The following is a 97,103-nucleotide window of genomic DNA, read 5'->3' on the forward strand; positions in this document are numbered from 1 at the left end:
CACCCGGCTGAAGGGTGTGGCTCGCCGTGAAGGTGAACTTGTTCCCCGCGGCGTCCTTCACGACGTAGCCCTTGAGGTTCACCGTCGTCGACCGCGAGTAGTTCTTGATGGTCAGGTACTCCTCGTCGGTGTTTCCCGTCGAGCAGCGGTTGGAGTCGCTCCCGGGCGCGTCGTACTGGATACCGCGGATCTTCAGCGCGGAGTCGTACTCGGCGGCCTGGGCCGGAACCGCCGTCAGGGCGGTCAGTGTTCCGGCAGCGACGGCCGTGGCCGCGACAAGGCGTATACGCATGGACGTTCGTCCCCCCTGCATGGCCCTCTGGTGAAGGCGATGTGATGGTTCGGTGAAGCATCCGGATCGTACACGGTTCAAGCACGCAAAAGGGCGGGTCCGGTGACATTGCCACCGGACCCACCCACGGGGTGGAGGAGACGTCAGGCGCCGCTGGCCCGCAGCATGTCCGCACGCTCCACGATCTTCACGCGCTCGCGCCCCTCGGGCTCGCCGAGCGCCTTCTCCGCGGCGTCCAGCTTGTACCAGCCGTCCCAGGTGGTGAAGCGGATGTTCCGCTCGGCGAGGAACGCGTCCACGGCCTCCAGGCCGGGAGAGGCCGGCGTGTGCAGCCGGCCGTTCGCGTAGTCGTCCAGCAGGTTGGACACCGTCTCGTTCGCGTCGCCCTTGGTGTGGCCGATGAGGCCCACCGGGCCACGCCTGATCCAGCCGGTGACGTACGTGGACTGCAGGTGCTCGCCGGTCTCCTGCATGACCCGGCCGCCCTCGTCGGGGACGGTGCCGGAGTCCAGGTCCCAGGGCAGCTTGGGGAGTTTGTCGGACAGGTAGCCGACGGCACGGTAGACCGCCCCGACATCCCAGGTCTTGAACGTGCTCGTGCCCTTGACGTTGCCGGTGCCGTCGAGTTCCGTGCGCTCGGTGCGCAGGCCGACGACCTTGCCGTCCTCGCCCAGGATCTCCACCGGCGACTCGAAGAAGTGCAGGAAGAGCTTGTGGGGCCGGTCGCCGACGTCCCGGATCGCCCAGTTCTCCAGGGTCTTGGCGACCATGTCGGCCTGCTTGTTGCCGCGCCGGGTCGCGATCGAGCCCTCGTCGTAGTCGATGTCCTCGGGGTCGACGATGACCTCGATGTTGGGGGAGTGGTCCAGCTCCCGCAGCTCCATCGGGCTGAACTTCGCCTGCGCCGGGCCGCGGCGGCCGAACACGTGGATCTCCTTGGCCCGGTTGGCCTTCAGACCCTCGTAGACGTTCGGCGGGATCTCCGTCGGGAGCAGCTCGTCCGCCGTCTTGGCGAGGACGCGCGCGATGTCGAGCGCGACGTTGCCGACGCCGAGCACGGCGACCTTCTCCGCCTCCAGCGGCCAGGTGCGCGGCACGTCCGGGTGGCCGTCGTACCAGGACACGAAGTCCGCGGCGCCGTAGGAGCCGTCGAGGTCGATGCCCGGGAGGGACAGCGCCCGGTCCGCCGTCGCGCCGGTGGCGAAGATCACGCCGTCGTAGAACGCGCGCAGGTCGTCCAGGCTGATGTCGGTGCCGTAGTCCACGTTGCCGAAGAGCCGGATCTGCGGCTTGTCGAGGACCTGGTGCAGGGCGGTGATGATGCCCTTGATCCGCGGGTGGTCGGGCGCGACGCCGTAACGGATCAGGCCGAACGGCGCCGGCATGCGCTCGAAGATGTCGATGGACACGCCGGGTTCGGCGGCCACCTGGGACTTGAGCAGGGCGTCGGCGGCGTAGATCCCGGCGGGGCCGGATCCGACGATGGCTACCCGCAGGGGGCGGGGCATGGTCAGGTTCCCTTCGAGCGGCGACAAGTGATCTCGCCGTGAAGCCTAAACTGAGGCATGCCTAAGTTGGTACGCGGGTCCGGTCTATGAGCTCATAAGGCGACTTTATGGCCGACCTCAGGCAGCCTTATGGCCCGCTCACGGCAACGGCTGCTCCGCCCAGATCACCTTCCCCGCGGGCAGATAACGCGTCCCCCAGCGCTCGGCGAGCTGCGCGACCAGGAACAGACCTCGCCCGCCCTCATCCGTCATCGTCGCGTACCGCAGACGCGGCGACGTGCTGCTGCTGTCGGACACCTCGCAGATCAGGTTGCGGTCGCGCAGCACCCGGACGTGGATGGGGCCGCCGCCGTACCGGAGCGCATTGGTGACCAGCTCGCTGAGGATCAACTCCGTGGTGAACGTCAGCTCGTCCAGTCCCCACTCCGACAGCTGCCGGGTGACCGCCGCCCGTACCTGGCCCACGGCCGCCGGGTCGGCCGGCACCGGCCACTCGGCGACCCGGTCGGGGGCGAGCGCCCAGGTGCGGGCGACGAGCAGGGCGATGTCGTCGCTGGAGCGGGCCGTGAGCTGCGAGTCGAGGACGGTCCGGCAGGTGTCCTCGGGGGACTGGCCGGCCCGGCCCAGCGCGTCGCGCAGCATGTCGAGACCGACGTCGATGTCCCGCTGCCGGTCCTCGACCAGCCCGTCGGTGTAGAGGACGAGCCGGCTGCCCTCCGCCAGCTCCAGTTCCGCCGTCTCGAACGGCAGACCGCCGAGCCCGAGCGGGGGACCGGCCGGCACGTCGGGGAACTCGACACTGCCGTCGGGGTGGATCAGCGCCGGCGGGGGATGCCCCGCCCGTGCCACGGTGCAGCGCCGGGAGACCGGGTCGTACACGGCGTACAGACAGGTCGCGCCGGTGACCGGGGCGCTGCCCTCCGCCTCCGTCTCGTCCTGGTCGATGCGGCCGACGAGCTCGTCCAGCAGGGCGATGAGTTCGTCGGGCGGCAGGTCGAGAGCGGAGAAGTTGTGCACGGCGGTGCGCAGCCGCCCCATGGTCGCCGCCGCGTGCAGCCCGTGCCCGACGACGTCCCCGACCACGAGCGCGACCCGGGCGCCCGACAGCGGCAGCACGTCGAACCAGTCGCCGCCCACCCCGGCCTGCGCGGGCAGATACCGGTAGGCGATCTCCAGGGCGTCCTGCTCGGGCAGGTTCCGCGGGAGCAGGCTGCGTTGGAGCGTCACCGCCATGCTGTGCTCGCGGGTGTAGCGGCGCGCGTTGTCGATGGAGACGGCCGCCCGCGCGACCAGCTCCTCCGCCAGGGCCAGTTCGTCCGTGTCGAAGGGCTCCGGCTTCTCGCAGCGCCAGAAGCTGACCACGCCGAGCAGCAGGGAGCCGGCCCGCAGCGGCACGGTGATCAGGGAGTGGATGCCGTACTCCACGATCTGCGCGGAGCGCTCGAAGTCCTGTGCCTGCCAGCCGGGGGCCTCGCTCAGCCGGGGTTCCAGCACCGGCCGGCCGGTGTCGAGGCTGCGGCCCTGCGGAGAGGACTCGACGAACCTGATCCGCTCGCCGACCGGGTAGAGAGGAGCGTCCTTGCGGATCCCGCTGAGCGCCGCACGGCTGAGCGCGGTCGCCGCGTCCGGCTGCCCGCCGCCCAGGACGGCGTCGAACAGGTCGACCGTGGCGAAGTCGGCGAACCGGGGCACCGCCAGCTCGGTCAGCTCCTCGGCCGTGCGGGTCACGTCCAGGCTCGTCCCGATGCCCACCCCGGCGTCGTACAGCATGTTGAGCCGTTCCCGCGCGGTCTCGGCCCGGCCGGACAGGGCGCGCAGCTCGGTGGAGTCGCGGAGCGTGGCGACGCTGCCGGGCGGGACGCCGGCACGGTCCGTGGTGCGCTGGTTCACGGCCAGGAGCCGGTCCCCGACGCGATGCACCTCGTCGGTGGCGTCGCGCCCGGAGGCCAGCAGCTCGGCGGTGCCGGGGTCGAGCCCCAGGCTGAGCACGTGTCGGCCCTCGGCGTCGGCGGGCAGCCCGAGCAGCCGGTGCGCCTCGTCGTTGGCGAGCAGCAGGGTGCCCCCGTCGTCGACGATGAGCACGCCCTCCCGGACGGCGTGCAGCACGGCGTCGTGGTGCTCGTACATCCGGGTCATCTCGTGCGGCCCGAGCCCGTGCGTCTGGCGCAGCAGCCGCCGGCTCACCAGCGCGGCACCCGCCGTCGCCAGGGCGAGCGCCGCCGCGGCGGCGGACAGCACGAGCGGCAGCTGACGGTCGGCGGTCCCGCCGATGTTCTTGGTCGTGACCCCCGCGGACACCAGCCCCACGACCTGCCCGTCGGGGTCCTTCACCGGCACCACGGCCTGGACCAGGGGGCCGATGGTGCCCTCGATCTCCTCGGTCACCGCCTTCCCGGCCAGCGCGGGCGCGATCGTCCCCACGAACTTCTTCCCGATGCGGTCCGGCTTGGGGTGCGAGTAGCGGACCCCGTCGGTGTTCATGACGACGATGAAGTCGACCTTCGACTGCTCACGTGCGGCCTCGGCACGCGGCTGGAGCACCGCCGTCGGATCGGGGCCCTCCAGCGCCTCGACCGTGCCCGGCGCGTTGGCGAAGGTCTCCGCGACGGCGAGGGAACGGTTGCGGGCTTCCTGAGTCGTGTCGTGCCGCACCTGGAGGACCAGCGCCACGACGGCCGCCACCACCAGCAGCAGCACGATCACCACGACGAGCAGGAACACCTGTCCGGCGACGCTGCGTCCGCCCAGCACCGACCGCAGTCCCGCCACCGGTTGCCACCGTGACGGGCCCGCCTCCCGCCGCTGCCGAGCGGACGGCGCAGCGCCGGGCCGCAGGGGCGATCGAGTCCCGGATCGACCCAAGAGTCGGACCATGTGCCATGTCTACACTGCCCGGCCGCGCGAGGCGAGGGGCGTCACCCATGGTGACAGGGGGCCCTCACCGTTTCGTCACGACTCCCGGCGCCCGGGCACCGGCATACCGTCAGGCGCTCAGGGAACGGGCGAGCTCGGTCGTGGCCCGGGCGATCTCCGTGTCCTCGTCCGCCATCAGCCGGCCGAGCTCGCCGCGCCGGGCCCGCACGGCCTGGCGGGCCGCACGCTCCCACACCACCGGGTTCTCCCGGCGGTTCAGCAGCTTCGGATAGACGGCGGCGGTGCTCTCCCACTGCCGGGCGTCGGCAATGCTCTTGAGCAGCCGGATGATCTGGGCACGGCAGGTCACCTGCGGCAGTTTCGCCAGCTCCCACAGGAAGGGAACCGTGGCGGCCGTCGCCTGCTCCACGACGAAGCCGAACTGGCAGATCCGCCTGCGCAGGTCGTCGAGAGCCGAGCGGGCCGTGTCGGCGTCACCCCAGGCGATGCCGTTGAGCAGGAGGGGAATGGCCGCCGCCGAACCGGTGGAGTCCTGGATGTCGCCCCAGGGCACTCGGTCCAGGGCCGTGAGCGGCGTGGTCCGGGCGACCCCGGACGGGGCGTCGGGGCGCTGTGGGCGCTCGCTGCTCGGGTGTTCCGTCGAAGCGCTGCGCATGGCGAGGGGCCTTTCCGCGGCAGTCGTGTCAGATGGGTGGACAGGTCGACAACCTGGCCCAGACCGTCTTGCCCGCCGGAGGGCGGGGGGTCCAGCCCCACTCCTCGGACAGGACGTCGACGATGCCCAGACCCCTGCCGTGCTCCGCCAGGGCGGAGCCGGTGGGGGCGTACACGGGCGGGTGGTCGTCGGGGTCGGAGACGGTGACCAGCAGGTGTGTGGGGTCCAGGCGGAATCCGAGCCGGATCTCCGGCGCGGCCGGAGCGCCGGTCGTGCCCGCCGTCCCCGGCGCCGCGTGCGTCGCGGCGTTGGCGGCGAGTTCGGTGATGACGAGGGTCGTGTCGTCGCAGCGGTGGTCGAGCGACCAGAAATGCAGCGTCTCGCGCGTGAAGGACCGGGCGCGCGCGAACCCTTCCCTGCTGCACTCGACGCGCAGGGCGGCCGAGGCGGCCAGGGCCCCGGAGGGCTGCGGCATCGTCTCCGGCATCGGGGGCAAAGTCCCGTACGGCATCGCCTCGTACGGCGTCACCGCGGGCGGACCGGGCGGGAATCCGGTGCTCGTGGCGGGTGCGGCTGCCTGTGCCGCAGCCCCACTGGGCGGCCGGAGCACGTGGTGCGCAGCTGATGACACGGCATCTCCCCGATGCGAGGTCAGGACGCGGCGTCACCACAGGGGTTGACGCCGCGGCTATTATCCACGCTGAAGGCGCCCCCGTGCAATTGCACGCGAAATTGCGTGAGAATCAAGCCGTGTTGGGTACCCAAGCCGGGACGTGAACCAGAAACAGCAAGGAGACCGCGGTGCCACCAGTGCAGAACGGAGTGCAGGCAAGCTCGTTGGACGCCTGCTGGATCAAGAGCCGGCACAGCAACGCCGAGGGCAACTGCGTCGAAGTCGCCCCTCTCGTCGACGGCGGGATCGCAATGCGCAACTCCCGTGACCCCGACGGGCCCGCGCTCGTCTACACGGCGGCGGAGGTGGCGGCGTTCCTGGCCGGGGCGAAGGACGGCGAGTTCGACCACCTGCTGTGAAGCCGCGTGGTCTGCCGTGATGGTCTGCCGTGAAGCCCGCGCGGTGAAGCGGAGCTCAACTCCCCACTTGCATAGGGCTGCTCTGAGGGATGCGAGCGCGCCCGGCGGAGTGCGATAGTGTAAATCGCCCTTGTGCCGGTCTGCTGGGAGTCAGGATGTCCGCCGCGTCGCGTCGCATCTCCCGTCTGGAACCCTACCTGGACAGGCCCGAGCCTGCGCCGACTCTGCTGAAGATGCTGGTCGGCGTACAACTGGCCGGCTTCCGTGAGGACGCCGGGCTCGCCCAGGACCAGGCGGCGCGCGCCGTCGGCTTCAGTGCCGCGAAGCTGTCCCGCATCGAGTCCGGCAAGGGCCGCCGCCCGCCGACGGAGAACGACGTCCGTGCGCTGCTCCAGCTGTACGGCACCGACGACTACGAGGCCTCGGTGCTGCTCAAGCTGTTGCAGCGCGCCGGCGAGCCGGGCTGGTGGCAGCGGTACGACAAGCGGCTGATGCCCGAGTGGTTCGACCGCCTGGTCGGACTCCAGGAGGCCGCCGCCACCATCCGTACCTTCGAGATCCAGTACGTGCCCGGCCTGTTGCAGACACCCGCCTACACCAGGGCCGTGGTGGAGCGCGGCCTGCCGAACGCGCCGTCCGGCGAGGTGGAGCGGCGCGTCGAACTCCGCAGGCACCGGGCACGGTTGCTGTTCCGGCCGGACGCACCGCAGCTGTGGGCGGTCATCGACGAGTCCGTGCTGCTGCGCGTCCTGGGCAGCACCGAGGTGATGCGGGAGCAGCTCGCGCACCTCGTCGAGATGGCCGAACGCCCCAACGTGACCCTGCAGATCGTCCCGCTGAACGTCACGAACGCCTCGGCGCCCGCCATCCCGGTCACGTATCTGCGCTTCGGCGGCCTCGACCTGCCCGACGTGGTCTACCTCGAGCACATCAAGAGCGCGAACTTCCTCGAGGACCGCGACGAGACGGAGGAGTACCGGATCGCGCTCGACCGCCTCGCGGACGAGGCGCTCAAGCCCCGTGACTCCCTGGAACTGCTGCGCACGACGATGGCACAGCGCTACGCCTGACACGCGAGTGCCGCGTGCGGGACGACCGGCGTCCCGCACGCGGCAGCTGCGTCACTTCTCCGGGCACCACTGCCGCAGGGAATCAGCGTCACCCCTCCAGGGGAATCCGCCCCACACCGCCGAACTCGATCCACTCGTGCGTGAGCTGACGGGGTGCCACCTCGGTGTCCGGACGCCACGTGGACACCTCCACCAGCCCCGGCTCCAGGATCTCCAGACCCTCGAAGTACGTGGCGACGTCCTTCTCCTCACGCACGCGTCCCCAGTGCCCCTGGGTCGCCTGGTCCATGAAGTTCGTGACGAAGGCACGGACCTCGGGGTCCTCGCTGACCAGCTGGCACATCACCAGGAAACTGCCGGGCGCGAGCCGCTCCCGTACGCGGCGGGCCACCGCCAGCGGTCCGTCGGTGTCGCTGTCCGGGATGCAGTGGAACACCGAGTTGAACAGCACGCACACCGGCTGGGAGAAGTCGATCAGCCGCTTGGTGTCGGGGTGGTCGAAGATCAGGTCGGTCTCGCGCATGTCCGCGTGGATGACGCTGGTGCGCTCGTCCTGCTCCAGCAGCGCACGGCCGTGGACCAGCACCATCGGGTCGTTGTCGACGTACACCACGTGGGTCGAGGGGTCGATGCGCTGGGCGATCTGGTGCACGTTGTCCTGCGTCGGCAGGCCGGATCCGTGGTCCAGGTACTGCCGGATGCCGTACTCCTCGGAGAGGGTCCGCACGACCCGCTGGAGGAAGCGCCGGTTGTTCAGGGCCAGACGGCGCGTGCTGGGCACGACCTTGTCGAGCTCCTCGCACGCCGCGCGGTCGGCCGCGTAGTTGTCCTTGCCGCCCAGGTAGTAGTCGTACATGCGCGCTGCCGTCGGCACGCTCGCGTCGATCTCGGTGGACAACTGCTTCTCGGAGTGCATCGTTCCCCCTGCGTGGTGCCGCGCCAACGGACTGGCTGGACAGGAAGTACATCCTAGGGAGGGGGAGTTGGCGGCTGCCAGCCCAGTGGCGAAGGTGCCCGCGATCGAACGACCGGGTGATCGTCTACCGCGACGGTGCGTGCCCTCTGTGGCATGCGTGTGTACTCAGCGTCACCGGAGTTGCGGGGTCACTGCGGGGTACTCGTCACGGACGTTCTCCCGTGGGAGGTGGGACCATGGACACCTCGGCCGACCGGATCGCGGATCCCTGGGGTGTGCGCACCCCCTACGCCCCCGGCACGCCCTGGCCTTCGCGGACGGACACGCACCTGCGGGCCGGGGTCGCCGAGCAGGACGTGGAGCGCTGGGTGCAGTCCGCCTCGCTGCTGCACTCCAACGGGGACGCGATGGACATCGCGGTGCGCGAGGGCCGCATCGTCGGAGTGCGCGGCCGGGCCGCGGACCGGGTGAACCGCGGACGCCTGGGCCCCAAGGACCTCTACGGCTGGCAGGCCAACGCCTCCCCGGACCGGCTCACCCGGCCCCTGGTCCGTGAGCACGGCCGGCTCGTGGAGTGCGACTGGGACACCGCCATGGACCGGATCACCGCCCGGACCCGGGACCTCCTGGACGACAAGGGCCCGGGGTCGATCGGCTTCTACACCACCGGGCAGCTGTTCCTGGAGGAGTACTACACCCTGGCCGTCCTGGCCCGCGCCGGCATCGGCACCAACCACCTGGACGGCAACACCCGGCTGTGCACGGCGACCGCCGCCGAGGCGCTCAAGGAGACCTTCGGCTGCGACGGACAGCCCGGCTCCTACGAGGACATCGACCACGCCGACACCATCGCCCTGTTCGGGCACAACATGGCGGAGACGCAGACCGTTCTCTGGATGCGGCTCCTGGACCGCCTGGAGGGAAGCGCCCCGCCCCGGCTCGTATGTGTCGATCCGCGGTACACGCAGGTCGCCCGGCGCGCCGATGTCCACCTGGCCCCGCGAGCGGGCACGAACGTCGCACTGCTCAACGCGCTGCTGCACGAGATCATCCGCACCGGCCGCGTCGACCGGGCCTACGTCGACGCGCACACCGTCGGCTTCGAGGAACTCGCGGCCATGGTCGAGGAGTGCACCCCCAGGTGGGCGGCCGGGATCTGCGACGTGCCGGCCGCGCAGATCGAGCGGGCCGCGGAGGTCCTCGGCACCGCCGAGCGTCTGCTGTCCACGGTCCTCCAGGGCGTCTACCAGTCCCACCAGGCCACCGCTGCCGCCGTCCAGGTCAACAACCTGCATCTGATCCGCGGCATGCTGGGCCGCCCCGGCCGCGGACTCCTCCAGATGAACGGGCAGCCCAGCGCCGAGAACACCCGCGAATGCGGCGCGGACGGCGACCTGCCGGGCTTCCGCAACTGGCAGAACGGCCAGCACGTGGCCGAACTGGCCGCCGTATGGAACGTGACGCCGGAGACCATCCCGCACTACGCACCGCCCACGCACGCCATGCAGATCTTCCGGTACGCCGAGCAGGGCTCGATCGGCCTGCTGTGGATCACCGGCACCAACCCGGCCGTGTCCCTGCCCGAGCTGTCCCGCATCCGTTCGATCCTCGCCCAGGAACGGCTGTTCGTGGTCGTACAGGACCTGTTCCTCACCGAGACCGCGCAGCTCGCCGACGTGGTGCTGCCCGCGGCGACCTGGGGCGAGAAGACCGGCACCCTCACCAACGCCGACCGCACCGTGCACCTGTCGGAGAAGGCCGTCGAACCACCCGCAGAGGCCAGGGCCGACCTGGACATCTTCCTCGACTTCGCCCATCGCATGGACTTCCGTGACAAGGACGACGGGCCGCTGATCACCTGGCACGACCCCGAGTCGGCGTTCGCGGCCTGGCAGCGGTGCGGCGCCGGCCGCCCCTGCGACTACACGGGCCTGAGCTACGACCGGCTGCGCGGCGGCAGCGGCATCCAGTGGCCCTGCACCGAACAGGCCCCCGACGGCACCGCACGCCTCTACACAAACGGCATCACCCACGCCCACCCCGACACCTGCGAGAGCTACGGCAGGGACATGGTCACCGGGGCGAGCGTGGAACCCGTGGAGTACCGGTCCCTCAACCCGGACGGCAAGGCCGTCATCAAGGCCGCGGAGTACCTGCCGCCCCACGAGGACACCTCCGCCGACTACCCCCTCCAGCTGATCACCGGCCGGACCGTGTACCACTTCCACACCCGCACGAAGACCGCCCGCGCTCCCGAGCTGAACGCCGCCGCGCCGGACGTCTGGGCGGAGATCTCACCCGCCGAGGCGTCGGCCCAGGGACTCGCCGACGGCGACCTCGTGCAGGTCACGACCCCGCGCGGGGCGGTGCGCGCCCGCCTGCGCACCACCGCGATCCGCGACGGCATGGTGTTCCTGCCCTTCCACTACGGCTACTGGGACACCCCGGCCGGCCACCACCCGCCCGACGACGGCCCGGGCCGCGCCGCCAACGAGACCACCGTCACCGACTGGGACCCGGTCTCCAAACAGCCACTGTTCAAGACCGGCGCGGCCCGTGTCACCCTCGTCGCGCGGCGCGCGAGCGACACCGGCGCCCGGACCGAGACGGCGCGGAGCAGCACATGACCGGCATCAAAACCACCCTCCGTCTCCTCCACGACGGTGAAGGCGACCTGGAGCAGGACCTGCTGGCCGCCGCCGCACGGCACCACACCGACCACGAGTTCCACCATGTCGCGCTCGACGTCGCCCGCTGGTCGCGCGAGCACGCCGCCCGCCTCGCGGACGCGGGCCGCGACCGCGGCCTCGATCTGTCGGGACCGCGCGGCAACTCGTCGCCGGGCGCGCTCGCCACGCTCCGGGAGAAGGCGTCGGAAGCCCTCGGGCGGCGCCCCGCGACCGGCCTGCTCCTCCTGCACGACCTGCGTGATCTGCACCTGGCCGCCGCGCGGAACTCCCTGCACTGGGAGATGCTCGCCCAGGCGGCGCAGGCCAGCCGGGACGAGCGGCTCCTGGCGCTGGTCACCGACTGCCACCCGCAGACGCTCCGGCAGCTGCGCTGGACCAACACCCAGATCAAGATCCTGGCGCCGCAGATCCTGACCGGCGTCTGACCCGGCTCCCCCTCCAGGCGTCCTCCCGCCGCCCGAAGAGGCCCACTGATTAATCTGGAAATGCGAGAATTCATCGGTGAATGAGGGTGTGTCCGCAACCGCTATTCTCACGGCTCCCGGCCGCTTTCCAGGAGAAACCATGGGCGACTATTACGACCTCGGCACGCACAGCCGTCCCGTCACCACCTCGTCGGCCGAGGCCCAACTCTGGTTCAACCGCGGCCTGGTGTGGACGTACGCCTTCCACCACGAGGAAGCCGTCGCCTGCTTCGAAAAGGCGGCGGAGGCTGATCCTGAGTGCGCGATGGCCTATTGGGGCATCGCCTACGCGCTGGGCCCGAACTACAACAAGCCCTGGGAATTCTTCGAGGGCGAAGAACTGGCGCGGACGGTGGAGCGTACGCACGCCGCGGTGGAACGAGCCCATGAGAAGGCCGTCCGGGCCACCCCGGTCGAGCAGGCTCTGATCGGCGCGCTGCGGGCCCGCTACCCGCAGCCGGAGGCCGTCGAGGACTGCTCGGTGTGGAACGAGCCCTACGCGGACGCGATGCGCGCGGTCTACGAACTGGCGCCCGACGACCCGGACATCGCCACCCTGCACGCCGACGCGCTGATGAACCTCACCCCCTGGCAGCTGTGGGACCTGATCACCGGTCAGCCGGCCGAGGGCGCACGGACCGCGGAGGCCAAGGCCGTGCTGGAAGGCGCGCTCGCGACCGACGCCGGCGGTCGGCACCCCGGCGTCCTGCACCTCTACATCCACCTGATGGAGATGTCCCCGACACCGGAGCAGGCCCTCACCGTCGCCGACCGGCTGCGCGGCATCGTCCCCGACGCCGGGCACCTGCTCCACATGCCCTCGCACCTCGACGTCCTGTGCGGGGACTACCGCCAGGTCGTCGCGGCCAACAGCGCCGCGATCGCCGCCGACGAGAAGTACCACCGGCGGGCCGGCGCGATGAACTTCTACACCCTCTACCGGGCGCACAACTACCACTTCAAGATCTACGGCGCCATGTTCCTCGGCCAGTCACAGGTCGCCCTCGACACCGCCGCCCAGCTCGAAGCCGCCATCCCGGAAGACCTGCTCCGCGTGCAGAGCCCCCCGATGGCCGACTGGCTGGAGGGCTTCCTCGCCATGCGCGTCCACGTACTGATCCGCTTCGGCCGCTGGGCCGACATCCTCGACCTGCCCGCCCCCGCCGACCCGGAGCTCTACGCGGTGACCACCGCCATGCGCCACTACGCTCGCGGCGTCGCCCTCTCGGCCACCGGCGAGGTCGCCCGGGCGGAGGCCGAACGGGAGCTGTTCCGCGCGGCGGTGAGCCGGGTGCCCGAGACGCGGATGCTGTTCAACAACACCTGCCGGGACATCCTCGCCGTCGCGGCGGCCATGCTGGACGGAGAGCTCGAATACCGCAGGGGCAACCACGACCTCGCCTTCGCCGCCCTGGAGCGGTCCATCGAGTTGGACGACGGCCTCCCGTACGACGAGCCGTGGGGTTGGATGCAGCCCACCCGCCACGCCTACGGTGCCCTCCTGCTGGAACAGGGCCGGGTGGCGGAGGCCGAGGCCGTCTACCGCGCGGACCTGGGCCTCGACGACACCCTGCCCCGGCCCCTCCAGCACCCCGGCAACATCTGGTCCCTGCACGGCTTCCACGAGTGCCTGCTCCGGACGGGCAAGACCGCCGAGGCGACTCTCGTGGCCCAGCAGCTGAAGATGGCGACCGCGCTGGCCGACGTCCCGGTTCAGGCGTCGTGCTTCTGCCGCCTGGACACCGAGCCGCCCGGCCCTCGGTCCGCCGACGGGTGTTGCCACTGACCCGCAGCCCGGTGGTCCCGCGGCCGGTGTGCGCGCATCAGGACGACGCCGTACACGACGATCCACACCACCCACATCAGCCAGCCGACGAGGCCGAGCAGACCGAGCGGGCCGGTGTGGTCGACGACCAGCGGGGTGAGCACGGCCGAAGCGGACAGCGGCACCGCCGCCACCAGCCCCCACCTGCCGTGCCAGGGCCGGATCAGCCCGGCACGCAGTCCGCCGACGGACAGGCCGACGAGCGCGAGCGCCAGGAAGGTGCCGTTGAGGGTGAACAGTGCGTCGTGCAGCGCCCAGAGGCTCGTGTCGGCGCCGACCCCGTCCGCAGTGGTCGACGCGAGCGCCAGCCGGATCGCGACCACCGCGGCGAAGACGGCGTTCTGCAGAACCAGCCCGGCGAATCCGACCAGGGCCCACGCCTCGCCCCGGTCCCGCTCGGACTGCCACAGCACACTCACCGCGCCCGCGCCGAACAACGTGGCCATGATCCACGCCGCGGGTGTGAGCGCGGAGCCGAGGCCGACCAGGTCCCCGTGTGCGCGGAAGAATCCGTCCACCTCCCCGATACCGGCGCCCGTACGCGGCAGACCGGCCGGGACCAGGACCGCGTTCCCGGCGACGATGAGGAAGGCGAAGGTGACGGCGGCGAGACCACCGATCCGGGCGAAATCCATGGTGGCCGGGCCGGTCCCCGGCTGTTTGCGTAACATATATTGATTATAGGCAGCGTTAAACGAATAATGAGAAGGGCAGGGCATGAGCGAGGAGCCGGGGCGGCGGCGGTACGACTCGTTGCGCCGCACAGCGCAGGCGCAGCAGACCCGTGCGGAGATCGCCCGTGCCGCGCTGGAGCTGTTCGTGTCCCGCGGGTGGACCGCCACGACGGTGCGGGACGTGGCGCGCGAGGCGGGCGTGTCCGTGCCGACCGTGTACGCGGCGTACGGGAACAAGACGGGGTTGACCCGCGCGCTGGCCGACGCGGCCGATCTCTCGGCGGATGTGCCGCAGTTGATCACGGAACTGGAGTCGTCCACGACGGACCCGGCCGGGCAACTCGCCGCGATGGCCGGCTACGACCGGCGTCTGTACGAACGCGCCGGCGAGGTCATCACGCTCGTACGGGAAGCGGGCCGCTCTGATCCCGAGCTGGCCACGCTCTACCACGACAGTCGCGTCCGCGGCGACCGGACCCGGGTGCAGGTCTTCTCCTCCTGGCCGGCGGGCGTCCTGCGCTCCGGCCTCGACGTGCCGTCCGCGGTCGATGTCTACGCGGCGCTCTGCAACATCGACGTCTACACCGTGCTGACCGGTGAACGCGGGTGGTCACCCGACCGGGTGGAGCAGTGGTGGTGCGGGGCGCTGGTGCGTGAACTCCTGAACTGACCGGGGCGTCCGAAACCCACGTGGTGGAACGGGACTGGCAGAATCCCTGATTGTCCACCGCCGAGGGCGGGACGAGGATGGCCGGACATGGGGAGAGAGCGTCCGTTACCGCAGGAGGCGCGCAGCGCCGCCGAGTTCGTGGCATGCATGCGACGGCTCAAGGAACAGGCCGGCCTGACCTACCGCCAGTTGGAAGCGAGCGCGGAACGGCGCGGGGACGTGCTCGCGCGCAGCACCGTGGCCGACGCGCTGCGCCGGGACTCGCTGCCGCGTGCGGCGGTGGTCGCCGCGTTCGTCCGTGCGTGCGGGAGGGGTGAGGACACCGACACGTGGCTGGAGGCCAGAGACCGGCTGGCCGCCGCCGAACCGCCGCCGCGGGCGGAGGACGGACCGAGGCCTGAGGGTGAGGGCCCGAGGCCTGCCGGTGAAGGGTCGAAGCCTGACAGTGAAGGGCCGACGCCGGCCGACGAAGGGCCGGAGCCCGAGGGGCCGCCGGAACACTCTGCCCTGTCAACAGCCGAGATCCTGGCCGCGAACCCGTCCCCGGCGCCGGTCGCAGGCCCAGTGCGAAGCCGACGAACTCTCGCCGCCACCGCCACCGCCGGGCTGCTGCTCGCCGCTGTGGGGGCCTGGGCGCTGCTGCCCGGCGAGGAGGGCGGCCGGGACGCGGCGGCGCGTGGGGCCGGGGTCGCAGCGGGCCTCGCTTCCTCCTCGGCGTCCACCTTGACCACCGGCATCGACAGCCCGGAACCAGGTCGGTCCAGGATCCGGCCCGCCCTGGGGCCCAAGGAGCCCAAGGGGAACGGATACCGGATTCACGTGGTGCACAACGGGATGTGTCTCGGCGTCAACGGCGCCGACGACCGTGCGGCGGGCGCCGAGATCGCCCAGCAGCGCTGCACGGGGTCACGGGACCAGGAGTTCCTGGTGGATCCCGTCGGCTGACGACGGCGCCGCCCTCACACAGCCACCGGTGGTGCCTCCTCCAGAGGGAAGTGGCACGCCGCACCGTGCGCGGAACCCGGGGGCGGCGGCGCGGGGACCTCCTCGGCGCACAGGTCCCGTACCTGCCGGCACCGGGTCCGGAAGCGGCATCCGGACGGCGGGTCGGCCGGGGAGGGGATCTCACCGGTGAGCAGGATGCGCTGCCGTTTGCGCCCGCCGCCGGCCACGGGGGAGGGGGCCGCCGACAGCAGCGCCTCCGTGTACGGGTGGCGTGGCCGCTCGTAGACCTCCTCCGTCGGGCCGGTCTCCATGATCTTGCCCAGATACATCACGGCGACCCGGTCGGCGAGGTGCCGCACCACGGACAGGTCGTGCGAGATGAACACGTACGACAGTCCCAGCTCGTCCCGCAGGTCGCACAGGAGGTTGAGCACCTGCGCCTGCACGGACAGGTCCAGGGCGGAGACGGGCTCGTCGCAGACGATCACCTCCGGCTCCAGCGCCAGGGCGCGGGCGATCCCGATCCGCTGCCGCTGCCCTCCGGAGAACTCGTGCGGGTGACGGCTCGCGTCCGAGGCACGCAGGCCGACCATCTCCAGCAGCTCGGCCACGCGGGCCGCCCGCTTCGACGTGGGGACGAGACCGCGGTGGGTCAGCCAGGGCTCGCCGATCAGATCTGCCGCGCACAGACGGGGGTTGAGCGAACCGAACGGGTCCTGGAACACCATCTGCACCTTCCGGCGCCAGGCGAGCAGCTCCGCACCCGACAACGTGAAGGGATCGACTCCCTCGTACCGCACGGTGCCCGCGTCGGGCCGCTCCAGCCGCAGGAGGACCCTGGCCAGCGTGGACTTGCCGCACCCGGACTCGCCGACCAGGCCCAGGGTCTCCCCGCGCCCCAGGGTCAGGTCCACCCCGTCCAGTGCCCGCAGCCGGGTGCCGCCCCGTACGGTCCGCCGGACCGTGAAGGTCTTGGTCAGCCCCGCGGCCTCCAGCAGTGGCCCGTGGTCAGGCATCGGCCAGCTCCTTCCCGAAGTGGCAGGCTGCCGCCCGGCCGGGCCTGGTGGCGGTCAGCGCCGGACGGTGGGTTGTGCAGCGCTCCCGGGCCATGGGACAGCGCGTACGGAAGGCGCAGCCGGCCGGCACCGCGCCCGGGTCCGGCGGGCTCCCCGGGATGGAGCTCAGCCGGGAGCCCCGGTGCTGCCCGGCCGGTACGGACGCCAGCAGGCCCTGTGTGTAGGGGTGGTGGGGCCTGCCGAACACCTCGGCGACCGGCCCGGTCTCGACCACCGTCCCGGCGTACATGACGGCGACCCGGTCCGCGTGCTCGGCGGCGAGCCCGAGGTCGTGTGTGATGAGGACGAGCGCCGTCCGCTGTTCGCCGCGCAACGCGCGCAGGAGGTCCATGATCTGCGCCTGCACGGTGACGTCCAAGGCCGTCGTGGGCTCGTCGGCGATCAGGACGTTCGGCCGCAGAGCGACGGCCGTCGCGATCAGCAGGCGTTGACGCATCCCTCCCGAGAACTGGTGCGGATAGGCGTCCGCGCGGGACCGGGCCTCCGGGATGCCCACGCGTTCCATCAGCTCCACCGCCCTCGCCTTCGCCGCGCGCCGGGACAGGCCCTCGTGGATGCGGAACGGCTCGGCGAGCTGGGTGCCGACTGTGAGGACGGGGTTGAGCGCGCTGAGCGCGTCCTGGAAGACCATGGCCACACCGGGGCCGGCCAGCCGGCGTCTGGCCCGTGTGCCGAGCCCGAGCAGATCCTCGCCGTCGAGGCGCACCTGCCCGCCCACCACCTCCGCGACCGGGTCGAGCAGACCGGCGACGGCGTGGGCGGTCATGCTCTTGCCGCAGCCCGACTCGCCCAGCAGCGCCAGCGTCTCGCCCGACCGCACGGAGAAGCCGACCCGGCGGACGACATGGACGGGCCCGGTCGGGGTGTGGACGTCGACGGACAGGCCGTCCACGACCAGGACGTCGGCCGCTGCCGACTGTTCGGTGCCGGTGGGACGGCTGCCGCCGGGAGCAACGGCCGTGTCCGGTTCAGCGACGGCGGAGCCACGCGTTGCCGGGCGAGACCACCGAGCACGCCGCCCACTCCGCCGAACCCCTTCCCGCCACCGCTGCCCCGGGTCGGTCGTCATCCGTGCCCAGGAGGCGAGAACGGTCGCCGAGACGGTCGTGAGGACGATCGCGAGCCCCGGGAAGAACGCGATCCACCACGCGCTCTGCAACTCCTGCCGCCCCTGGGCCACCATCAACCCCCAGCTCACGTCGGGCGGTTGGATGCCGATGCCCAGGAAGCTCAGCGACGACTCGGCCAGCATCACGAAGCAGAAGTCGAGCGCGGCGACGGTGAGCAGCGTCGGCAGCACACTCGGCGCGACATGCCGGCGGATGGTCGCCCAACCGCCCGTGCCGAACGTGCGGGCCGCGTCCACGAACAGCCGGCTGCGCAGCTCCGCCGCCTCGGCCCGGGCCGTGCGCAGGTACACGGGGATCCGGGCGACGGCCAGCACCAGCACGATGCTCGCCGCGCTCGGCGAGAAGACGTACAGCACCACCACGGCCAGCAGCAGGGAGGGGAAGCTGAGGATCACGTCGGCCACCCGCAGCGACACGTTCTCGCGCCAACCGCTGTGATACCCCGCCCACATGCCCCATACCGAACCGATGAGCAGCGAGCACAGCACGGCCGGTACCGCCACGGCCAGTGTCGTCCCGGCCGCGGTCAGCAGCCGCGCCGCGACGGGCCGGCCGAGGGAGTCGCTGCCGAGGACGAAGGCCCAGCCGTGGTCGAGGCTGAAGGGCGGCCGGCCCGGGGCGCGCAGGTTCTGCCGGGTCGCCAGGTCCTCGGCCAGCAGCGGACCCAGGACGGCGCACAGCGCGACCAGGACCAGGACGAGGGCCGCCGCGCAGGCGAACCGGTCCCGGAGCAGCAGGGTGAACCACCGGCGCCGTACGGTCGTAACACCCGCCTCGGGTGTGGCTTTCTGAAGCATGTCCCGTCCTTGGCTCATGCCGCCGCCCGCTGCCGTACCCGCGGGTCGAGCAGCGCGTGGCAGAGGTCCACCAGGATGTTGAGGGCGAAGATCGCCAGAGCGGTCAGGAGCACCGCCGCCTGAAGCACCGCGAAGTCGCGCTGGAGCACCGAGTCGATCATGAGCTTGCCGATGCCGGGCCAGCCGAAGATCGTCTCGACGACGACGGCCCCGTTGACCAGCCCCACGGCCAGATCACCGGCGACGGTCAGCGCCGGTGCGGCCGCGTTGCGCAGGGCGTGCCCGAAGACCACCCGGGGCTCGGAGGCCCCCTTGGCGCGCGCCACCTTCACGTACGGCGCGGACAGCGCGGAGACCATGGCGCCCCGCACCACCTGGACCAGCACGCCGAACGGCCGGATCAGCAGCGTGGCCACGGGCAGTACCCACGCCGCCGCGCCGCTCGTGCCCGAGGTGGGCAGCCAGCCCAGGGTGACCGCGAAGACCAGCACGCCCATGATGGCGATCCAGAAGTCGGGGACGCTGGCCGCCGTGGAGGACAGGAAGCTCGCGATCCGGTCGGTCGCCGAGTTCGGGCGGTAGGCCGCCAAACTGCCGATGACCACGGCGCCGACGATGGCGAGCAGCATCGTCCAGCCGGCGAGTTGGAGGGTGGCGGGGAAGGCCCGCAGGACGGCCTCGCCGGCCGGCTGGGCGGTGCGCAGCGACTCGCCGAAGTCGAGATGGACGACTTGGGCGAGGTAGTCGCCGAACTGGGTGATCAGCGGGTCGTCCAGGCCGTTGCGGGCGGCGAACTCGGCCCGCATCTCGGGCGTCGCGCTCAGCGGCAGGTACAGGTTGGCGGGGTCGCCGGTGAGGCGGGCCAGGAAGAACACGCCGAGCACCACCACGAGCAGTGGCACGACGCTGGAGACCGCGCGGCGGCGCAGCAGGGTCAGCACGTGATGTCCTCCCTCAGTCCGCGCGCCGCATGTCGGCGAGCCGCATCTCGTCGTTGGTGGACGGATCGGGCCGGTAGCGGACCTTGGGGGAGAGGGCCAGCAGTCCGGTCATGTTGGCCATGACGGCGTCCCGTACGACCTTGTCGTTCTGGTACGTGAACGCGTCCGCGAACGCCTGCTGCCGTTTCCCGCCCGAGGCGAGCTCGGCCCGTTCGATGAGCGTGTCGAGCGCGTCCGTGCCGTAGCTGCTCTGGGCGCCCTCGCTGCCGTAGATCTGCGCCATCGTGAACGCGGCGTCCCCCGCCTGGTTGCCGTGCTGCGCCTGAAGCAGGGTGGGGCCGGTGTCGCCGGCGGGGAAGGGGCGCAGCAGGTACTCCAGCCAGGCGTTGACGTCGAGCATCTTGATCCTCACCTTCAACCCGGCCTTGATCAGACCGTCCTGGACGACCTCCATCGCCTCGGCGGCCTTCGGGTAGATGCCGTTGCGGCCGATGATGGTGATGGTGGTGTCGGTGCGGACTCCGTCGGCGCGGGCCTCGGCGACGAGCTTCCGGGCCCGTTCGGGGGCGTAGGGCCACGGCCGCAGGCGCGGGTTGTGGCCGGTGACGCCCTGCGCCACGAGCTGACCGGTGGGCCGGCCGGCGAAGACCGCCGTGACCAGACCCTCCCGGTCGATGGCGTAGTTGACGGCCCGCCGGATCCGGATGTCGTTCAAGGGCGGCTTGGTGGCGTCCATCCGCAGGTACGAGACCTCGTTGGTGGCGAACTCGACGGCCCGGTCGCCCGCCCCGTCCTCCGGCGCGAGCCCGATCGCGACATCGGCCTCGTCGTTCGTCACCATCGCCGCGCGCACACTGCCCTCGGCGCGCCAGACATAGGTGGCGGCGTTGAAGTCGGGGGTCTTGCCCCAGTAGCCGGGGAAGCGCTTGAGCCGCAGATACCGGCCCTGGTTCCACTCGTCGATCCGGTAGGGCCCCGTGCCGACCGGCTCGCGGACCCGGGAGTCGGGGTCGGTGCTCGTCGGCACGATCTCGACGAAGGACAGGCGCAGCGGCAGGATCGGGTCGGGCTTCGCCGTGGCGACCCGGAGCGTCGTGTCGTCGACGGCCGTGGCGGTGACCTCGCTGTCCGCGAAGATGTAGCCGTCGACGTTGCAGTCGATCCCCGAGTCCGTGGCCCGCTTGACGGAGAACGCGGCCGCTGTCGCCGTGAACGGCGAACCGTCGTGGAAGGTGACACCCCTGCGGAGGGTGAAGGTCCACGACGTGGCCGAATCGCGGGTCCACTTGGTGGCGAGGGCGGGTTCCAGGCGTCCGGTGGACGGTTCGCGCTCGGTGAGCGCCTCCGTGATGTTGGCGCGTGTCACCCGGCCCGTCGCGGTCAGCGAGGCGTCACACGGTTCGAGCGTCGGCGGTTCCTCGGGCAGGACGATGCGCAGTGTGTCGGGGCCGCCACCGATGGGGTCGGCCCCGGCCACCGAGCAGCCGGAGACGGCGAGCAGGACGGCGAGGGACGCGACCATCGGACGACTGCGGGATAAGCCTGAACCGGTCACTGCGCCTGCCGCGTTCACTACGCCTCCCGCGTTCGCTCGCGTACACAACAGAGAACATCGTTTAGATATGTGGACGATCTGTGGGCGATCATTATTGGGCTGGCAAGGCGGAGCGCGTCAAGAGGTGTGCGTCGGTTCCCAACGCGCCCTACCTCTTGACGTGTTGATTGCCGTCCTAAAACATTCGGGAAACTCGATTGGTTCTGCGTGGTTCTGTTCGCTCTCGAAGGGAATTCATGTCCAGCAGACATCGCCCCGCCCGGGCACTGGCGGTCGGCATCCCCCTGGTCCTCGGTGCGGGACTCATGACGGCACCCCCTGCCGCTGCCGCCGAACCGCCCGGCAGCGCGGTCACGGTACGGATCGACCCGTCCTACCGGCAGCAGGAGTTCGAGGGGTGGGGGACGAGCCTCGTCTGGTTCGCCAACATCACCGGCCGCTACCCGGAACCCATCCGGCAGAAGCTCGCCGACATGCTCTTCGGTGAGGACGGCCTCCGCCTCAACATCGCGCGCTACAACATCGGCGGCGGCAACGCCCCGGACGTCCGCAAGGACTACATGAAGACCGGCGCGACCATGGACGGCTTCTGGAAGGCCCCCGAGGGCACCACCAGACAGGACACCGACTGGTGGAACCCCGACAACCCCGACCACTGGGACTGGTCCGCCGACCCGGGCCAGCGCTGGTGGGTGGACCGCGTCAAGAAGAAGGTCACCCGCTGGGAGGCGTTCAGCAACTCCCCGCCCTGGTTCCAGACCGTCAGCGGCTACGTCTCGGGCGGCTTCGACGCCAACACCGACCAGATACGCGCCGACCGCGTCGACGACTTCGCCACTTACCTGGTCAAGGTGACCGAGCAACTGGAGAAGAAACACCGCATCGAGTTCGACACCATCGCCCCGCTCAACGAGCCCAACACCAACTACTGGGGCACCCAGATCGGCCCCGACGGACAGCCCACCGGCGGCCGCCAGGAGGGCGCGCACGCCGGCCCGGAGCTCCAGCAGAAGGTCGTCCTCGCCCTGCAGCGCGCACTGGAGAAGTCGAGGACCCGCGCGACGATCTCCGCGATGGACGAGACCAACCCCAGCACCTTCGTGCGCAACTGGAATGCCTACGACAGCTCCGCCCGGGCCGCCGTCGACCAGCTCAACGTGCACACGTACGGCACCGGCATGCGCACCAGCGCCCGGGACAGCGCCAAGGCCGCGGACAAGCCGTTCTGGATGAGCGAGGTCGAGGGCACCTGGGGGACCGGCACCGACTTCACCGGCATGGAACCGGGGCTCGGCATCGCCACCCGGGTCGTCGAGGACATCCGTGAACTGGAGCCGTCCGCCTGGGTGTTGTGGCAGCCCGTCGAGGACTCCATCCCCCAGGCGGCAGCCGGCAAGAACTGGGGCAGCATCCACATCCCGTTCAACTGCACCGCGAAGGACACCCTGGAGACCTGCCCGATCAAGGCCAACACCAAGTTCCACACCCTGCGCAACTTCACCCACCACATCCGGCCCGGCGACCACTTCGTCAAGGCCGACGACCCCTCCAGCGTCGCCGCCGTCCGCAAGTCCGGCCGCGGGGCGACCGTCGTGCACGTCAACAGCGGCACCACCCCGCGCGCCGTCACCCTGGACCTCTCGCGGTTCAAGCGCGTCGCCCCCGGTGCCACCGTCACGCCCGTGGTGACCAGCGCCGGCGGAGCGCTCGTCCGCGGCACTCCGGTGAAGGTGAAGGACGACTCCGCGACCGTGACCGTCCCGGCGAAGTCGGTCACCACCCTCCTCGTCGACGGCGTGTCCGGCACCGCCGAGGACGCCGCGCTCGTCCAACCCGGCCACGTCTACCGCCTCCAGGGAGCCCAGAGCGGCAAGTCCCTGGCCCCGTCCGCCGACGGCAAGGGTGTCGTCGTCCGCACGGCCGACCAGGCCGCCAAGTCCCAGCTGTGGTCCGTGAAGAAGCTGACCCGCGGGGACGGCAACCGTGACCGCTACGCCCTCGTGAACGCGGAGACGGGCGGACGCCTGGCCGTACGGGACGACGAGGCCGTTCTCGAAGACACCGACACACCGGCCGCGCAGTGGATCATGTCGACCACCGGGGACGGCACCTGGACCTTCGTCAACGCCGCCACGGGCCGGCTGCTCGACGTCGTCGGACAGTCGACGGCGGACGGCGCCCGCGTGTCGGCCTTGCTCCCCACCTCCACCGCGAACCAGCGCTGGGCCGTGACCGACGAGACGGTGCTGCGTACCGAGCCCGCCAAGGCGTTCACCGTCCCCGGCCGCGCGCCCGAACTGCCCGGCACCGTGACGCCCGTCTTCCGGGACGGCGCCCGGGGCGCCCTCCCCGTGCGGTGGACGCTGCCCTCCGAGACACGCTGGAGCAAGCCCGGAACGGTGCGGGTGAAGGGCAGGGTGACCGACGCCCTCGGACGGACCGTCCGCGCCGAGGCGGTCGTCACGGTGGACACCATCGCCTCCACCCTCCCGGCCCGCGCCAAGACCTACACCGGTGGACGGCCCGGCCTGCCCGCCACCGTCACCGGCCTCGGACGGCACGGCGGCACCGCCGAGCTGCCGGTCACCTGGGACCCCGCACCCGACGGTGTCTTCGACGACGCCGGAGTGGTGACCCTGCGCGGCACCGCCCACATCCCCGGCGGCACCGCGGCGGCGGCGACCGTACGCGTCCAGGTCACCGCACCCCGGGAGAGGAACGCCGCGCCCGACGAGGGCGTGACGGTCGGCGCGACCTACACCGAGAGCGGGTACTCCGCCGAGGGCCTGCGCAACGGCAACACCTCCGAGAAGGCCTGGTCGAACTGGAGGTCCGGCACGAAGAACCCGTCCGACACCATCACCTTCACCCTGCCCGGGGCACGCGATCTGACCCGGGTCGTGACCCACTTCCACCGCGACGGCACCAACGTCAGCTTCGCGGCGTCCCTCAAGGTGCAGGTGCGCGGGGCCGACGGCACCTGGACCGACGCGAGCGAGACCGTGCCCGTCGGTACCGAGGGCACACCCGTCGCCGACGTCCCGGTGCGCGCATCCGGCCCGGTGACCGGGGTGCGCGTGGTGATGACGGCCCGGCCGGGCGGCTACATCACCCTCGGGGAGATCGAGCTGTTCGCCAGGACACCCGGAGCCTCGGCGGATGCCGCCGCCGCGTCGGTCGAGGTGGACGGCGTGGCGATCGACGACTTCGACCCGGAGAGGACCGGCTACCGCGTGAGCACCGGCCACCCGGACCGGGCGAAGGTCACCGCCACGCCGCGCGACCCGTACGCGGACGTGACCGTCCGCAAGGAGTCGTCACGCGTGGCCGTCGTCACCGTGAACAGCGAGGACGGCTCGAAGGCACGGCAGTACAGGATCGAGCTGACCCGCTCCTGACGCATGAGAACGCGGGGCGTGCCAGCCGGACACGCCCCGCGTGGTCCTCGGGGATCAGGCGGAGGGCTCAGACCGCCGGAGCCGGGTACGTCGGGTACTCCACCCCGGACACGTGCTGTACGACACGGATGACCTGGCAGGAGTAGCCGAACTCGTTGTCGTACCAGAGGTAGAGGATGGCGTTGTCGCCCTCGACCTTGGTGGCGCCGGCGTCGACGATCGAGGCGTGACGCGAGCCGATGAAGTCGCTGGAGACCGCGTCAGGGGCGCTGATGAAGTCGATCTGGCGCTTCAGCGGCGAGGTCAGCGACACCTCGCGCAGGTAGTCGAGGACCTCCTGGCGGGTGGTCTCGCGCGCGAGCTGGAGGTTGAGGATCGCGATGGAGACGTCCGGCACCGGGACCCGGATGGAGCTGCCGGTGATCTTCGCCTTGAGGTCGGGCAGCGCCTTGGCGACGGCGGAGGCGGCACCCGTCTCGGTGATGACCATGTTCAGCGGCGCGCTGCGGCCCCGGCGCTCGGACTTGTGGTAGTTGTCCAGCAGGTTCTGGTCGTTGGTGAACGAGTGGACGGTCTCCACGTGCCCGCGCTGGACCCCGAACTCGTCGTCCATCGCCTTCAGCGGCGGCACGATCGCGTTCGTGGTGCACGAGGCGCAGGACAGGATCTGCTCGTCCGGCTTGATGGTGTCGTGGTTGACGCCGTGCACGATGTTCGGGACGTCGCCCTTGCCGGGCGCGGTCAGCACGACCTTGTCGATGCCGGGACGCAGGTGCTCGGACAGGCCCTCGCGGTCGCGCCACTTGCCGGTGTTGTCGATGAGGATGGCGTCCTTGATGCCGTACGCCGTGTAGTCGATCTCCGACGGGTCGTTCGCGTAGATGACCTTGATCGCGTTGCCGTTGGCGACGATCGTGCTGTTCGCCTCGTCGACCGTGATCGTGCCCTGGAACTGGCCGTGGATGGAGTCGCGGCGCAGCAGCGAGGCGCGCTTGACGATGTCCTGCTCGCCCCCGCCGCGCACGACGATGGCCCGCAGCCGCAGGCCGTTGCCCGAACCGGACTTCTCGATCAGCAGCCGCGCCACGAGCCGGCCGATGCGGCCGAAGCCGTACAGGACGACGTCCCGGCCCTCGCGGCGCTCGATCTTGTTGGCCCCGGTGGCACCCGCGACGGCCTCGGCGGTGAACTCGGCGACCGACAGACCCCGGTCGTCCTCGCGGTACGTCGCGGCGAGCATGCCGATGTCGATCTGGGACGGCCCGAGGTCGAGCTCGGCCAGGGTCTGCAGGAACGGCAGCGTCTCGGTGACCGAGAGCTCAGCGCCGGCGATCTGACGGGCGAACCGGTGGGTCTTGAGGATGCTGACCACCGACTTGTTCACCAGGGAGCGGCTGTGCAGCAGGACGGTCACGTCCCGCTCCCGGTGCAGCTTCCCGATGATCGGGATCATCGACTCCGCGATCTCCTCGCGGTTCTTCCAGTTGGTGAACGAGTCGTCGTTGACAGTCACAGATCCATCTTTCGAGCTAGGCGGCGCTCATATGTTAAACCGTCGATTTCCGGATCATGAACGGGGTACCCCCGGAGCGTTCCGCCCCGCCGGAATGCCGCACTCCACGAGCCCTTCAAGGCCTCGCCTGGGATGATCGGAACAGCGCCTCCATGCGAAAGGGACGCTCATGGACTTCGACGCTGTGGCCGACGAGCTGTACGCCCTGCGACCGGAGGAGTTCACGGCCGCCCGCTCCTCTGCCGTGGCCGCCGCCCGCACGGCCGGCGACCGGGAACTCGCCGAGCGGATCGGCGCGTTGCGTAAACCCAGCCTCGCGGCCTGGGCGAGCAACCTCCTCGTCCGCAGCCGGCCCGGCGATGTCGAGCCCCTGCTCCGCCTGGGCGAAGGGCTGCGGCAGGCCCACCAGTCGCTGGACCGTACCCAGCTGCGCGAACTGAGCCGGCAGCAGCACGCCCTCATCCGCGCCCTGTCCGCTCAGGCCCGACAGCTCGCCGCGGAAGCCGGACATCCGATCGGCGAAGGCGTGCAGCGCGAGGTCGAGAACACCCTGCACGCCGTTCTGGCCGCCCCCGAGGCCGCCGAGGCATGGGCGAGCGGCAGGCTGGCCAAGCCGCTCAGTGCCGCCGTCGGCTTTCCGGCCGCCGCGTCGAGCGCCGTCAAGGAGAGGGCCGTCCCGGACAGCGCCACGACGCAGCGCCGCACGTCCGCCGCGCCGGCCCCGTCCCGTCCGGACCGGAAGGCCGGCGAGCAACAGCGGCGACGGCTGGCGCAGGCCCGCCGGGAGGCCGAGGCCGCCGACCGGGAGCTGCGGGCGCTGAAGGACGAGGCGGCGGCCGCCGCCCAGGCCGCACAGGAGGCGAAACAGCAGGTGGACCGCCTCCAGCAGCGCGTCGACGAACTCGGCGAGGAGCTGGCCCGCACCAGGGAGCAGCACCAGCAGGCCCGCTTCGCCGAGCGGTCGGCCCGGGAACGGGCGCGCACGGCCGACCGCCGCGTCCGCGAGGCGGACCGCAAAGCGGCGACGGCCGCCGCCCAGCTCGACCGTCTGGCCTCATCGGCGGACCGGTAGCCGGCCGGTTCCCCCCGGGGGGCGGGATGCCGATTCTCCGTCAGAGGGAGAGGGCGCCGGTCAGGACGGCGGCGGCGGTCATCACGAGTGTGGTGGCGAAGGCCCAGCGGAAGATGAAGCGCTGGTGCTCGCCGAGCTGGACGCCGCTCATGCCGACCAGGATGAACGTGGCGGCGGTGAGCGGGCTGAGCGGGAAGCCCGTCGTCATCTGGCCGAGGATGGCGGCCCGGGCGACCTCGGCCGGGTCGGTGCCGAAACCGTGCGCCGTCTCGGCGAGGACGGGCAGGACACCGAAGTAGTAGGCGTCCGGGGTGAAGACGAGACTCAGCGGCATGCCCGTGACGGCCACGAGGACCGGCAGATGGCCGCCGAGGGAGTCCGGTATCACGGACACGAGCGCCTCGGCCATGTCGTCGATCATCCCGGTCCCGGTGAGGACGCCCGTGAACACACCGGCCGCGAAGATCATGATGGTCACGAGCACGACGTTCTTCGCGTGCCGGTCGAGCAGCGCCTGCTGCTGTTCCCACGTGGGGTGGTTGGCCAGGAGAGCCACCGCGAACCCGAGGACGAACAGCACCGGCAGCGGCATGACCTCCAGGATCAGCGCCACGATGAGCACGGCGGTCAGCAGCAGGTTGAACAGCGTCAGCCAGCGCGGCGTGGGCACGGCGACCCGGACGGCACCCGGCCCGTCACCGGGGGCTGGGGGTCTCGCGGGAACCGGTTCGTCGCCGGCCGTAGCTGCAAGCGGCTCTCCGGTGGCCGTAGCGGCAAGCGGCTCTCCTGTCGCGGTCTTCGCGCCCGGCCCGGTGAGAGCGCCGAGCCGCCGCCGCTCCCGGCGGCCGATCAGCCAGGACGCCACCAGGACCCACGCGATCCCGACCCCCATCGCGGGCAGCACGGGCGTGAAGACGTCCGAACTCTCCAGCTTCAGCGCCGCCATGGCCCGCACCGTCGGCCCGCCCCAGGGAATCATGTTCATCACGCCCGCCCCCAGGCAGACGACCCCGGACAGCACCAGTGGACTCATGCCGAGTTTCCGGTAGACGGGCAGCAGCGCGGAGACGGTGATGAGGAACGTGGAGGCACCGTCCCCGTCCAGGGCCACGCACAGCGTGAGGACTGCCGTTGCGACGGTGACGCGCAGCGGATCGCCCTTGGCCAGCCGCAGCAGACGGCGGATCAGTGGATCGAACAGACCCCGGTCCACCATGAGGCTGAAGTACAGCACGGCGAAGGCGATCATGATGCCGGTCGGGGCCACCTTCGACAGTCCGTCGAGCACCATCCCGCCCAACTCGCCCGCGGATCCGGCCGCCAGCGCCGCGAGCACCGGAAGCACCACGAGCGCGACCAGCACCGAGACCCGTTTGGTCATGGTGAGCAACAGGAACAGGGCGATCGTGGCGAAGCCCAGGGCTGCCGGCATGGTGGCTCGCTTTCTCGGGTCGCGGTTCCCGGCGCGGAGAGCGGGGCGGGACGGGGCGTACGGGGATAGCCGAGAGTGTCCGAGCGCCGCACGATCCCTGTCCAGCATCAAACCGGTATCTGTCCATGCGATCCCCGCATCAATCGGCTCGCCCGGGCGTACGCTTCCCGGCCATGGATGCCACCCTGCGTCAACTCACGGCGTACGCGGCCGTCGCCCGGGCGACGAGTTTCACCGCGGCGGCCGCCCGGTTGGGCGTCTCGCAGTCGTCCCTCAGCCGCGCGGTCGCCGACCTGGAGCGGCAGGTCGGCGCCCAGCTCCTCGAACGCGACACGCGCAACGTGCAGTTGACCGCCGCGGGCACCGAGGCGCTGCGGATCGCCGAGCAGATCCTCAGCGCCCACCGGGCCGGGATGAACGAACTGGACCGCTTCCTGCTCGGCGAGTCCGGCACCGTCGCCGTCGCCACCCTGCCCTCCGTCGCCGCCGTGCTGCTTCCGCAGGTCATCTCCGGCTTCCGTACCGGCCGGCCGCGCGTGGCCGTTCGCCTGCTCGACGGACTGGAACGGGCCGTACTGGACCGGGTCCTGTCCGGTGACGCGGACTTCGCCATCACCACGGTCGGCCTGCCGCCCGCGCGGCTGGAGCACCGGCCTCTGGTGCGTGACCGTTTCGTCGCCGTCCTGCGCGAGGACCATCCGCTCGCCGCACGCGGCGAGGTCGGCTGGGCGGACCTGGCCCGCGAACCGTTCCTCGCCGTCGGACGGGACTCGAGCGTACGGCGGCTGACGGACGCCGCGTTCGGCCAGGTCGACGCGCACTCCGTGCCGGCGGCGGAGGCCGGCAGTGTCGCCACCGTGGGCGGACTGGTCGCCGCCGGACTCGGCGTGAGCGCGCTGCCCGCCCTGGTGCTGCCGCTGCTGGGCACCGGGCCCTTCGTGTTCCGGCCGCTCGTCGAGCCCGTGGTCGACCGGCGCCTCGACATCGCCCTGCGGGCCCGCCGTACCCTCCCGCGCGTCACCGAGCACTTCCTGGAGACGCTCGAGGACTTCCGCGCCCAGGGCCGGGACCTGCCGCCGGGCGTGTCCTGGGCCTGAGTCGCCGTCGAGCGCCTCGATTCATGCGCCAGACGCATGGATTGATGGTCTTTTTTTGCTGGACAGGCATTTCTGCGCCTCGGCAGTCTGAAGAACCGGACCAGTTCAGCCGAGGGGACGCATCCGTGTCGGACAAGGACATGCCGAACACCACCGGGCAGGGCCAGCTGTGCGGACTGAAGGTGGTCGAGTTCGCTCATGTGGTGGCCGGGCCGCTCGCGGGTTCGATGCTCGCCGACCAGGGCGCGGACGTGGTCCACGTCGAACCCCCCGGCGCCGGTGACGCCGCCCGCGCGATGGGGCCCCGGCGCAACGGCGTTCCCCTGTGGTTCAAGGTGGCCGCCCGCAACAAGCGTTCCGTCACGCTCGACCTGCACCACGAAGCGGGCCGCGCGCTCGCCCACCGGCTCGTCGCCTGGGCGGACGTCGTCATCGTCACCCTGCGCGCCGGGCGTCTGCGCCGTTGGGGCCTCGACTGGGAGTCCGTGCACCGGATCAACCCCAAGGCCGTCCTGCTCCAGATCTCCGGATTCGGCGCCACCTCGAGTCAGGCCGACGCCCCCGGGTTCGGCAAGATGGGCGAGGCCCGCAGCGGCGTCGTCCACCTGACCGGTTCCCCCGACGGGCCGCCCGTCCACACCGGCTTCTCGCACGGCGACGCCGTGACCGGCCTCATGGGTGCCTACGCCGTCCTCGCCGCCCTCCACCGGCGCGACCACGACCCCGGCTTCGACGGCGAGTGGATCGACCTCGCCCTGTTCGAGCCGCTGTTCCGGCTCGTCGAGTGGCAGGTCATCGTCCACGACCAGCTGGGAACCGTGCCGCAGCGCTCCGGCAACCAGCTGGCGGTCGCGCCCGCCGCCGTGATCAACACCTACCGCTCCCGGGACGAGCAGTGGATCACCGTCACCTCCGCGACCCTGCGCTCGGTGCGCAACGTGGCCCGGCTGCTGGGGTTGCCGGAGGAGGAGTTCGCCACGTCGGGGCAACAGCACGCGAGGCGCGGGGAGTTGGACGACGGGCTGCGGGCGTGGGTGGCCGGCCGCACCGCGGCCGAGTGCCTGGAGGCCTTCGCCCGCGCCGAGGTGGTGGCCTCCCGGGTGTTCGACGCGGCCGACATCGCCGCCGACCCGGTCTACGCCGAACGCGGCGACATCGTCACCGTGACCGACCCGGACCTGGGCGACGTCCGCATGCAGGCGGTCATCCCGCACTTCCGGCAACGCCCCGGCCGCGTCTGGCGCACCGGGCCGGCGCTGGGGCAGGACAACGACCTCGTGTACCGGGACTGGCTCGGCCTGAGCGAACGGGAACTGGCCGAACTGGAGAAGAACGATGTCGTCTGAGCTCCACGCCCGCGCCACCGAGGCCGCCCGCGCCCCCACCCCCCACGAGCCCCGCCTCACAGCCCCGCCCCGGCCCCCGCTCCGCTCCCTCCTCTTCGTCCCCGGCCTCCGTACGGACTGGCTGCCCAAGGCGCGCGCGGCCGGGGCCGACGCCGTCGTTCTCGACTTGGAGGACGCGGTTCCCGCCCCCGACAAGCCGCTCGCCCGTGCCCGGGTGGCCGAGGCCCTGGCGGAGGCCGCCGCGGAACCGGCCGGCGGCATGGCCCTGTTCGTCCGCGTCAACCCGCTCGACGACTGGACCGCCGCCGAGGAACTGCGTGCCGTCGTACGCCCGGGACTGGCCGGAGTTGTCCTGCCCAAGGTGCACACTGCCGCCGACGTACGGCTCGCGGACCGTCTCATCGGCTGGTGCGAACACGAACACGGCCTGCCGGCCGGCGCGACGGCCCTCGTCCCGCTGCTGGAGTCGGCCCGCGCCCTGCACGACGCCTACGACATCGCCGCCGCGGCTCCCCGGGTCGCACACGTCGGCGCCCTGACCGCACCCGGCGGCGACGTCGAACGTGCCGTCGGCTACCGCTGGAGCCCTCAGGGCACCGAGACCCTGGCCCTGCGTTCCCGCGTCCTGCTCGACGTCCGCGCCGCCGGTGCGCCCGGCCCGGTGACCGGACTGTGGACGGACATCGCCGACCTGGCGGGCCTGCGCGCCTTCGCCGAGCAGAACCGGACCCTCGGATACGAGGGGATGATGGCCGTCCACCCGACCCACGTCCCCGTGATCAACGAGGTCTTCGCCCCCACGCCCGACGAGCTGGACCGCTGTGCGCGCCTCGTCGCAGCGGTGGAGGCGGCCCAGCGCGCCGGCATCGGCGCTCTCACCTTCGAGGGCCGGATGGTCGACGAGGCCATGGCCGAAACCGCACGGGCGGTGCTGGCGCGACACGGACACGGCTGACACCATCCCGCCACCGCGCCGAAGCCCGATCACCGATGCTGTGACTGAGCTCACAGTTCGCCAACAGGCCTGCCGCGCCAAGCCGCACACGCGTCACACCGAGCCGCACCCGCGCGACACCAAAATTGAACCGTTCGTTTTCTTGAATCATTCGTGTTTGTGCGGCTAGGTTGTCCGCCATGACCGCATCCCGGAACCCGACCGCCGCCGAGGAACTGCGCGGTGCCGGCCTGAGGGTTACGGCCGCCCGCGTCGCACTGCTCCAGGCCGTGCGGGAGGGCGACCACCTCGGCGCCGAGGCGATCGCGTCCGAGGTACGCGGCCGCGTCGGCCACATCTCCGTCCAAGCCGTGTACGAGGGGCTCCACGCACTCACCGCGGCGGGACTCATACGCCGCCTCGATCCCCCTGGCAGCCCGGCCCTCTACGAGGGACGGGTCGGCGACAACCACCACCACCTCGTGTGCCGGTCCTGCGGGGCCGTCGCCGACGTCGACTGCGCGGTCGGCCACGCCCCCTGCCTGACCGCGTCCGACGACCGGGGCTTCGCCGTCGACGAGGCCGAGGTCATCTACTGGGGCCTGTGCCCCGCCTGTTCCACCGCCCGCAGTAGCTGAGCGATGTGATCCACCCGAGCACCGTGTTCCACCCCGTCCGGAAGGATTTCCATGACTGAGAACCACGACGCGATCGTCACCGACGCGAAGCAGGAGGAGACGAGCGGCGGCTGCCCCGTGGCGCACGGCCGCGCCCTGCACCCCACTCAGGGGGGCGGCAACCGTCAGTGGTGGCCGGAGCGCCTCAACCTGAAGATCCTCGCCAAGAACCCCGAGGTGGCCAACCCGCTCGGTGGGGAGTTCGATTACGCCGAGGCGTTCCAGGCCCTCGACCTCGCGGCCGTGAAACAGGACATCGCCGAGGTGCTGACCACCTCGCAGGACTGGTGGCCGGCCGACTTCGGCAACTACGGCCCCCTGATGGTCCGTATGGCCTGGCACAGCGCGGGCACCTACCGCATCAGCGACGGCCGCGGCGGCGCCGGCGCCGGACAGCAGCGCTTCGCCCCGCTCAACAGCTGGCCGGACAACGGCAACCTCGACAAGGCCCGCCGTCTGCTGTGGCCCGTGAAGAAGAAGTACGGCCAGAGCATCTCCTGGGCCGACCTGATGATCCTCACCGGCAACGTCGCCCTGGAGCAGATGGGCTTCGAGACCTTCGGCTTCGCCGGCGGCCGCGAGGACGTCTGGGAGCCCGAGGAGGACGTGTACTGGGGCCCCGAGACCACCTGGCTCGACGACAAGCGCTACACCGGCGACCGCGAGCTGGAGAACCCGCTCGGCGCCGTCCAGATGGGCCTCATCTACGTCAACCCCGAGGGCCCCAACGGCAACCCGGACCCGCTCGCCGCGGCCCGCGACATCCGTGAGACGTTCCGCCGCATGGCGATGAACGACGAGGAGACCGTCGCCCTGATCGCCGGTGGCCACACCTTCGGCAAGACCCACGGCGCCGGCCCGGCCGACCACGTCGGCGCCGACCCCGAGGCCGCCTCCATGGAGGAGCAGGGCCTGGGCTGGCGCAGCACCTACGGCACGGGCAAGGGCGGCGACGCCATCACCTCCGGCCTGGAGGTCACCTGGACCTCGACGCCGACCCAGTGGAGCAACGGGTTCTTCAAGAACCTCTTCGAGTTCGAGTACGAGCTCGAGCAGAGCCCGGCCGGCGCCCACCAGTGGGTGGCGAAGGACGCCCCGGAGATCGTCCCGGACGCGCACGACTCCTCGAAGAAGCACCGCCCGAAGATGCTCACCACGGACCTGGCGCTGCGCTTCGACCCGATCTACGAGCCGATCTCCCGCCGGTTCTACGAGAACCCGCAGGAGTTCGCGGACGCCTTCGCCCGCGCCTGGTTCAAGCTGACCCACCGTGACATGGGCCCGAAGTCGCTGTACCTCGGCCCGGAGGTCCCGGAGGAGACCCTGATCTGGCAGGACCCGCTGCCCGAGGCCGAGGGCGAGCCCATCGACGACGGGGACATCGCGGTTCTCAAGACCAAGCTCCTCGAGTCGGGTCTGTCCGTCTCGCAGCTGGTGTCCACCGCCTGGGCCTCGGCGTCCACCTTCCGCGGCAGCGACAAGCGCGGCGGTGCCAACGGCGCCCGTATCCGCCTGGAGCCGCAGCGCGGCTGGGAGGTCAACGAGCCCGACGAGCTGGCCCAGGTCCTGCGTGTCCTGGAAGGCATCCAGCAGGAGTTCAACTCCGGCTCCGGTGCCAAGAAGGTCTCCCTGGCCGACCTGATCGTCCTCGGTGGCTCCGCCGCCGTCGAGAAGGCCGCCAAGGAAGCCGGCTTCCAGGTGGAGGTTCCCTTTGCCGCGGGCCGTGTGGACGCGACGGAGGAGCACACCGACGCCGAGTCCTTCGAGGCGCTCGAGCCGACCGCCGACGGGTTCCGCAACTACCACGGCAAGGGCAACCGCCTGCCGGCCGAGTACCTGCTGCTCGACCGGGCGAACCTGCTGACCCTGAGCGCCCCGGAGATGACCGTCCTGGTCGGCGGCCTGCGGGTGCTCGGCGCCAACTACCAGCAGTCCCAGCTCGGCGCCTTCACCACGACGCCCGGCTCGCTGACCAACGACTTCTTCGTCAACCTGCTCGACCTGGGCACGACGTGGAAGGCGACCTCCGAGGACCAGACCACCTTCGAGGGCCGCGACGCCGCCACCGGCGAGGTCAAGTGGGCCGGCTCCCGCGCCGACCTGGTCTTCGGCTCGAACTCCGAGCTGCGGGCGCTCGCCGAGGTCTACGCGAGCGACGACGCGAAGGAGAAGTTCGTGAACGACTTCGTCGCCGCGTGGGTCAAGGTCATGAACCTGGACCGGTTCGACCTGGTCTGACCGGTCTGATCACCTCCGCATGACAGCACGCCCGGGCCGGGAGGCCCGGGCGTGCTGCTCGTTGCCTGAGAGACCGTCAAAAGCCGTTCAAGGTAAGAACATCACTTACCCAACTCTCACCATGAAAACGGCAAGGACGGCGGCCGGACGCGAGTTCGGGCATACGTTCTGGCCGTGAACTCACACGCCACCGCACACAGAGCCGCCGGCACCGTCCGCCGCACTCTCCTGCGCACCGCGCTGACCGGGGCCGCCGCCCTCGGCGCGGGCCTCACAGCCGCCCGCCCGGCCGCCGCCACGAGCGGGCCCGGCACCGGACCACGGCCGAGCACCCCGCAGGAGGCCCTCGCGGAACTGGCCGCGGGCAACCGCCGCTGGCGCGCCTTCCGCGAACGCCACCCGCACGAAACCCCCGCCCTCCGGCGCGAGTTGACCACCGCCCAGCACCCCTTCGCGGTCGTGCTCGGCTGCATCGACTCCCGCGTGCCCCCGGAGCTGGTCTTCGACCAGGGACTGGGAGACCTGATGACCGTACGCACCGCCGGGGAGGTCCTGGACGAGGCCGTGCTCGGCAGCGTCGCCTACGGCGTCCTGGAGCTGGGCATACCGCTGGTCGTGGTGCTCGGGCACCAGTCGTGCGGCGCGGTGCGTGCCGCGGTCGAGGCGGAGCGGTCCGGCGGGCACTTGCCCGCCCACATCCAGTACCTCGCCGACCAGATACGCCCGGCCATAGACCACGGTACGGAAGGGGACGCGCGGATCGACGCCACGGTCGACGCCAACGTCCGCCTCGTCCGCTCCCGGCTGGCCGCGGAGCCCGACCTCGCCGCCAAGGTCGACACCGGCAAGCTGGCGATCGTCGGCGCCCGTTACGAACTGAGCAACCAGGCCGTCCATCGCGTCAGTTGAGAGCATCCCGGCCCGCTGTTCACCACAGCGGGCCGGGCCCGCCCGTCACGCCCGCAGCGGATTGAAGCGCGCCGCCGCCATGAGGTACCAGGCGGTCGCACCCGTGTGCCGGTACGGGTAGTAGCCGAAGCCGAACCCGGTGTCCAGCGGACTGCTCGCGGAGACCACCCCGGCCCGCTCGGGCAGCGCCTTGCCGCCGACGGTCTGACCGGCGCCCAGCAGCTCCTGGGCCCGCTCGGTCGACGTCAGCAGCCGCCGGGCACGCGCCTCGTCGCCACGCTTCCCGCGGTCCCGCAGGGCGAGCGCGAGATGCGCCGTCCCCTCGAACCACACGCCATTACGGTCGGGTCTGGGCTGGCCCTCCGCGATCGGCGCGTCCTCGTTCGCCACCAGGCTCGCGGAACTGAAGGTGACGCCCTCGTACGACTGCCCCGCGGGCACCGTGCTGTTCGCGCGGCCGGAGTGATCCAGGACGGCCAGCACCGCCACGGCCCAGTCCAGCGAGCGGGCGTACCCGCCCCTGCGGGAGCCGAACGCGAGATGGGTCCAGGTCTGGGTGTCCTCCGGGACCGGGGACTTGTTGATGGTCACCCCGTCGTTGGTGCCGGTGTAGAAGTAGCCCCCGGCCGGCTCCCACATCCGCCGCACGAAGGCCTCGGCCCGGGCCCGCCGCTGAAGCCACACCCTCTCGCCGGTCAGCCGGGCGAGCCGGCAAAAGAGGCACACCAGGTCGGTGTTGTGCTCCGTCGACGTGAACGGCAGCCGCTGATTCGACCCGTCGACCCCGAACTTGTAGCCGCCGAGCGGTTCGTCGGTACGGCCGGTCCGCTCGATCCACTCGCCGATCCGTACGGCACCGGTGAGGAAACGACGCGCCCCCGTACGGCGGGCGAGGGCGCTCAGCGCGATGCCCGCCCAGGCCATGTCGCCCACGGCCGTGCCGGTGAACCCGAACTGCGTACCGACGTTGGCGGTGCCGTCCGCCCGGACGAAGCCGTCGGGTTGGACCGAGCCGTCGTAGAAGGTGTACGGCCCGACGTTGTAGGCCTGCCGGAGCCTGCCGTCGTCGTACGCCGGGTCGTGTGTCTGCGCGTAGAGCAGGGCGTCACCCAACGCCGTCGCCCTGGCCAGGCTTTCCGGCCGCCGGGCCGTGAGGTGGGCCAGGATCGCCAGGGCGTTGTCGTAGGTGAACGCGGTGCTGAAGAGGCCCGCCTGGTCGGTGTAGCTCTGGGTCAGGCGGATGCCGCCGTGGTCGGCGTAGGCGTCCATGGCGGCGGCGAGAAAGGCGCGTCCCCTGGCCGGGGCCGACAGCGGGCCGGTCTCCGTCGCACCCCCGGCGCTGCCCGAATCCGCCGCCAGGGCCTGCCCGGAGCCTGCCGCGGCGATCCCCGCGGCGCTGATGCCGAGACCGGCACCGATGAGCGAACGCCGGCTCAGCGCCGGGCCTTGTCTGCCAGTCATGGGTCTCCTTTGAGAGCGCTCTCAGCACTGGGCGCTCATTGTGCTGGGGCCCTGAGGGCGGGTCAACGCCCCGGCGGCAAAGGAGAGTTCCAGAAGAAGGGGGAAGGGGCGGCGACCGCCGGGTGGATCACTCGCAGACGATCTCGTCACGCGGCGTGTAGTGCGTACGGAACGGCTCCCGCTTCACTTCCCGGCCGTCGTCGTAGAAGACCCGCTCCACGGTGACGTCGAACCCCTCGAACGGTGTCTGCGGCACGCACTCCTTGTCGTCGCTCACCTTCTTCCCGGGCTGCTTCACCTCGGTGCGCGGGCCCTTGACCGACTTGATCTCGTCGTACTTCCGGGTGCCGAGGAAGGAGACGGTCACGGACGTGTCCGTGGACTCGGCCTGGATGTAGATCGCCTTGCCGGAGTCGTTGGTGAACCTCAGATCCAGGCTGCCCCAGGCGACGGTCGCCTCGCGGCCCTCCGGGTAACGCTCGATGTAGAAGGAGTGCGCGCCGTGCTCAACCGGCTTGACCCCGGCGAAGAACAGCGCGTTGTACACGGTCGTCGCCACGGACGAGACGCCGCCGCCGGACGCCTTCGTGAACTGGTCGTTGAGGATGATGATGCCCTCGACGAAGCCGTTGGCCTCGGTGCGTTCGCCGACGGTCCGGTTGAAGCTCCACGTCTCGTCGGGCCTGACCAGGGAGCCGTTGATGAGTTCCACGGCCCGGCCGATGTTCTTCGTGCGGTACTCCGCCGGTTCGAAGTGGACGGTGAAGGAGGACATCGTCTCCGCCAGCCCCAGCCGGGCGGCGTTCTCGCGGGTGACCTCGGGCCGGGTCCGGTCCACGGCCACCTCGCCGCTGCGGTCCGCGCCCGACCGGGTGAGCAGCGGCAGCACCGCCTTGCCCAGTGCCTTGTCGGTGACCTTCAGGCCCACCCTGGCGTCCTCGGCCACCACGGCCTTGTCACCGTCCGGCCGGAGCTTCGCGTTCCGGGCGGTCGTGGTGACGTCCTGCAGCGGGCCCGCCACGGCGGGATCGTCGCGCAGCCCCTCGGCGTCCAGCTCCGGTCTCAGTCTGCCGCCGCCGTCCGGCCGCAGCGCCAGGTGCTCGCCCAGGACGGCCGGCCCGACCGTGAACCGTCGGCCGCCCGCGGTGAGGGTGACGGGCGCGGACATCGCCGGCTCGGCGAACGTGCGCACCGCCCGCCGTACCTCGTCGGCCGTGACCTTAGGCCGGGTCTCGCGGGCGGGCAGCGGCGTGACCGCGTGGGTGTCGCCCCGCAGGCCCCGCAGGAAGGAGGAGCGCAGCGGGCCGACCGCGCCGGCCACGTCCAGCGTGTACCCCGTGCGTGGTGCGACCACCTCGACCCGCCCGTCGTCGAAGGCCACGGCACCGTCCCGGACCTTCCGGTCGAGCCCCTTCGCCACCTGGCCGAGGGCGGCCCGGGCCTTGTCCTCGTCGAGGCGTACGACCGGCTCGACGGCACCACCCGAGCGGAAGAACCCGCCGATCACGCTGACGGGGCCGACGCCGGTGCGTGCCGCCCGGTCGACGGTTTCCTCGGCGTCGAAGGAGAGCCCGGCGCGGCGCGGATCGACCGTGCCCGTGCGGTCACCGACCTTCACGCGCAGGTCCCGCGCCCCGGCCGCGTCCAGGTGCCGCTCCAGCTTCCTTACCGCCTCGGCACGACTCAGGCCCCCGATCTCCACCCCGCGCACCGTCGTACCGGAGTCGATCTCCCCGCCCGTCAGCATCAGCCCCGCGAGATACAGCCCGCCGGCCCCCACGGCCAGCGCGCCGCCGGCCAGGGCCAGGGGCGGAAGGGAGGTGATGCGTGGGAGGAGGGTTATGCGGGGGCGCATGGGTCTCCTGGAGATCGATGACGACGGTGCACCCGATGACGCGACGCTGCTGCGGGCAAACACATCAAGCTATGCACATTCGGGCGGCAGACCGGTATGGCCCAGACCACTTATGTCCGAGATCACTCCGGAACCGGCCGGTCCGTGCCCGTGTTCCTGCAGGCCACAGAGTGATAACGGCGAACAACTGTCCGGTGGTTGGCGCCGTCTACGCCGACATGAAGATTTCTTTCCTGATTCATAACGCCTATGGAATCGGAGGCACGATCACCACCACGTTCAACCTCGCCGGGGCGCTCGCCGAGCGGCACGACGTGGAGATCGTCTCTGCTTTACGCCACCGCGAGCACCCCAACCTCGTCCTGGACCCCCGGGTGCGGCTGCGCGCGCTGGTGGACCTGCGCAAGGAGGCGGACCATCCGCTGCACCAGAGACCGGCGAAGGTGTTCCCGTCCGCCGAGTACCGCCACCGCCAGTACAGCGAGCTGACCGACCAGCGGATCGGCGAGTGCCTGGAGGCCATCGACACCGACGTCGTCATCGGCACCCGCCCCGGCCTCAACGTGCACATCGCACGGCAGGCCCCGCAGCGCGTCCTGCGCGTCGGCCAGGAGCACCTCACCCTCGACAACCACCCGCCCGCCCTGCGCACCGCCCTGCGCCGCGCCTACCGCCGCCTCGACGTGATCACCACCGTCACGGAAGCGGACGCCGCGGCCTACCGGCGCAAGATGTGGCTGCCCGGCGTCCACGTCGAGGCCCTCCCGAACAGCGTCCCCGACCCCGCGCTGCCCCCCGCCGACGGCACCGCCAAAGTCGTCATCGCCGCCGGCCGGCTGGTTCCGGTGAAGCGCTACGACCTGCTCATCGAGGCGTTCGCCCAGGTCGCCGCCGCCTTCCCGGACTGGCAGCTGCGCATCTACGGCAAGGGCGAGGAACAGCCCAGGCTGCGGGACCTCATCGAACGGCTCCGCCTGTGGAACAACGTGTTCCTGATGGGGGCCGCCACCCCCATGGAGGCCGAGTGGGCCAAGGGCTCGATCGGCGCGGCCGCCTCCAACTTCGAGCCGTTCGGCATGACCATCGTCGAGGCGATGCGCTGCGGACTGCCCGTCGTCAGCACCGACTGCCCCTACGGCCCCGGCGAGATCATCCAGGACGGAGCCGACGGCCGGCTGGTGCCGGTCGGCGACGCCGACGCCCTCGCCGCTGCCCTGCTGGAACTCGTCGGCGACGACGAACGGCGCCGCCGCATGGGCCGCACCGCCCTGGAGAACGCGCACCGCTTCGCCCCGGGCCCCGTCGTCGCCCAGGCCGAACGCATCCTGGAGGACGCCCTCGCGGCCCGGACCACGGACCGACCGACCTCCACCCCCCAGAACCACCGGAGCAACAGCGCACTGATCGGCCGGAGCCACGCCGCCCGCGACGCGGCCCACGCCGCGGCCGTCGGCGCACTCCGCGCGATACGCAAGGGACGCCGATGACCACGCAGCTCGACACCCACCTGCGCACCCACTGCGCGATCGACACGGACGGCCGCATCACCTTCCGCCTCCCGCCGGCCCCGGCCTCCCACCCCCAGCTGCTCCTGCGGCTGCGCCCCAAGAAGGGCCGTCCCGAGACGACGCTCCACCTCCTCGACCTGGAGCCCGGCCGGACCGACGGCGACCTGCATGCCGTACTGGAACCGCACCCCGCCCTCGACGAGGGCCGCTGGGACCTGTACCTGCTGCCGGAACCGGGAGCCGAACGGCAGCGGCTGCGCCCCGGCCTCAGAGACCTGCGCGCCCTCGTCGACGGCCACCTGCGCGACCGGCCGTCACCGGTCGCCGTCCGGATCCCGTACGTCACGAAGGACGGCTTCCTCGCGCTCAGGGCATGGCGGCGCACCGCCCACGCGGAGGCCCGCACCGTCGACGTCACGGATCAGGCCGTGACGGTCGAGGCCCGCCTGCACGGCGCCGAACTCCACGAGGACGCCACCGTGCGGCTGCGCCTGCGGGGGACCGGCACCGTACGGGACCTGCGCCCCCGGGTCGACGACGACGGCAGGGGCTTCTCCTTCACCGCCGGCCAGGAGGACCTGACCGGCGGCGACGAAGCCCCGGGCCGGATCTGGGACGCCTTCGTCCTGCCCGCCGCCGACGCGCCGCCGGTCAGGATCGGCCGGCTCCTCGACGACGTGGCGGACCGCAAACACGTCTTCGTCTACCCGGCGCTCACGGCGGGCGGATCGTCCTCCCGCCCTTACTTCACCGTCGACAACGACCTTGCGATCGAAGTGACACCGGCCGAATCGCCGAAATGCCCGAAATGAAAATTCCGGGACCTCCGGAGGGTTTTTTCGTCGGCGCCTCGCGACGGGCATGTGTGGATTCTGTGCAAAGCGGCGGCAAAAAGGTCAGGTGCTCCTCCGTGACAGCCGTAAACGCCAAGGGGACTTGCGGCCATAAGCAAACTCAAGTACCTAGATGAATCATGAACCTGTTCAACCGCGTCGTGCCGTCCCGCCGGCAGGCGCCGCCAGTCCCCCCACAGCGTCCCGCCGGCGCACCGGCTTCCCCCACGGCGGTCCTGCCCGACCCCGACCTGGCGAATCTCACCGGCGAATGGGTCGTCGACCCTGCTCACAGCAGGATCGGCTTCTCCGTCCGGCATGCCATGGTGACCACCGTGCGCGGTTGTTTCCTGGAGTACGAAAGCCTCCTCTACTTCGACGCGCGCAACCCCGCCCGGTCACGGGCCGACCTCACGCTGTTCACCGCCAGCGTCGACACCGGGGTGGAACAACGCGACGCCCACCTGGTCGGCCGGGATTTCCTGGATGCCGCGACTTATCCCCGGATGCGCTTCACCAGCACAGCGGTGGAACAGATGGGCGCCGACCTCTTCCACATGTCGGGCGAGCTCACCATCAAGGGCATTTCGCGGCCGGTCGTCCTGGAGATGACCTATATCGGACACGTCACCGACCCCTTCGGCTACGAAAGGGTCGGATTCGACGGCACCACCACCATCAACCGCTCCGACTGGGGGCTGACGTACAACAGCAGGCTGGCCGAGGGAGGTGCGATGGTGAGCGAGAAGGTGCGTCTGCAACTCGACATCGCCGCCATCCGCACGCCCCCGGCGGGCGGCTGACCGCGCCGGGTCCGGCCGCAGGTCTCAGGTCCCGGTGTCAACGGGCCCGGCCACGACGCGGAACGTCGCCGGGCCCACCGTGATCACCCCGTCGCTCAGCGGCGTGCACCGCACACCGCCCCGCCCGCGCAGGGCACGCTGGGCGCCGGGGCCGATGGTCACGTCCATCCAGGCGCACGGCCGGGCCGGCCGGTTCACGGCGAACAGCGCCGGCCCGGTGCCGCAGTCGAGGGCGATCGTCGATCCGACACAGGAGTCGATGTCGACGCCGCGGAGCAGGACGTTGCGGCGGGTGTGCCTCAGGTCGGCGTCCGCAGGGAGGTTCTCCGCGGCCATGAGGGTCACCGCCGCGTTCCGGTGGGCCGGCCGGGCGTAGTAACGGTCCCCGACCAGCCCCAGGCCGCTGCGCACCTCCACGCGGGAGACGCACTCGTCGGACGGGCCGGGGGAGGGGCCGTCCGACGGCCGTCCGGCCAGCCGGTGCGCGGGCGACACCAGCAGTTGCAGCACCTCCACCTCGGTCATGGCGTCAACCCTATGCCGCGGTCGCCGCCACCCGGCGGGTCCACGGGAGGCGTACGGTCACTCGCCCCGTCGTCGCCCGGCCCCACCGCCCTCGAGAGGGGCCCGGCCGTCCGCCGACTCGCCCGCGGTGAGGTGCTCCAGCACCTCCACCAGTTCCTGGCACGCGCGCTCCACCGAACGCCGGGTGTGGATCTGCTCGGTGATCACGGCCGACAGGATCAGGGCCGTCAGGGCCATCGCCCCGTTGAACGCCTGGAGCTTGATCATCACCTCCACCGTGGTCAGCCCCGCGAACGGCCCGGCCCGGTCGGTCGCCGCCACCGTGGTCATGACCGACGCGAAGAGGGCGCACAGCATGCTGCCGGCCAGCTGGAACCGCAGAGCCGCCCAGATCAGCAGGGGATAGACGAGGAAGAGCAGACTGACCGAGCTGTGCGCGGTCAGCGGAACGACACAGCAGACGATCAGCGCCAGACCCGAGGCCTCCTTCCAGCGCGACAGGCGCAGCGGCGGGCGGACGCGGGACAGCAGGAGCAGCACCGGGGTGACGATCAGCACGCCCATCGCGTCGCCCACCCACCAGGCCAGCCACACCGCCCAGAAGCCCGGCCATTCGAGTCTGCCCGTGGCGAGCAGGATGCCCGCGCCGGTGGTCGAGCTGATCAGCATGGCGGTGAGCGCGCCCAGGAACACCAGGGCGAGACCGTCCCGCAGACGCGCCAGATCGGTTCGGAAACCCGTCCGGCGCAGCAGCAGGTACCCCACGACGGGGGCCACCGTGTTGCCCGCCAGCACACCGAACGCCCAGGGGTCCAACGACGTGAGGGAGAGGATCACGAAGAAGGCGCCCAGGGCGATCCCCGGCCAGCAGCGCAGCCCGAAGATCAGCAGGAACGCGACCGAGACGCCGGTCGGCGGCCAGATCGGGGTGACGACCGCGCCCTCGACCACCAGTTCCCGCATCAGGCCGAGCTGCCCCGAGACGTAGTAGCAGGCGGCGACGGCCAGCGTCTGCAGAGCGACGACGGCCGGCGTACGCAGATCCCGGCTATCCACCACAGCAGCCATGAGACACCGAGGCCGCCGCGACGGCGAGGTGGGAGGGGGGCCCTGCGGCCCTATGGCTGAGCCTCCGGTCCGTCGAGGCCGACGACCAGCACGGCGGCGTCGTCGTCATGCCCCACCCGCTCGGCGCCCTTGATCAGGGCCGCCGCGAGCGCGTCCACGTCCGTGCCCGCCACCGCCGCGATGCCCGCGAGCCGCATCACCTGGTCCAGGCCCTCCTCGAGCGGCAGGGAGGGCCCTTCCACGACACCGTCCGTGAGCAGCACGAACACGCCCCCCGTGGTCAGCTCGTACCGGGTCACCGGATACGACATCCCCGCCAGGATGCCCAGCGGTGGCCCGCCCTCGTCCTCGGTGGCGCCGGACTTCCCGTCGGCGGTGGCCCAGACGCAGGGCAGGTGCCCGGCCCGCGCGCTCTCCAGCACGCCGGCACACGGGTCGAGCCGCATGAACGTGCAGGTGGCGAACAGGTCGGAGCCCAGTGACAGCAGCAGTTCGTTGGTCCGGGCCAGGACTTCGCCCGGCTCGCTGGTGACGGAGGCCAGGGCCCGCAGCCCGGCGCGCACCTGCCCCATGAAGGCGGCGGCTTCGATGTTGTGGCCCTGGACATCACCGATGGACAGACCGATCCGGCCGTCGCCCAGGGTGAAGGCGTCGTACCAGTCGCCGCCCACGTTGAGCCCGTGGCAGGCGGGCGCGTACCGCACGGCGAGATGCAGCCGGCGGGCGACGGGCAGGTCGCGCGGGAGCATGCCGCGCTGCAGTGCGACGGCCAGTTCGACCCGCGACCGCTGCATCTCGGCCTGCGCACGCGCCTGAGCCGTCAGCGCCCCGAGCCTGGTCAGCAAGTCGTCGCCGTCGTCCGTCGTGCCGGTGCGGGCCATTGATCACTCCGGCGAGGATGGTCACGGTCGGTGACGACCCTCGAAAGGTAAATCACCTAATTTGTGTCCATAGGATGATACGTGGCCGGAGTCCCGTCGACGACTCGCGCTCCCCGCGCCCGCCCGACCGCCGCCAGGACGAAGGTGACGCTGATCAGCAACGCCCAGGCGCCGAACTTCTCCACCCCCACCGGCTCCCAGCCGTGTTCCTGGTACGGATAGCGCCAGGCACCGACGAGGGTGGCGAGGTTCTCCGCCACCCACAGGAAGAACCCGATCAGGGCGAACGACAGCGCCAGCGGCATCCGCCGGCGCACACCCCGCACCGTGAAACACACCGACGTCTCCGCGGTGACGGCCAGCAGCAGCCCCGCCAGTACCCAGCGGACGTCGGGCAGCCAGTGATGGCTGAAGAAGTTGACGTAGATGGCGGCGGCCACCACCGCCGTCGCCCGCGGGCGGTAACGCACCAGCCCGAGATCGAACAGCTGCCAGGCCCGGCACACATAGCTGCCCACAGCCGCGTACAGAAACCCGCCGTACAGCGGGACGCCGGCGAACTTCAGCACGCCCGGCTCCGGATAACTCCACGAACCGAGTGACACCTTCACCAGCTCGAAGGCCAGGCCGATGACATGGCAGACCGTGATGACGGCGACGTCCCGCCCGTTCTCCCAGCCACGCAGCCAGAACACCAGCGTGAGCAGCACGCCGTAGACCACCAGCAGGTCGTAGCGCGCGATGGGAAGGTCGGGCAGCAGCGCGGACACGGCCACGCCGGACAGCAGCGCGATGGCGAACGCGCACGCCCGGGTCTGCGTCCAGGCGAAGTCGAGCAACTGCCGGACCGGCGCGGCCCAGGGGTCGGTGAAGCGTGGAAGGATCATGGTGCCCTGTAGGACGGGCCCGCGCGCCTACCGGTTGCAGCGACCCTCGCGACCCTCCCCGGCCGGCACCCGCCCGCCCCGCGCCACCCCGTCCCCGGCCGTGCGATCCCGGGCTTCCGCCACGGCCCTGCGCAGCAGCCGGGCAAGGCGCTGATCCGCGTCAGGCGCGGCGCACAGCACGCGCAGTGCGTGTTCCAGGTACCGCCGCCCCGGGCCACGCCACCACAACAGATCGGCGGCACGACCCGGCAGGCCGCCTGCGGGGGTGTGAGTCAGCTTCTCGCTCCGTCGGCGGCAGGCACGGCCGTGCCGGGCCAGACGCCAGGAGGCGGGGCGCAGTACGCGCGCCGCGTCCACGACCGAGCCGACGAGCAGCGACGTGTACGCCCTGTCCAGGGGCCGGGCGTCGGCGAACTCGGCGGCCAGCGGCCACAGGGCGTGCCGGGTGGCGTCACCGACGCTGTCGTTGACCACGCGGGCCAGAGCCGCGAGCGCCGGATGCGTACCGGCGGGGCTGTCGGTGAAATCGCCCCCGGCCAGCAAGGCGGCGCTCTCCATCAGACAGGCACCGTCGCCGGGATCCAGATGCGCGAAACGCCCGGGCGCCGGAAGTCCGTCCGGCGGTACGTCAGGGGACTGCCGGGACGGCGGAAAGGCGGTCATATGGGCCTCCGGGCGGGCATCACAGACCGGTGACGGCGTGCAGGAGGAGGTAGAGCGCGGCGGCGGGAATCCCGGCGCCGAAGAACGTGAGCACCCAGGCCGTGACGATGGAGCGGGCCACCTGCCAGCGTACGTCCGAGGCACGCCGGGTGGCACCGGCACCCAGAATGGCCGCGGTGATCGTCTGCGTGGTGGAGATCGGCGCCTTCACCAGGAACGCGGTGATGTAGAGGACGGTCGCGGCGGCGGTCTCGGCGGCGAACCCGCGCGGCGGGTCGAGGTGCACGATGCGCCGGCCGAGCGTGGTGATGATGCGACGCCCGCCGCTGTAGGTGCCGGCGGCCATGGCGGCCGCGACGGCGGCGATCACCCACACCGGAACCGAGAAGTCGTCCTGCCAGCCCGCCGTGACCAGCGCCAGCACGATGACCCCCATGGTCTTCTGCGCGTCCTGCAAGCCGTGCCCCAGTCCCATCGCGGCGGCGGAGACGGTCTGTGCCATACGGAACCGGCGCGTGGTCCGACGGGGCATCGAACGACGGAACAGCCACAGGATGGCCACGTGCAGGGAGTAGCCGAGAGCCACACCGACCAGCGGGGAGAACAGCATCGGCAGGACGACCTTCTCCACGATCCCGGACCAGTGCACGGTGGCGGCCGCGGCGAGCGCGGCACCGACCAGCCCGCCGATCAGCGCGTGCGAGGACGAGGTCGGCAGCCCCCGCCACCAGGTGAACACGTTCCAGCCGATGGCCCCGAGGAGCGCGCACAGGACCAGCAGCAGACCCGATTCGCCCTCGGGCGCGCCGATGATCCCGCTGCCGACGGTCTGGGCCACCTCGGTCCCCAGGAAGGCGCCGATGAAGTTCATCACCGCGGCCATGGCCAGCGCCACGCGCGGCGTCAGGGCCCTGGTGGAGATGGAGGTGGCGATCGCGTTCGCGGCGTCGTGGAAGCCGTTGGTGAAGTCGAAGGTCAGCCCCACGATGATGATCAGCACCACCAGGGTGAGCTCCATGACCGATCACCTTTCCGCGGGCAGAGCACGGACCGCCACGGGCGCCGTCGGCGCACGGGTCCATCGTGCCGCGAAACCTCCGGACGGACCCGCCCGGAGCGGCGGTAGTGGTACGGGGAGGGAAGGTGATCCGTTTTACGGTGGCCTGGTGCGATCTGTTCCGAAATGGGTTCTGCTGTCGTCGGCGTGCGCCCCCGCCGTGCTGATCATCGGCTGGATGGTGGCGGCGGCACTCCAAGGACCGTCCTACGACCCGGCCGCTCAGACCATCAGCGTCCTGGCGGCCCCGGGAGGCTCCGGCTACTGGGTGATGACAGGTGCGTTCATCGCCCTGGGCGTCTGCCACCTGCTCACCGCCTGGGGACTGCGCCCGGCCGCGACCCCCGGTCGGCTGGCCCTGGCGGCCGGGGGAGTGTCCGCCCTGGCGGTGGCCATGGTCCCGGCGCCGAGCAGCGGCGGCTCCCTGGGCCACGGCTCGGTCGCCGTCGTCGGCTTCGCCGTCCTGGCGGCATGGCCCGTCCTGGCCGTCCGGACCGGCGACGGCGTCCCATGGGCCCTACGGCCCTTACCGTCCCTCGGAGCCACCGCGGTGATGGCGGTGGGCGCGGCATGGTTCCTGGTCGAGACCCAACTCCACGGCGTCGCCGGTGTCGCCGAACGCGCGGTCACGACCCTCCAGTCCGTCTGGCCGTTCGTGGTGGCCCTCTCCTGCCTGCGCCACTGCGCACGCGGGGCCGTCGACCGTCGGTAGGGTGACCGGCGTGAAGGTGGGCAGCGAGGAAACCCGGCTGATCGTCCTGCGCGGCAACAGCGCCTCCGGCAAGTCGTCCGTCGCGTCCGGTCTGCGCGAGAAGTTCGGCCGCGGACTGGCCTTGGTCGCCCAGGACAACCTCCGCCGCACCGTGTTGCACGAACGCGACCTGCCCGGGGCCGCGAACATCGGCCTGATCGACACCGTGGCCCGCTACGCCCTGGACGCCGGGTTCCATGTCGTCGTCGAAGGCATCCTCTCCGCCGACCGGTACGGCGACATGCTCGGCCGGCTGAGCGCCGACCACCGCGGCCCGACCCGCCACTACTACCTGGACGTACCGTTCGACGAGACCCTTGCCCGGCACGCCACCAAGCCCATCGCCGACGAGGTGGACCGGACCCGGCTGCGCGACTGGTACCGGCCGCTGGATCTGCTGCCGGGCGGAGTCGAGACGGTCATCGGCGCCGACAGCTCCCTCGAGGCCACCGTCGAGCGCGTCCTGCGCGACACCGGCCTGTGCCGTCCGGCGCGGCAGCACACCCTCCCCGATCGGTTCGCGGCCGGGACGTGACGCCGTCGCGAGACGACCGGCCACAGGAACGCCGAACGTACGCGCTTGGTACGGGGAACCGACGCTCCACGCTAGGGTGGCGGAGCAGGAGGTACCCGATGTCGGAGCTGTTCGACGCGGTCGACGCGCTGGTCGCGTCCCGCTCCCCGCTGCCGCCCCCGGCGGAACGCAAGCGGCTGCGCCAGGCCCACGGTCTGACGCTGGACGAGGTGGCCGCCGCGCTGCAGGTGCGGCGTGCGACGGTCAGCGGCTGGGAGGCCGGCAAGACCGAACCGCGCCCGCCGGAGCGCGACGCCTACGCCCGCATGCTGAAGCAGCTCGCCCAGCTCTACCCCGCCCCCGACGCCGCGGCACCCCCGAAGGACACGTCCGTTCCGCAGACGCCGGCCGCCCCCGCCGCACCGGCGCCGTCCGCAGCCGAATCACCCACCGAACCACCGCCGGCCCGCGCAGGATCCGCAGGCCCGGCCCCGGAGGATCCCCCCGGGAACGCCGCACCACGCCCCGCCCGCCCGGCCACCGTGCCGCGTCCGGCGGCCACCACGACCAGGCCGTCGCCGACGTCGCGCCGCCCCGGCACCAAGAAGGCGGCCCCGGCGCACACCCCTGCGGCGGACGCCGACCCGCGGTTCGCCAACGGCCCGCTGCTCGTCATCGACGTGGACGACGGCTCCCGGGTGACCGGGTACGGCATCGGCGGCCTCGTCCTCGACGTCCCCGCCAAATCGCTTCCCGCGCTGGTGGAGTGGGCGCTGAAGGAGGCTCAGCTCGGAGCGGCGAGGCTGCACGGCTCCGGCAGGGACGCCGACCCGCTGCTCGTGCTCACCGAGCGCGCCTGCGAGCGGTACGGGCTCCCCGTGGCGCTGTCGGACGCCGAACGGCTCACCGGACGCCTCCCGGACGGCCACAAGGTCCTCAAGCAACTCGACCGAGCCGACTGGCAGTTGACCAAGCGAGGGTTCGGGCCGTGGGCGCGGGTCTACCGCCCTGCCCAGGGCCGCCGGCGCCAGTGCGTGCAACTGTGCATCCCGTCATGGGGCGCGCTCGACGCCCGCACCTGGGGCCACGCCGCACAGCTCGACCCGGCGGAACTCGCCCGTGTGCTCGGCACCTACGCGACCCGCGTGATGACACCGTGCGGCTCGACCGCCGTCACCGGCCTGGAACTGATGACCGCCCTCAACCCGCCGACCCGGGCGAGCGAGGCGGACGAGACCGGGAAGCGCCACAAGGAGCACCGGCCCGGTTCGCTGGGCGACCACCCGGTGGACTGCGCCCCGTGCGAGGCCCCGGACGGGCATCCGCTGCTCGCCGGCCTGCCCCGCTTCCACCAGCGGGGCCCGGACGAGATGCTGTTCGAGGAGGCGTACGACTGGGCGCGTGAGCTCACCGACGGCGAATGCATGCAGCGGTACCTGGTCGGCATCGACGTCAACCTCGCCTTCGGCGCTGCGGCCAACGGTGCCGTCGTCGGCCTGGCGACGCCGCCCGTGCACCTCACCGACCCCGTCTTCGACCCGTCGCTGCCCGGGTCATGGCTGGTCGACCTCTCCCACGTCGACCTCTCCCGCGTCCAGGTCGGCAAGCAGTGGCGCCGGCTCGAGAGCGCGTTGCTGCCCGGCCCGTTCACGCCGACCGGCGAGCGCCCGCAGGGCCCCGCCTGGTACGCGACGCCTACGGTGGCGTACGCGGTGGAGCTCGGCTACGACGTCGCCCCGACCGAGGCCTGGGTACGGGAGGACAAGGGCAGGTTCCTGGACGGCTGGTACAAACGGCTGCGTGACGCGTACGTCGACACCATGGCGGACCTGGGCGTGGACGAGAAGCTGCGCACCCAGGAGTTCCTGGAGGCCATGGACGGCTGCAAGCAGCGCGATCCGGAGATGGCGATCGTCCTGGACGCGGTCAAGTCCACGGTGAAGGGCGGCATCGGCAAGCTGCGCGAACGGGCGCGTGGCGGCGGCTGGAAGCCCGGGCAGCCCTGGCCGGCGCTCTCCCGCCCGACGTGGCGGCCCGACATCCGCGCCGCCGTCATCTCCCGGGCCAGGATCAACATGCACCGCAAGATGCTCAACCTGGCGGCGGCGACCGGCCGGTATCCGGTGGCGGTCCTGTCGGACTGCGCCGTCTACGCCGCCGACGGTCCCGGCCCGCTCCACGTCCTGCCCTACGACGCCGACGACAAGACGGTGCCGGGCAGCTTCCGGCTCGGCGTGTCACCGGGAATGGTCAAGCACGAGGGCACCCAGACCACCCTGTGGGCCGAAGCGGTGCGGGAGCAGTACGGCCAGGTCCTCAACCTCGCCCGCTACATCAAGACCGGTGAGGTCACAGCCAAGGACGACGGAGAGTAGGGGAGCGGGCTCATGGACACGGTCGGGGACGGCCTCGACGCCGCGCTGCGGAAGGCGTTCACGCGCCCGATCCCCAAGAGCGCGGGCGCGCAGATGCGCTACCTGGTCAGACAGCTCAAGGGCACCAGGCCGGTGGCCGGGCTGCTCGGCATCACCCAGCGCACCGTCGAACGGTATGTGAAGGACCAGATCAAAAAGCCCCGTGCCGACCTCGCGACGCGCCTGGAACGCGAGGTCACAGCGCGCTGGCAGCCCCAGATCCGGGCCAGGGCCAAACAGACGGCGGCCACCACCGGCGGCATCGTCATCGACACCCGCGCCCGGTTCGGCTACACGGCCGCCCCCGGCTCCACCGACGACGCCCGGCTGCGCCACCTCACCGTCGCCCTGCCCCCGCAGTACGCCGCCCGCCTCTTCGAGACGAAGGAAACCGGCGGCACGGAACAGCAACTGCGCGACATCGCGGCCGAGGCACTGGGAGAGGTGTACTTCCGCGACAACGGCCGCCGCGCCCACGGCCTCGAAGTCGAGTTCACCGACGTGGAGCACCTCGAGTTCGACCTCTGACAAAGTGTCGGCCGATGTCGACCGCGAGTCGCCGGTGGGCGCCGGCCATGCCCGTCAGATCGTCGCGTAGCTCGCCCAGCCAATCTGGTTCCCCCTGGGCGGGTTCGCCCAGCGCGCGGGTGATGCGCACGAGAGAGGCCACGGCGTGCAGGCCGGCGAACAGCGGCAGGCGCCCCAAGTCCTCGTCGTCGAACGGGCGCACGCTGCGGTAGCCGTCGACGAAGGCGTCGAACCGCGCCCGGTGCACGGACGCGGGCCGGCCGGTGTGGTCGGTCAGGTCGCGCACGGCGTAGGCGATGTCGGCGGCGTACCAGGAGAGGGCGGCCTCGTCGAAGTCGTAGGCGACCGGCCCGCCGCCCTCTTCCCAGGCCATGTTGTCCAGCTCGAAGTCACCGTGCACCACACCCCACTGGTCCTGGCGACGCGGTAACTCGCTCATCATGTCGGTGAGCCGCGCCGTCGCCTCGACCAACTCGGCGTCGTCCGCGAACAGCGTGCCGACGGAGGAAAGTTCACCGAAGGCCTCGGGCAGCCCGGCGCCGAGCCCGGCGGCATCGCGATGCAGACGGGCCAGTGCCCGCCCCCACTGCCGTGCTTGTGATGCGGTGAGTTCGCTGACGTCGACGTCCGCGCCGGGCGCCGGTTCGACCACCATGGCGTGCACGGCACCGAGACCGGTCGCCACGGTCGTGGTCAGGGCCCCGGACTCGGCGGCGACCGGCCGCACCACCGCCGAACCGCCGTCGCTGAGCCGTGCCATCAGCTCGGCCACCACGGCCAGGGAGTTCGGGCCGCGGTAGGAGTCGGGCACGAACCGCAGATAACGCCGTCGGCCGTTCTCCGGGAGCACGAACACATGGGAGGCACTGGAGCGCCACCACTTGGCAGTGCCGGCCGCGTAACCCCACCGGGCGGCGACCTGGTCGGCGATCGGGCTGTCCCATGCTTCGGACACGGTGTGCTTCAGTCGATCGATCTCAGTCAAGGGCATCATCGCGAGTCTTTCGTTTCGCAGTTCGAGGTGTAACACGGCGCTGCTCGCGTGGCGCAGTAAGAGGCAGTAATGAGCCAGTCCGAGGCTGAATCCAACTGCCTGGGGCGACCCCTGTAAACCACCTACGCGCGAGATGGGAATTTCCTGTGAACAACACCGACCCGGTTGCCGGATACCAGGCTTACGACCAGCCTCAGCCCCAGCCCCCGGGGCATGGCCGCCCCGGGCGCGACCAGGCCACTTCGCGGCGCATAGCCCTTTCCGTCTGCACGATCGCCGACGTGGCTGCCGGTTTCCTGGGCCTGTGGATCGTGCTCTACCTGCTCGACGCGAACCAGGGGAATCCTTTTGTCGAGTTCGTCCACGGAATGGCGGACTGGCTGTCCGGATGGGCACAGGACATTTTCACGATGGACACAGAGGGGCTCCGCGTCGTCCTCAATTACGGCCTCCCGGCGGTCATCTATTTGCTGATCGGCCACGGAATCGCCGCCCGGCTCAACCGGGCCTGAAGGGGCGTCGCCGCGGAGCACGGTGAGGCGGCCCCCGGTGCCGAGGCGACAGCCCGCCCCGGCACCGGAGAGCCGTGTCACTCCTCGTCGCGCAGCCGGGCCGCCAAGGAGACCAGTGCCTCGGTCTCGTCCGTGTGGCCCAGGGGGGTGAGACGGGAGACCGCCGCGTCGAGGCGGGTGAGGGCAGGGGCGGGTCGCTCCAGGTAGAGGCCCTCCACGACGGCCGCGAGACGGACGCACTCGGCCCACTCCGCGGCGTGGTCCTGGTCCGCTCCCGGCTCGCCGAGCAGGGCGAGGGTCTTCTCCAGGGAGGTCAGCGCGTCCTCGTACTCACCGGTGTAGGCGTTGACCCGCCCGTGCTCGTAGGCCAGGGCGGTGTCCAGGGAACGGCCGCGGGCCTCGTACCCGGCGGCGCGGGCCTCCTCCGCGACGCGGCCGGCGTCGGCGAGGAAGGCGAGGGCCCCTGCCAGGCCGTCGGGGCCCTGCTGCTGGCCCTGGAGCCGGGCGAGTTCGCGCAGGCAGTTGCTGAGCTGCTCGTAGCGCGGCTCCAGGGCGTGGGCGGCGAGTGCCTGCTCCGCCGCTTCACGGGCCCGGCCGAACTCGCCGGACTCGCCGAGGAGTACGGCGGTCTCCGCGGCGATGACGGCGTGGCTCCCGGGGTCGTCGTCCCAGCCTGCCGACTCGGCCGCAAGGGCGAGGAACTCCGCTGTGGCGGCCTTGAGATCGTCTCCCGCGTGCAGCGCGCGGGCGCGGGTCAGCCGCAGCTGAGCGACGAGCCGGTCGTCCAGTTCTCCGGTGGTGACGTCCGGTTCGGCCAGCAGGGAGTCGAGCAGGGCGATGCAGTCCTCGACGCGGCCCAGGTCGAGACTGAGCTGGGCCGCGTTGCTGTACGTGCAGAACGCCTCCGTCCGGCTGCCGCGGCGAAGTTCCATCTCCGCGGAGCGCGTCAGATGCCGCAGTGCCTCGTCGGGACGCCCCAGGTGCATGCAGGCCTCGGCCAGATCACCGTGGAGACGGCTGGTGTCGACCGTGTCCGCGGGCCACTCGGCGGCCAGTCGCAGTCCCTCGGACAGGTCCGTGTGCGCGGCCTGCGCGTCCCGGAGGCCGAGCTGGAGCCGGCCCCGCAGTCCGAGCGTGCGGGGCAGGTGCCAGGCGGGGCCGTGCGCCCTCAGACGGTCGAGAAGGGCGTCGATCTCGGTGACGGCGGCGGGCAGGTCACCGGAGATGGCGTGCGTACTGGCCCGCAGCAGCAGGGCGCCGGAGATCTGCCCGACGACGTCGTGCCGCGTGGCGAACGCGTGCAGCAGGTCCGCCTCGGCGAAGACCGGCGCGACATGCTCCTCGCTCCTCGACGCCTGCAGCCGCAGGCCGAGCGCGGTCGCCCGCAGCCGCAGCAGGCGGGCCTCCTGGTACGGGGCCAGGCCGGGCGTCTCCTCGTGCAGGCGCACCATGGACGCGTGGGCGGCGGTCAGCGCGGCGGCCGTCGCCTCGGCCCCGTCGTCGCCCCGCGCCGGGATCTCGGCAGAGGCGAGCAGGGCACTGCCCCGGGCGACCGCCGCGTGCCCCGGCAGCCCGGCGTCGTCGTACAGGCCCGCGGCCTCCTCGTAGAGGTCGGTGGCTTCGGCGAACTCGTCCTTTTCGCCGGCCCGGTTCGCCTCGTCGGCCAGCAGGTCCGCGCGCAACTGCACGAGTGGGCCCACGGCCGGGTCGTCGGGGTGGGTGTAGTCGCGGGCGGCGACGAGCGTACGCAGCCGCCCCCAGCAGGCGGGTGCGTCCGGGTGCCCCTGCTCCTCCGACTTCCTTGCGTGGAGGATGAGTTCGCGCAGCTCGCCGGGGACGGTGGCGGCCGCACGGCCGGCGGTCGCGGAGACCGGTGCGGCCACGGGGGCGGCGGCCGGGGCCACGTCGTCGAGGCTGCGGGTGCGCAGCGTCAGTTCCAGCGCGTCCAGGAGCGGGGCACGGTCGAGGCGGGCCCTGCGGCGGTCGGCGTGAGCCGTGGTCCCGTTGCGGGCGTCGAAGCGGGCGGCGAGGTCGTCGGCGCGGCCGCGCACCTCGGCACGCAGGCCGGCCACCGTCCAGGTGCGGCCCGCGTATCCGGGGGCGGCCAGTTCACCGTGGCCGAGGTGCTCGACACGCTGGAGGAGGACCTCCACGCCGGTGAGGAAGCCGAGCAGGTCCAGCGGCGAGTCGACCTCGTCGAACAGGTTCCGGTTCTCGGAGAGCAGTTCCAGGCCGCGGGCCTCGTTGCCGGTCAGCGCGCAGAACTCCAGGTGCCGGCCGACCTCCTGCGCCATCGAGGGGTTGCGGCGGCAGCCGCGGTAGCCGGCGAGGTGCAGTTCGCGGGCCCGGTCGGCGCGGCCGGTGCGCAGCAGCGGCAGCAGGGCGTAGGACACGGAGCGGGCCGGCTCCTCCTGGCAGGACTCCTTCCCGGTCAGGACGGGCTCCCAGGTGCGCAGCGCCCGCTCGTCGTCGCCCGCCGTCAGGTGGTACAGGGCGCGCTCGCAGGTCTCGCAGGCCTCGCAGTCGCTCAGCAGGGTGCGGGTGCGGGCCGCCCACAGCTCGTAGGCGGGGGTGGTGTCCTCGCCGACGTGGGCGGCGAGCTGGTACGCCTGTCCGTAGTAGGGCTGCAGGCCGAGGCCGGCCTTCTCGTACCGGTCGCGCATCTCGGTGAGCCACTGGCGCAGGCTGGACAGGGGTATCTCGGGCAGCTGGCGCAGGGCGTGGGCCACCCACTTGAACCGCCAGAACAGCATGTGGCGCAGGCGCTCGTCGAAGATGTCGGGCTGCTCGTCGAAGAGGGTGAGCAGGCGGGCGAAGACGACGGGCGACTTGCGGGGTTCGGCGCCGTAGGTGTACGCCTCCTGGAGTTCGAGGAGCGCGCGGACGAGCGGGAGGGGCTCCGCGAACTGCTCGGCGGCGTCGACGAGTTCCTCGGCGGTGACGGTGCGGGTGCGGCCGTAGGGGCGCCGGTCGTTCTCCTGGAGCGCCCGGTACAGCTCGTCGGTGGTCTGGGGTGCGGTCGTCGGCATCGTCAGCTGTCCTTGCGGAGGGCGTGGGCGAGGAGGTCGAGGAAGGAGCGGTTGATGAGGCTCGATTCGGCGGGCCTGAGCGGGCGCCGGGACAGCATCGCGGCCTGCCCGTAGAGGGCTTCGGCGCTGGTGCGGGCCAGCTCGGGTTCCTCGATGGTGACGGCGGTGCGGACCAGCGGGTTGAGCTGGTTGAGGATCAGCTGGGCCCGGGGTGCCTCCTGGCGCAGGGCGCCGAGGATGTCGCCCCACAGGCCGCCCTCCTGCTCGCGGGCGAGCTGAGAGCGGGTGCGTTCGTGCCGGGCCTCGCGGCTGTCGACGAGGAGGGCAGGGGCGGAGGCGGGCTGGAAGGTGCGCAGCGCGACGTCGCAGTCGAAGACGGCGAGGGCGTCCCGGGCCTGGGCGAGGTAGGCCGCGGCGGCGAGTTCCGTCTCCCGGTCGACGGGGTCGAGGTGGGCGGTGAGGGTCGCCGGGTCGAGGTCGGCGACACTCGCCTCGGGCCTGATCTCGGGCAGGCGGTGGACCAGTTCACGGTCGTAGGTGTAGCCGCCGTTGACGACGCCGAGCCCGGCCGCCGAGGCGATCGCTGCGACCTGCCGGAACTCCTCCACGGTCGACGTCACGAGGACGGTGCGGTGGGTGCGCGCGAACTCGTCGAGGGTGGTGTGCCCGTCGGTGGTCTCGAACGGCAGCCAGGGCAGCAGCATCCGCAGGATCTCGTCGTCGTGCACGGCGAGCGACTTCACGGCCAGGTGATGGGCCTGGAGGAAGCGGCCCAGCAGGTCCGGGTCGCTGGCGGCGGCCCGGGCGATCCACGCGCGCAGCCGCTCGGCGAGGGCGTCACGGACGGCGGCGAGCGTGTCGTCCTCGTACAGGGACTCGCGGGACGCCGTCGGGCGCAGGCTCTCGGCGTCGACGACACAGCGGACGAAGAACGCCCAGTCGGGCAGGATCTCCTCGGCCTGCTCGGACAGCAGCATGCCCTTGACGTGCACCCGGTGGCCGTGGCGGCGCCCGGCCGGGACCGCCTCGGGCAGCACGCACGCGATGCCCTTCAGGCCCACGGCCGGCAGGTCCAGCTCGATGGTGTCCAGCGGCTTGAACCCCAAGACCTCCTCGCCGTACGCGGCGAGCGCGCGGGAACGGGCTCCCGGCGTGGGGTACGTACGCGTCCAGGGGGCGGGCTCGGGGTTGACGGGCACCCCCGGATCACCCGGCCCACCCGTGCCGTCGTCGAAGTTCACCGGGTGGCGCAGCAGGGAGCCGAAGTGCCGGGCCAGCGCGTGCACCTGCGCCGGCCGGGTCCACTCGCCCGCGTCGGCGCGAGGCGTCAGCGTGACGGTGGTGCCGGGCCGTGGGCGGGCCGAGGCGGGCAGGGTGCGGACGGTGTAGCTGCCGTCGCCGCGTCCCCGCCACTCCACGGCGGGCGCGTCGGGCGTGCGGGCGGAGCGGCTCAGGACGTGGATCTCGTCCGCGACGAGGAAGCAGGAGAGCAGGCCGATGCCGAACTGGCCGATGAAGTCCGCGCGTTGCTCGGCGACCTGCTCGGCGCGCTTGCTGCTGCGGCCGATCGTGGCGAGGAAGGTGTGGACGTCGGCCTCGGTGAGACCGACGCCGTCGTCCTCGACGCGTACCACGGAACCGTCGGCGTACAGGCGGATGCCGAGGGCGCCGGCGGACGCGGACGGTTCGAGGCCGTGCCGGGCCGTCAGCGCGTCCACCGCGTTCTGCATCAGTTCGCGCAGGTAGACGCGGGGGCTGGAGTAGAGGTGATGGGAGAGTAGGTCGACGAGGCCGCGCAGATCAACCTGGAAGGTGCGATCGCCGCCGGCCGGGTTCGTGGCGGTGTCGGGCAGAGTCATCGGGCAGTCCGGAGGGGAGGAAGGGCGAGTGGGAACGGGGCCGGTGCGCGCTCAGGCGCGGCTGTGGTGGCGGGCGAACTGCTTCTCGGGCTCCGCGAAATAGGTCCAGGGCCAGCTGGTGTAGGCGCCGTCGAGCGTCCGGAAGACGCGCCGGACCGTATGGCGCTCACCGGCCAGGGCCAGCGCCATGGCGAACATGTTGAAGTCGTGCTGCCAGCCCGGGCGATACACGTAGGCCGGGTGGAGGACGCTGTGGTCGGCGGCTTCCCGCAACTGCGCCTGGATCTCGGACGTCTGGAGGTAGTCCCCGCGCTCCGACTCGACCCACTCCTCGATGTACGCCATGGCGATCACGCAGCCGAGGCGGTGCCCCTGCGGGGCGCGGGCGAACGCCTCCTGGGCGAACGCCAGGGCCTGGCCCGGCTCACCGCCCCAGCGGGGCTGCAACTGCGACACCCACTCCAGGTGGGTCTCCAGGTCCAGCGGGTCACGGCGCAGGGCGGCGTCGAGCCGGGTCTCGTTGACGGCGCGGCCCAGCGACATGCCCCGGCCGGAGGTCAGGAGACGGCGCCACGGGGTGACCCACTCCGGCCGCAGCTCGGCGGCCTCCAGCAGCTGCTCCTCGGCGAGGTCGAGCCGCTCGTGGAAGACCCGCCACTGCTCCTGCGTGACGTTCACGGCACGCTCGGCCGTGCGCGCCTCCCAGCCCCAGATGATGTGACGCGCCCCGGATATCAGCAGGGCCGTCGCCCGGTGCTCCTTATCCTCCTCGACGGCCCGGCCGATCCAGTCCTGCACACCCTCCACGTCGGCCAGCTCGCCGAGGACCTGGTGGTCACGGCCGAGGTCGAAGGGCGCCAGTGCCGCCCTGACCGCCGCCCAGTCACCCGCGCCGGCCGCCTCCACCAGTGCGAGCACTCGCGCGTCGCCGAGCGCACGCAGCGTGTACATCCCGTTCTTCTGCCTGCGCGGGACGGGCAGGGCATGCGGATCCGCCACCGGTCTCTCCGCACCCCTGCCGAACAACTTGCCGAACATGCCGCGCCCTCCCCTGATGCCACGTGATCGTCCGGTGCAGCATATGCGGCCACACCGACACCGCTTCCACAGGGTTTTCACCGCTGTTTCACATGGCGGGACCAGGCCGACAGCAGGCCGGTCGGCGCAGGTCCCCTCGGGCCCACGCCGACCGGCCGGTCGTGTCAGCCGGCGAGGTCGGCCCTGCCGAACAGGCCGGCGTAGCCGGAGGGAAGCTGGCTGAGGATCTGGTTCAGCTCGCCGCCGCTGACCGCCTCGGCCAGGGTGGTCAGGACGGCGCTGGCGTCCCATTCGGCGGTGCGCGGCCGGGCGCCGATGCGCTCGGCGACCCTGCGGCAGAACTCCTCGATCCCGAAGCTCTCGGCCTGCTGCGGCTTGGCTTCCGCGAGTGTCTGTCCGAGCGGTCCGGGCAGCTGGGAGGCGAGGTCGTCCACCTCACCGGGGCTGATCCTCTGGGCCAGCACGCTCAACACGGCCTCGGTGACCTTCGCGGCCTCGTCCTGGCTGGCGTACTCGCCGAACTCGCGTACGCGGGCGAGGTACTCGTGGTGCTGCATCGTTCGTCACCTCCGCTTGCTGGAGCGTCGACGGCATCCTGTGCGATGCCCTCCTTCCCGGTACCCAGGTATGCGACGTACGACGACGTATGCGCCGGTCACCGCTGGTAACGCTGTACGTCAGCCGCGCGCGATGGGCGGCGCACCACCGGCAGGGGAGGGGCGTACGCCCCGGTCGTCCCCGTGGGCGCTCGCCGCCGGTGGAGCCGGCCCCGCGACCTCCACGTGGGCCGGCCGCAGCAGGTGGTCGCCCAGGCGGTAGCCGGGCCGGAGGACGGCCGAGCAGACGAGCCGGTCGCTGCCGGGGGAGGGGTGGTGCACCACGGCGTCATGACAGGCGGGATCGAATGGGTCACCCACCTCGCCGAACGACGTGACGCCCAGTGCGCCGAGCTGCTCCTCCAGGCTGCCGGCGATGTCCTCCAGACCCGGCGTGAGCGGCTCGTGCGCACACGCCCGGTCCACGGCGTCGAGCACGGGCAGCAGCGCCCGGAGCACGTTGGCCACCGCGATCTCACGTACGGCCAGGCGATCCCGCCGGACCCGCTTGCGGTAGTTGTCGTACTCGGCCTTCACCCGCTGAAGGTCGGCGGTCCGCTCCTCCACCAGGCGCCGCAGCTCCGCCAGCTCGGTGTACTGCGGCCCGCTCCCGGTCATCGTCAGCCAGCCTCCGGCTTGTCGTCGTCGACGATCTCCGCGTCCACCACGTCGTCCTCGGACGGGCCGCCGGCCGCACCGTCGCCCGCGGTCGCCCCGGCGGCACCCGCGGGCTGCTCGGCCCGCGACTTCTCGTACAGCGCCGTGCCGATCCGCTGCGCGGCCTGCGCCGTCCGGTCGATCGCCTGCCGGATCGCCGTGGTGTCCTCTCCCTTCAGCTTCTCCTTCAGGTCGGCCAGTGCCGTCTCCGTCTCGCTCCTCGCGTCCGCGGGGATCTTGTCCCCGTTGTCCGCGATGAGCTTCTCGGTCGAGTACACGAGCTGTTCGCCCTGGTTGCGGGTCTCCGCCGCCTCGCGCCGCCGCCGGTCCTCCTCGGCGTGCTGCTCGGCCTCGCGGACCATGCGGTCGATGTCGTCCTTGGGCAGGGCCGAGCCGCCGGTGACGGTCATCTTCTGTTCCTTGCCGGTGCCCATGTCCTTGGCGGAGACGTGCATGATGCCGTTGGCGTCGATGTCGAAGGCGACCTCGATCTGCGGCACACCGCGCGGCGCCGGAGCGATACCGGACAGCTCGAACATGCCGAGCTTCTTGTTGTACGCGGCGATCTCCCGCTCGCCCTGGTAGACCTGCACGGTCACCGACGGCTGGTTGTCCTCGGCCGTGGTGAAGATCTCCGAGCGCCGGGTCGGGATCGTCGTGTTGCGCTCGATCAGCTTGGTCATGATGCCGCCCTTGGTCTCGATGCCCAGGGACAGCGGCGTGACATCGAGCAGCAGCACGTCCTTGACGTCGCCGCGGAGGACACCCGCCTGCAGTGCGGCGCCCACGGCCACGACCTCGTCCGGGTTGACGCCCTTGTGCGGGTCCTTGCCCGTCAGCTCCCTCACCAGCTCGGTCACGGCCGGCATGCGCGTCGAACCGCCCACCATGACCACGTGGTCGATGTCCGACACCTTGATCCCGGCGTCCTTGATCGCGTTGTGGAACGGGCCCTTGCACCGCTCCAGAAGATCCGCCGTCAGCTGCTCGAACTGAGCGCGGGTCAGCTTCTCGTCCAGGTGCAGCGGCCCCTCCGCGGACGCCGTGATGTAGGGCAGGTTGATCGTGGTCTCCGACGAACTGGACAGCTCGATCTTCGCCTTCTCGGCGGCCTCCCGCAGCCGCTGCACGGCCATCCTGTCCTTCGCCAGATCGACGCCGTAGTGGTTCTTGAACTGCTTCACGAGGTGGTCGACGACGCGCTGGTCCCAGTCGTCACCGCCGAGGTGGGTGTCGCCGTTGGTGGCCTTCACCTCGATGACGCCCTCGCCCATCTCCAGCAGCGACACGTCGAAGGTGCCGCCGCCGAGGTCGAAGACGAGGACGGTCTGGTCGTTCTCCTTGTCCAGCCCGTACGCCAGCGCCGCCGCCGTCGGCTCGTTGATGATGCGCAGCACGTTCAGGCCCGCGATCTCCCCGGCCTCCTTGGTGGCCTGCCGCTGGGTGTCGTCGAAGTACGCGGGCACGGTGATCACCGCGTCGGTGACATCCTCGCCGAGGTAGGACTCCGCGTCCCGCTTCAGCTTCTGCAACACCCGCGCGGAGATCTCCTGCGCGGTGTACCGCTTGCCGTCGATGTCGCCGTGGCCGGGGAACCGCCAGGAGTGATCGCCCATGTACCGCTTGACCGAACGCGCGGTGCGGTCCACATTGGTCACGGCCTGGCGCTTGGCCACCTCGCCGACCAGCACCTCGCCGTTCTTGGCGAAGGCCACGACCGACGGGGTCGTGCGCGCGCCTTCCGTGTTGGTGATGACGGTGGGCTCGCCGCCTTCGAGGACCGAGACCACCGAGTTCGTCGTACCGAGGTCGATACCGACCGCCCGTGCCATCTGGTTTCTCCCTCCTCGCCCGTCACTGTCTCTCCTGTGCCCTTCGGGGGCGTCCGGGCCTCACCGGGGCGTCCGCTCCCACCGGACGGGACCGGCGCGCAGCGCAGGCTCGGGGCGGGCGGCCCCGAGCAGGACGACGGAGCGCCGCGCGGGCCGTACGGGCGGAGCCGGGGTACGCCCGCGGCCGTGCGCCCGCTCGCAGGACCGGTCGTAGGCCGCCCGCAGCGCCGGGTCGCGCAAGGTCTCGTAGGCCTCCCGCACCTCACCGAACCGCTCGGCGGTGGCCGCGTCGGCGCGGGTGTCGGGGCGCAGTTCACGCACCCGGGCGCGAAAGGCGGAGGTGATCAGCTCGGCCGTCGCCGAGGGCTCCACCCCCAGCACCGCGTACAGGTCCGCGCGCTGCTCCCGCGCCTGCATCCCGGCCACCTCCTCGCGTCTGCGAGCTGACTGTTACAGATAGTGTGATCTATGACATTGCCAGCAAAAGCGACGAGCCTCCACTCTGAATCCCACAACGGACGTCAAGGAAAGCGGCTCCTCATGGGCGATCATGTGCACGTGCGGCTCAGCCAGGGGCTGAGCGTGTCCGAAGAAGGCGAAATGATCGAGCACTCCCGCTGCCGTTGCGGCGCCACCTGGACCAAGGTGTTCGACGCCGACGGCGGACAGCCGGAACAGCCTTCCCGGTAGCGCGCGCCCGCCCACCGGTCCCTCGCCCGTCAGGGCCCCGGGCCGGTGCCCGAGGCCCTGGACGGCCCGGCTGAGGCGTCAGCCGTTGATTTCCTTGCGGTCACTGCCGCCGCTGATGGCGATCTTGCGGGGCTTGGCCTGCTCGGCGACCGGGATCCGCAGCTTCAGCACGCCCGCGTCGTAGCCGGCTTCGACCTGCTCGGTGTCGAGGGTGTCGCCGAGGAGCAGCTGCCGGCTGAACGTCCCCGCGGGCCGCTCGGTGATCACCGTGTCGGTGTCGTCGCCGTACGCCGGCTTGCGCTCGGCCTTCACGGTCAGGACGTTGCGCTCGACATCGAGGTCGATGGACTCCGGGTTCACGCCCGGCAGGTCCAGCTCCACGCAGAACGTGTCACCCTCACGCCAGGCATCCATCGGCATGCCGGCCGGATGCGCGGCCGTGCCCCAGACCCGATCGACAAGCCGGTCAAGCTCGCGGAAGGGATCCGTACGCATCAGCATGTTCATCCCTCCTTCACGGGTTCCGTGCAGTTCGCTCTCTATCTGATATACCACACCACCGGAAAGTTGATACCCCTCCTGTCAACTTCATCCAGTCGGTACTTGTCAATCCATCGCGCGGTCGGCTATATGGAGAAGCGGTTCTCGGCTCGTCTAGTCACATCCGTGACGGCGACATCTGGAGTGAAAGGAGAAGTGGCCATGCTTGCGCGTACCGGCGCCCTGGGGGATCTCGATCGACTCACGCATCAGCTCGCGCATGCCGCCGCGGCCGACGCCGTCATCCCGGCGGATGCCTGGCGCGACGACGAAGCCCTCTACGTGCAGTTCGACCTGCCGGGTATGGACCGCTCCAGCATCGACCTGACCGTGGAGAAGGACACGCTCACCCTGACCGCCGAGCGCCGCTCCCCGGTCCCGGCCGGCGCCAAGGCCGTGCTCATCGAGCGCCCCACCGGCCGGTTCACCCGCTGCCTGACCCTGTCCGACGCCCTGGACTCCGAATCCGCCGAGGCCGCCTACGACAACGGCGTCCTCACCCTGCGTCTCCCGCTCGCGCCCCACGCCAAGCCCCGCAAGATCGCCATCTCCGGCAGCACACCCAGGCAGCTCACGGCCTGAGGCGTCCAGGCCCGCCCGCCCTGGACACGGGGGAGAACCTCAAGGAGGTTGCCCGAAGCACGTGTTGCCGGCGGCACCGTCCCATAACCTCGTGCCTGGATGTGTCAGATGCCAGGGGGACCCGCGTTCAGGAGGCGATGGTGTTCGGAAGGGGCATGCGATTGCTCGCGGGTGCCATGACCGTGGCCTGCATGGTCCTCCTCGGCCCCAGTGCGCCAAGCGGTGCCGTCTCCGGCAGGGCACTGCCCGCCACCGCCGTCAGGGAGGCCGTACCGAACCGGGTCATGACCTGGAACATCTGCAACCCCTGCAGTGTGAGCAACGTCGGCCGGGCGGCGGAGATCGCGGCGTACGCGCCCCAGGTCATCGGCCTGCAGGAAGCGTGTGTGCGCGACGTCGAGATGATCCGGGAGTACCTGGAGACCCTGCACGGACTCGTCTACCGCGTCGAGTACGGGACGGTCCTGCAGAACTGGGGCCGTTGCGGGGGACTGCCGTGGAGCCCGGGGGCCTTCGGCCAGGCGATCCTCTCGGCGGCGCCGATGACCGACCGCGTGAGCGTGGAATTCCCCGACGGCGGCTCCGAGGACCGGGGGTACATGGCGGTCACCACCACGGTGGGCGGCCGGTCCGTCCGGGTCTTCAACACCCACCTCGCCCAGCGACTCCAGGAGGAAGTCCGGGCGGACCAGGTGGGCGTGCTCGCCACGGAGGTCGCCCGGTACGACCGCGCCATCGTGCTCGGCGACTTCAACGCGGTGCCGGACGCCTCCGAACTCGACCCGATGTGGAAACTGGCCGCGGATGCCGACCCCGGGTGTCGTCCCGCCCCCGCCGGCACTTGTGAGCCGACCACCGACTGGCAGAGCAAGTTCGACTACGTCTTCCTGCGGGGCATGACCCCGACCGAGCACCGCGTGCGCCCCACCCCGTACTCGGACCATCATCCGGTGCACGCCGACCTGGATCCGGCTTGAGCGCACACCGGCACGGCGAGAGGGCTCAGCGGACCCGGTCGTAAACCATGGCGACCTCGCCCAGCTCGCCCGTCTCGTGGTGGGTGAGGCTCCACCGCGAGTTCGGCAGGCCGTCGTCGAAGAGCCGCTGCCCGCCCCCGGCGATCTCCGGGCAGATCAGGAGGTACAGCCGGTCGAGGAGGTCCGCGGCGAGGAGCGCCTTGATGACGCTCGGGCAGCTGTTGACGAGGATGTCGCCCTCGCCGGTGGCCTTCAGTTCGGCGACGACATCGGCGGTCGGGGCGTTCACCATGCGGGTGCGTGCCCACGGCGCTTCGGTCAAGGTGGTCGACAGGACCACCTTCTCCGTGTCGACCAGCCACTTCGCGTATCCGCGATCGCGCGGATCGGCGTTCTCGTCCTCGGCGACCGTCGGCCAGAATCCCAGGAACCCTTCGGCGTTGACCCGGCCGAGCAGCGCCGTCGTCGCGCCCTCCCAGATGCGGGTGAGGTGGTCGCGCGCGACATCGGTGGTCGCGTAGGGGACGATCGCGCCGAGGTCCCCGGGCCCGCCGGGGCCGTTGTAGCGCCCGTCGAGGGTGAGTCCGAGGTTCGCTGTCACCCTGCGTCCGGTAGAGCTGGTCATGACTGTCCGTCCTGTCGCTCGGTGTGGGCTGTCTTCGTGGTGCGCCGAGACGCGCCGACGGTGTCGTGCGCGTCGGCGTCGAGGGCCGCGGCGAGTTTGTCGAGGCTCTGGCCGAAGCCGATCTCGATGCCGGCGATGAAGTCCGCGGAGTCGACCGTGCTGTCGGTGATCCGCCAGTGCACGTCGAGGTCCGTGCCGGTGTCCGTGGGGCGCAGGTCCATCTCGACGTGTGCGGTGAAGGCGGGGCCGCCGTCGGGAAGCAGCGGGGAGAGCCGGTAGGTGAGGCGCTCCCCTGGGCGTACCTCGTCGACGGTTCCCTCCGCGCGCCCGGCGACCGGGTCGGAGTCGTCGGCATCCTCCGCGTCCCGGTACTCGTGGACGATCCGCCCGCCCGGCCGTGCCTCGAAGACGAGCTCGGAGACGCGTAGGCCGTCGGGCGTCCACCAGTGGGCGAGGAGGGAAGTCTCGGTCAGGTGACGCCACACCGGTTCGGGGCGCGCCGTCAGCGACCGGAGGAACCTGAAAGAGCGGCCGTCCGCCCACCCCGGCGCATCCGCGGCAAGCCGCTCTGCTTGGACGTTGAGCCCGTAGCGCTCGTGGGTCGCGCCCGGTCCATCGGCCTGGTCCGCGGCATCGGCGAGCCGGCTGAGGGCGACCGCGAGATCTCGCAGGGCGTTCGGGCGCAGCGCGTAGATGCGGCGCTGGCCGGTCCGCTGGGAAGTGACGATCCCGGCGCGCTCCAGGGTCTGCAGGTGCTTGGTCGTCTGCGGCTGGCGCGCCTCGGCGAGCTGGGCGAGGACCCCGACCGAACGGGGCCGCTCGGCCAGCAGGCTCACGAGCCGCCAGCGGGCCGGATCGGCCAGTGCGCTGAGGAGTGTCTCCATGAGGCAAGTATTCCTCGTGACGAATATTCGTGTCAAGGAATTTCTGTCTCCCCGGGACTTTCCGGCTTGAAGGCCGAGCTCCCTCACTGTCCGTGTTCACCGTGCGATGCGCTGGTGTGGGCGAAGCGGCGCCCGGTGTTATTCAATGAGGTGTGCGGTCGGGGATCTCGGGGCCCAGCCGCACGGGTCCGAGTACTGCCCTGGTGTCTCGCCGGGGATTGCTGAGAGAGCCGCATGGACTCCACACCCTCCCCTTCGTCCTCTTCGGCGTTCGAGCTGGTCAGCAGCGCCCTGGGGCGCTACATCCCGCGCGGTGGAGCAGCGGCCGCCGGACCCGCCGGCGCGCAGGGCGACCGCACCGCGCGCCGGCGCGTACCGGACACCCCGGCGAACGGACGTCAGGAGCAGATCCTCGGCGCGGTCAACCTCGACAGGGACTTGATCATCACCCGCTGCAATCTGGACGCCCCCGTCTTCGCGGGTCTGGACGCCATGGCCGGGAGGCCGTTCGTCGATCTCCTGCCGCCCGGGGACGTACCGACGGTCACCCGGCGGCTGCGGCAGGTCGTGGAGACCGGTGAGGCGCACGTCGCCCGGATCCAGCGTCTGCGGCGCGACGACGGGTCGGAGTTGGTGGTCTCGATGAGCATCCTGCCCGCCGCGGCGCCCGAGGAGGGCCTGACCGTCTCGGTGATCGCCATGGCGAGGAGACTGCACCTCTACGCCGCCGAGACCGCGATCGGCACCTCGCTGGACATCGGCGAGACCGCGCAGTCGCTGGCGCAGTCTCTGCTGGCGTGGGGAGACGTGGCCGCCGTCGACCTCGACTTCGCGGTGTGGACGGGGGAGGGAGTCACCGGGCGGGCGAAGGGGCCCATCCGGCTGCGGCGGGCGGCCCTGGTGCCGGACCGGGCGTGGCCCGAGGGCTATGTGACCCCGGGCGACGATCTTCCCGGAGAGGCGAGCCGCCTGCTGGCGCAGGCGGTCCTGCGGGGCGACGTCCCGCAGACCATCGTCATCCCCGACCGGGAAGCGCTCGAGCGGGTGTTCGGCAGTCCGCGCGTGATGCGTGCCCTGGTTCCCGGTGACCGGTCGGCGGGTGTGGCGTGCATCCCCCTGGTCCTGGACGGTGAGCCGCCCGTCGTCCTGGGCGTGGCGGAGGTCTGGCGGCGGGCGGACTGCCCCTTCCGCGACAGCGAGCTGTTCGACCTGCAGGAGCTGGTGGCCAGGACCGCCCATCACGTCGACTTGGCTCGCCAGCACCAGCGCGAGCACACGCAGGTGCTGGCGCTGCAGCGCCGGCTCCTGCCCCGGACCGGCGGCGACACCATCCAGATCGCCAGCGTCTACCAACCCGCGAACCCCGACAGCGCGGGCGTCGGCGGCGACTGGGTGAACAGCTTTCCGCTGCCCGACGGCCGCACCGCGCTGGTGGTCGGTGATGTCGTCGGGCATGGCCTGGGAGCCGCGGCGACCATGGGCCAGCTGAGCATGGAGGCCCGCGCACTGCTGTCCGCGGGGCTCGCGCCCGACGAGGTACTGGAGCACCTGGACGAGACCGTGTCGCTGCTGGACGACGCGGAGTCCGGGCTGGCGGCCGGCTACAGCGCCCTCGGGTCGACCTGCTGCATCGCCCTCTACGACCCGGTCAGCCACCACGTGGCGCTGTCCAGCGCAGGCCACCTCCCCCCGGTCCTGGTCTCCCCGGACGGGACGGCGGGCCCGCTCGCGGTCCACCCGCACCCCGGCCTGGGCGCCGAGTTCGCGCTGCGCGAGCCGTTCGACGTCCACAGGTTCGACGCACCCCCGGGCTCCCTGCTCGCCCTCTACACCGACGGCCTGGTGGAGGATCCGGCCGTGTCGATCGACGAGGGCATCGGCAGGCTCACGGACGCCGTGTCCGCGGTGCACCCCTGGGACGCCCTGCAGCAGGCCGCACGGCACGTCGTCTCCGCGGTGGCGCCCGCCCGCCAGCGCGACGATGTGACCCTGCTGCTCGCACGGATGATCGGTTACCGCAAGGGGGACACCGCGACATGGCGGCTGCCCGCCCGCCAGGACGCCCCCGCCCGTGCCCGCGCGCAGGTCTCCGCGCTCCTGAGGCAATGGCGCACCAGGGACGACACCCGGGACAGCGTGGTGCTGCTGGTCAGCGAGCTGGTCACGAACGCGGTGCGCTTCGCCTCCGGTCCCCTCACGGTACGGCTGATCAGGACCGGTCACGGCCTGCTGTGCGAGGTGGGCGACACCGGCAACGGCAGGCCACGCCTGAGGCGGGGCGGCCTGCTCGACGACGCCGGTCGCGGCCTGGGCGTCGTGCACCGGCTCACCACGCGGTGGGGTGTGCGGTGGACGGACACCGGGAAGGTGGTCTGGGCGGAAGTCGCGAAGTAGCGCGGCGAGGGTGCGGCCGGCGTGACGGGGCAGCCGCCGGCAGGACCGCCGGCGCGGCCTCGCCCTACAGCCATTCCCCTTCCAGGGCGGTGGCGGTGAGCCCCGGTGCCGCCGCGTACAGAACGGCGCGATCACCGGGCTTCAGCCGCCCGGCGTCACACGCCCGCCGCAGGATGTCGAACACGGCGGCACCTCCGCGGTTGCCGCTGGTGTAGCTGTCCCGGCTGTAGTCCAGCAGCCCCGACGGCCAGGCGTCCGGCATCGTCTGCTCCATGTACTCCAGCACCCGGGTCCCGCCGGGGTGCGCGAGCAGAACGTCGGGGTGCCAGGAGCCGGGCTCGTCCTCGTAACGGACGCGCAGCCACTCCCACATCGCGGTGACCGTCTCCTGCACGGCGCGCGGCCCCCGCCGGTCCATCACGAAGTGGGTGCCGTCCGCCCGCGTCTCCAGGCGGTGCAGGTCCTGGGTGCCGGGCAGCGTGTGGTGCCAGGCGGCGTCCAGCCGCAGCACCGACTCGGCCCTCGGGCGGCCCGTGACCACCGCGGCGACCGCGGTGTCCGCGAACAGCAGCCGGACGATCAGCGACTCGAGGGTGTCGTCCGCGGGCTGGTAGGTCGTGCTCAGCGCCTCCGCGATCACGACCAGGACCACCCGGTCGGGGTCCGCGGCCACGAGATCCGCCGCCAGCGCCAGGGAGCGGGTGCCCGCGATACAGGCCCACTGCGTCGCCGGCAGCATCATCACGTCCCTGCGGAGCGGCAGCTTGTTGGCCAGGGCGATGTCCAGACCCGGCAGTGCCGGGGTGGTGGAGTGGCTGGTGATCACGCAGTCGACGTCCGCGGCGTCCAGCCCCGCCGTCTGCAGGGCACCGCGCGCCGCACGCTCCCCGTAGGACTGCACGGCCTCCCAGGCGGGCGCGGTGCGCTCCTGAACGGTCTGCGGCGCGGGTATGGTCTCGAGGGCGGCGATCACCCGGTCCACGTCCTGCTGGGTGAACCCGTCGCGTGCCAGCGCCTGTTGGGCCGGCCCCATTCCGACAGCCCGCAGGGCGCTGCCGTCGCCGGGGGCGACCGCGGTCTCCAGCGGCAGCATCCATCCGCGGGACTCGATGCCCGTGCTGGCCGCGATGCCGTCGATGCGCGGCGCCCACGCCGCGTGCGGGTGCCGGTCGCTCACCTCTGCCACGATCTGGCTGGTCGTTACGGCGTGCTCGCCGTGAATCACGGCAGGGGAACAGAGGTAAGCGGCCATATCGGGGCACCTTCCAGGGGGGAAACAGGGGCTGACAGGGGAACGTCACTAGTGCTGTGCCGTGGGGCACTTTGGGCACTCACGCCCAGAGGATGCCGATGAGTTCCACTTCAGGTGTCGGCGTCCGTTTCGAGCATGGATGCTAAAGGGATATTTCCGCTGTGATGTACGCAACTTAGGCGCGTTGGGTTGCGTGATACGGCACACACCCTCAACCGGCAGGCCCGGCCCGCGTTTCCGGGTGCAACCGTCAGCACACCTCGCGCATCAAACGTGCATGAACCCTAAGCGCACGGTGTTCGGGGCAATGCCGGCTGCCGTGGTGCTCGCCCTGGCGCCCAGCGCACCCGGTGCAGTCGCCCTGGGGCACGACGCGCCTGCCGCACCGTCCCCGCTGCCGACTCAGGCGCACGCGACGATCAACGCCGAAGAGCAGATCAACGTGGGGCAGCGGGCGCAGCCGGCCACCGTGGACTGGATGTTCTGGGACGGCGGGGCGCAGGTCCCCGTTCCCACGAACGACTCGCTCGTCATCGACGCGCGTGACCTGGCGGGCATCGCCAGCGTCACGGTCGACGACCCGCGGTGCACAGCGGAGGGTCGGGTCTTCACCTGCGTCAACGAGGATGCGCCACAGAGCCGTTCGGTCGAGCTCGTCCTGCGTGCGGACGCGCACGCCGCACCCGGCGTCGGCGGCACGATCACGTACACCCTCACCGCCGACCGTGCCACCGGCGCCACCGCGAAGGCCCAGGTGGTCGTAGGCACCCCGAAACTGGACGTCGGCAAGGTGCCGGACGTCACGCACGCCAGGATCGGTTCCCGGATCACCGTGCCGCTCCGGCTGCGCAACACCGGGGATCTGGCCACGGACCGGCGCATCATGCTGCGTTGGGAATCGCAGGGCGGGCTCGTCTTCGACCGTAAGTTCTCCAACTGCGCCTACGGCGAAGGCGATGAACCCCGGGAACCCGGCGGCCAGACATCCGTCACGTGCGTCTTCCCGGTGTCCTCGGACTCCGTGCCCGCAGGGGGCACCGTGGAGCTGAGCAGCCCCCTGACCGCCACGGTCGGCAAACGAGTCCTGACCGCCGTGACCGACTACTCGGTCAGGCTGCTGAAGCCGCGCGAACAACCCGGCGGCGGCAGTCACCAGGGCGCCGGGCCGGCGCTCACCCTGACACGGGCGTCCGGCGGGGGAGGCGGATTCGAGCACGGTGCGCAGGGCCGGTTCACCGTCGCCGCCGACAACTCCGCGGATCTCGCGGCCGATACCACGACCAAGCAGGCCCGCAGGGCGGGTGAATGGCTCCTGGACATCAACGTCGTGAACCACGGACCGGCCTCCGCGTACGGGGTCGACGACAAGGCCGTCGCCGTGGTGGACGTCGTCCTGCCCAAGGGTGTGGTCGCCGGCGGCACCGCTCACATGCAGGAGGAGGACGGTCCTTACGGCCCCTGCCTTCTCCGCGTCAGCAGCACCACGACCGCCCCCTTCGAGGCAGGCCACCGCCATTACGCGTGCAGCGTGCCGTTCGGGGTCGCCGCCGGCGAGAGCCAGTTGTTCGAACTGTGGGTGAAGCCGGGCAAGGGGTACGACGGCGCCAAGGGCAGGGCGACGGTGCGTCCCGGCCCGGCCCGCATCCCCCTTCACGACCCGGACGCCTCCAACGACAGCGTCACCTTCGCCTTCGGCGCGCCGGCCACACCGACCGCGGCGGCACCGTCCGGTGACACCCCGACCGCCGCGGGCCGCACGCTCATCGCCGTCGCAGCCGGGGCTGTTCTGCTGAGCGTCGTCGTCCTAGCCGTCCGCCGCCGCGGGCGTACCCGCTGAAACGCCGTCGGTGCCACGTCGGAGCACTGTCGAGGGCTGTCGGTGCGATGTCGGTGGCGGCTGGCACCTTTCGAGAGACGGCCGCCCGGAGCTCACCGGGCGGCCCGATCCCGAAGGAGCCACCATGCGCACCGCAGTCACGATCATCGGCGCCGGACTCGGCGGACTCACGCTGGCCCGCGTCCTGCACGTTCACGGAATCCCGGTCACGGTCTACGAGGCGGAGCCCTCCCCCTCGGCGCGCGCCCAGGGCGGATTGCTCGACATCCACGACTACAACGGTCAACTCGCCCTCAAAACAGCCGGGTTGATGGACGAGTTCCAGGACATCGAGCTCGAGGGCCGCCAGGCGATGCGCGTCCTCGACCGGGACGGGGCCGTCCTGCTCGACCAGCCCGACGACGGCATGGGCGGCCGCCCCGAGGTGCAGCGCGGGGACCTGCGGCAGGTCCTGCTCGACTCGCTCCCGGCGGGCACCGTGCGATGGGGGCACAAGGTCAGCCGCACCCGTGCCCTCGGCGACGGCCGCCACGAGGTGACGTTCGCCGACGGCGGCCCCCTCGTCACCGGCCTGCTGGTCGGCGCGGACGGCGCGTGGTCACGGGTCCGGCCGCTGCTGTCCTCCGCCACACCCGAGTACATCGGCCAATCGTTCGTCGAGACCTACCTGTTCGACGCCGACACACGGCACCCGGCCGCTGCCGAGGCGGTCGGGGGAGGGATGCTGATCGCCCCTTCGCCGGGCAGGAAGATCTTCGCCCACCGGGAGAAGAACGGCACTCTGCACGCCTACGTGGGGCTGTCCGAGCCGCAGGACTGGTTCACCGCCATCGATTTCACCGATGCCGCAACAGCCACCGCACGGATCGCGCAGGAATTCGACGGCTGGGCGCCGGAGCTCACCGCGCTGATCACCGACAGCGACGTCCCGCCGGTCCTGCGCCCCCTCTACGCCCTCCCGGCCGGGCACCGGTGGGACCGGGTGCCGGGCGTGACCCTGCTCGGCGACGCCGCCCACCTCGCGGCTCCCAACGGCGAGGGCGCCAACCTGGCCATGCTCGACGGCGCCGAACTCGGTGAAGCCCTGGCCGCGCACCCCGGCGACATCGAGACGGCGCTCACCGAGTACGAGCGGGCCATGTTCCCCCGCAGCGCCGAGACCGCCACCGAGGAGATGCCCGAGCTCGACGCCCGCGGCCTGATCGACTGGTTCGCCGAGAAGGGCCATTGAGCCACGCCGGCGCCGAACCGACGACCCGACGACCCGGCGGCCGGCGACCGGCTCCCGGGTCCGTCGTCGAGCTTGCGGGGAAAACCATGGGCTCATCCCCGGCGGAGGCGGAATGCAGCACCCTTCAGCGGGGAGTCAGACCGCGCTCCCGGGCCGCCGCCCCGAAGTAGTCGCCACCCTTGCGCTTGACGTCGTCGGTGCCCCAGGCCCGCTCGTCGTCGGCAGCGGAACGGTCCGCACTGCCGGTGGCCGGCCGGACCGGTGCTCTGACCAGCCTCGGTATGTGCTTCGAGCAGTGGATGTACGCCTCCTCGACCTCGACCTCCACCCACAGGTGCGGGCGGCGGCCGGGTACGGGATCGACCGGCAGGTCCGGAATCCTCTGGCGCATGGTGTCATCGGTGACGAGCTGTGCGCGGCCGTTGACATGGAGACCGATGCGGTCCTGGGAAAAGTCGATCATCAGCAGGCCGATGTGCGGGTTCTCCCGGATGTTGCCGAGCGAGGCCATGACGCCGTTCCCGCGGTACTCCGGATAGGTCAGAGTCGCGTCGTCGAGTACCCGGAGGAACCCCGGTGGACCGGCCCGGAAAGTGCTGTCGCACTCGCCGTGCCGGTCCGCCGTCGCGAGGAAGAACATCTCCTGGCGGGCCACGAAGTCCTGCATACGGGGGTTGAGCCGGTCCAGGACCTGCTCGTCGTAGAACCGGTCGGCGCGGCCGACCGTGCCCAACTCGCGTTGCATCTGGTGCTCGCCGTGGCTACCGGGCCGGTCTGCCCGTTCGTCGTGGTGCAACGGTCCTCCTCGACAGGATGTCGCCGGCCTACGTGACTGATTTCGTCACCCGGCAGGCCGAAAATCGCCGACGGCCATGGCTGACAGACTAGACCCGACCCGCGAACGATCCACGAGCTGGGCGAGCCCTCGCGGGTGCAGTCCGGTCGCCGGGGCAGGGAGGGCCCATGAGCGGGAACGATCCGCACATCCATGTCGAGTCGCGGGTGGTCCGCGGCGGTGCCGCCGTTCGCGACATGCTGGCATCCACGTTCGGTCTGGCCGGTGATCTGCCGAGCCTCGTCACCACCGGATGCGGGCTGCGGGTGCCGTATGCGATGACGTCTCCGCGTCCGGATCGTGTCACCTGCCTCGCCTGCCGTGAGCACGCCCGGCGCGAGCACCTGCGCTTCGCGGAGGAAGCCGAACGTTTGAGCCGCATTCCCGGATCGACCATCACCCCTGCCCAGGGACAACTGGCCGCAGACAGGCATCGCGACCTCGCCCGGAGGTTTTCCGACCCGCAGGGCTGAGGTTTTCCGACCCGGAAGACCGAGGCGCCGGGCGCATCACGCGACGGCGGTTCCCTCGAGCTCCACCAGCTGGCCCGGGATCGCCAGCCGCGTCACCCCGAGCATCGTCGTGGTCGGCGCCACCCCGGCGGCGCCCAACCGCCCCGCCAGCACGCCGTAGTGCTGGAAGAGGAGATCGACGTCGGTCGTGTAGACGTTGAGCCGGACGACGTTCACGAGAGACATGCCGGCCTCGTCCAGCACGGCCTCCATGTTGTCGATGCTCAGCGCCAACTGCGCCGCCATGTCACCGTCATGCCGGGGCTTGCCCTCGTCGCTCATCGCGGTCTGCCCCGAGATGTAGAGGGTCCGGGTGTGCCCGGAGACGACCTCCCCCTGGTTGAATCCCAGGTCCACCGACCAGGTCACCGGGTTGACCGCTGTTCGTTCCACTGCCACGTCAGCTCCGTTCGATTCATCGGGAGTACGTACGGCCATCGGCTCGGTAGCGGCCGGCGTCGCCGTCGTGTCAACGAGCCTCGCAGCGAATCACGACATCCATGGTCATGTATTCGATAGGGTTTTCGGCATGCGCGCCGACCGGCTGGTCTCACTGGTGCTGCTGCTGCGTCAGCGCGGTCGGCTGACCGCCGACACGCTGGCCCGCGAGCTGGAAGTGTCCACCCGTACCGTGCTGCGCGACATCGAGGCGCTGTCCGCCGCCGGCGTCCCGGTCTACGCCGAACGCGGCCGGTACGGCGGTTTCGCGTTGGCACCCGGTTTCCGGACCGAGCTCACCGGGCTGAACCACGACGAGGCCCTCGCCCTGCTGACCGCCGGATCGGGGCGCGGCGAGCAGGTGTTCGGCCTCGGCCCGGCGCTCGCTTCGGCCATGCGGAAGGTGGTCGACGCGCTGCCCGAAGGCCACCGGGCCACCGCGAGTGACGCTGCCCGGCGTTTCCTCGTCGACCCGGAATCCGACCTGCTCGCACGGCGGCTGGTCACCGAAGAGGTACCCGGCACCACCATGATCGAGGTCCGGCGCGCGGTGCTCGCCGGCCACAAGCTGCGCATCCACTACGCGGCCTCGGGCCGGGCAGCACAGTGGCGCACGGTGGACCCGATCGGCCTGGTGACCGTACGCGACCGGGTCTACCTGCTGGCCACGAGATCCGGCGCGGACCGCACCTACCGGCTGTCGCGCGTGCTGGCCGCGGAGGAACTCCCCGAACCGGCACAGCGACCCAACCAGGTCGACCTGGACCGGATCTGGCGGGAACGCTCCGCGCGGTTCCTCTCCGGCCGTGACCACATCACCGTGCTGGTACGGGTGGACCCGGCGCGGCGGGAGGACCTGCTGGACACCGCGCAGGCCGTCCGCGCGGAAGCCCCCGACGCGGACGGCTGGTTGCGCCTGGAGCTGACCTTCCAGGACATGCGGCACGCCGAATGGGCGCTGTGGCAGCTCGGCACGGACGCGGAAGCCCTCACCCCCCAGTCGTTGCGCACCTCCCTGCGCGACCGCGCCGCCGCGATCGCCGCCCGCTACGCAGACCCGTCCTGAGCGGAAGCAGCCCTCCCGGCTGACCTAGGCTTGGATCATGCCGGATGACTCCCCTCTGATACAGAGTCTGCGTACCGCCGTCTCCGCCGCTCCCGCCGATGTACCCCTGCGGTTGCATCTGGCCCAGCTCCTGCTGGAGGCGGGCCGGTCGGAGGCCGCCGTAGCCGAGGCGGCCGTGGCCCTTCAGCACGCGCCGGGCGACGTTCAGGCCCGTGACCTGATAGCCCGGGCGATGGGCGCGCCGGCCCCCGCGCCGTCCCAACCCCCGGCTCAGCGGCCGGGGTTCGACTGGCGGGCCGCCGAGGAACAGGTCGGGGACGTGGTGCCGCCGCGGTTCGTCGAGGCGCCGGTCCGCGCGGACGGACAGGACGATCCCGGCGACGCCGACGCGTGGGACGTGGAGACGCCCGGTGCGGTGCGGCTGGCCGACGTCGGCGGGATGCAGGAGGTCAAGGACCGCCTGGAGGCCGCGTTCCTCGCGCCGCTGCGCAACCCCGAGCTGCGCAAGCTCTACGGCAAGAGCCTGCGCGGCGGGCTGTTGCTGTACGGGCCGCCCGGCTGCGGGAAGACGTTCATCGCCCGCGCGGTCGCCGGGGAACTCGGCGCCGCGTTCCTGTCGGTGTCGGTCAACGACGTGCTCGACATGTGGATCGGCAACTCCGAACGCAACATGCACGAGGTCTTCCAGACCGCCCGGCGCCAGGCGCCCTGCGTGGTCTTCCTGGACGAGCTGGACGCGCTCGGCGCCAAGCGCAGCCGCACCGCGCACAGCGGAATGCGCAACACGGTCAACCAGCTGCTCACCGAGCTGGACGGCATCGACTCGGCGGCGAACGAGGGCGTGTTCGTGCTGGCCGCCACGAACGTGCCCTGGGACGTGGACAACGCCCTGCGCCGTCCCGGCCGGCTGGACCGGACGATCTTGGTCCTGCCGCCCGACGGGCCGGCCCGGGAGGCGATCCTCCGCTACCACTTGCGGGAGAGGCCCATCGAGAACGTCGACCTGGGCAAGCTGGTCAAGGCCACGGACGGCCTGTCGGGCGCGGACCTGGCCCATGTCTGCGAGGCGGCGGCCGAGCGGGCGCTGCTGGACTCGGCGCGCACCGGGACGGTCCGGATGATCGGCATGAAGGACCTGCTGGCCGCCGCGAAGGAGGTCGTCCCGTCCGCCGATCCGTGGTTCGCCTCCGCGCGGAACGTGGCGATGTTCGCCAACGAGGGCGGCATGTACGACGACTTGGTGGCGTACCTGAAGAAGAGGCGCAAGCTGTGACCGCGACCGTGCACCCCGCCGTGGAGCGGGCCGACCTGCTCATCGACCTGAAGCGGTACGAGGAGGCCCGCGAACTGCTGGCACGGCGGCTCGCGGAGGACCCCGACGACGTCCGGGCCTGGGTCAAACTCGCCCGCAGCCATCTCGGGGACGAGCAGGACGGGCCGAAGGCCCTGGAGGCGACGGAGCGCGCGCTGGCGCTGGACTCCTCGGACACCGGGGCGCTCGTCATGCACGCGCACGCCCTGCGTGCGGCGGGCCGCTTCCTGGAGACCGAGGGCGTGCTGCGCGAGGTCATCCGCCTCGCCCCCGGCCACTGGTACGGCTACGCGCTGCTCGCCCACTGGCTCTGGCGCATCAAGGCGATCCGCTCCGGACAGGCCAACGGCGGCCAGGTCAGGCGCGAGGACCAGGACGCCGCCCTGCGGGAGGCCGGCGAACTCGCCCGGGAAGCCATCCGGCTGGGGCCGGAGGAGGTGTTCGCCTACGAGGTGGCGTGGCTGATCGCCGACATGGCGGGCAACCGCACCGTCGCCGACCAACTGGACGAAGCCATCCTCCGGCTCGATCCGCAGCACGAGCAGGCCCTGGCCCGGCGGACGAAGAAGGCGGCGACCGCCCCCGGCGTCAAGGCGGCGCAGGCCGCCACCCTGTACGCCGACGCGCTGGCCGCCGCCCCCGGCTCCGCGCCGATGCGCAGCGGCCTCGACGATGCCTCCTACCGTCTGCTGCGCGGCATCCGCTGGCTGGCCCTGCTCTGCCTGGCACTCGCCGGCGTGGGCATCGACCTGTTCGCGACGCAGGGCGAGACCCAGCGGGAGCTGCCGCTGCCGCTGGGCCAGCGGCTCTGGGACCTCGTCCCCATGACCGTCGTCTGGATCCTGGGCGCCCTGCTGAGGTACCGGCGGCTGCGCGCGGGCGTCCGGGTCAATCTGCGCTCGCTGCTGCGTCGCCGTACCTGGCCCCGGATCGTCCTGGCCCAGGCGTCCTGGGCCATGGTCTGCGCCCTGCTGATCACCCAGATCCCGTGGACGGACCGCACGGTCCCGCAGGTGCTGTTCTGGGCCGGTCTCGCGGCGACGGCGGCCACGATCTGGTTCGACCGGCGCAAGAACGGCTGACCCCATACCCTGCTCGGCCGTGCCTGTGCCGAGCCGGGTCAGGAGGCCGCAGAGATCGCCGAACGTCCAGACCGTGCCGTTCCACCGGATGCCGGACCACCCGGTGTGAGCGGGCGGGCAACGTGGGAGCGATGCTGCATGCGCAACGTGATCACCGGTGGCGGCGGGCCGTGGTCCCGGGCGACCGGAAACAGAGCCGAGGGGTGCGGCGAGGGCACCGTGCTGCACCTGGGCACGGTGGCCCGTGCCCACGGTGATGCGATCTGCCGGGCGCAGGACGCGGTGGGGCGATGCCCGTGACCGCCGGCACGGCTCCCGCCCGCCCCGGACCGCCGCGCGCGCTCGCGCTGCTCGCCGCCGCCCACGGCGGGCCCGCTCTGGCCGTCACCGCCGGCACGGGCCTGCTGGCGCTCCGCGGCGGCCTGCGCCCGATGGACGCCGCCGCCGTCACCGCGGCGGTGTTCACCGGCCAGCTCACGATCGGCTGGGGCAACGACCTGCTCGACCTCTCGCGCGATCGCGCCGTGGGCCGCACCGACAAGCCGCTGGCCGTCGGTTCGCTCCCGGTCGGCTGGGTGGTACGCGCCCTCGTCGTGGCCGCTGTCGCCTCCCTCGTCCTGTCCGTGCTCGCCGGCTGGCGCAGCGCACTGGTCAACGCCGTCCTGGCCACCGGCGCGGGCCACGCCTACAACGTCGGTCTCAAGGCGACCTTCTGGTCGTGGGTGCCGTACACCTGCGGCTTCGGGATGCTGCCCTCGGTCGTCACCCTCGCCGGCTCGCCCCCTCACTGGGCGCCCTGGTGGATGACCGCGGCCGGCGCCGCGCTCGGCGTCGGCGCGCATCTGCTCAACGTGCTGCCCGACCTGGCCGACGACGAGGCGACCGGAGTCCGCGGCCTGCCGCACCGGATCGGTGAACGCCCCTCGCGCGCCCTGGCCGCCGCGCTGCTCACCGCCGCCTCGGTGCTCGCCGTGATCGGCCCCGCCGGATCCCCTCCGGCGTGGGCGTGGACGGCCCTGGCACTGGTCACCGTCCTCGCGGGGCTCACCTGGTTCGGCCGCGGGCGCACCCACTTCCGGGCCGCGGTGACCATCGCCCTGCTCGACGTCGTGCTGCTGACGGTCGCCTGATGGCACCGGCAGACACCGCTCCGGCCGGCACCGGCCCGCCCCGCGCCACGACCGCCCCGGTGGTCCCGCCCCAGCCCCTGCGCTCACCGTCACGGTCGAGCTCGCGCCCGGCTACGGCCGGGTGCCCGTCGCGCCCCACCGTCCCGTCCCAGGAGCCAGCATGACCATGCGCGTCCTCAGCGTCCGCGGCACCCTGCCCGAGCACTGCCACCGGCAGGAGAAGATCACCGAGTCCTTCACCACCACCCTGGTCGGGCAGACGGTCGATCGCGGCGTCGTCGAGCGGCTCCACCGCAACGTGTGCGTCGAGACCAGGCACACCGTGCTGCCGCTGGAGGAGTACGGCCGGATCGAGGACTTCGGCCAGTCGAACGACGTCTTCATCCGGGCCGGCGTCGAACTCGGCGGGCGCGCGGTGGTCGACGCGCTCAAGAGCGTCGGCCTCACACCGGCCGACGTCGACTTCATCGTCTCCTGCACGGTGACCGGCCTGGCCGTGCCCTCCCTGGAGGCCCGCGTCGCGGCGGAGATCGGACTGCGCCCCGACGTGGTGCGCCTGCCCCTCGTCGGCCTCGGCTGCGTCGCCGGCGCGGCCGGCATCGCCCGCCTGAACGACCTGCTGCGCGGCCGCCCCGACGCCGTCGCGGTGCTGATGTCGGTCGAGTTGTGCTCGCTCACGCTCCAGCGCGACGACACCTCGGTCGCCAACGCCGTGGCGAGCGGCCTGTTCGGGGACGGCGCCGCCGCCGTGGTCGCCGTCGGGCGCGAGCACCCTCTCGCACAGAACGACGACCCCGCCGCTCCCGAAGTACTCGCCTCGCGCAGCCGCCTCTACCCCGACTCGGAACGCATGATGGGCTGGGACGTCGGCTCCGGCGGATTCAGAGTCGTCCTCGACTCCGCGGTCCCCGACCTGGTGCGCCGGCACGTCGGCGACGACGTCCGCGGCTTCCTCGCCGACCACGGGCTGACCGGCCGTGACCTCGACTGGTACGTCGCGCACCCCGGCGGCCCCAAGGTCCTCGAGGCGTTGCAGGACGCCCTCGGCGTCGAGCGGGACGCGCTGGGCGTGACCTGGGAGTCGCTGCGCCGGATCGGCAATCTGTCCTCCGCCTCGGTGCTGCACGTTCTGGCGGACACGCTCGCCGACCGACCGCCACCGCCCGGCTCCTACGGCCTCATGCTCGCCATGGGCCCGGGGTTCTGCTCCGAACTCGTGCTCCTCCGCGCCCCGGGTGGTGGACGGTGAGCAGCGAGGCCTGGTTCACCCTCCTGGTGCTGGCCGTCGGCCTGGAGCGGGTCGCCGAGCTGGCCGTCTCCCACCGCAACGCCGCCTGGAGCCTCGCGCGGGGCGGCGTGGAGTCCGGGCGGGGGCACTACCCGTTCATGGTCGTGCTGCACACCGGCCTGCTCGTCGGCGCGCTCGTGGAGGTGTGGCTGCGCCGGCCGGACGTCGTACCGGTCCTGGCCTGGTCGATGCTCGCCCTCGTCGCGCTCGCGCAGGGCCTGCGCTGGTGGTGCATCGCCACGCTGGGGCGGCAGTGGAACACCCGGGTGATCGTCGTACCCGGCGCCGCGCGCGTGACCGGCGGACCGTACCGCTGGATCCCGCACCCGAACTACGTCGCCGTCGCCGTAGAGGGGCTCGCGCTTCCGCTCGTGCACTCGGCCTGGATCACGGCGGTGGTCTTCACCGCCCTCAACGGGCTGCTGCTCGCCACCCGCGTCCGCGCCGAGGACGCCGCCCTGGCACGGCTGGCCTGAGGAGGCGCGCATGGATCTGCTCGTCGTCGGCGGGGGGCCCGCGGGCCTGGCCACGGCCTTGCACGCGGCCCGCGCGGGGCTCGACGTCACCGTCTGGGAGCAACGAGCGGGTGTCGTCGACAAGGCATGCGGCGAGGGCCTGATGCCGGGCGCCGTCGCCGCGTTGAGCGCGCTGGGCGTGCACCCGCCGGGGCACGACCTGCGGGGCATCCGCTACGTCGCCGGACCCCGCCGGGTCGACGCCGGCTTCGGAGCGGGCACGGGGCGCGGAGTGCGTCGTACGACGCTGCACGCGCTGCTGCGCGAGGCGGTGCTGGCAGCGGGCGTACGCGTCGACCAGCGCACCGCGCGTCACGTCGAGCAGGACCAGGACGGGGTGATGGTCGACGGCATCCGCGCCGGCCACCTCGTGGCCGCGGACGGCCTGCACTCGCCGATCCGCCGCGCCCTCGGGCTGAACCGGCCGCGCCGCTCCCCTCCGCGGCACGGGCTGCGGCGCCACTACGCGCTCGCCCCCTGGAGCGACCACGTCGAGGTGCACTGGGCCCGCGAAGCGGAGGCCTACGTGACCCCCGTGGCCGACGACCTCGTGGGCGTCGCGGTGCTCACCACCGTCCGCCGGCCGTTCGACGAGCACCTCGCCGCCTTTCCCGAGTTGCGGGAGCGGCTGGCCGGGGCCGGCCCCGCAGGACCGGTACGGGGAGCAGGCCCGCTCCGCCAGATCGCGAGCGCGCGCACCGCCGGCCGGATCCTCCTCGTGGGTGACGCCGCCGGGTACGTCGACGCGCTCACCGGCGAGGGCATCGCGTTGGCCCTCGCGCAGGCACCCGCCGCGGTGCGGGCCATCACCAGCGGTGACCCGGCGGCCTACGAGCGGGAGTGGCGGCGGCTCACCCGGCGCTACCGCTGGCTGACGCACGCACTCCTCGGCGCCACCCGCAAGCCCCCGCTGCGCGCAGCGCTGGTGCCCGTCGCGCAACGGCTGCCGTGGCTGTTCTCCGCGACCGTCGCCATGCTGGCGGGCCCGGTGGGGGCGCGGGAGTGACACACGGCCCGGCACGGCACCTCGACTCACCGCACCAGGGATGGCACCGTAAATGACCATGAAGCGTACCGAGTCAGGGCAAACAGTGCGATCGGTGCGCTGGAGGCTCGTGCTGGCCAGCACCACCATGCTCTTCGTCGAGCTGGCGCTGATCAGATGGGCGGGCGCCAACGTCGTCCACCTGAGCTACTTCTCGAACTTCATCCTGCTGGGATCGTTCCTCGGGATCGGCATCGGCTTCCTGATCCCCGCCGAGCGCGGACAGTGGCTCAAGCGCTGGACACCCGTTCCCCTCGCGCTGCTGGTCATCCTGGTGCGTGAATACCCGGTGCAGGTGCGCCAGAGCAGCAGCGAGGTCCTCTACTTCACCGCCGTGAAGACCACCGGCCTCCCCGAGTGGGTGACGCTGCCGGCCATCTTCCTGCTGACCGCGGTGATCATGGCGGGGATCGGAAAGATCACGGCCGATCTCTTCCGCCTGCTTCCGTCCCTCGACGCCTACCGTTACGACCTGCTCGGCAGCATCACCGGCTCGCTGTCCTTCGCCGTGCTGTCCTGGCTGCGCGCTCCGTCGGTCGCGTGGGGCGTACTCGCCGCCGCGGCCCTGCTGGTCCTCGGAGGGCGGCGCAACACCCTGCTGTACGGCATTCCCCTCACGGCGATGGTCGCCGCGCTGTTCCTGGAGACGACGACGAGCGGCATCTCCTGGTCGCCCTACTACAAGATCGAACTCGAACCCTCGCCGACCACCACCCGGACCTGGTACATCTCCGCCAACGGCGTCCCCCACCAGAGCACCGCCCCGCTGGAGGTGCTGATGCGGAAGGACTCGCCGTACCGCCAGGCGTACGACCAGACACCCCGCAACCCGCACAAGCGCGTGCTGATCATCGGCGCCGGAAACGGCAACGACGTCGCGGTCGCACTCGCGTACGGAGCCCAGCGCGTGGACGCGGTCGAGATCGATCCCCGGCTCCAGGAGATCGGCTCGGACCTGCACCCCGCGAGGCCCTACGACGACCCGAGGGTGCACGTGCACATCGACGACGGGCGCGCCTTCCTGGAGCGGACCAAGACGAAGTACGACCTGATCGTCCTGGCCCTGCCCGACTCGCTCACGCTCGTCGCCGGTGCGAGCAACCTGCGCCTGGAGAGCTACCTGTTCACCCGGCAGGCCTTCGAGGCCGCACGCGAACACCTGGCGCCGGACGGCGCGTTCGCCATGTACAACTACTACCGCGAGAGCTGGCTGGTCGACCGCTTCGCTGGGAGCCTCGACGACGTCTACGGTCACGCCCCCTGCATGACGACGTTCAAGAGGAACGCCGCCGTGCTGGTGGCCGGGATGACACCCGCCGACCAGTCCTGCGCGAAGACCTGGCAGCCCAGCGGCGCGGTCCCGGCGGCCGCGAGCGACGACCACCCCTTCCCGTACCTGCTGCACCGGAGCATCCCCACGCTCTACCTGGGAGCGTTGGGCGCGATCCTGCTGGTGACGCTCCTGTCGGTGCGCCTGACCGGGGTCCGCATCCGCAGCACGCTCCGCTACACCGACATGTTCCTGCTCGGCGCGGCCTTCCTGCTGCTCGAAACGAAGAACGTGATCGGCTTCGCCCTCTACTTCGGCACGACCTGGCTGGTCAACGCCCTCGTCTTCTTCGGCGTCCTGGTCGCCGTCCTCGCGGCGGTGGAGGTCCGGCGCAGGCTGCGGAAGGTCAACCAACTGCTGCTGCAACTGCTGCTCTTCGGCTCCCTCGCGGTGGTCTGGCTCGTCCCCGTGGACGCGGTGCTGTCGCTGCCCTTCGCCGCCCGGCTCGCCGCCGCCATCGCCCTGGCCTTCACCCCGATCTTCTGCGCCAACCTCATCTTCTCCGACCGCCTCGCCCTCGCCCCGGACCCGACCTCCGCGTTCGGCGCGAACCTGCTCGGCGCGATGACCGGGGGCGCGATCGAGTACCTCGCCCTGGTGACGGGCTACCAGGCCCTGCTCCTGGTCGTCGCAGCCCTGTACCTCGGGGCGTTCCTCGCCATGCGCTTCGCGGGGCGGGATCAGACGGCTGCTGTCACCTTCGCGTCGCCGCCTGTGAGTCGACGGTGATACCCAGCCGCTCCGCCACGGTGGTGAGCGCCGCTCCCAGCGGGAGCGAGACCCGGGTGAAGGCGTGCCGGTCGCCCCTGGTCGGCTCCCGGTTGACGATCAGCACCGGCTTCCCGTCCTGAGCCGCCTGCCGGACGAAGCGGAGCCCGGACATCACCGTCAGCGAGGAGCCGAGGACCAGCAGCGAGGCCGACTCACGGACCAGGTCGCGGCAGTGCTCGACCCGTCGGGGCGGAACGTTCTCGCCGAAGAACACCACGTCCGGTTTGAGGATGCCGCCGCAGCTCGCGCAGGGCACCACGCGGAAGTCCGCGACCTGCGCGTCGGTGAGGTCGGCGTCACCGTCCGGGTTGATTCCGGCGGCCACGGGCGCGAAGCCCGGATTGGCCTCCTCCAGCCTTTCGGCGAGTTCGCGGCGCGGGCTGAAGGCGCCACAGGCGAGGCAGACGACCCGGGCCAGGCTTCCGTGGAGTTCCACCACGTCCTCGCTGCCGGCGGCCTGGTGCAGGCCGTCGACGTTCTGCGTGATCACCCCAGAGAGCAGGCCGTGCCGTCCGAACGCGGCCACGGCCCGGTGCCCGGCGTTGGGGCGGGCGCGGCCGAAGGTGCGCCAGCCCAGATGACTGCGCGCCCAGTACCGGCGCCGGGCCCGGGCACTGCCGGTGAAGTCCTGGTAGGTCATCGGCGTGTGCCGGCTGAGGCTCCCGCCCTCGCCCCGGTAGTCGGGAATGCCCGACTCCGTGGAGATGCCCGCACCGCTGAGCACCAGCACACCGCCGGTGCTCAGCGCATCGGCGACCGGCTCCGGATCCGTGCTGCCCGGCGGCAGGTCCTCGGTGGGCGTCCAGCTCAGAGTGGGGCGCATGCGCATGGCGTCAGGGTACGGCGTGAGCTGAACGGCAGTTGGCGGGCAATCGTCTTTCCTGCGAGCACGTGTACAGATCACAGTCTCCTGCGCGCAAAGTTCTCCCCGCACGATCGGCATGTCCTCGACATCGACCAAGGAAGTGGTTGTGAGAACGCACCGCAGAACCGCCGCCCTCGTCCTGGGCACCGCCGTGCTCGCCCTCCTGGCCCCCGCCCCGGCCGGGGCCGACGACGGGGCACTGCCGACGGTCACGCCCGTCAGCGAGACCCCCGCCCTCCACGACGACGAGGCGGGCGGCAACTCCGACGCGGACGACCCGGCGATCTGGCGCAATACGGCCGACCCCGACCGCAGCCTCGTCATCGCCACCGCCAAAGAAGGCGGCCTGCGGGTGTACGACCTGGGCGCCCGCCTGGTGCAGTCGCTGCCCGCGCCCCGCCCGCCCGCCGAGGACGACGCCCCGGGCCGGTACAACAACGTCGACCTCGTCACCGGTCTGCGCACCTCCACCGGCCGGGCCGACGTCGCCGTGGTCAGCGACCGCGGAAACGACCGGCTGCGGATCTACCGCATCGACCCGTCGAAGCCCGGCGGCCCGCTGACCGACATCACCGACCCGGTGACCGCCCCGGTCTTCTCCACCGACCAGGCCGAGATCAACGACCAGCGCACCGCTTACGGCCTCGCCACCTGGCAGGACAAGTCCACCGGGCGTTCCTACGCCCTGGTCAGTCGGCGGGAGCGGACCCGCCTCGCACTGGTCGAGCTGAAGCCGACCGCGAGCGGGACCGTCACCTACCAGCAGGTCCGCACACTCGACCTGCCCGCCTCCTTCCGCCTCCCCAACGGCACCACCTGGTCGCCTTGCGCGGAGCCCGGCGAGCTCCCGCAGGTCGAGGGCATGGTGGTGGACCCCGCCACGGGCACGCTCTACGCCGGCCAGGAGGACGTCGGCATCTGGCGGATCCGCGCCGACCTCACCGGCAAGCCGGTCCTCGTGGAGAAGGTCCGTGAGTACGGCGTGCCCGGCGTCTACGACGAGGAGACCGAGGAGTGCGCGGCGGGGGCCGACCCCGGCTACGGCGGTGACCGGCTGTCCGCCGACGTCGAAGGCCTGACCCTGCTGCAGGAGTCCGACGGCGACGGTTACCTGTTCGCCTCCAGCCAGGGCGACGACACCTTCGCCCTGTACGACCGCGAGGTGAGCGAGGGCAACGAGTACGAGGGCGGCTTCCGTGTCGGAGCGGCCTCGGCGACCCTCGACGGGGCGCAGGAGTGCGACGGCGCCGCCGTCCTGAACGCCCCGCTCGGCAGCCGCTACCCGAACGGCCTGCTGGTCGTCCAGGACGGCCACGAGACCCCCGGCGTCCCCGACGGCGAGGGCGGCACACGCACCGCGACCGGCTTCAAGTTCGTCGACCTGGGCGACGTGGTGGACGCCGCCGACCTGTGAGGCGTGACAGCGGCGGAGCGGTTCACAGGCGGGCGTGCTCGCGGCCCTGGCGGGGAAGCCGGACGGCCAGGGCCGTGGCGCCGCGAGCCAGGGGCGTGGTCATGATCCCCGCGGCGGTGGTGCGGCCGGCTGTGTAGGCGTCGAGACGGCGCCAGGCCGGAGGCAGGCGGGTCAGGGCGGTGTGGACGAGGCCGGGGTTGCGGGCGAAGAGGTTCATCAGCGTGCCGCCGGCCCGCATTTCGGTGCCGAGGACGTCATCGACCTCGCGCCCGTAGCGGTCGGCGACGGCGCCGGCCTCCGCGTCGTCGGCGGACGCGACGAGACGGGCGGCGGCATGACCCGCCAGGTCTCCTGAGCACAGTGCGTAGGAGATGCCTTCCCGATACCAGTGGTCGACGAGAGCGGCGGCGTCACCGGCGACGAGCACGCGGCCGCGGGCCAGGGGGAGTCGGAGCGGCGGCACCGGGTCAGGTGGCCGGCGTCGTGGAGGGGCTGCGGCCCGCCATTTCGGCACAAGGGCGGACGTACTTCCAAGGGCGTACGGGCCGGGAACGGTAGCCCGTCCCTGTACGCCAACGCCTCGGTGCATCGGGTTCAGCCGCTTGGGCGGGCGCTTGCAGGATCATCGGCATGAACCGCCGCGATCCGGCTCCCCGGTTCGCGCTCCCACCGCCGTATCGGCAGGATGGGACGATGACCGAGATCCGCACACCCCGTCTCCTCCTGCGCCGCTGGCTCGACGACGACCTCGTCCCCCTGTCCGAGATCCAGGCGGATCCGGTGGCGATGCGGAATGTCGGCGACGGCAGGCCGCGCTCTGTGGAACAGACCGCCCAGGACATCGAGGCGTGGGAAGAGGAGTGGGACGAGGAAGGATTCGGGATGTTCGCGGTCGAGCTCCTGGGCTCGGGCGAGTTGGCGGGCGCCGTCGGCCTGTACGTGCCCGACACGCCGGCCGAGGTCGCCGGCCAAGTGGCGATCGGCTGGCGGCTCGGGCGGGTCCTCTGGGGGCAGGGGTACGCCTCCGAAGCGGCGCACGCCACCCTGGAGTTCGCACTGCAGGACCGCGGCCTCGACCGCGTGGTCGCCGTATGCCGGGCGGGCGACAGGGCCTCTTTGAACGTCCTGGGCAAACTCGGCATGCAGGCGGAAGTCACCGCACAGGACCCGGTCCACGGCCACGACCTCGCGGTGTACGGCATCGACCTCACGCAGTACCAGGAGTAACCACCGCAGACCTGGCTTGCGCCGAGGGCGGACGGGCTCGTCCTCACAGCCGATGTCCTCCGGGGCCTCGGTCAGTCCTCGGCGCTCGATCCCCGGACCGGCCCGGAGGCCAGGACTCTGGCGGTGAAGTTGGCCAACTGCGCCCGCGCTGTCTCCCGCGGCACGCGCTCCTGTCCCGCCAGGTGCTCGACGAGGTCGGCTCGGGTCGCGGCGAGCAGGGCGTGAGCGGTGAAGTCGCTGTCGGTGAGGCCGGGGACCTCTTCCAGTGCGGCTCGGAGCAGGCGGTGCCACCGTGCGTAGTGCTCCGCCTGGTACGGGCTGCCGCTCCCGCTGTCCTCCAGGGCCAGCGCGAGGCGACGATTGTCGAGTTTGAAGCACAGGACGGCATCGAGCAGGGCGGGCACGCGCTGCTGCGGTGGGGTGCCGGGCCCCAGTGGCGGCGGCCCGGCTTCGGCGGCCTCCCGGATGGGTTCGAGCCGGGCCTCGTACAGCGCGCGCAGCAGCCCGGCCCGATCGCCGAAGGCCCGGAAGAGCGTGCCCTTGCCGACCCCGGCCGCTGCCGCGACATCGGCCATGGTGACGTCCTCGGGACGTTCGCAGCGGGCGAAGAGGGCGTCGGCGGCCGCGAGTACGGCCTCCCGATTGCGGACGGCGTCCTTGCGGGACTTGCGCTCGGGCATGCTGCTCCTCCACTTGAAAAGCGGACCGCCGGTCCGTATCTTGAAAAAACGGACCGCCGGTCCGTATCGTAAAAACGGACCCAAGGTCCGGATTCTATGAGAGGGAGGATACCCATGCCCGAGCTGACGTCCCCGGCGGATCTCTACCGCCACGGTCTGCGGCTGCTGCTGGACAAGGACATCGACGGCTGGGTCGGCCTGTGGGCCGAGGACGGCGTGATGGAGTTTCCCTTCGCCCCCGAGGGCCGGCCCCGGCGCCTGGAGGGCAAGGAGGCCGTCGCCGGCTACATGCGCCACTACCCCGACCACATCGACCTGCACGACTTCCCCGCCCTGCGGATCCACCAGACCACCGATCCGCAGACCATCGTGGTCGAGATGCGCGGCGTCGGACGCCTGGTGGAGACCGGAGCTCCGTTCGACATGACCTACATCGCCGTCGTGACCCTCCGGAACGGGCGCATCACCTCGTACCGCGACTACTGGAACCCCCTCGCCGTCCTCGAGCCCGGCACCGACTTCGCCGGGAGCCGCGGATGACCACCGCCGGCACCACTTTGGTCATCGGGGCCACCGGCACCACCGGAAGCCGCACCACCGCACAACTGACGACCGCCGGCCACCGCGTCAAAGCCGCCGGCCGCCGGGCCGTCCCGGTCGCCGGCGCGGAGCCGGTCCGCTTCGACTGGTACGACCCCGCCACCCACGCTGCCGCCCTCGACGGCGTCGACCGGGTCTACCTCATACCGCCCCTGGGCGACTCCGACCCCGCGGCGATCATGCTGCCGTTCCTCCACCGGGCCCGCGCCACCGGCGTACGCCGTGCGGTGCTGCTGAGCTCCTCGGCCATCCCCGAGGGCGGCCCGGCGGTGGGAACGGTGCACCGGGCCCTGCCCGATCTGTTCGAACAGTGGGCGGTACTGCGGCCCTCGTGGTTCATGCAGAACTTCACCGGCACGCATGCGCACGCCCGCAGCATTCGCGACGACGGCATCATCCGGACCGCCACCGAGGGCGGCCGGGTCGGCTTCGTCGACGCCGAGGACATCGCGGCCGTCGCCGTCCGCGCGCTGACCGACGAGCAGGCCCCCGACACCGATCTCGTCCTCACCGGACCCGAGGCACTCAGCCACGACGACATCGCGGCGATCATCACTCAGGTCACCGGCCGGTCCGTGGTCCACCGGCGTCTGTCCGGCGAGCAGATGCGCGATCGCCTCACGGCGGAGGTCCCGGAGGAGTTCGCCGCACTGCTGGCCGGCCTGGACCGTGCCATCGCCGCCGGGGCGGAGGACCGCGTCACCGACACCGTCCAGCGCGTCACCGGCCGGCCCCCGCACACCTTCCGCGCCTTCCTCGAACGGGAGATGCGGTGCGGCAGTTGATGTGCTCCCCGCGGGGAAGGCGTCCCCTGATCAGGCCCGCGCGCCGCCGTCGACCCGCAGGACCGTGCCCGTCACATAGGAGGAGCGGTCGCTGAGGAGCCAGGCGGCGGCCTGCGCGATCTCCTGCGGGTCGGCCGCGCGGCGCAGCGGAGTGCGCGCCGTGAGGCGCTCGCGCAGACCGGGTGATCCCTCTTCCCACGTGCGGATCATCTCGGTCGGCGTCTGGCCGGGGGCGATGGCGTTGACGCGGATGCCTTCCGGGCCGTACGTGACGGCGGCCGACTCGGTGAGGCTGTTGACCGCCCGTTTCATCGCACCGTAGGCGGGCAGCTCGGGGTTGCCCATCAGGCTGCCGACGGAGGAGTTGTTGACGATGGCGCCCGTGCCGGCGGTGGCTCGGATGGCGGCGACCTCGGCGACCATGGCCAGCCAGACGCCCTTGAGGTTCACGTCGTAGACGCGGTCGAAGTCGGCCTCCGGCATCCGGTCCATCGGGCCGGGCTGCTGGATCGTCGCGCCGTTGTTGAAGGCGATGTCGAGCCGGCCGTACAGGTTCACGGCGTGATCCACGGCGGCGCGCACGCTTCCCGCGTCGGCCAGGTCGCACACCACGTACGCCGCGGTGCCGCCAGCCGCCCGGATCTCCTCGGCCACTGCCTTCAGCTGGGCCTGCGTGCGGGCCGCGAGAAGCACCCGTGCGCCCTCGCGGGCGAAGAGCCGAGCCGCGGCGGCTCCGATACCGCGTCCGGCGCCGGTGATGAAGGCGACCTTGCCGGCCAGCAGCCCCAGGGCGGCAGGGGCGGTGGACGGATGAGTTGCAGGTGTGTTGTCCATGGCAGCGAGCCTGCGCCCGTCCGCGAAGCCCAGCCAGGCACCAGCGGTACCTGGCTGGGCCGGCCGACGTCCGTACACACTGGGCGGGTGGATCGGAAAGGAATGGCGCACTTCCTGCGCAGCCGGCGGGAGCGGATCGCTCCTGGCGAGGTCGGGCTGCCCGCCGGCCCGCGCCGCCGCACTCCGGGCCTGCGGCGCGAGGAGGTGGCGCAGCTGGCGTTCATCTCGACCGAGTACTACACGCGGCTGGAGCAGGCACGGGCACCGCGCCCGTCGTACGAGGTGCTGGCCGGACTGGCACGGGCCCTGCGCCTGTCCGACGCCGAGCGTGACCATCTCCACCACCTCGCCGGTGCCCCGCCGCTCCCGTCGGCCGGGCCGCCGCGCGAAGTACGACAGAGCATCCTGGACCTGCTGCACCGGCTGCCGCAGGCCGCGGCGACCGTGACGTCCGCGACCTTCGAGGTGCTCGCCTGGAACGATCTGGCGGCAGTCCTGATGGAGGACTTCTCCGCCCTGCCGCGACGCGACCGCAACTTTGTCCGCCGTGTCTTTCTCGGGCCCCACACGCACGGGCAGCGGCTGTACGGAGTGTCGGACGCGGACGCGTTCGCCCGCAGATCGACGCAGCGGCTGCGCGCCGCAGCCGCCCGCTACCCCGACGACGCGGACGTGGCCGAGCTGGTGGCCGAACTCCTCGACGGAAGCGAAGAGTTCACCCGCCTGTGGGAGTCCCACGACGTGTCCGCCGAGCCCACCCTGCGCAAGACCTTCCGGCACCCGCTGGTCGGGCCGGTCACCGTCAACTGCGACGTCCTCGACATCACCGACCGCGACCAGCAGGTCGTGATCTACACAGCGGCCCCGGGCTCGTCCTCCGAAGAGGCACTGCGGCTGCTGTCGGTCATCGGCACGCAGCGCATGGACATCACCCACTGAGTCACACCGGCCGCTCGACCCTACGGTCGGCCCGGCCGCTGTTTCGTGCGGGCGGCCGTGCCAGTCCGGCACATGGCGGTGGCGTCGTCGAGCCGGCCGTCGGCGGCGTCGCGGACGGCGGATGTCTTACCAGCAGGGGAACCGCCGCGGAGAGCGTCGACAGAACATGGCCCGTGGGACGACACGTGCAGGTCGAGTTGATATGCAAGTGAACACTTGCCTATTGTGGGGTCGTGGCCGATGACCTTTTCAAAGCTTTGGCCGACCCCACCCGCCGCACGATCCTCGACGAGCTCACGGAGAAGTCAGGGCAGACGCTGTTCGAGATCTGCTCCCGGCTGAGCATGAAGCACCAGTTCGGCATCTCGCGCCAGGCGGTCTCCCAGCACCTCGCCGTGCTGGAGGCGGCCGGGCTCGTCGAGACCCGGCGGGAGGGCCGCTACAAGTTCCACGAGCTGAACACGGCCCCGCTGCGGCAGATCGCCGAGCGATGGCCTGTGGCCGATACATCCGGACCGGAGAAGAGCACCCCATGAAGATCCACTTGACCAGCGTTTTCGTCGACGACCAGGCCAAGGCCGAGCGCTTCTACACCGAGATCCTCGGCTTCGTGAAGAAGCACGACGTCCCGGTGGGCGAGAAGGACCGGTGGCTGACCGTCGTCTCACCCGAGGAGCCCGACGGCACCGAACTCCTTCTGGAGCCGGCGGGCCACCCTGCCGTCAAGACCTTCCGCGACGCACTCGTCGAGGAGGGCATCCCGCTCGCCCAGTTCGCCGTCGACGACGTGAAGGCGGAGTACCAGCGCCTGCGCGGTCTCGGAGTCCGCTTCACCCAGGAGCCCCTGGAGATGGGCCCCGTCACCACCGCCGTCTTCGACGACAGCTGCGGCAACCTGATCCAGATCGCCACGAAGCCGCAGTAGGTACAGGAGAGCCCGAGGGCGTCGCCCTGCAACAGTCGCCTGACCATCACCGCAGGGTCGAGCGAGTGGGAGCCGGCCAAGATCAACTTTCTCGTCTACGACGAGGAGCCCGGGCCGCTGCCGGGGGAGTGGAGGCACCCCGAGTCGAGGAACTCGATCGCCCGCCGGGTCAGGAGCTTGGCGGCGTCCGGGTCGTGGGACGGCAGTGAACTGTCCACGAACAGGTGCTCGTCGCCGGGATACAGGATCATCTCCGCGTCGGCGCAGTCGGCGACGAGCGCGCGGGCGGCGTCGATGTCCTCGGCGAAGAACGGATCGGCTTCCTTCCCATGCACCTGCACCGGCACACCGTCAGGCCATGCCGCGCCGAACTCCGACACGGGGATGCAGGCGTGGAGCAGGAGGGCGCCCCGCGCGCCCGCCCGCGTCTGCGCCAGTTTCTGGGCGGGCAGCACACCGAGCGAGAAACCGACGTAAACGGCGTCCTGCGGCAGCAGTTCGGCCGCGCGGACGCCGCGCTCGGTGATCTCGCCGAACCCGACCTGCTCCACGTAGCCCTGACCATCCTCGAGGGAACCGAAAGTGCGCCCCTCGAACAGGTCAGGTGTGTGCACGGTGTGGCCGGCCGCGCGGAGTTCGTCGGCGAACGCGGCAACTCCGGGGGTCAGGCCCTGCACGTGATGGAACAGTACGACCTCTGTCATGCCCAAACCCCTTGCCGGCAGGTAGCGAATGATCCGGAACTTTAGAACAATCGAAGAGTGCCGAACAATAGCCGCCCCGACTACGACCTCGCCGACATCGCAGATGTGACAGCCCCGGCCCAACTCCGCGCCCTCGCCAGTCCGTTGCGCGACGCCATCCTCGAGCTGCTCCTCGAACGCGCCGCGACGGTGAGCGAACTGGCCTCCGCGCTCGGCCGCCCCAAGAGCACGGTCGCGCACCACGTGAGCGTCCTCGTGGACGCGCAGCTGCTGAGGGTCGTGCGGACCCGCCGGGTGCGGGCCATCGACGAGCGCTACTACGGCCGCACCGCGCGCATCTTCCGCGTCGGCACGGTCAGCCTGACCGACGGCCCCACCGCGCCGTACTGCAACAACGATCTCGCCACGGCCGCCGCCGAGTCGGCCCCCGCACACCAGGCAGATCAACTCTCGTCGATCGTGCGGCACGTGCGGATCCCCCGGGAGCAGGCTCGGGAGTTCTGGGCGCGGGTCCTGGAGCTCGCCAACGACTACGCGCAACTGCCGCGCGGAGGCGATGTGGTGTACGGCTTCGCGGCCGGTCTCTACCCGACCGACTATCCGGCGCTGCCGGAGGCTGAGCCTGCGGCGGAGGATCCGGACTGACCCGGACTGACCCTGACCAGGGTCATGGCGTAGTCGAATGACCTGCCGACCTACCGGACAGCCCGTCAGGAGATCGTCGGAAGAACCTTCTCGGCGATGTCGAGGAGAGCGCTGTCGTTCGGGAGGGCTCCGGACGTGCTCCACACGGTGATCTCGTAGTAGCCGCCGCGGTCATCACGGTCGAGGGCCACGGACAGCGTCCTGGCCAGGGGGCCTTCTTCGACCGGCCCGCCGGATCCGCCACTCCCGAGATCGATCTCGAACTTCATGGTGTGATCCGAGGAGAAGACCGCGGGCCGCCCGAGAACGGAGAGCGTCTTGACGTCCGTCTCGTTACCGAACTTCATCAGCTTCACGTACTGGCCGGTCGACAACTTGTTGTAAGTGGCCGAGACGTTCACGGTGTACGTGCCGAACGCGACCTCGGCCTCCGGCTGGGCGACCTTCCCGTCCGTCAGGGGAGCGGTGTTGCTGGTGCCGGAAGCGGTGGTCGCGGTCTCTCCGGGCGTTCCGAGAAGCTTGGCCAGGTCCGGCCGGTTGAGCGCCTTGCACAGCTCTTCACCGGTCACGGGCTTGGGCGTCTGCTTGTAGGCCTTCGGCAGTTCCTCGTCCTCCCCGACCGAACACGAGGCGGGCTGCGGGGTGCTGTCGTCGGCCGGCAGTACGCGCGGGCCCCACCACACCGCGGCCGCGAGCGCCCCGAACACGGCCACGGCCGCGACGGCCTGGCCCCATGCGTTGGGCTCCTTCTCCGGAGTGCCCGGGCCGGGACGTGTCCCAGTTCCGACCTGGGCATGGGCGTGGGCTTGAACTTGAGCCGAGGCCGGGGCCGGGGCCGGAGCTGGGGCTGGGGCTGGGGCGTGGGCTTGAGCGGCCGCATCGACCGTCGCCCTGTCTGCGGAGGCTGCCGGAACCGGGTTCCGGCGTGCGCGCAGGGCCCGGACCACCGCGTAGAGGCGTATGACGGTGAACACGAGGAACGCCACGCCGATACCGGCCGCGACCCGGTCCTGATCGCGGACGGCGAGATACATGATGCGTACGCCGAAAACGGACCCGACCGCGATGAGCAGCGGCTCGCGGACCCAGAACGGCAGGAGGCGCAGGAGGAAACCGAGCATCCGGCGATCTCACCAGGACATGACAACATCCGCCGTGGTGGAAGCCACAGTTCCGGGCACGGGCAGGGCCCGCGTGAGCGAGTGATGAGTTTTCGCGCCCACGCCCGTCACACCTACGACGGGAGACGACGAGGCGGAAGGATGACGTGATGAGTGCGGACACGCGACTGGAGGAGCTGGGCGTGAGCGGGCTGGGCGAGATCGACGAGCCGGCGTTCTCGGGGCTGGCGGAGCGGCACCGACGGGAACTGCACGTGCACTGCTACCGGATGCTCGGGTCGTTCGAGGACGCCGAGGACACGGTGCAGGAGACGTTCCTCCATGCCTGGCGGCGGCGGGAGACCTTCGAGGGACGGTCGACGTTCCGGGCCTGGCTGTACGGCATCGCCACCAACGCCTGCCTGGACCTGCTCGCCAAGTGCCGCCCGGAGCCCGCGACCGGCGGCGAGGTGCTGTGGCTGCAGCCCTACCCGGACCGGCTGCTCGACGAGCTGCCCGCGGGTGACGCGGACGAACCGGAGGCCGTCGCCGTCGCGCGGGAGACGATCGAGCTGGCGTACCTGGTCGCCGTCCAGCACCTCGCGCCGCGCCCGCGGGCCGTGTTGATCCTTCGGGACGTGCTCGGCTGGCCGGCGAGGAACGTCGCGGAGCTCCTCGGGGACTCGGTCAACTCCGTGAACAGCGCGTTGCAGCGGGCCCGCGCCGGGATGCGGGAGCACCTGCCCGCCGAGCGGCAGGACTGGACCGGCGGCGAACAGGATGCCGGGACGCGCGAGCTGGTGCGCCGCTTCACCGAAGCCAGCGTGGCCACGGACATCCCGGCGCTCGCCTCGATGCTGCGTGACGACGTCCGCTGCTCGATGCCGCCCACTCCGGGCCTGCACGTCGGCCGCGACGCGGTGGTGAACGACTGGATCGAAGCCGGCTTCGAGGGCATGACGGGCCTGCGCGCCGTCCCCACCTCCGTGAACCGGCAGCCCGCCGTCGCCTTCTACCTCTGGCAGGACCGGGAGGGCGCGTACCTGCCGCTGACGATCGACGTCCTGCGCGTCACCGGCGGGGCGATCACCGAGATCGTCACCTTCCACGACGACCGGTTCCCGCGGCTCGGACTGCCCGAGCGCCTGCCGGCGGACGGCACGGAGTAGTCCCGGTGCGGACGCTCGTGCTGCGCGGTGGCGAGCCCGGGCCACCTGATCGATCCCGGGTAGCGGTGTCCTACAATTAATCATCTGTGGAAGATAGTTCTTCGGAAGATGAGTGATGGTGGACGCTGACCTGAAGCAGCTGTACCGGGAGCTGGTCTCGCTGGAGATCGAGCTGTGGAACGGCATCGAGGGGCGGCTGCGGGCCGAGTACGACCTGCCGCTGACCTCGTTCGAGGTGCTGCACCTGCTGTCGCGTCGGCCCGGGCGGCGGATCCAGGACATCGCGGAAGAGTTCTCGATCACCGTGGGCGGCACGAGCAAGGTGGTCGACCGTCTGGAGGCGGCGGGCCTGTGTGAGCGGCGGGCCAATCCGAACGACCGCCGTTCCTCGGTCGTCGAGTTGACGCCCGAGGGGCGGAAACTGGTGGACGGGGCGCTGAAGGTCTTCGAGGAAGAGCTGGAGCTACGGATCGGGTCGGTGATTCCCGAGCGGTCCGTCCGCGAGGTGACTGCCGTCCTCAGTACCTTGCGGGAAGCCGGACGGGCCCTGGACGCGGAGCGGAAGGCCGCCGGGCAGGCGCCGGCGCCGGGCGCGCGGGCGCCGAAGCGCTGACCTGTGGGCTGATGAGGACCTGGTAGGTGTCCGCGGTGGGGACCTGGTAGGTGTCCGAGGCCGAGTCGGCCTCGGACACCCAAGGGTCTAGGCAGTGTCTTTCCGATCATCTGATCGTTGGGTCGGTCGTGAGGGATGGGGAGATATCTGACGCTGCGTGGACGGTGATCGAGCCTTTGCTGCCGCCTGCGGGTCGTGCCCGGGGCAGATGGCGTGATCACCGCCAGGTTCTTGAGGGCATCGTGTTCAAGTTCCGCACCGGTGTGCCCTGG

The 97,103-nt window shown here is 71.6% G+C and carries 90 protein-coding genes (1 of these 90 only partly in view); 49 read left to right on the top strand and 41 right to left on the bottom strand.

The features are described 5' to 3' along the window. From ABZ192_RS15135 to ABZ192_RS15155, 5 genes are all read right to left on the bottom strand, one after another. Positions 1 to 292 carry the 5' portion of a lamin tail domain-containing protein gene (locus ABZ192_RS15135; RefSeq protein ID WP_356924950.1) on the bottom strand. It extends 203 nt beyond the left edge of the window, so only the first 292 of its 495 coding nucleotides appear in the window; it begins with the start codon at positions 290 to 292; the stop codon falls past the left edge of the window. 143 nt (positions 293 to 435) lie between these two features. Then, the gene (locus tag ABZ192_RS15140; RefSeq protein WP_356924951.1) at positions 436 to 1,800 is read right to left on the bottom strand and encodes an FAD-dependent oxidoreductase; all 1,365 of its coding nucleotides are present in this window, start codon (positions 1,798 to 1,800) and stop codon (positions 436 to 438) included. Positions 1,801 to 1,938: 138 nt separating this feature from the next. Further along, positions 1,939 to 4,674 carry a SpoIIE family protein phosphatase gene (locus ABZ192_RS15145; protein WP_356924952.1) on the bottom strand — a complete coding sequence of 912 codons (2,736 nt, stop codon included), beginning with the start codon at positions 4,672 to 4,674 and terminating at the stop codon, positions 1,939 to 1,941. A 109-nt stretch (positions 4,675 to 4,783) separates the two neighbouring features. Continuing rightward, positions 4,784 to 5,329 (bottom strand): hypothetical protein, encoded by a 546-nt coding sequence (locus tag ABZ192_RS15150; RefSeq protein WP_356924953.1) that lies wholly within the window; start codon positions 5,327 to 5,329, stop codon positions 4,784 to 4,786. Positions 5,330 to 5,357: 28 nt separating this feature from the next. After that, positions 5,358 to 5,816: an ATP-binding protein gene (locus ABZ192_RS15155; RefSeq protein WP_356924954.1), complete on the bottom strand. Its 459-nt coding sequence runs from the start codon at positions 5,814 to 5,816 to the stop codon at positions 5,358 to 5,360. 314 nt (positions 5,817 to 6,130) lie between these two features. On the opposite strand from ABZ192_RS15155, the gene ABZ192_RS15160 reads away from it, so the two are divergent. Together ABZ192_RS15160 and ABZ192_RS15165 are read left to right on the top strand one after the other, a co-directional pair. Beyond that, positions 6,131 to 6,361 (top strand): DUF397 domain-containing protein, encoded by a 231-nt coding sequence (locus ABZ192_RS15160; protein ID WP_037673508.1) that lies wholly within the window; start codon positions 6,131 to 6,133, stop codon positions 6,359 to 6,361. Between the two features lie 155 nt (positions 6,362 to 6,516). After that, positions 6,517 to 7,431 (top strand): helix-turn-helix transcriptional regulator, encoded by a 915-nt coding sequence (locus ABZ192_RS15165; RefSeq protein ID WP_356924955.1) that lies wholly within the window; start codon positions 6,517 to 6,519, stop codon positions 7,429 to 7,431. An 88-nt stretch (positions 7,432 to 7,519) separates the two neighbouring features. Here ABZ192_RS15165 and ABZ192_RS15170 read toward each other — a convergent pair whose 3' ends face one another. Further along, positions 7,520 to 8,347 (bottom strand): SAM-dependent methyltransferase, encoded by an 828-nt coding sequence (locus ABZ192_RS15170; protein ID WP_356924956.1) that lies wholly within the window; start codon positions 8,345 to 8,347, stop codon positions 7,520 to 7,522. 236 nt (positions 8,348 to 8,583) lie between these two features. On the opposite strand from ABZ192_RS15170, the gene ABZ192_RS15175 reads away from it, so the two are divergent. The 3 genes from ABZ192_RS15175 (at position 8,584) to ABZ192_RS15185 (ending at position 13,287) form a co-directional block, all read left to right on the top strand. Beyond that, the gene (locus tag ABZ192_RS15175; protein ID WP_356924957.1) at positions 8,584 to 10,974 is read left to right on the top strand and encodes a nitrate reductase; all 2,391 of its coding nucleotides are present in this window, start codon (positions 8,584 to 8,586) and stop codon (positions 10,972 to 10,974) included. Next, entirely contained in the window at positions 10,971 to 11,462 is a 492-nt protein-coding gene (locus ABZ192_RS15180; RefSeq protein ID WP_356924958.1) for a hypothetical protein, read from the top strand. The genes ABZ192_RS15175 and ABZ192_RS15180 overlap by 4 nt, the downstream gene beginning before the upstream one ends. 139 nt (positions 11,463 to 11,601) lie before the next feature. Beyond that, on the top strand, positions 11,602 to 13,287 hold the full coding sequence (locus ABZ192_RS15185) for a tetratricopeptide repeat protein (RefSeq protein WP_356924959.1): 1,686 nt from the start codon (positions 11,602 to 11,604) through the stop codon (positions 13,285 to 13,287). Here the strand turns inward: ABZ192_RS15185 and ABZ192_RS15190 are convergent. Then, entirely contained in the window at positions 13,215 to 13,997 is a 783-nt protein-coding gene (locus ABZ192_RS15190) for a 2-oxoglutarate/malate transporter (protein ID WP_356924960.1), read from the bottom strand. The two genes, ABZ192_RS15185 and ABZ192_RS15190, sit on opposite strands and share 73 nt — an antisense overlap. A 46-nt stretch (positions 13,998 to 14,043) precedes the next feature. Between ABZ192_RS15190 and ABZ192_RS15195 the strand changes: the two genes are divergently transcribed. Next, entirely contained in the window at positions 14,044 to 14,670 is a 627-nt protein-coding gene (locus ABZ192_RS15195; RefSeq protein WP_356924961.1) for a helix-turn-helix domain-containing protein, read from the top strand. Between the two features lie 87 nt (positions 14,671 to 14,757). Then, positions 14,758 to 15,615 carry an RICIN domain-containing protein gene (locus tag ABZ192_RS15200; protein ID WP_356924962.1) on the top strand — a complete coding sequence of 286 codons (858 nt, stop codon included), beginning with the start codon at positions 14,758 to 14,760 and terminating at the stop codon, positions 15,613 to 15,615. Positions 15,616 to 15,629: 14 nt separating this feature from the next. Here the strand turns inward: ABZ192_RS15200 and ABZ192_RS15205 are convergent, their stop codons facing one another. Genes ABZ192_RS15205 through ABZ192_RS15220 form a run of 4 tightly spaced genes read right to left on the bottom strand, consistent with a single transcriptional unit; the run spans position 15,630 to position 21,081 of the window. Continuing rightward, entirely contained in the window at positions 15,630 to 16,631 is a 1,002-nt protein-coding gene (locus ABZ192_RS15205; RefSeq protein WP_356924963.1) for an oligopeptide/dipeptide ABC transporter ATP-binding protein, read from the bottom strand. Further along, the gene (locus ABZ192_RS15210; RefSeq protein ID WP_356924964.1) at positions 16,624 to 18,618 is read right to left on the bottom strand and encodes a dipeptide/oligopeptide/nickel ABC transporter permease/ATP-binding protein; all 1,995 of its coding nucleotides are present in this window, start codon (positions 18,616 to 18,618) and stop codon (positions 16,624 to 16,626) included. Before ABZ192_RS15210 ends, ABZ192_RS15205 begins: the two co-directional genes overlap by 8 nt. Positions 18,619 to 18,632: 14 nt before the next feature. Next, on the bottom strand, positions 18,633 to 19,559 hold the full coding sequence (locus tag ABZ192_RS15215; RefSeq protein ID WP_356924965.1) for an ABC transporter permease: 927 nt from the start codon (positions 19,557 to 19,559) through the stop codon (positions 18,633 to 18,635). A 13-nt stretch (positions 19,560 to 19,572) separates the two neighbouring features. Further along, positions 19,573 to 21,081 carry an ABC transporter substrate-binding protein gene (locus ABZ192_RS15220; RefSeq protein WP_356924966.1) on the bottom strand — a complete coding sequence of 503 codons (1,509 nt, stop codon included), beginning with the start codon at positions 21,079 to 21,081 and terminating at the stop codon, positions 19,573 to 19,575. Positions 21,082 to 21,350: 269 nt separating this feature from the next. On the opposite strand from ABZ192_RS15220, the gene ABZ192_RS15225 reads away from it, so the two are divergent. After that, positions 21,351 to 24,512 (top strand): RICIN domain-containing protein, encoded by a 3,162-nt coding sequence (locus ABZ192_RS15225; RefSeq protein ID WP_356924967.1) that lies wholly within the window; start codon positions 21,351 to 21,353, stop codon positions 24,510 to 24,512. 67 nt (positions 24,513 to 24,579) lie between these two features. Here ABZ192_RS15225 and ABZ192_RS15230 read toward each other — a convergent pair whose 3' ends face one another. Continuing rightward, on the bottom strand, positions 24,580 to 26,025 hold the full coding sequence (locus ABZ192_RS15230; protein WP_356924968.1) for a glyceraldehyde-3-phosphate dehydrogenase: 1,446 nt from the start codon (positions 26,023 to 26,025) through the stop codon (positions 24,580 to 24,582). Positions 26,026 to 26,194: 169 nt separating this feature from the next. Here ABZ192_RS15230 and ABZ192_RS15235 point away from each other — a divergent pair, with 169 nt between their 5' ends. After that, complete coding sequence (locus ABZ192_RS15235) at positions 26,195 to 27,097, top strand: hypothetical protein (protein WP_356924969.1); 903 nt, start codon at positions 26,195 to 26,197, stop codon at positions 27,095 to 27,097. A 40-nt stretch (positions 27,098 to 27,137) separates the two neighbouring features. On the opposite strand, the gene ABZ192_RS15240 is transcribed toward ABZ192_RS15235, so the two are convergent. Further along, positions 27,138 to 28,529 carry an SLC13 family permease gene (locus ABZ192_RS15240; RefSeq protein WP_356924970.1) on the bottom strand — a complete coding sequence of 464 codons (1,392 nt, stop codon included), beginning with the start codon at positions 28,527 to 28,529 and terminating at the stop codon, positions 27,138 to 27,140. Positions 28,530 to 28,702: 173 nt separating this feature from the next. On the opposite strand from ABZ192_RS15240, the gene ABZ192_RS15245 reads away from it, so the two are divergent. The 6 genes from ABZ192_RS15245 to ABZ192_RS15270 all read left to right on the top strand — a co-directional run bounded on the left by ABZ192_RS15245 (position 28,703) and on the right by ABZ192_RS15270 (position 35,730). Beyond that, positions 28,703 to 29,626: a LysR substrate-binding domain-containing protein gene (locus ABZ192_RS15245; protein ID WP_356924971.1), complete on the top strand. Its 924-nt coding sequence runs from the start codon at positions 28,703 to 28,705 to the stop codon at positions 29,624 to 29,626. A gap of 125 nt (positions 29,627 to 29,751) precedes the next feature. Beyond that, entirely contained in the window at positions 29,752 to 30,972 is a 1,221-nt protein-coding gene (locus tag ABZ192_RS15250) for a CoA transferase (RefSeq protein WP_356924972.1), read from the top strand. Beyond that, a complete protein-coding gene (locus tag ABZ192_RS15255) occupies positions 30,962 to 31,927 on the top strand; it encodes a CoA ester lyase (RefSeq protein ID WP_356924973.1) in 966 nt (321 codons plus the stop codon). The genes ABZ192_RS15250 and ABZ192_RS15255 overlap by 11 nt, the downstream gene beginning before the upstream one ends. A 179-nt stretch (positions 31,928 to 32,106) precedes the next feature. Continuing rightward, positions 32,107 to 32,544, top strand: a complete 438-nt coding sequence (locus ABZ192_RS15260; RefSeq protein ID WP_356924974.1) for a Fur family transcriptional regulator — start codon at positions 32,107 to 32,109, stop codon at positions 32,542 to 32,544. A 51-nt stretch (positions 32,545 to 32,595) separates the two neighbouring features. Next, complete coding sequence (katG, locus tag ABZ192_RS15265; RefSeq protein WP_356924975.1) at positions 32,596 to 34,821, top strand: catalase/peroxidase HPI; 2,226 nt, start codon at positions 32,596 to 32,598, stop codon at positions 34,819 to 34,821. A 168-nt stretch (positions 34,822 to 34,989) separates the two neighbouring features. Continuing rightward, positions 34,990 to 35,730, top strand: coding sequence for a carbonic anhydrase (locus tag ABZ192_RS15270; protein WP_356925040.1), 741 nt, complete (start codon positions 34,990 to 34,992; stop codon positions 35,728 to 35,730). Positions 35,731 to 35,775: 45 nt separating this feature from the next. Here the strand turns inward: ABZ192_RS15270 and ABZ192_RS15275 are convergent, their stop codons facing one another. After that, positions 35,776 to 37,191 carry a Tat pathway signal sequence domain protein gene (locus tag ABZ192_RS15275; protein WP_356924976.1) on the bottom strand — a complete coding sequence of 472 codons (1,416 nt, stop codon included), beginning with the start codon at positions 37,189 to 37,191 and terminating at the stop codon, positions 35,776 to 35,778. Between the two features lie 127 nt (positions 37,192 to 37,318). After that, on the bottom strand, positions 37,319 to 39,046 hold the full coding sequence (locus ABZ192_RS15280; protein ID WP_356924977.1) for a VanW family protein: 1,728 nt from the start codon (positions 39,044 to 39,046) through the stop codon (positions 37,319 to 37,321). Between the two features lie 218 nt (positions 39,047 to 39,264). Between ABZ192_RS15280 and ABZ192_RS15285 the strand changes: the two genes are divergently transcribed. The 3 genes from ABZ192_RS15285 to ABZ192_RS15295 all read left to right on the top strand — a co-directional run bounded on the left by ABZ192_RS15285 (position 39,265) and on the right by ABZ192_RS15295 (position 42,190). Next, complete coding sequence (locus ABZ192_RS15285) at positions 39,265 to 40,533, top strand: glycosyltransferase family 4 protein (RefSeq protein WP_356924978.1); 1,269 nt, start codon at positions 39,265 to 39,267, stop codon at positions 40,531 to 40,533. Further along, positions 40,530 to 41,366 carry a transferase gene (locus tag ABZ192_RS15290; RefSeq protein WP_356924979.1) on the top strand — a complete coding sequence of 279 codons (837 nt, stop codon included), beginning with the start codon at positions 40,530 to 40,532 and terminating at the stop codon, positions 41,364 to 41,366. Before ABZ192_RS15285 ends, ABZ192_RS15290 begins: the two co-directional genes overlap by 4 nt. 161 nt (positions 41,367 to 41,527) lie before the next feature. Continuing rightward, positions 41,528 to 42,190 carry a YceI family protein gene (locus tag ABZ192_RS15295; protein WP_356924980.1) on the top strand — a complete coding sequence of 221 codons (663 nt, stop codon included), beginning with the start codon at positions 41,528 to 41,530 and terminating at the stop codon, positions 42,188 to 42,190. A 24-nt stretch (positions 42,191 to 42,214) separates the two neighbouring features. Here the strand turns inward: ABZ192_RS15295 and ABZ192_RS15300 are convergent, their stop codons facing one another. The 6 genes from ABZ192_RS15300 to ABZ192_RS15325 are packed head-to-tail and all read right to left on the bottom strand — an operon-like array spanning position 42,215 to position 47,232. Further along, complete coding sequence (locus ABZ192_RS15300) at positions 42,215 to 42,715, bottom strand: molybdenum cofactor biosysynthesis protein (protein ID WP_356924981.1); 501 nt, start codon at positions 42,713 to 42,715, stop codon at positions 42,215 to 42,217. A 57-nt stretch (positions 42,716 to 42,772) separates the two neighbouring features. Further along, positions 42,773 to 43,783 carry an MASE1 domain-containing protein gene (locus tag ABZ192_RS15305; protein ID WP_356924982.1) on the bottom strand — a complete coding sequence of 337 codons (1,011 nt, stop codon included), beginning with the start codon at positions 43,781 to 43,783 and terminating at the stop codon, positions 42,773 to 42,775. A gap of 50 nt (positions 43,784 to 43,833) precedes the next feature. Continuing rightward, the gene (locus tag ABZ192_RS15310) at positions 43,834 to 44,664 is read right to left on the bottom strand and encodes a PP2C family protein-serine/threonine phosphatase (RefSeq protein WP_356924983.1); all 831 of its coding nucleotides are present in this window, start codon (positions 44,662 to 44,664) and stop codon (positions 43,834 to 43,836) included. Between the two features lie 56 nt (positions 44,665 to 44,720). Further along, positions 44,721 to 45,551, bottom strand: a complete 831-nt coding sequence (locus ABZ192_RS15315; RefSeq protein WP_356924984.1) for a DUF817 domain-containing protein — start codon at positions 45,549 to 45,551, stop codon at positions 44,721 to 44,723. A gap of 27 nt (positions 45,552 to 45,578) precedes the next feature. Next, positions 45,579 to 46,214 carry a hypothetical protein gene (locus ABZ192_RS15320; protein WP_356924985.1) on the bottom strand — a complete coding sequence of 212 codons (636 nt, stop codon included), beginning with the start codon at positions 46,212 to 46,214 and terminating at the stop codon, positions 45,579 to 45,581. Between the two features lie 19 nt (positions 46,215 to 46,233). After that, positions 46,234 to 47,232, bottom strand: a complete 999-nt coding sequence (locus ABZ192_RS15325; RefSeq protein ID WP_356924986.1) for an inorganic phosphate transporter — start codon at positions 47,230 to 47,232, stop codon at positions 46,234 to 46,236. Positions 47,233 to 47,380: 148 nt separating this feature from the next. Between ABZ192_RS15325 and ABZ192_RS15330 the strand changes: the two genes are divergently transcribed. From ABZ192_RS15330 to ABZ192_RS15345, 4 genes are all read left to right on the top strand, one after another. Continuing rightward, a complete protein-coding gene (locus tag ABZ192_RS15330; protein WP_356924987.1) occupies positions 47,381 to 47,983 on the top strand; it encodes a DUF998 domain-containing protein in 603 nt (200 codons plus the stop codon). A 1-nt stretch (position 47,984) separates the two neighbouring features. Beyond that, entirely contained in the window at positions 47,985 to 48,557 is a 573-nt protein-coding gene (locus ABZ192_RS15335; RefSeq protein ID WP_356924988.1) for an AAA family ATPase, read from the top strand. Between the two features lie 98 nt (positions 48,558 to 48,655). Then, complete coding sequence (locus ABZ192_RS15340; RefSeq protein WP_356924989.1) at positions 48,656 to 50,911, top strand: helix-turn-helix domain-containing protein; 2,256 nt, start codon at positions 48,656 to 48,658, stop codon at positions 50,909 to 50,911. Positions 50,912 to 50,923: 12 nt separating this feature from the next. Next, complete coding sequence (locus ABZ192_RS15345; protein ID WP_356924990.1) at positions 50,924 to 51,478, top strand: XRE family transcriptional regulator; 555 nt, start codon at positions 50,924 to 50,926, stop codon at positions 51,476 to 51,478. On the opposite strand, the gene ABZ192_RS15350 is transcribed toward ABZ192_RS15345, so the two are convergent. Continuing rightward, positions 51,444 to 52,433 (bottom strand): phosphotransferase, encoded by a 990-nt coding sequence (locus ABZ192_RS15350; protein WP_356924991.1) that lies wholly within the window; start codon positions 52,431 to 52,433, stop codon positions 51,444 to 51,446. The genes ABZ192_RS15345 and ABZ192_RS15350 overlap by 35 nt on opposite strands. A 185-nt stretch (positions 52,434 to 52,618) precedes the next feature. Here ABZ192_RS15350 and ABZ192_RS15355 point away from each other — a divergent pair, with 185 nt between their 5' ends. Beyond that, entirely contained in the window at positions 52,619 to 52,984 is a 366-nt protein-coding gene (locus ABZ192_RS15355; protein ID WP_356924992.1) for a hypothetical protein, read from the top strand. A gap of 77 nt (positions 52,985 to 53,061) precedes the next feature. Here the strand turns inward: ABZ192_RS15355 and ABZ192_RS15360 are convergent, their stop codons facing one another. From ABZ192_RS15360 to ABZ192_RS15390, 7 genes are all read right to left on the bottom strand, one after another. Beyond that, positions 53,062 to 56,013, bottom strand: coding sequence for a hypothetical protein (locus ABZ192_RS15360; protein ID WP_356924993.1), 2,952 nt, complete (start codon positions 56,011 to 56,013; stop codon positions 53,062 to 53,064). Between the two features lie 2 nt (positions 56,014 to 56,015). Beyond that, positions 56,016 to 57,872 (bottom strand): HSP90 family protein, encoded by a 1,857-nt coding sequence (locus ABZ192_RS15365; protein WP_356924994.1) that lies wholly within the window; start codon positions 57,870 to 57,872, stop codon positions 56,016 to 56,018. 51 nt (positions 57,873 to 57,923) lie between these two features. Continuing rightward, a complete protein-coding gene (locus ABZ192_RS15370) occupies positions 57,924 to 58,910 on the bottom strand; it encodes a hypothetical protein (RefSeq protein WP_356924995.1) in 987 nt (328 codons plus the stop codon). Positions 58,911 to 59,074: 164 nt separating this feature from the next. Then, entirely contained in the window at positions 59,075 to 59,467 is a 393-nt protein-coding gene (locus ABZ192_RS15375; protein WP_356924996.1) for a DUF2267 domain-containing protein, read from the bottom strand. A 120-nt stretch (positions 59,468 to 59,587) separates the two neighbouring features. After that, the gene (gene grpE, locus ABZ192_RS15380) at positions 59,588 to 60,124 is read right to left on the bottom strand and encodes a nucleotide exchange factor GrpE (protein WP_356924997.1); all 537 of its coding nucleotides are present in this window, start codon (positions 60,122 to 60,124) and stop codon (positions 59,588 to 59,590) included. Positions 60,125 to 60,126: 2 nt separating this feature from the next. Further along, on the bottom strand, positions 60,127 to 61,995 hold the full coding sequence (dnaK, locus tag ABZ192_RS15385) for a molecular chaperone DnaK (RefSeq protein ID WP_356924998.1): 1,869 nt from the start codon (positions 61,993 to 61,995) through the stop codon (positions 60,127 to 60,129). A gap of 60 nt (positions 61,996 to 62,055) precedes the next feature. Beyond that, positions 62,056 to 62,412 (bottom strand): J domain-containing protein, encoded by a 357-nt coding sequence (locus tag ABZ192_RS15390; protein WP_356925041.1) that lies wholly within the window; start codon positions 62,410 to 62,412, stop codon positions 62,056 to 62,058. A 123-nt stretch (positions 62,413 to 62,535) separates the two neighbouring features. On the opposite strand from ABZ192_RS15390, the gene ABZ192_RS15395 reads away from it, so the two are divergent. Next, positions 62,536 to 62,685, top strand: a complete 150-nt coding sequence (locus ABZ192_RS15395; RefSeq protein ID WP_356924999.1) for a hypothetical protein — start codon at positions 62,536 to 62,538, stop codon at positions 62,683 to 62,685. A gap of 78 nt (positions 62,686 to 62,763) precedes the next feature. Here the strand turns inward: ABZ192_RS15395 and ABZ192_RS15400 are convergent, their stop codons facing one another. Continuing rightward, a complete protein-coding gene (locus ABZ192_RS15400) occupies positions 62,764 to 63,186 on the bottom strand; it encodes an Hsp20/alpha crystallin family protein (protein WP_356925000.1) in 423 nt (140 codons plus the stop codon). Between the two features lie 201 nt (positions 63,187 to 63,387). Between ABZ192_RS15400 and ABZ192_RS15405 the strand changes: the two genes are divergently transcribed. Next, the gene (locus ABZ192_RS15405) at positions 63,388 to 63,807 is read left to right on the top strand and encodes an Hsp20/alpha crystallin family protein (RefSeq protein ID WP_356925001.1); all 420 of its coding nucleotides are present in this window, start codon (positions 63,388 to 63,390) and stop codon (positions 63,805 to 63,807) included. A 137-nt stretch (positions 63,808 to 63,944) separates the two neighbouring features. Then, positions 63,945 to 64,784: an endonuclease/exonuclease/phosphatase family protein gene (locus ABZ192_RS15410; RefSeq protein ID WP_356925002.1), complete on the top strand. Its 840-nt coding sequence runs from the start codon at positions 63,945 to 63,947 to the stop codon at positions 64,782 to 64,784. Between the two features lie 25 nt (positions 64,785 to 64,809). On the opposite strand, the gene ABZ192_RS15415 is transcribed toward ABZ192_RS15410, so the two are convergent. Beyond that, a complete protein-coding gene (locus tag ABZ192_RS15415; RefSeq protein ID WP_356925003.1) occupies positions 64,810 to 65,409 on the bottom strand; it encodes a dihydrofolate reductase family protein in 600 nt (199 codons plus the stop codon). Beyond that, positions 65,406 to 66,293 (bottom strand): metalloregulator ArsR/SmtB family transcription factor, encoded by an 888-nt coding sequence (locus ABZ192_RS15420; protein WP_356925004.1) that lies wholly within the window; start codon positions 66,291 to 66,293, stop codon positions 65,406 to 65,408. Before ABZ192_RS15420 ends, ABZ192_RS15415 begins: the two co-directional genes overlap by 4 nt. Positions 66,294 to 66,527: 234 nt before the next feature. Between ABZ192_RS15420 and ABZ192_RS15425 the strand changes: the two genes are divergently transcribed. After that, positions 66,528 to 68,687, top strand: coding sequence for a SpoIIE family protein phosphatase (locus ABZ192_RS15425; protein WP_356925005.1), 2,160 nt, complete (start codon positions 66,528 to 66,530; stop codon positions 68,685 to 68,687). 64 nt (positions 68,688 to 68,751) lie between these two features. Here the strand turns inward: ABZ192_RS15425 and ABZ192_RS15430 are convergent, their stop codons facing one another. Beyond that, the gene (locus ABZ192_RS15430; protein ID WP_356925006.1) at positions 68,752 to 69,939 is read right to left on the bottom strand and encodes a type III polyketide synthase; all 1,188 of its coding nucleotides are present in this window, start codon (positions 69,937 to 69,939) and stop codon (positions 68,752 to 68,754) included. Positions 69,940 to 70,216: 277 nt separating this feature from the next. On the opposite strand from ABZ192_RS15430, the gene ABZ192_RS15435 reads away from it, so the two are divergent. Together ABZ192_RS15435 and ABZ192_RS15440 are read left to right on the top strand one after the other, a co-directional pair. Continuing rightward, on the top strand, positions 70,217 to 71,776 hold the full coding sequence (locus ABZ192_RS15435) for a hypothetical protein (RefSeq protein ID WP_356925007.1): 1,560 nt from the start codon (positions 70,217 to 70,219) through the stop codon (positions 71,774 to 71,776). A 124-nt stretch (positions 71,777 to 71,900) separates the two neighbouring features. Beyond that, positions 71,901 to 73,007, top strand: coding sequence for an NAD(P)/FAD-dependent oxidoreductase (locus tag ABZ192_RS15440; RefSeq protein WP_356925008.1), 1,107 nt, complete (start codon positions 71,901 to 71,903; stop codon positions 73,005 to 73,007). A 124-nt stretch (positions 73,008 to 73,131) separates the two neighbouring features. Here the strand turns inward: ABZ192_RS15440 and ABZ192_RS15445 are convergent, their stop codons facing one another. Beyond that, on the bottom strand, positions 73,132 to 73,752 hold the full coding sequence (locus ABZ192_RS15445; protein WP_356925009.1) for a pyridoxamine 5'-phosphate oxidase family protein: 621 nt from the start codon (positions 73,750 to 73,752) through the stop codon (positions 73,132 to 73,134). 218 nt (positions 73,753 to 73,970) lie between these two features. Here ABZ192_RS15445 and ABZ192_RS15450 point away from each other — a divergent pair, with 218 nt between their 5' ends. Then, entirely contained in the window at positions 73,971 to 74,315 is a 345-nt protein-coding gene (locus ABZ192_RS15450) for a hypothetical protein (RefSeq protein WP_356925010.1), read from the top strand. Positions 74,316 to 74,351: 36 nt separating this feature from the next. Here ABZ192_RS15450 and ABZ192_RS15455 read toward each other — a convergent pair whose 3' ends face one another. Then, positions 74,352 to 74,747, bottom strand: a complete 396-nt coding sequence (locus ABZ192_RS15455) for a RidA family protein (RefSeq protein ID WP_356925042.1) — start codon at positions 74,745 to 74,747, stop codon at positions 74,352 to 74,354. 136 nt (positions 74,748 to 74,883) lie between these two features. Here ABZ192_RS15455 and ABZ192_RS15460 point away from each other — a divergent pair, with 136 nt between their 5' ends. The 8 genes from ABZ192_RS15460 to ABZ192_RS15495 all read left to right on the top strand — a co-directional run bounded on the left by ABZ192_RS15460 (position 74,884) and on the right by ABZ192_RS15495 (position 84,289). Beyond that, positions 74,884 to 75,858: a WYL domain-containing protein gene (locus ABZ192_RS15460; protein WP_356925011.1), complete on the top strand. Its 975-nt coding sequence runs from the start codon at positions 74,884 to 74,886 to the stop codon at positions 75,856 to 75,858. A gap of 37 nt (positions 75,859 to 75,895) precedes the next feature. After that, complete coding sequence (locus ABZ192_RS15465; RefSeq protein WP_356925012.1) at positions 75,896 to 77,131, top strand: ATP-binding protein; 1,236 nt, start codon at positions 75,896 to 75,898, stop codon at positions 77,129 to 77,131. Further along, on the top strand, positions 77,128 to 78,252 hold the full coding sequence (locus ABZ192_RS15470; protein ID WP_356925013.1) for a tetratricopeptide repeat protein: 1,125 nt from the start codon (positions 77,128 to 77,130) through the stop codon (positions 78,250 to 78,252). Before ABZ192_RS15465 ends, ABZ192_RS15470 begins: the two co-directional genes overlap by 4 nt. A gap of 290 nt (positions 78,253 to 78,542) precedes the next feature. Beyond that, positions 78,543 to 79,382, top strand: a complete 840-nt coding sequence (locus tag ABZ192_RS15475) for a UbiA family prenyltransferase (protein ID WP_356925014.1) — start codon at positions 78,543 to 78,545, stop codon at positions 79,380 to 79,382. Between the two features lie 160 nt (positions 79,383 to 79,542). Beyond that, on the top strand, positions 79,543 to 80,631 hold the full coding sequence (locus ABZ192_RS15480; protein WP_356925015.1) for a 3-oxoacyl-[acyl-carrier-protein] synthase III C-terminal domain-containing protein: 1,089 nt from the start codon (positions 79,543 to 79,545) through the stop codon (positions 80,629 to 80,631). Then, positions 80,628 to 81,146, top strand: coding sequence for an isoprenylcysteine carboxylmethyltransferase family protein (locus tag ABZ192_RS15485; RefSeq protein WP_356925016.1), 519 nt, complete (start codon positions 80,628 to 80,630; stop codon positions 81,144 to 81,146). Before ABZ192_RS15480 ends, ABZ192_RS15485 begins: the two co-directional genes overlap by 4 nt. 10 nt (positions 81,147 to 81,156) lie before the next feature. After that, on the top strand, positions 81,157 to 82,191 hold the full coding sequence (locus tag ABZ192_RS15490; protein WP_356925017.1) for an NAD(P)/FAD-dependent oxidoreductase: 1,035 nt from the start codon (positions 81,157 to 81,159) through the stop codon (positions 82,189 to 82,191). 94 nt (positions 82,192 to 82,285) lie between these two features. Continuing rightward, a complete protein-coding gene (locus ABZ192_RS15495) occupies positions 82,286 to 84,289 on the top strand; it encodes a spermidine synthase (protein ID WP_356925018.1) in 2,004 nt (667 codons plus the stop codon). On the opposite strand, the gene ABZ192_RS15500 is transcribed toward ABZ192_RS15495, so the two are convergent. Then, the gene (locus tag ABZ192_RS15500) at positions 84,255 to 85,160 is read right to left on the bottom strand and encodes an NAD-dependent protein deacetylase (RefSeq protein ID WP_356925019.1); all 906 of its coding nucleotides are present in this window, start codon (positions 85,158 to 85,160) and stop codon (positions 84,255 to 84,257) included. The genes ABZ192_RS15495 and ABZ192_RS15500 overlap by 35 nt on opposite strands. 112 nt (positions 85,161 to 85,272) lie before the next feature. Here ABZ192_RS15500 and ABZ192_RS15505 point away from each other — a divergent pair, with 112 nt between their 5' ends. Further along, positions 85,273 to 86,610, top strand: a complete 1,338-nt coding sequence (locus tag ABZ192_RS15505; protein WP_356925020.1) for a phytase — start codon at positions 85,273 to 85,275, stop codon at positions 86,608 to 86,610. 22 nt (positions 86,611 to 86,632) lie between these two features. Here ABZ192_RS15505 and ABZ192_RS15510 read toward each other — a convergent pair whose 3' ends face one another. Next, positions 86,633 to 87,073, bottom strand: a complete 441-nt coding sequence (locus tag ABZ192_RS15510) for a hypothetical protein (RefSeq protein ID WP_356925021.1) — start codon at positions 87,071 to 87,073, stop codon at positions 86,633 to 86,635. Between the two features lie 230 nt (positions 87,074 to 87,303). Between ABZ192_RS15510 and ABZ192_RS15515 the strand changes: the two genes are divergently transcribed. Next, entirely contained in the window at positions 87,304 to 87,837 is a 534-nt protein-coding gene (locus ABZ192_RS15515) for a GNAT family N-acetyltransferase (protein WP_356925022.1), read from the top strand. A 71-nt stretch (positions 87,838 to 87,908) separates the two neighbouring features. Here ABZ192_RS15515 and ABZ192_RS15520 read toward each other — a convergent pair whose 3' ends face one another. After that, positions 87,909 to 88,517, bottom strand: a complete 609-nt coding sequence (locus ABZ192_RS15520) for a TetR family transcriptional regulator (RefSeq protein WP_356925023.1) — start codon at positions 88,515 to 88,517, stop codon at positions 87,909 to 87,911. Between the two features lie 114 nt (positions 88,518 to 88,631). Here ABZ192_RS15520 and ABZ192_RS15525 point away from each other — a divergent pair, with 114 nt between their 5' ends. Both ABZ192_RS15525 and ABZ192_RS15530 read left to right on the top strand, forming a co-directional pair. After that, complete coding sequence (locus tag ABZ192_RS15525; RefSeq protein WP_356925024.1) at positions 88,632 to 89,057, top strand: nuclear transport factor 2 family protein; 426 nt, start codon at positions 88,632 to 88,634, stop codon at positions 89,055 to 89,057. Beyond that, positions 89,054 to 89,902: an NmrA family NAD(P)-binding protein gene (locus ABZ192_RS15530; protein ID WP_356925025.1), complete on the top strand. Its 849-nt coding sequence runs from the start codon at positions 89,054 to 89,056 to the stop codon at positions 89,900 to 89,902. Before ABZ192_RS15525 ends, ABZ192_RS15530 begins: the two co-directional genes overlap by 4 nt. Positions 89,903 to 89,932: 30 nt before the next feature. Here ABZ192_RS15530 and ABZ192_RS15535 read toward each other — a convergent pair whose 3' ends face one another. After that, a complete protein-coding gene (locus ABZ192_RS15535) occupies positions 89,933 to 90,736 on the bottom strand; it encodes a glucose 1-dehydrogenase (protein WP_356925026.1) in 804 nt (267 codons plus the stop codon). Between the two features lie 87 nt (positions 90,737 to 90,823). On the opposite strand from ABZ192_RS15535, the gene ABZ192_RS15540 reads away from it, so the two are divergent. From ABZ192_RS15540 to ABZ192_RS15550, 3 genes are all read left to right on the top strand, one after another. Further along, positions 90,824 to 91,675 carry a helix-turn-helix transcriptional regulator gene (locus tag ABZ192_RS15540; RefSeq protein ID WP_356925027.1) on the top strand — a complete coding sequence of 284 codons (852 nt, stop codon included), beginning with the start codon at positions 90,824 to 90,826 and terminating at the stop codon, positions 91,673 to 91,675. 233 nt (positions 91,676 to 91,908) lie between these two features. Next, positions 91,909 to 92,211: a metalloregulator ArsR/SmtB family transcription factor gene (locus ABZ192_RS15545; RefSeq protein WP_356925028.1), complete on the top strand. Its 303-nt coding sequence runs from the start codon at positions 91,909 to 91,911 to the stop codon at positions 92,209 to 92,211. Beyond that, a complete protein-coding gene (locus tag ABZ192_RS15550; RefSeq protein WP_356925029.1) occupies positions 92,208 to 92,600 on the top strand; it encodes a VOC family protein in 393 nt (130 codons plus the stop codon). The genes ABZ192_RS15545 and ABZ192_RS15550 overlap by 4 nt, the downstream gene beginning before the upstream one ends. 95 nt (positions 92,601 to 92,695) lie before the next feature. On the opposite strand, the gene ABZ192_RS15555 is transcribed toward ABZ192_RS15550, so the two are convergent. Then, the gene (locus ABZ192_RS15555) at positions 92,696 to 93,304 is read right to left on the bottom strand and encodes a dienelactone hydrolase family protein (RefSeq protein WP_356925030.1); all 609 of its coding nucleotides are present in this window, start codon (positions 93,302 to 93,304) and stop codon (positions 92,696 to 92,698) included. A 57-nt stretch (positions 93,305 to 93,361) separates the two neighbouring features. Between ABZ192_RS15555 and ABZ192_RS15560 the strand changes: the two genes are divergently transcribed. Beyond that, a complete protein-coding gene (locus tag ABZ192_RS15560; protein WP_356925031.1) occupies positions 93,362 to 93,949 on the top strand; it encodes a winged helix-turn-helix domain-containing protein in 588 nt (195 codons plus the stop codon). Positions 93,950 to 94,014: 65 nt separating this feature from the next. Here the strand turns inward: ABZ192_RS15560 and ABZ192_RS15565 are convergent, their stop codons facing one another. After that, complete coding sequence (locus ABZ192_RS15565) at positions 94,015 to 95,070, bottom strand: DUF6215 domain-containing protein (protein WP_356925032.1); 1,056 nt, start codon at positions 95,068 to 95,070, stop codon at positions 94,015 to 94,017. A gap of 149 nt (positions 95,071 to 95,219) precedes the next feature. Here ABZ192_RS15565 and ABZ192_RS15570 point away from each other — a divergent pair, with 149 nt between their 5' ends. From ABZ192_RS15570 to ABZ192_RS15580, 3 genes are all read left to right on the top strand, one after another. After that, a complete protein-coding gene (locus ABZ192_RS15570; protein ID WP_356925033.1) occupies positions 95,220 to 96,218 on the top strand; it encodes an RNA polymerase subunit sigma-70 in 999 nt (332 codons plus the stop codon). Positions 96,219 to 96,333: 115 nt separating this feature from the next. Continuing rightward, positions 96,334 to 96,831, top strand: coding sequence for a MarR family transcriptional regulator (locus ABZ192_RS15575; protein ID WP_356925034.1), 498 nt, complete (start codon positions 96,334 to 96,336; stop codon positions 96,829 to 96,831). A 128-nt stretch (positions 96,832 to 96,959) separates the two neighbouring features. Next, the coding region (locus ABZ192_RS15580; RefSeq protein WP_356925043.1) for a transposase at positions 96,960 to 97,103 on the top strand (144 nt) is incomplete at its 3' end.

The sequence above is a fragment of the Streptomyces sp. NPDC006235 genome, from assembly GCF_040613735.1.
Taxonomy (GTDB): domain Bacteria; phylum Actinomycetota; class Actinomycetes; order Streptomycetales; family Streptomycetaceae; genus Streptomyces.

What these genes read in the sequence shown, in the direction of transcription:
- ABZ192_RS15370 (WP_356924995.1), bottom strand. Translation starts at nt 58,910, where the DNA reads ATGTTCGGCAAGTTGTTCGGCAGGGGTGCGGAGAGACCGGTGGCGGAT.
- ABZ192_RS15420 (WP_356925004.1), bottom strand. Translation starts at nt 66,293, where the DNA reads ATGGAGACACTCCTCAGCGCACTGGCCGATCCGGCCCGCTGGCGGCTC.
- grpE (WP_356924997.1), bottom strand. Translation starts at nt 60,124, where the DNA reads ATGACCGGGAGCGGGCCGCAGTACACCGAGCTGGCGGAGCTGCGGCGC.
- ABZ192_RS15305 (WP_356924982.1), bottom strand. Translation starts at nt 43,783, where the DNA reads ATGGCTGCTGTGGTGGATAGCCGGGATCTGCGTACGCCGGCCGTCGTC.
- ABZ192_RS15290 (WP_356924979.1), top strand. Translation starts at nt 40,530, where the DNA reads ATGACCACGCAGCTCGACACCCACCTGCGCACCCACTGCGCGATCGAC.
- ABZ192_RS15465 (WP_356925012.1), top strand. Translation starts at nt 75,896, where the DNA reads ATGCCGGATGACTCCCCTCTGATACAGAGTCTGCGTACCGCCGTCTCC.
- ABZ192_RS15550 (WP_356925029.1), top strand. Translation starts at nt 92,208, where the DNA reads ATGAAGATCCACTTGACCAGCGTTTTCGTCGACGACCAGGCCAAGGCC.
- ABZ192_RS15310 (WP_356924983.1), bottom strand. Translation starts at nt 44,664, where the DNA reads ATGGCCCGCACCGGCACGACGGACGACGGCGACGACTTGCTGACCAGG.
- ABZ192_RS15320 (WP_356924985.1), bottom strand. Translation starts at nt 46,214, where the DNA reads ATGACCGCCTTTCCGCCGTCCCGGCAGTCCCCTGACGTACCGCCGGAC.
- ABZ192_RS15435 (WP_356925007.1), top strand. Translation starts at nt 70,217, where the DNA reads ATGAACCCTAAGCGCACGGTGTTCGGGGCAATGCCGGCTGCCGTGGTG.
- ABZ192_RS15195 (WP_356924961.1), top strand. Translation starts at nt 14,044, where the DNA reads ATGAGCGAGGAGCCGGGGCGGCGGCGGTACGACTCGTTGCGCCGCACA.
- ABZ192_RS15515 (WP_356925022.1), top strand. Translation starts at nt 87,304, where the DNA reads ATGACCGAGATCCGCACACCCCGTCTCCTCCTGCGCCGCTGGCTCGAC.
- ABZ192_RS15220 (WP_356924966.1), bottom strand. Translation starts at nt 21,081, where the DNA reads ATGGTCGCGTCCCTCGCCGTCCTGCTCGCCGTCTCCGGCTGCTCGGTG.
- ABZ192_RS15360 (WP_356924993.1), bottom strand. Translation starts at nt 56,013, where the DNA reads ATGCCGACGACCGCACCCCAGACCACCGACGAGCTGTACCGGGCGCTC.
- ABZ192_RS15340 (WP_356924989.1), top strand. Translation starts at nt 48,656, where the DNA reads ATGTCGGAGCTGTTCGACGCGGTCGACGCGCTGGTCGCGTCCCGCTCC.
- ABZ192_RS15285 (WP_356924978.1), top strand. Translation starts at nt 39,265, where the DNA reads ATGAAGATTTCTTTCCTGATTCATAACGCCTATGGAATCGGAGGCACG.
- ABZ192_RS15245 (WP_356924971.1), top strand. Translation starts at nt 28,703, where the DNA reads ATGGATGCCACCCTGCGTCAACTCACGGCGTACGCGGCCGTCGCCCGG.
- ABZ192_RS15565 (WP_356925032.1), bottom strand. Translation starts at nt 95,070, where the DNA reads ATGCTCGGTTTCCTCCTGCGCCTCCTGCCGTTCTGGGTCCGCGAGCCG.
- ABZ192_RS15490 (WP_356925017.1), top strand. Translation starts at nt 81,157, where the DNA reads ATGGATCTGCTCGTCGTCGGCGGGGGGCCCGCGGGCCTGGCCACGGCC.
- ABZ192_RS15180 (WP_356924958.1), top strand. Translation starts at nt 10,971, where the DNA reads ATGACCGGCATCAAAACCACCCTCCGTCTCCTCCACGACGGTGAAGGC.
- ABZ192_RS15570 (WP_356925033.1), top strand. Translation starts at nt 95,220, where the DNA reads ATGAGTGCGGACACGCGACTGGAGGAGCTGGGCGTGAGCGGGCTGGGC.
- ABZ192_RS15425 (WP_356925005.1), top strand. Translation starts at nt 66,528, where the DNA reads ATGGACTCCACACCCTCCCCTTCGTCCTCTTCGGCGTTCGAGCTGGTC.
- ABZ192_RS15410 (WP_356925002.1), top strand. Translation starts at nt 63,945, where the DNA reads ATGGTGTTCGGAAGGGGCATGCGATTGCTCGCGGGTGCCATGACCGTG.
- ABZ192_RS15235 (WP_356924969.1), top strand. Translation starts at nt 26,195, where the DNA reads ATGGACTTCGACGCTGTGGCCGACGAGCTGTACGCCCTGCGACCGGAG.
- ABZ192_RS15430 (WP_356925006.1), bottom strand. Translation starts at nt 69,939, where the DNA reads ATGGCCGCTTACCTCTGTTCCCCTGCCGTGATTCACGGCGAGCACGCC.
- ABZ192_RS15240 (WP_356924970.1), bottom strand. Translation starts at nt 28,529, where the DNA reads ATGCCGGCAGCCCTGGGCTTCGCCACGATCGCCCTGTTCCTGTTGCTC.
- ABZ192_RS15170 (WP_356924956.1), bottom strand. Translation starts at nt 8,347, where the DNA reads ATGCACTCCGAGAAGCAGTTGTCCACCGAGATCGACGCGAGCGTGCCG.
- ABZ192_RS15175 (WP_356924957.1), top strand. Translation starts at nt 8,584, where the DNA reads ATGGACACCTCGGCCGACCGGATCGCGGATCCCTGGGGTGTGCGCACC.
- katG (WP_356924975.1), top strand. Translation starts at nt 32,596, where the DNA reads ATGACTGAGAACCACGACGCGATCGTCACCGACGCGAAGCAGGAGGAG.
- ABZ192_RS15395 (WP_356924999.1), top strand. Translation starts at nt 62,536, where the DNA reads ATGGGCGATCATGTGCACGTGCGGCTCAGCCAGGGGCTGAGCGTGTCC.
- ABZ192_RS15535 (WP_356925026.1), bottom strand. Translation starts at nt 90,736, where the DNA reads ATGGACAACACACCTGCAACTCATCCGTCCACCGCCCCTGCCGCCCTG.
- ABZ192_RS15375 (WP_356924996.1), bottom strand. Translation starts at nt 59,467, where the DNA reads ATGCAGCACCACGAGTACCTCGCCCGCGTACGCGAGTTCGGCGAGTAC.
- ABZ192_RS15415 (WP_356925003.1), bottom strand. Translation starts at nt 65,409, where the DNA reads ATGACCAGCTCTACCGGACGCAGGGTGACAGCGAACCTCGGACTCACC.
- dnaK (WP_356924998.1), bottom strand. Translation starts at nt 61,995, where the DNA reads ATGGCACGGGCGGTCGGTATCGACCTCGGTACGACGAACTCGGTGGTC.
- ABZ192_RS15325 (WP_356924986.1), bottom strand. Translation starts at nt 47,232, where the DNA reads ATGGAGCTCACCCTGGTGGTGCTGATCATCATCGTGGGGCTGACCTTC.
- ABZ192_RS15200 (WP_356924962.1), top strand. Translation starts at nt 14,758, where the DNA reads ATGGGGAGAGAGCGTCCGTTACCGCAGGAGGCGCGCAGCGCCGCCGAG.
- ABZ192_RS15525 (WP_356925024.1), top strand. Translation starts at nt 88,632, where the DNA reads ATGCCCGAGCTGACGTCCCCGGCGGATCTCTACCGCCACGGTCTGCGG.
- ABZ192_RS15445 (WP_356925009.1), bottom strand. Translation starts at nt 73,752, where the DNA reads ATGCAACGCGAGTTGGGCACGGTCGGCCGCGCCGACCGGTTCTACGAC.
- ABZ192_RS15155 (WP_356924954.1), bottom strand. Translation starts at nt 5,816, where the DNA reads ATGCCGGAGACGATGCCGCAGCCCTCCGGGGCCCTGGCCGCCTCGGCC.
- ABZ192_RS15505 (WP_356925020.1), top strand. Translation starts at nt 85,273, where the DNA reads ATGTCCTCGACATCGACCAAGGAAGTGGTTGTGAGAACGCACCGCAGA.
- ABZ192_RS15500 (WP_356925019.1), bottom strand. Translation starts at nt 85,160, where the DNA reads ATGCGCATGCGCCCCACTCTGAGCTGGACGCCCACCGAGGACCTGCCG.
- ABZ192_RS15555 (WP_356925030.1), bottom strand. Translation starts at nt 93,304, where the DNA reads ATGACAGAGGTCGTACTGTTCCATCACGTGCAGGGCCTGACCCCCGGA.
- ABZ192_RS15475 (WP_356925014.1), top strand. Translation starts at nt 78,543, where the DNA reads ATGCCCGTGACCGCCGGCACGGCTCCCGCCCGCCCCGGACCGCCGCGC.
- ABZ192_RS15295 (WP_356924980.1), top strand. Translation starts at nt 41,528, where the DNA reads ATGAACCTGTTCAACCGCGTCGTGCCGTCCCGCCGGCAGGCGCCGCCA.
- ABZ192_RS15205 (WP_356924963.1), bottom strand. Translation starts at nt 16,631, where the DNA reads ATGCCTGACCACGGGCCACTGCTGGAGGCCGCGGGGCTGACCAAGACC.
- ABZ192_RS15210 (WP_356924964.1), bottom strand. Translation starts at nt 18,618, where the DNA reads ATGCTTCAGAAAGCCACACCCGAGGCGGGTGTTACGACCGTACGGCGC.
- ABZ192_RS15190 (WP_356924960.1), bottom strand. Translation starts at nt 13,997, where the DNA reads ATGTTACGCAAACAGCCGGGGACCGGCCCGGCCACCATGGATTTCGCC.
- ABZ192_RS15450 (WP_356925010.1), top strand. Translation starts at nt 73,971, where the DNA reads ATGAGCGGGAACGATCCGCACATCCATGTCGAGTCGCGGGTGGTCCGC.
- ABZ192_RS15440 (WP_356925008.1), top strand. Translation starts at nt 71,901, where the DNA reads ATGCGCACCGCAGTCACGATCATCGGCGCCGGACTCGGCGGACTCACG.
- ABZ192_RS15530 (WP_356925025.1), top strand. Translation starts at nt 89,054, where the DNA reads ATGACCACCGCCGGCACCACTTTGGTCATCGGGGCCACCGGCACCACC.
- ABZ192_RS15260 (WP_356924974.1), top strand. Translation starts at nt 32,107, where the DNA reads ATGACCGCATCCCGGAACCCGACCGCCGCCGAGGAACTGCGCGGTGCC.
- ABZ192_RS15315 (WP_356924984.1), bottom strand. Translation starts at nt 45,551, where the DNA reads ATGATCCTTCCACGCTTCACCGACCCCTGGGCCGCGCCGGTCCGGCAG.
- ABZ192_RS15185 (WP_356924959.1), top strand. Translation starts at nt 11,602, where the DNA reads ATGGGCGACTATTACGACCTCGGCACGCACAGCCGTCCCGTCACCACC.
- ABZ192_RS15480 (WP_356925015.1), top strand. Translation starts at nt 79,543, where the DNA reads ATGACCATGCGCGTCCTCAGCGTCCGCGGCACCCTGCCCGAGCACTGC.
- ABZ192_RS15575 (WP_356925034.1), top strand. Translation starts at nt 96,334, where the DNA reads ATGGTGGACGCTGACCTGAAGCAGCTGTACCGGGAGCTGGTCTCGCTG.
- ABZ192_RS15225 (WP_356924967.1), top strand. Translation starts at nt 21,351, where the DNA reads ATGTCCAGCAGACATCGCCCCGCCCGGGCACTGGCGGTCGGCATCCCC.
- ABZ192_RS15145 (WP_356924952.1), bottom strand. Translation starts at nt 4,674, where the DNA reads ATGGTCCGACTCTTGGGTCGATCCGGGACTCGATCGCCCCTGCGGCCC.
- ABZ192_RS15140 (WP_356924951.1), bottom strand. Translation starts at nt 1,800, where the DNA reads ATGCCCCGCCCCCTGCGGGTAGCCATCGTCGGATCCGGCCCCGCCGGG.
- ABZ192_RS15390 (WP_356925041.1), bottom strand. Translation starts at nt 62,412, where the DNA reads ATGCAGGCGCGGGAGCAGCGCGCGGACCTGTACGCGGTGCTGGGGGTG.
- ABZ192_RS15165 (WP_356924955.1), top strand. Translation starts at nt 6,517, where the DNA reads ATGTCCGCCGCGTCGCGTCGCATCTCCCGTCTGGAACCCTACCTGGAC.
- ABZ192_RS15520 (WP_356925023.1), bottom strand. Translation starts at nt 88,517, where the DNA reads ATGCCCGAGCGCAAGTCCCGCAAGGACGCCGTCCGCAATCGGGAGGCC.
- ABZ192_RS15345 (WP_356924990.1), top strand. Translation starts at nt 50,924, where the DNA reads ATGGACACGGTCGGGGACGGCCTCGACGCCGCGCTGCGGAAGGCGTTC.
- ABZ192_RS15280 (WP_356924977.1), bottom strand. Translation starts at nt 39,046, where the DNA reads ATGCGCCCCCGCATAACCCTCCTCCCACGCATCACCTCCCTTCCGCCC.
- ABZ192_RS15300 (WP_356924981.1), bottom strand. Translation starts at nt 42,715, where the DNA reads ATGACCGAGGTGGAGGTGCTGCAACTGCTGGTGTCGCCCGCGCACCGG.
- ABZ192_RS15255 (WP_356924973.1), top strand. Translation starts at nt 30,962, where the DNA reads ATGTCGTCTGAGCTCCACGCCCGCGCCACCGAGGCCGCCCGCGCCCCC.
- ABZ192_RS15405 (WP_356925001.1), top strand. Translation starts at nt 63,388, where the DNA reads ATGCTTGCGCGTACCGGCGCCCTGGGGGATCTCGATCGACTCACGCAT.
- ABZ192_RS15150 (WP_356924953.1), bottom strand. Translation starts at nt 5,329, where the DNA reads ATGCGCAGCGCTTCGACGGAACACCCGAGCAGCGAGCGCCCACAGCGC.
- ABZ192_RS15460 (WP_356925011.1), top strand. Translation starts at nt 74,884, where the DNA reads ATGCGCGCCGACCGGCTGGTCTCACTGGTGCTGCTGCTGCGTCAGCGC.
- ABZ192_RS15400 (WP_356925000.1), bottom strand. Translation starts at nt 63,186, where the DNA reads ATGCTGATGCGTACGGATCCCTTCCGCGAGCTTGACCGGCTTGTCGAT.
- ABZ192_RS15365 (WP_356924994.1), bottom strand. Translation starts at nt 57,872, where the DNA reads ATGACTCTGCCCGACACCGCCACGAACCCGGCCGGCGGCGATCGCACC.
- ABZ192_RS15275 (WP_356924976.1), bottom strand. Translation starts at nt 37,191, where the DNA reads ATGACTGGCAGACAAGGCCCGGCGCTGAGCCGGCGTTCGCTCATCGGT.